We start from the raw sequence: 113132 nt of genomic DNA, 5'->3' as shown, positions 1-113132 counted from the left end.
AACCCGCCCGCCTCGAAGGTGATGTTCAACAGCGCGTTCACCACCGGTGGCGCGGCCTGCGCGGTGAAGACCGTGGAGGCGATGAGCGGGATCCGGATCGACCATTTCATCCAGATCGACTTCTCCGGTTTCGCCCGGCTCGTGGACGCGATCGGCGGCGTCGAGATCGAAATCGACGAACCGATTCACGACGAGAAGAGCGGGCTTTCGTTGGACGCGGGCAAGACCACGTTGAACGGACAGCAGGCGCTCGCATTCGTGCGCACGCGGTACAGCATCGGCGACGGCAGCGATTTGAACCGCATCAAGCAGCAGCACAAGTTCCTGCAGGCGTTGAGCGCGAAGCTCGCGAACGAGAACTGGCTTGGCGATCCGGTGAAGACGTTCGAGCTCGCCGACGACGCGACGAAGTCGATCGTCACGGACGAGGACCTGGGATCACTGGCGAAGCTCGCGGATCTCGCCGAGAAGCTGCACGGACTGAAGCCGGACGCGATCACCTATCAGACTCTGCCCACCGAGCCCTATGCGCCGGACCCCAACCGGGTCCAGCCGAAGGAGCCGGAAGCGGATCAACTGTGGGAGCTCGTCGGCGCGGCCTGACACCCCTCCAGGCACGGCGCCGACCTCGGGGCCGCGGCCGAGGAGACCCCCAGAGCTCCTCGGCCGCGGTAGCCGGCCCCCAGTCGGCGTGCCTCCCCCAACCCGGCACGTGCGGTCGAGCTTGTCAGACCTCATCGTTAGGCTGACCTCACCAAGGCATCGCCGGTGCACATGTCCGCAGGTCAGAGCGGTCATGCCGGTTTTCCGGTCCGGATCGGTGCCCCGACGAGGTGGAGGCCGGATGGGTCCGCGCGGAGTCTTCGCGGAGCGATTCGCGCTGCTCTACGCGGAGGCGGGCGACCCACCGCTGAAGAAGGTCACCGAGTCGGTGGCGCGCGCCCGCCGGACCGACGAGCAGGGCCGCCCGGTCCGCGTGCCCGCGCAACGGGTGAGCGACTGGCGCCGCGGCCGCAACGTCCCGGCCCGCTTCACCGCACTCTCGGCCGTCCTCGAGGTGCTGATCGGCGAGGCGCGCAAACGCCGGCCGCAGCCCGCGACGCCGGGACTCTACGAGTTGGACGCGTGGCGTTCGCTGTGGGAGGAAGCGCTGGCCAGCCCGGTCGGCGACGCCGAGGAGAACGCCGACGAGCACGGGGTCTGTCCTTATCGGGGATTGGCCGCGTTCCGGTTCGAGGACTCCAACTGGTTCTTCGGCCGGGAACGCAGCACGAAAGCGTTGCTCGAGCGGATCGAGCACAACGGAATCGTCATGCTCGTCGGCGCGTCCGGCGCCGGGAAATCGTCGTTGATGAAAGCCGGTGTGCTGCCCGCGTTGCGGCAGGACGCCATTGTGCTCACGCCGGGCACGGACCCGTTGAAGGAATTCATCCTCCAGGTTCCGGAGCTCGCGGAGACGTTCCTCAAAGCGCTCGACGCGGACACCTTCACGGAATTCGCCGCCGATGTGCGGGTGGCGGTCGGCGATCGGCTGGTGATCGTCGACCAGTTCGAGGAGGCGTTCACCCTCGGCACGGACGAGAACCGGCTGCAGGTGTTCATCCAGGCGCTGCACGCGGCGGCCGCGACGACGGCCGTGCTGCTCGGTGTCCGCGCGGACTTCTACGCCCGCTGCCTGGACTACCCGGAGCTGGCCGAGGCGTTGCAGGACCGGCAGATGGTGCTCGGCCCGATGACGACAGCGGAGCTGCGCGAGGCGGTGGGCAGCCCGGCCAAGGCAGCGGGGTTGCAGCTGGAGGCGGGACTGGCCGACCTGATGCTGCGCGACCTGGGCGTGCAGAACAACAGGCGCACGGACGCCTACGACGCGGGCGCGCTGCCGCTGTTGTCGCACGCCCTGCTCGCGACGTGGCAGCGCAGGCAGGCGGGCCGGTTGACGATCGCCGGCTACCGCGCGGCGGGCGGCATCCAGGGCGCGGTCGCCGCGACCGCGGAACGTGCGTGGGCGGACCTCGACGCGGCCGGTCAGCAGGCGGCGCGGTCATTGCTGCTGCGGCTGGTCCGGGTCGGCGACGACACCCAGGACACGCGCCGCCGGTCGACCCGGCGCAACCTGCTGGAAGGCGCCGGGAACACGGCCGCGACCGAGACCGCGCTGGAGGTGCTGACGCCGGCCCGGCTCGTCACGCTCGACGCGGGCACCGTCGAGATCACCCACGAGGCGCTGCTGCACGCGTGGCCGCGGCTGCGCGGGTGGATCGACGAGGACCGCGCGGGAAACCTGCTGCGGCAACGGGTTGAGGAGGACGCGGCGACCTGGGAGGCGCAGGACCGCGACTCGTCACTCCTCTACCGCGGCGCCCGGCTGGAGACCGCCGCGTCCGCGACGGACCTCACCGCGAGCGCGCGGGACTTCCTGGACGCCTCGGAACGGCAGCGGCGCCGGGCGAAGTGGTTCCGCCGCGCGGCCGTGTCGCTGGTGCTGGTGTTCGCGTTGATCGCGGTGTCCGCGGGCGTGGTCGTGTGGCAGCAACGCGACGACGCGGCGTTCTCGAAGGTGATCGCCGAGGCGAACCGCCTGGAGGACAACGACCTCTCGCTGGCCGCGCAGCTCGCCCTCGTCGCGCACCAGATGCGCCCGGACGAGCCGGCGTGGCGCGGGAACCTGCTCTCCACCGCGCTCGTCCCGCTGGCGACACCGCTGCGCGGGCACACGGGCGCGGTATACCTGACGTCGTTCAGCCCGGACGGAAAGACGCTCGCGACGGCGTCCTACGACAACTCCGCGCGCCTGTGGGACGTCAGCGACCGCGCGCACCCGAAACCGCTCGGCGGTCCCCTGACCGGCCACAAGAGCTGGGTCAGCTCGGCGGTGTGGAACAACGACGGCACGCTGCTCGCCACCGCGGGCGACGACCACACGGTGATCCTCTGGGACGTGCGCGACCGGGCGAACCCGAAACGCATCGGCGACCCGCTGTCCGGTGGCAACGGCACGATCTACCTGATCGAGTTCAGTCCGGACGGCAAGACGCTCGCCACCGCGAACGAGGACAAGTCGGTGCGGCTGTGGGACGTTTCCGATCCACGGCAGCCGCGGCCCACCGAGCCGATGCGCGGCCACACCGGTCAGGTGCGCTCGATCGCGTTCTCCCCCGACGGCAGGACGATCGCGTCGACCGGCGACGACATGACGCTGCGGATGTGGCGCGTCGCGGACCGGGCGTTGCTGAGCGAGACCCGCACCGGGCACCTCGACGGCCTGCACTCGGTGGCGTACAGCCCGGACGGCGCGATGCTCGCCACCGGCGGCGAGGACGGCGCCGTCCGCGTGTGGCGGGTCGCCGACCCCGCGCATCCCGAGCCGCTCGGCCTGCCGCTGACGAACGACACGGGCGGCATCTGGTCGGTGAAGTTCAGCCCGGACGGCACCGTCCTCGCGGCCGCGGGCAGCGACAGCGCCGTGAGGTTGTGGAACGTCACCGACCCCGAGCACGTCTCGCAGCTGGGCAAGCCGCTGACCGCGCTGGCGAACGGCCTGTTCGCGGTCGGCTTCAGCCCCGACGGCCGGTCCCTGGCCACGGGCAGCGAGGACAGCGTCGTGCGGCTGTGGGACCTGCCGAGCGGCCAGCTGCTCGGCCACCGCGGCGGCATCACCCGCCCGGCGTTCACCCCGGACGGCTCGATGATCGCGACCGGTTCGACGGACAAGACCATCCGGCTGTGGGACGTGGCCGCCACCGAACCGATCGGCGGCCCGATGACCGGCCACACCGGCGACGTGTGGTCGCTGGCGTTCCGGCCGGACGGCAAGGTCCTGGCGACCGGATCGGCGGACAAGACCGTGCGCCTGTGGAACGTGGCCACGCGCGCGTCGATCGGGTCGCCGATCACGCTGAAGACGCGCTACTCCGCGCCGGTGGCGTTCAACGGCGACGGAACACTGCTGGCGACCGGCTCGGACGACATGTCCGTGCAGCTGTGGAACGTCACCGCGCCGGCCACCCCGGTCCGCGTGGGTGAGCCGATCAAGGGCCACCGCGGGTACATCAACTGGGTGGAGTTCTCGGGCACCACGATGGTGACGGCGAGCGCGGACCAGACCGTCCGCCTGTGGGACGTCGCCGACCCGGTCCGCCCGGTGCTCCGCCACGAGCTGACCGGCCATCTCGGCCCGGTGAACCGCGCGGTGTTCAGCCCGGACGGCAAGACGCTCGCCACCGGGAGCGGCGACCACACGATCATCTTGTGGGACACCGCCTCCGGCTCACGTCTGCGCACCCTCACCGGCCACAACGAGGGTGTCGCCTCACTGTCGTTCAGCGGCGACGGCGCCCGGCTGGTCAGCGGCAGCGGCGACAGCACCGTCCGGATCTGGGACCTGGCGACCGGCGTGTCCACCCCGATCAGCGGCCCCGGCGCCGGCGACAACTCGGTCCTGAGCCCGCGCGCCGACCTCGTGGCGGGCGGCGGTGGCGACCACGTGCTGCGGCTGTGGTCCCTGGACGACAACGCCGCGGCCAAGCGCATCTGCGACACGACCGGCGGCGTCCTGACGGAGAAAACCTGGGGTGAACACTTGCCCCAATTGGACTACCGGCCACCGTGCGGATAGATATGGTCACTCCATGCGTCTACTTGCCAGGGTCGGCAGCCTGAACGCGGTCGTCACGGTGCTCACCGGGATCAGCGCGCTCTACATGCTCCTCGTGGTGTTCGGCAACGTGACCGACTACGGCTCGAACGAAGCCTTCGTCAAGCACGTGCTCGCGATGGACACGACGTTCAAGTCCCCGAAGACGATGTGGCGGGCCATCACGAGCCCCGCGATCGTCACCGTGGTCTACGTCCTGATCATCGCCTGGGAGGCCCTGACCGCCCTGGTGCTGGCGTCGGCGTTCGTCACGTGGCTGCGCGGCCGCACGCAGACCGCCGCGCGCCTGTCGTCGACCGGCTGGCTGATGCAGGTGATCCTGTTCCTGGGCGGCTTCATCACGATCGGTGGCGAGTGGTTCGTGATGTGGCAGTCCGAGCAGTGGAACGGTCTGACCGCGGCCCTGCAGAACGTCATCATCGGCGCCTTCGGCCTCGTCCTCGTGCACCTGGCGCAGCGGCAGAACGCACCGACTTCGGCCGAACCCGTGGAAGCGACCGTCTAGACCGGCCAGGAATCCCCTGGCTCCGGGCAGTACAACGGGCCGACACACGCGTCGGCCCCGATCCACCGCCACCAGTCCGCCTGCTCCTCGGTCTCCACCGGATCGATCACCACCAGCCCACCGGCCGCATGCACGAACCGCACGAGGTCCTGCAGCACGTGGGTGATGAGGGGGTCGGGCCGGACGGTCCGCCCCTTGATCCGCACCGCCTTCACCCCGAGCGCGCGCACCAGCTCGACCTCGGTGGACGACCCGGTGAAGTCGCGGGCCCCGATCGCGCAGCCGAGGTCGGCGATCATCTCAAGGTTGTCGACCGCCTCGCCGTTGTCGGACGCCAGCACGTGCACCGGGAACCCGAGCAGCAGGCGTGAGGCGGGCAGACCGGTGTCGTCGAGCACCTTCCGGACGTCCCGCACGAGGTCCGGGTTGTTGGCCATCGACTCGGTCAGGCAGACGGCGAGCATCCCGGAGTGAGGCACGGCCTCGGCCGCGGCCTGCCGCAGCACCCACTCGCCGAGCGGCAGCATCAGGCCGGTGTGCTCGGCCATGGCGACGCACTTGTCGTGCGGGATGACCCCGGCGTCGCGGTGCGCCCAGTGCAGCTCGGCCTCGACGCACACGGTCGACTGGTCGCCGAGCGCCACGACCGGTTGGTAGACGACGCTGATCTCGCCGGACTCCCAGGCGCCCGGCATGACCGCGGCCAGCCCGAACTCCTGCTGCTCGCGCTTGTCCGCGGTGGCGTCGTGCAGGCCCCACTGGCGGCGGCCGCTGCGCTTGGCTCGGCGCAGGGTCATGTCCGAGGTGCGCAGGATCTCCGCGGGCGTGGTGTTGATCGGCAGGCGGGGCAGGACGCCGATGGTCGCGGACACCGCCACGCCGTGGCCGTCGATGAACACGGCTTCGGACAGCTCGTGGTCGATGCGGCTGATGATCGTGTTCACGTCCGGGGTCGTCGCCGAGTTCTCCACCAGGACGGCGAACTCGTCGCCCTCCAGCCGCGACACCATCGCCTTCTCCTCGGCGAACACCGTCGACAGCCGCTCGGCGACGATCCGCAGCACGCGGTCGCCGATCTGCCGCCCGAGGCCGTCGGTGATCACCGAGAACGCGTCGAGGTCCAGGTGGTACAGGGTCACGCCGTGCTCGGGCTCGGCGTGCATCAACGACTCCATGCGGGTCGTGAGGTACTGCCGGTTCGGCAGGCCGGTCAGCGGGTCGTGCAGCGACTGGTACTGCAGCTGGCCACCGAGCAGGGTCAGCTGGCTGTCGTCGTCGATCATCAGCACGTACCGCACCGGCACGTCGTCCACGTCACGCTGCAACGTCGCCGCCAGCACGACCCGGACGCTCTCGCCGTCGCCGTCGATCATGCGCGGACGTTCCTCGGCGCGGTGCTTGCCGCCCTCCCGCAGTTCCGTGAGAGCGATCTCGACCAGCGGCAGGTCCTGCGACTGCACCAGGTCCGCGAGCGTCAGACCGGGGAAGTCCTCGACCTCGCGGTGCAGGATGCGGCCGAGCGCGGCGTTGGCACGCTGGACGTTTCCGGTGAGGTCCATGATCGCGATTCCGCTGGCGGAGTAGGTGAAGAGCTCCTCGAACTGCGCCTCGGACACCTTCAGGTTGAGCTGGGCGGACTTGTTGGCGCGCACCAGGGCCTGGCTGACGCTCTCCTGCTGTTCGAGGACGAACGCCTGCATCTTGTCCGTGTAGCCGGCGGCGAGCGCCCCGATCACCAGTCCGACCCGCTCGGCCAGGTTCTCGATGCCGGCCAGATCCGGTTGGTACGGAAGGAACTTCGACAGCACGTCGATGGTCGTGCGCAGGCTCGTCGCGCCGACGCAGTGCAGTTCGACCAGGCGCGTGCCGACCTGAGCGGCCTTCTCGGCGTCACCGCGCATTGCCTCGCAAAGGACATCGAGCAACGAGCGCAGCTGTTTGATGAGCTTGGCGGTGGAGAACGGCACGTATGCGGTCGCGCTGAGGAGGACAGCCCATTCACGCGCGAGCTCGTCACGCCCGCGCGGCGTCATGCCGTCCTGCCTCGGCACTCGTTCCACCTGACCCGGTCTACGAGCAATGGTGCGGAAGCCTACCGCCAGCAAACCACACAGTGGCACGCGATGCGTCCGTTCGTTCGAACGGGTGATACGCCGTCTCGGTGAGTGAGGCCAGTTCCGCCGAACGGTCAACCCCATTGGAGCAATGCGGTGGAGGCGGCTGTCCACAGGTTACGCGCACCTGTGGACAAGCTGTGGATGAATCCGTCAGCCTCCGACGATCTGCCGCAGCTGGGCCAGCAGGTCGCTGCGGCTGGTGCTGCCGAGCCGCTGCCGCATCCGCGCCATGTGGTGCTCGACGGTCTTCGCCGAGATGAACAGCCGGTCACCCACCTGTTTGTAGGTCATCCCTTCGAGCACCAGCTGGGCGACCTCGCGCTCACGGTCGCTCAACTTGCCGGTGTCCTCGACCACGACGGACACCTCGTTGTCCGGCGTCCGCCGCGTGGTCGCCGGGCGGCCCTGCAGCAGCCGCGCGCAGTCGAGCAGCCGGACCATGGCCTGCCGGTCGGACGTGCGGATGGCGGCCTGGCCGGCGAGCCGGGCCGCGTCCCACCACTGGCCGGTGGCGTGCAGGCCGCGGGCGGCCTCCTCGACCTGGTCCGCGTCGACCTTGCCCGCCACCACGTCGAGCCAGCTCTCCGCGGCGGACGAGATGATCGCGCAGTAACGGTTGTGCGAACGGTTCTCCGCCAGTGCCGCCGCGTGCTGCTCCGCCCGTTCCGGGTGCTCGTCGATGATCGCCGCGTGCAGCAGGCTCCAGTGCAGCGTGGTCGCCCACAGCGGCGGATTTCCCAGCTGCCGCAACACTTCCGCCGCCTCGGTCAGGTGCGGCTGGAGCCGGTCCTGGTCCCGCAGGCGGGCCGCGGCCGCGGCGAACTCGCCGAGCGGCAGGAAGCTGAACAGGTCGACGGGGTGCCGCAGCACCGCCTCGCACGCCTGCTCCCAGGTGCGGCGCAACGTCGCGAGGTCGCTGTTGCGCCGGGCGATGCCGACCTCCAGCGCCACCGCGAAGATCCAGTCGCGCGGCTCGAACGCCCCGCGCACGGCCATCAGGTACTCGCGCGCCACGGCGAGGTTGCCGCGCTGCATGTGCAGCCACGCCTGCAACAGGCGGTGCCGCACGGCCATCAGCACGCCGCCCGTCCCGGTCTCGACCGCGCGGTCCAGCACGCTCTCCGCGACACCCGGCTCACCGCAGTGCACCGCGACGAGCGCGGCCAGCGCCGCCGGGCTGTCCGGCAGCAGCACCGCGCCGCCCGCCGGTTCCAGCAACCCCGACGCTCGCACCAAAGTGGACAGTGCCGCGGTCTCCGCGCCCGTGACGGACTGCTGGATGCCGCGCAGCATCAGGTCCGCCGCGCCGCCCAGCAACGTCGGCGGCTGCGGCGGGTTCTCCGTGACGAGGCGCCCGGTGCCGATCAGGCCGATGCCGGCGAACGCCTGCGCGTACGGCGTCGAGGCCCAGCGGAACAGTTCGGTCGAGCGCGCCAGCTGGCCGCGGTGCGCGAGCGCGACGGCCGCGACCTCAGCGGCGGTGCGCCGGTGCGGGGTCTCGGATCCGCTGATCACCTGGTCCGCCAGGCGCAACGCGGCGTCGAGGTCACCGGACATCGCGGCCGCGGTGGCCCACCGCGCGGCGACCTCCGGCTCCGGCGTGCCGCCACCCGCGGCGGCGCTGAGCAGCCGCGCGGACAACGCCGGGTCGACTGGAAGCGCCTCGCGGGCCGCGGCCTGCAACACGGCCGCGGGCAGGCCTCCGTTGCCCAGCAACGGTTGCACGAGCTCGAGCACCGGGCCGCCGCGCTCCAGCTGCAGCTCGGCGAGCCGCTGCCGCACGGCGATGCGCCGCTCGGTGCGGCTCAGCGCGGCGACGGCCTGCGCGACGATCGGGTGCAGCGTGCCGTCCTCGGCGAGCAGGCCGGTCGCGCGGCCCTCCTCGATCAGGTCGCTGACCGCGTCGACGTCCTTGCCCAGCAACCCGCTCAGCAGGTCCAGCCGCAGCCCCACGCCCGCCTCGGCGGCGAGCAGGAACTTCTGCATGTCGGCGTCCAGCCACTCGATGTCATGGCGGAACGCGGCGATCATGTCCGCGGTGACCTCGGTCGTCGCGCCCAGTCGTTCGACGAACCGCGGCACACCACCGGTCTGTGCGTGCACGAAGTCGACCACCGCGCGGTTGGCGCCCGGCAGGTACTCGCGCACCTGGTCCTTCGTGAAGGGGTGCAGCGACAGGACGGTCCCGGTCCGCGCCAGCTCCGAGAGGACCTGGCTGCGCGGCCACGGCCGGTACGCGACCACGACCCGTCGTTCGTTCAGCAACGGGCGCAGCGCTGCGTCGTCCAGCAAGTGCGCGTCGTCCACGACCGTGACGTCGTCGGCCCTGATCTCGTCGAGCAGGGCTGTCTTGCCGTACCCACCGGGCGCGACCAGGGCGATGCGCACGCGCGCACTGGCGTTCCCCAATCTGTCCAGTGCCTGCCGCGTGCGCTCGTCCACCACGAGCCGCGACCGGGTACCTGCTCGACTGCTCAACGGCCGTCCTCGTCGTCATAGTCGTTGTCACTGTCCGAACCGGACCGGCGGATGCCGGCCGGCTTGAGCCCCCGCACGACCCGCTTCACCGAACGGCGTTCGGGCAGGTCGATCGGCGGAATGTCCACGGGCGGGCGCGGCGGTGGCGCGGTGATCTCGTGATCGATCGCGATCTCGCCGACCGGGAAGCGCAGCGCCGCGTCATCGGTACGGGCCAGCACCGAGGTCTGGATCGGCTCGGGCTCGGAATCCGGACCTTCGACCAGTACCCGCGCCGCGTAGGCCGCGCCCTTCACCACGGACGTCTCGGGCGCGGCCTCGGCGAGCACGCGGCAGTCCAGCGCGTCCGACACGGCCTCGACGATCACCGGGGTGCGCACCGCGCCGCCGACGAGCAGCACCGCGTCCGGGGTCGCCGGCCCGATCGTGCGCAGCAGCGTCTGCACCGAGTGGTCCACCGCGGGACGGATCTCGTCGGCGAGGTCGGACTGGGTGACCGTGACGCCGCGCACCGAGACCTCCTGGTGCGTGGACAGGGCGGCCTTCGCCTGTGCGCACTCGACGGCGGACACCTCGCCCGCGTCGCGCGGGAGCTTGCCGCGCACGACCGCGGCGAGCGCGTCGTCGAAGTCCGCACCGGTGTGGTGGTCGACGCCGTCGACGCTGGTCAGCAGCTCGAACGTCCGGGCGGGCGTGCGCCGGACCAGGGCGCAGGAGAACGCGTGGCTGCCCATGGCGTAGATCGCCAGGGTCTTACCGACCGGCACCCGGTCGCGCGTGGCGTGGTTCTCGGCGGCGGCGATCGCGTCGGGCAACAGGGTGACGTTGTCCACCCCCACCTGCCGCAGGGCGTTGTGCAGCAGGTTCCTCCGATAGGGGCCCCACCCGGCCGGGTGAACGACGGCTACGTGCCGTGCAGGCTCACCCTCCTGTGCGGCGACCTGCCCGGCAATCCACATGATCATCAGGGCGGTCAGCTCCTCGGCCGGGCAGGTTTCGGGGCCGAGCACGAACGGCACCTCGTCGCCGACCCGCCGCAGGAACCCGCGAGCGATCCAGCCGCCGGGGTCGACGTCGCCGACCGAGAACGACCCCGCGTCCGTGAGCTGCAACAACGCGGGAACCACCAACGCGATCTCGGCCTCCCGGCGCCCATCCCCCAACCGGCAGACGGCGGCGGCCGCATGGGTGCTCCCCACGTCGACCCCGAGTACGTACGGCACGCGCTGATCCCTCACCTGTTCGCAGTAACGCCGTGCTTGCTACACGGGTGAATCGCCCGCGCTCAACCTGTCCCCCTAATCCCCTAAGGGGTCAACGAGCGTCACCCCAATAGGGAACGGGGATCTACTGGGAGTGATCCCCGATGCTCACCTATAGGTGATCTCAATACGGTCGGTCGCACCCATTTGAAACGTGTTTCCACAGGAGATTCCCCGTGATGTCGTCGTCGCCCAGCACCCTCCATGACTTCGTTTTGAACCTGCTCACCGACCCGAGCGCCAAGGCCGCGTTCGAGTTCGACGCCCAGGGCGCCCTGGAGCAGGCCGGCCTGACCGACATCACCGCGCTCGACGTGCAGCAGGTCATCCCGCTGGTCCTCGACACGCTGCCCGCCACCCCCGCCGGCCTGCCCGCCGTCGAGGGTGTCTCGCTCGAAGGCCTCCCCGGCCTCGAGGAAGGTCCGCTCGGCGCCATCAGCCAGCTGCAGGCGGTCGCCGCGCAGCTGACCTCGTCGGGCGTGCCCTCCCTCTCCGACATCAACACCTCGTCCGCCGGCGTGCTCGCGGCCGACGACCAGGGCCTGACCGTCTGGGGCGGCAACGAGACGCTGGGCGTCTTCGGCGCCGGCCAGGCGACCGTCTCCGGTGACTTCTCGATCATCGACGACGTCTTCGGCACCGCGACGAGCACCGTTGCCCCGGTCTCCGGCACCGCGCTCGACGCGTTCGACACCGCCACCGCGACGGCGAACTCCACCGCCGCGACCGCCACCTCGCTGGTTCCGGGCACCGACTCCGTCCTGGGCACCGTGGGCAGCCTCGGCGCGCTCGACACCGTGAACGGCGTCGTGCACAGCGCCCTCGGCGCGCTGGGCGACGGCAACGTGTCCGCCACCTCCGCGCTGCAGGTCGAGGGCCTGGGCCACTCCGGCAGCGGCAACTTCGAGGTGCACAGCGTCGACACCGTCAACACCGTGGTCGACACCGCCACCTCCGCCCTCCACACGCCCGACGTGTCCGGCGCCCTCAACACCGTCACCGGCCTGACCGACACGGCCGGTGTCGGCAACGTCGTGGGCAACGTCACGGATGTGGCGCACGGCGCGGGCCTGCCCGCCGTGGACCACCTGGGCGTCACTGACCTGCTCTTCTGAGCTCCGGGTCTGCTGTTCTGAGCCATCCGGCCGCGCCACGAACCGGCCTCGCCCACCAGGGCGGGGCCGGTTTGTCGCATCCGCTCTTCACCCAACGGGGTGAACACGGCACACTGAGTCGGGTGATGGCACCGCCCTGGCTCGACGTGCTCGACGAGACGATCGGCGCCTGCGTCACGCACCGGCGGCCCGACCTGGAGGCCCGGCTGCGGGAGAAGCGGGCCCAGCAAATGGACCCCAAGCTGCGCGTTCTGGTGATCGGCGAGACCAAGCAGGGCAAGAGCCAGCTGGTCAACGCCCTGATCAACGCGCCGGTCTGCGCGGTCGGCGACGACGTCACCACGACCGTGCCGACGTTCGTGCAGCACTCCGAGACACCGTCGGCCGCACTGGTGCGCAACGCCTCGTCCCGATCCAAGATCATGAACGCGCCCACCGAACGTGTCGCCGTGCCGATCGAGCAGGTGACCAAACAGGTGAGCACCACACACTCGGGCGAACTGGTGCGGGCCGAGATCGGCATCCCGAGAGCCCTGCTGACGAGCGGCCTCGTGTTGATCGACACGCCCGGCGTCGGCGACACGCGGTCCGCGCACACCGCGAGCACGTTCGCCACGATGATGCAGGCGGACGCCGTGCTGATGGTGTCCGACGCGACCGGCGAGCTGACCGCCACGGAACTGGCCCTGCTCAAGCAGATCATGTCGGCGTGCCCGAACGTGACGGTCGTCGTCACCAAGATCGACCTGGTGCCGCACTGGCGCACGGTGGTCGAGCGGAACCGCTCTCACCTTGCGCGGGCTGGGATTCCGGCGAAGCTGCTGCCGGTGTCGGCGACGCTGCGGCTGCGCGCGGCGAAGACGAACGACCAGGTGCTCAACACCGAGTCCGGTTTCCCCGAACTGCTGGCGTGCCTGCAGCGCGACATCGTGGCGAGCGCGGACCTGCTGGCGCGGCGCGCCGTGTCGGTCGTCGCGTCGTCCGCGATCAGCCAGCTGGTGACGCCGTTGCGCGAGGAACTGACCGCGCACGACTCGCGCCAGACCGAGGCGACGATCTCCACGTTGCAGGAGGCGCAGCGCCGGGTCGACGAGCTGCGGCGGCGGTCCGCGCGCTGGCAGAACGTGCTGAACGACGAGATGGCCGACCTGATCTCCGACGTCGAGTACGACCTGCGCGACCGCACCCGCAAGATCCTGCGCGAGGTGGACCGGACGTTCGACGACGCCGATCCGGCGCACGGCTGGGAGCAGTTCGAGCAGTGGCTGGAGGACAACCTCAACGAGGCCGCGACCACGAACTTCGCCTGGCTGATGGAACGCGCGGACTGGGTCGCGGAGAAGGTCGCGAAGAACTTCCCGGTGTACCGCGAGGACATCCTGCCCGGCTCGGTGCTGCCCGAGGACCTGCTCGATCCGGTGGGCAAGCTGGAGAAGCCGAAGATCGAGCCGTTCACCATCACGCAGAAGCTCTTCACCGGTCTGCGCGGCTCCTACGGTGGCGTGCTGATGTTCGGCCTGGTGACCTCGCTGGCCGGCATGCCGCTGATCAACGTGGTCTCGCTCGGCGCGGGCGCCCTGTTCGGCGGCAAGACGATCAAGGACGAGGCGGACACCCGGCTCAAGCGCCGCCAGGCCGCGGCGAAGGCGGCCGCACAGAAGCACGTCGACGACTTCTTCATGAAGTTCAGCAAGGACATCCGCGACGCCGGCCGGCACATCCAGCGCTCCCTGCGCAACCACTTCGCGACGCTCGCCGAGGAGTTGCAGGAGACCCTGCTGGAGTCCGCCCGCAGCGCCAAGCGGGCCGTGCAGGACGACGCATCTCAGCGCGAGCAACGGCAACGCGAGGCGCGGCGCGAGCTCGACAAGCTGGTGACGTTGTACAAGCGCGTGCAGGCCCTCGGCGGGACCGCCGCGATGGAGTTGAGCGCATGACCCTCGACCACGCCGTCTGGTCGATGCTGCAGGAAGCCCTCGCGATCTACCGGGACAGCCCCAGGGCCTCGTCGTGGTTGCGCTCCCACGCCGAGCGGTTCACCGAACCCGTGCGGGTCGCCGTCGCCGGTGTGCAGGGCATCGGCAAGTCGACCGCGGTCAACGCCCTGATCGGCGACGCGTTCTCACCGCTGCCCGAGTTCACCTGGTACCGCAACGGTTCCACGGCTGCAGCACAGGTCGTTTGCGGCCCGCGCGCGTCCGAGGTGCCCGTCACGCGCCGCGGCTCGCGCGTGACCGTCGACATCGGACAGTGGGACAAGATCGACCGCGTGGTCGTCGACTGGCCGTCCCGCTCGCTGCGCGACGTCGTGCTGATCGACACGCCCGCGTCCGCCACCCCCGAGCAGATCTTCGGCGACGCCGACGCGGTGCTGTACCTGATGCGGCACCTGCGGGACAACGACCTGCAGTTCCTGCGGTCCGCCCACGACCATCCGATCGCGCGCGTCGCGGCGGTGAACACGGTCGGCGTACTGGCCCGGGCCGACGAGATCGGCGGCGGGCGCATCGACGCGCTGTCGTCGGCCAAGCAGATCTCGCGCCGGCTGCGGCGGGACGTGCAGGTGCAACCGTTGTGCCAGAACGTGGTCCAGCTCGCCGGCCTGATCGCCGTCGCGGCCCGGACGTTGCGCGAGGACGAGTTCGTCGCGTTGCGCGCGCTGGCCTCGCTGGGACGCGAGGAGCTGGAGGACTACCTGCTGTCCGCGGACCGGTTCGTCGGCCCGTCGTTCCCGGTGGACCTGGAGGCCTCGGCGCGGCAGGGGCTGCTGGACCGCTTCGGGCTGTTCGGCGTGCGGCTGTGCTGTGCGCTGATCCGGCAGGGCTTCGACACCACGGTGAAGCTGACGGGCCAGCTGGTGCAGCGCAGCGGGCTGGGCGAGCTGCGCGACTCGATCGCGATCCACTTCGTGGAACGCCGCGAGGTGCTCAAGGCGCGAACGGCGTTGCTCGGCCTCGACGTCGTGCTGCGGATGGAACCCCGCCCGGCGGCGTTCCGGCTGATGGCCGACCTCGAACGGGCTGTCGCGTCCGCGCACGACTTCCGGGAGCTGCGGCTGGTCGCCGCCCTGCAGGGCGGGCGGACGAAGCTGCCGACCGAGCTGGAGGCCGAGGCCATGCGGCTCATCGGCGCCGAGGGCACCACTTCGCTGGCACGGCTCGGTTTCGACTACGACGCCCCCGCGGACGAGCAACGCGAGGTGCTGCTCGACGCGCTCGCCCGCTGGCAGGGGCAGGCGTCCGATCCGCATCTGGCGCACGACCACCGGCGCGCCGCCCAGATCGTGGTCCGTTCCTGTGAAGGCATGCTGACCCACCTCGGCTGAGGGTGTCGTTAAGGCCACCTTCGCTGCGTTCCACGCAGTCATGGTGGCCATAACGGCACACCAGGCAGGATGGTCCCGTGGAGCTACTGCCTTGGGGGGACGAGTACTTCGACGACCTGGTCCGGCTCTCGTCGGACCCGCGCGTCGTCGAGTACGTCGGCGACGGCAAACCGTGGCCGCTCGGCTACGCCACCGAGCGGCACGAACGCGCGCTGGCGCGCTGGGCCGAGTACGGGTTCGGCTGGCACGCGGCGATCGAGAACCAGAAGTTCGTCGGCCTCGGCTCGATGGCCGTCCGCGACGAGGGCATCGAGATCGGCTGGTGGGTCGACCCGAACCACTGGGGCCGCGGCGTCGCCACGGCGATCGCCTCCGCGATGCGGGACCTGGCACTGGAGCACAGCGACCGCGTGATCGCCGGGTTCATCGACGGCAACGGGGCGTCCGGGCGCGTGATGGTCAAGATCGGGATGCGGCACGTGCGCAGCTTCGTGGGCGAGGGAAGACTTCAGCACTTCTACGAGTTGACGCGGGTATGAGCATCCTGCGGTACAGCGCTTTCACGAAGGACCCGAGCGGGGGCAACCGGGCCGGTGTCGTTCTCGACGCCAGTGGCATGACCGATGACCACATGCTCTCGATCGCGGCGGACCTCGGTTACTCCGAGACCGCGTTCGTCATTCACGTCGAGGACCGCACCTACGACGTGCGCTACTTCAGCCCGCTCGCCGAGGTGGCGTTCTGCGGGCACGCGACCATCGCGACCGCGGTGGCGCTCGCCGCCGAGGTCGGCCCCGGTCCGTTGATCTTCCGGACACCCGCGGGCGTCATCGAGGTCGCGACCGGCGACGGCACGGCCAGCCTGACCAGTGTGCCCACGACGAGCGAGCCGGCGGACCCGGACCTCGTCACCGGCACCCTGGAAGCGTTGGGGTGGAAGGAGAACGACCTCGACCCGAGCTTCCCGATCCACGTCGGGCTCGGCGGCAACCGGCACCTGCTGCTCGCGGCGGCGTCCCGGGAACGGCTGGCGGACCTGGACTACGACTTCGAGGCGCTCAAGGAACTGATGCTGGCCAACGACCTCACCACCGTGCACCTGTTCTGGAGGGAGAGTCCCGAGCTGGTGCACGCGCGCGACCCGTTCCCGGTCGGCGGTGTCGTCGAGGACGCGGCTACGGGTGCCGCGGCGGCCGCGTTCGGCGGTTACCTGCGTGATCTCGAAGGGCCGCAACGGTTCGTCATCCACCAGGGCTACGACATGGGCCGCCCGAGCCGGCTGGAGGTCGACGCGACCCGCGAGGACCGCCGCGTCACGGTCACCGGATCAGCGGTCACAATCTGATCAGCCGGCGGTCGACCGCGGCCTTCACGGCCGCGGTCCGGCTGTCGACACCGAGCTTGTCGTAGACGTGCGCGAGGTGCGTCTTCACCGTGGCCTCGCTGATGAACAGCATCCGGCTGACCTCCCGGTTGGACCGGCCCGCGGCGATCAGCTCGAGGATCTCGATCTCCCGTTGCGACAACGCCAGCTGTGGCGCCCGCACGCGCCGCATCATCCGGGACGCGACGGGCGGCGACAGGGCCATCTCGCCGGACCAGGCCGTCCGCAGCGCGGCGAACAGCTCCTCCGGTGGCGACTCCTTCAGCAGGTACCCGGTGGCACCGGCCTCGACTGCCCGCAGGATGTCGGCGTCCGAGTCGTAGGTGGTGAGCACGACGACCTTCGGCGGCGAGTCCAGCGCCATGATCTGCCGGGTCGCGGTCACGCCGTCGACACCCGAACCAAGCTGCAGGTCCATCAGCACGACACAGGGCCGCAGCGACGCGGCGAGCCGCACGGCCGTGGCACCGTCCTCCGCCTCACCGACGACGTCGAACTCCCCTGTCGCGGACAACAGAGCACGCAGGCCCGCCCGGACCACCGGGTGGTCGTCGACGATCAACACCTTCATCAGCCGCTCCGCACCGGCACCGAGACCGCCAGCACGGTGCCCTCACCGGGCGCGCTCTCCACGGTCACGCGGCCGCCCAGCGCCTCGACGCGCTGCTCGGTCGCGCGCAGGCCGTAGCCGCGTCCCACCGAAGGGTCGAAACCCACTCCGTCGTCACACACGTCCAGGGTGATCTCGCCGTTCAGATACGTGAGCGTCACGACCACCCGTGACGCGAAGGCGTGCTGCCGCGCGTTGGCCAGTGCGCCCTGCGCGACCCGCAGCAGGGTGATCTCCGTGTCGACGTGCAGCGGATACGGCGTGCCGACGACCCGGACGTCGTCGCACAGGTTGCGCAACGCCTCCGGCAGGCTGCCGCCGTCCAGCGCGGGCGGGGCGAGCTCGCGGACGAACCGGCGGGCCTCGGCGAGGTTCTCCCTGGCGACGACCGCGGCCTGCCGGACGTGCTCGCGCGCCGGCCCCGGTGCCGCGTCCCACTCCTGGTCGGCGGCCTGCAGCAACAGATGCACGCTCGACAGGCCCTGGGCGAGCGTGTCGTGGATCTCGCGGGACAGCCGGACGCGTTCGCTGAGCTTGCCCGCCTCGTGCAGGTTCCGGAACAGCAGAGCCGCCAGGACCGCGATCGCGACCGGTGCGACGGCCGGGCTCGGATCCCACGCCTGCCGCGCGTGCAACGTGCCCTCGAGCGCCGCGAACGCGGCCATCCCGATGATCAGGCCCAGCGCCACGCGCATCGGGAACGCCTTGAGCACCAGGAAGAACAACGGCACGGCGAGCCAGGTGAAGCTGGCCGCCACGGCCGTCAGCCCGGCCCACGCGACGACCAGCACGACCAGCCCGGCCCGGCCGGGCGTGAATGCGAACAGCAGCCCGAGTGCCGCCGCGCAGCCCACGACGGGCAGCGCCGCGCTGGTCAGCCCGCTCCACCACAGGTAGCGCAGGGTGCACGCGGTGAGCACGACGAAGAAACCTGCCCGCACGATGCGGTCGTATCGCTGGGTGTCCACGGTGCCTCCGGGTGGTGAGTGTAGGGCGACTGAAAGCGCTCTCACCCAGTCGCACATCAACCTTTCGGATGACCCGCGCATCGCCCGCAGCGCCGACCCGCCGCCCGCCTGGAACCGCGACGCTCTGGCCAAGCCGCCCACAGCCGAGAGGAACCAGCAACCGTGTGCGACAACTGTCCCTCCGAGAACCCCACCCGGCGCAGCCTGCTGAAGTGGGGTGCCGCGGCGTCTGTGATGTCTGCGGTGTGTGCGGCGTCTGCGGCGGGCGTCCCGTTCGTCGGCACCGCGAACGCGGTGGACCTGAGCATCAGCACGAAACGCGGTGTCGCGTACTACGTCGCCCAGTCCGGCGACACGCTGAAAACGATCGCGACCCGCTTCCTCGGCAACATCGACCGCTGGAAGGAACTGCTGGCGCTCAACCCGGACCTGCACGGCCAGGACCCCAGGCCGGGCAAGAAGGTGCGGCTGCCCGAGTCACCCGCGGGCCCGAACACCCGGACGTTCGCTCCCATCCCGGCGGGTAGCAAGCCGCAGCCGTTCGGCCCCGAGGGCTACCGGCTGACCAGGTTCGGCGACCGCGCCTACGGGCTGCAGGTCGGCCCCGCCCAGAGCGCGTTCGTCGTCACCGACACCGGTGTGGTCGTGCTGGACGCGCCCGCCGGGCACGCCGCGAGCCTGCCGAAGGCGATCGCGTCCGTCACGGACAAGCCGGTGACGCACTTCGTGTACTCGCACAGCCACAGCGACCACGTCGGCGCGGCGAACCTCTTCCCCAACGCGATCCGCGTCGGGCACGCCGAGACCGCGAGCATCCTCGCCGCGGCCAAGGACCCCGCACGCCCCGTGCCTACCGTGACGTTCACCGACTCCCACGTGATCGACGCGGGTGGCCAGAAGATCGTGCTGAGCTACCCCGGCCCGAACCACGAGTCCGGCAACATCATCATCCACGTGCCGCAGCAACGATTCGCGATGCTGATCGACGTCGCCATCCCCGGCTGGGCGCCGTTCCGATCGTTCGGAAGCGCGGACAGCGTGCCCGGCGTGCTGCGCGCCCACAACGAGCTGATGAAGCTCGACATCGACCACTTCGTCGGTGGCCACATGCACCGCTACGGCACCAGGAAGGACATCGCCGAGTCACGCGAGTTCGTCTTCGACATGTGGACCGAGACGCAGAAGGCGATCGCCGCGACGCCCATCGCGCCGTTCTTCGGTCAGGTGGAGGCCGGCAACACGTGGGCCGCCGTCGAACTCTGGTACGACGCGATCGCGGTGAAGGCCGAGGACCCCATCCTGCGGAAGTGGACCGGCCGCCTCGGCGGCGTCGACGTGTGGCTGCGCGACAACCTGAAGACGATGGCGGTCTCGGCTCGGGTGGATCAGCCGAAGGACCTTCCCTCCGGCTGATCCTGGGGGCCTAGACCCGTTCGAGCACGACCACCGGGATCTCGCGGTCGGTCCGCTGCTGGTAGTTGGTGTAGTCGGGCCAGATCTCGTTCATGAGGTCCCACAACCGGGCGCGCTCCTCGCCCTTCGCCGTGCGCGCGTGGGCCCGGAACCGCTCCGCCCCGACCTGGACCTCGACCTCGGGGTTGTCCCGCAGGTTGAGGTACCAGTTCGGATGCCCGTTCGAGCCGCCGTTGGAGGCGACGATGACGTGCCGGTCGCCGTCCGGCTGGTAGATGAGCGCGGTGCGCCTGGGCTCTCCGCTGCGCCTGCCCTTGGTGGTGAGCAGCAGCGTCGTCACGCCGGGACGCCACTCGTGTCCTTGCTCGCCCGCGGTTTCGACGTAGCGATCGATGTGCTTGCGAACCCAGCCGACCGGGCTGTCCTTCACTGCCATGCCATCGACGCTACTGCCGCGCAGTGCAGGGCGCGCGGCAGTAGCGTCGGGGAGAGGGGCGCGCCTTCGCTGCCGCAAGCGTGGCGCTGCCTCCGAGCTGTGTGTTCACAACTATGACCCGATCGACGGGTGGCGGCTCATACAGAAGGGGGATAGAAGGGCCTTATGCCCGAGCTGGAACTGCGCCACCTGCGAGCGGTCCGGACGATCGCGGAGGAGGGCAGCGTGACCAGAGCCGCCGCGCGGCTCGGTCTCACCCAGCCCGCGCTCAGCGCCCAGCTGCGCACCGTCGAACGACTGGTCGGCGGAACGCTGTTCGACCGTTCGCCGAACGGTTGCGTCCCAACGGATCTGGGCAAGCAGGTGCTCGGCACCGCCCGCCTCGTGCTGGACGAGATCACGCAGCTGGTGGCCGCCACCAAACCCGGCCGCAACGGTCCGCTGGTGGTCGGTGGCGTGCCGATGCTGTTCTTCGCGCACTTCGTGGAGAACCTGCGCAAGCTCGTCTCCGAGGTGCGCGCGGACGCCCAGTCGTCGTCCGCCGAGGTGGTGGACCAGCTGCTGGCCGGCCAGATCCACGTCGCGATGTTCGAGTACTTCGACGGCATGCAGAGCCGTGAGCTGCGCGGGATCGAGCTGCGCAAGCTCGTCACAGAACCGCAGTTCGTGGCGGTGTCCGAGCACGACCCGCTGGCGCACCAGGACGAGATCGACCTCGCGCAGCTCGCCTCGCACGACTGGGTCACCCCGCCCGCCGAGCAGATGAGCAACCGGCTGCACCTGATCCGCGCGTGTGCCGACGCCGGTTTCACGCCCCGGCTCACGCACCACACCAACGAAGCGGGCATGGCGCGCGGCCTGGTCGCGAACGGCGCCGTGTCGCTGGCGTCCGCGCCGTCGCGCACCGGCGACGGGATCGTCATCCGGCGGCTGCGCGGCATGCCGTTGATGACCGACCTCTACGTGGCCACGCGCCGCGAGTCACCGGTGGCCGGGCGGGCGCACGAGGTGTTCGCGTGCGCCGCCGACGCCTACCAGTCCGTGCTCGACCGCAACCCCGACTATCGCCGGTGGTGGGACGCGCACCCGGAGGCTCACCCAGAGATCCCCTGAGGCGTCCGGCCGAGCAGCTTCTCCAGGTCCGGCCGCACCTGCGCGAACACGCCTTCGCGGGCTAGCCGGAACACGTCCACGACGAACAGCTCCGGCAGGCCGGCCGCGCGCAGGTCGTCGTCCGTGACGGACTTGAAGCGGTCGCCCGCGAGCTCGGGGAACGACCACGCCGCCGCCCCGGTCAGCTCGTACACGCTGTTCTCGTGGCCGGTCGTGGTGAGCACGACCGCGGCCGCCTCGGCGAGGTCGTCCCTGGCCGCGCTCGCGATGCGGCCGTCACCGGTCGACGTCGCGACCTCGTCCGCCTGCAGCAGCGGCAGGAAGTTCTCGTGGTACATGCCGTTGCGCAGGAACGAGAAGGGGATGCCGGTGGCACGGATGCGTTCCTCGGTCGCCTTGTGCACCTCGGCGAGCAGCAGCGGTGAGGTGTCCGCGTCGGTGATGCTCGTGTAGGCGATGAAGCCGACGCCCGCCCGTTGCGCGGCCGCCACGGCCTTCGCGTGCTGGGCGATGCGCGTCTCGTTGTCCCCTTCGGACGACACGAGCAGCAGCTTGTCGACGCCGGTGAAGTCGAGGTCGCCGTCGAAGTCGCCCGGTCGTGCCTCGACCCCCAGGTGTTCGACCTTGCGGGGATCGCGCGTGGACACGACGACGCGTTCGTCGGTGCGCTCGAGGACGTGGCGGACGGCCGCGCCGCCGAAGTGACCGGCCGCGCCGGTGATCAGGATCGTCATGGTCCCGACCGTAGGAGCTTGCGCTAACTGTTGGTAAGTACCTACTTTGAAGTGGGGTACTGACGAAGGGGTAAGTGTGCAGAACGGCGACGTCTACGACACGGGCTGCCCGTCGCGGCCGATCATGGAGCACGTCACCAGCCGCTGGGGCGTGCTCGTCCTGCACGCGCTGCGGTCGGAGACGCTCCGGTTCAGCGCGCTGCGCCGCAAGATCACCGGGGTGAGCGAGAAGATGCTCACGCAGACGTTGCAGACCCTCGAGCGCGACGGCCTCGTGCACCGCGAGGTCTTCCCCGTGATCCCCCCGCATGTTGAGTACTCACTCACTCGGATGGGCGAAGAGGTGGCGGGCTGCGTCGCGACCCTGTTCACGTGGATCGAGGGCAACACGGAGGCCGTTCTGGCCGCCCAAGCCCGATATGACGACGCGAAACATCGGGTCAGTCACCCGGTTGCCACGTGAAGTTGGCCACGTTTTCCCTAGAGTTCACCCTATAGATCGGATGGATAACGGTTAGGGGAAGCGGAAGTGGCTTCAATCTTGCGACAATGGACCAATGGCCCAACCTTTCACGGACGACAGTCATCCGGCGGAGCCCTATCCGGGTACCCGTCCGGAGCACTGCTTCGTCCATCTGGATGAAACGGGCTGGCCAGTGACACCGAGCCTCGGCATGGAGTCCGGATGGCGGGTCGAGCCGGAGAACGTGGATCTGGACCAATGGCTGGCGGACCGCGGAGAACCGCCACTTTCGGCACGGATGCCGGTGCTCGGGTACGGCAGCAACGCCAACCCGTCCAAGGTCACCTGGTTGCGTGACGAGCTGGGCCTGGCCGGTCCCGCCGTCGTGCTGCGCGCCAAATGCGAGGGCATCGCCGCGGTGTGGGCCGCCGGCCGGCGCAAGCGGGACGGTCAGCGTCCCGCCACCCTCGCCGCGCTGCCCGGACACACCGAGGAGCACGCCGTCTGGTTCGCCACGCCGGAGCAGCTGCGCGTGCTGGACCGGTGTGAGGGCCGCGGCCTGCGCTACCGGCTCGTCCGGGTGCACACCGGCCGCATCACGCTGCAGAACGGCGCCGTGGTGGACTCGGTGCTCGCGTACACGGGGTCGTCGCGGGCGCGGATGCCCGTGCTGTTCAACGGCAGGATGGTGCTCTGCAGCTCGCTCGACCAGGCGCGCACCCGCCACCTCGGCGACCGGGCCGCGTCGACCGACGGCCTGGAGGTGACCGAGGTGCACGGCGACCCGTCGGCGGACGACTGGCCGGAGCTGCTGTTCGTCTACGGCACCCTGAAGCCGGGCGCAAGCGCTTGGCACCTGATGGAACCGCACGTCACCGGCTCGTTTGAAGAGGTACGACTGCCGGGCACCCTGCACGACACGGGACTGGGTTACCCCGCGCTGCGGCCCGGCCGCGGCCCCGGTGTGCCGGGTTTCGTGCTGCGGCTGCGTTCGCCCGAGGACGCCCTGCCGTTGCTGGACGAGTACGAGGGCGCCGACTACCGCCGCGTGCGCGTGGTGCTGCCGGGCGGCCGGGTCGCGTGGACGTACCTGTGGACCTCGCCGGTCGGCGACATGCCGGTCCTGCCCGACGGGTGGGTCCACTGATCCGGTGAACTTGGGGTTCCCCCGGACAACTCGGCGGTCGCCTGTCGCGTCCTCCTGATAGGAGGTGCGTCATGACTCGACGGCTGCTCGTGTGCGGACTTCTCCTGCTGGCCACTGCCTGCGGGCAGAGACAGCAGCCGGCGACGTCGGCGTCCCTTCCGGTCTCGACGCCGCCGCCGACCACTTCCTCTTCGGCCGCCCCGGACATCGTCCGCTGCAACGCGTCCGTCCTCAGTGGAGAGATCACGCCGACGGATGCCGGTGCGGGCAACCGCTACGGCAAGTTCTTCGTGACGAACAAGGGCGCCGAACCGTGCACTTTGAACGGTTACAGCGGCCTGCAGCTGCTGGCCGCCGACGGTTCGCCGTTGCCGACGAAGCTCGAACGCGTCACCGATCCCGGCCCCGCGCCGATGGAGCTGGCGCCGGCCGCCCGCGCCGCCGCCAACCTGCATTGGTCGGTCGTGCCGAACGGCTCCGAACCGGCCGACAAGCCGTGCCAGCCGGAACCGTCCAAAGCGGCCGCGATCCCGCCGGACGAGACGAAGCCGCTGTCGCTGACGTGGGACTACGGCCCGGTGTGCAGCGGCGGCCGAATCGAGATCAGCGCGTTCTACCCTGCCTAGATGACGTCCGACCGGTGGCTCGCCGTACTCGTGAACGGCGGCTTCGGCTTCGCCGAACCGCTCGAGGCGGCGGGTGTCCATGTCGTCGTCGCCGACGACGTGGCCGCGGTGGTGCGCTCCGCCGACGCCCCGGTCGTCCTCATCGGACACTTCACCGGGGCTCCGCTCGCGGTTCGCCTTGCCCAGCAAGAGGGTTCCGCCCTGGCGGCGCTCGTGCTCGTGTCGCCGGTGCTCGGCATGTGGGACGGTGCGTCCGAGGAACTGGCGGACCTGATCGACGAGGTCAACTTCGGCCCGCACCTCGGCGACCTGCCGACGTTGTGGCTGCACGGCGCCGACGACGAGATCGTGCCGATCTCCGACACGCGGGCGGGGACGGACCGGATCCGGGGCGCCGCGTTCGAGGAGCACATCGTCCCCGGTCTGCTCGACCCGGCGGACGCCGTCACGGCGATTCTCGACTTCGTGGACCGCGTCGTCTGACCGTCATGGCCAGTTTGCGACATGAGGTCCCCAAAACTGACGATGACGGCCTGCGGGACAATTCGCCCCGTTATGGGCGCTGAGGACCTTGAGCTGCTGGTCACGATCGTCGTCGAGGCAGCCGACGAGCAACAGGCCCGCGCGGCCTGCGAGCCGCTCGTGAGCCGCGTGGCGGGCCGCGTCGTCGACGCGCGCGACACCTCCGACGAGGAGCCGGGCTGCTGGTCCGTCGCCATCACCGTGGCGAGCGACGAGAAGGCCACCCACAGCGTCAGCGGGGCCCTGGGGCGGGCGGTGCGGACGTTCGTGCGCCGGCTCGATGACGGGTTCCCCACGCCGCGCGTGCAGTGCGAGCCGCCGACGGCCTGGACCGTGCTCGACGACCCCGATCTGATCAACGTGTTGGTGCCGGGCGCGGAGCGCATCCTGGTCGAGGCGTGGGCGGGCGTCGACCCCTTTTGGAGTAAGCACGCGCAGTAGCCGGGGGACATCGATTCAGATGATCTTCACTCGTCCGCCGACACCATCTGCACGCTGGGCTAACTGATCATTAGATCAAACGCATGACTGTGTGCCGAAGTGCCCTACCCAGTTAGCGCATCCTTCGTCCCAACTGTGAAAATTTGCGAAAATGTCTACTGAGAGTGGTCCCAGTGATCGCTCATCGTGTCCGTTGGAGGGTCGGGAGCCGACATGGCCAGCATCGAAGAGGTCCGTGCCGCAATTGCCCAGGCGGTCGAGAAGGCCACCCAGAGCCAGGCCGCTCTCCAACAGGCCGCGTCGCTCGCCGAGGACGCGCAGGCGCTGCTGTCCTCGGTGACCCAGGGGTCGGTGCAGAACGACGTCGAGCAGACGAACGCGCACTTCGCTCAGGTCGTCGGAGGTGTGGGCGAGCTGCAGAACTTCCTGGGCGCCGGGATCTCGTCCGCCGAGGGCATCAACGCCAGGCTCTGAGATGACGTCCATCGCCGAGGTCAAGGTCGTGCTCGAGCAGGTCTGCGAGCAGCTGCGCGAGTCGTACGCGGCCGTCCGCGGGGCTCAGCAGGACCTGGACGAGGCAGTCACGGTGCTCGCGGAGCAGAGCGAGAACCACCACGAGTCGCTGCTGCCCGCCGAGTTCCTGAAGGCCAAGGAACGCTTCCCGGAGCTGCTCGAGCTCGTCGTCACCACCCTGGAACGCATCCAACGCATCTCCGTGGAGCTGTAGATGAACAGGCGGGACGATCGGCGCCGGAAGGTCGAGGAGGCCTTCGACGAGTTCCGCCGTGCCGTCTCGGCCGCGCTGGGCGCCGTTTCCCGCGAACACCGGTTGCTCGCCGAGGAACGCGCCAAGGACATGTTCGAGCTGATGGTGCGCGGCGAGGGCGTCGATCAGGCGCTGCGGGACCCCGTGCTCCAGGAGGCGTTGGCCAACCCCGCGTTCGCGCACCGGCTCACCGAGGTGCTGCGCGACCGTGAGGCGGCGTTCCAGGAGTGGACGCGGTCCGGGCCGGACCAGCTCACCGGCCTGGTCGAGGAGGTCGCCAACGGGCCGGCGTCCTGGCCGTACACCGCGTGGCTCGGCCACCCCGGCACGCACGACGGCAGCGAGGGCGTGCCGGAGCTGTGGCGCATCGGCACCGGTGTGGTGCCGAGCGCGCCGGAGCGGCAGCCGTTCCCCGTCGCCGTCCCGCTGCTCGACCACTCGCACCTGCACATCTCGTCCACTCCGGACAGTCGCGCGCTGGCCGACACCGTGGTCGAGAACCTGTTGCTGCGCATGCTCAGCCACTTCCAGCCCGGTCTCGTGCACGTGCACGTGTGGGACATCAACCAGCTCACCGGCTCGTTGCCGGGGCTGTACCCGTTGACGCGCGCGGGTCTGCTGACCGTGCACGATCCGGCGCGGCTGCACGAGCTGCTCGACGAGCTGTCCGAGCACATCCGGCGCGTGCACACCAAGGTGCTGGTGGACGGGCATCTGACCGTGCGGTCGGTCAGCGGCGAGGGCAGGCGCACCGAGCCGTGGCACGTCGCCGTGCTGTTCGGCAACCGCAAGGCGTTGCGCGAAGAACACCAGCAGCAGCTGCAACGCGTGGCGCGCAACGGTTTGGCGTGCGGCGTGCAGCTGTTCATCGTGGACATCCCGGTGACGGTCAACTCGCCGATCGAGACCCTGCAGCTGCGGCCCGACGGCACCGCGACCTGCACGATGACCGGCAAGCACATCACCGTGACGCTCGACCCGCCGATGCCGCGCACGCTCGTTCCCCGTGCCTGCGCGGCGATCGCGGAGAAGCGCGAGGAGCGGCGCAACCGCCTGGGCACGTTCCTCGACCTGGTGCCCGACCCGATCTGGCTGGAGAACTCCTCCGCCGGCGTGATCGCGCCGGTCGGGTTCGACGACGGCGAACCGGTGTGCGTGCAGCTGGGCGACACCTCGCCGCACGCGTTGATCGGCGGCCCTTCGGGTTCCGGCAAGACGAACTTCCTGTACGCCATGCTGGGCAGCTTCGCGTCGCGGTACTCGCCGGACGAGCTGGAGCTGTACCTGCTGGACTTCAAGGAGGGCGTGTCGTTCGCGCAGTTCGCGCCGGGCCGCAAGGACCCGAGCTGGCTGCCGCACGCGCGCCTGGTCGGCGTGAACGTCAACACCGACCGCGAGTTCGGCGTGGCGCTGCTGAAGTTTCTCGCGGACGAGATGCGCCGCCGCGCGGACGCCGCGAAACAGCACGAGGTCACCAAGCTGGAGTCGCTGCGCCAGGAAGACCCGGACAGCCGGTGGCCGCGGATCGTCGCGGTGATCGACGAGTTCCAGTACCTGTTCCTGGAACGCGACCAGGTGACGGCGCAGGCGACGCAACTGCTGGAGGACGTCGCGCGGCGCGGCCGTTCGCAGGGCATCCACCTGGTGCTGTCGTCGCAGGACGTGTCCGGCATCGAGGGCTTCTGGGGCAAGTCGGCGATCTTCGACCAGTTCACCGTGCGCATCGCGCTGCCGAAGGCGCGCCGCGTGCTCGCCGAGCCGGGCAACGACGCGGCGGTCGAGCTGCCGCGCTGGCACGCGGTGATCAACCACGAGTCGGGCGTGAAGCCGGGCAACGAGATCGCGCGCATCCCGGACGCGACGACCAAGGGCACGTTCGACTTCCTGCAGAACCAGCTGTGGAACCGCTGGCGCAAGGACCACCCGCCGATCCTGTTCGACGGCGGCAAGGTCCCGGTGCTCGACGAGCTGCCGGACTTCCTCGACCTGGCGCCGGATGTCGGTCCCGCGCCGACCGTGCTGCTCGGCCAGGTCATCGACGTGGCGGGCAGCGCGGCGAAGGTGCGCCTGGCGCGCACCCCCGGCCGCAACATCGCGGTCATCGGTTCCGTCGTAGAGGACGCCGCCGCGGTCCTCGGTGGAGCCGCCGCTTCCCTTGGCAGGCAACACGAACCGGGCGAGGCGACGTTCACGTTGTGCTGCCTGGTCGACGAGGCGAAACCGTTCGCGCAGCACGCCGCGAAGCGCCTCGAGGTCGCCGGCCACACGGTTCAGGAGATCGGCATCGACGGTTTCCGCGAACTGGTCGACGAGACCGCGCGCGGCATCAACGCGATGATCACCGGTACGGCCGAGGGCCCACCCCGGCCGCACTACCTCTTGCTGTACGCGGTCGACGCCGCGCACGCGTTGCTCGAACAGAAGGACCCCACCACTCGGGCGTCCGGAGTGGACAGTCTGCGCACCGTTTTGAAACACGGCCCGGAGAACCGCACGCACATCCTCGGCTGGTGGCGTGCTGTACAGCGACTCAAGAACTCGTTGAGTCCGGGCGTGTACGACGACATCGGTGCGTGGGTCGCTTTCGACGTCCAGGGCAAGGAACTGCTGACGCTCGGACCGGAGCAGGTCATGGCGTGGTCACCCCGACCGCGGCGCGGCCTGATGTTCGACCGGTTCGAACACTCACGACCACAGGTGGTCATCCCGTTCGACACCGGGGAGGAAACAGGATGAGTGCGGTGCTGAGGCTGGTTGACGATCTGCCGTCGCCAGAAGAAGAACCGGTGGTGATGTCGGCCGTGGAGCGCTACAAGGAGATCATCGAGGGCGTGACGGAGGCGACCCGCCGCATGCGCGCGCGTGACGCCGAACGCAACGCCGAGCTCACCGAGCGACTGGGCCGTTCCCAGGAGCAGGTGGCCGAGATCAACGAGCGCGAGCAGATGGTGCGGTTCGGCGCGGAGCTGCACTGGGAGGCCGCGAAGAAGCAGCTGTGGAACGAGACGTGGCTGCGAATGACCGTCTTCCCTTCGCCCGATGAGTCCGTGCCGCAGCGTCCGCAGAGCGAGTACAACGCCGCGATGGACGCCGCGTACGAGGCCCTCGAGGCTTCGCTGCAGAAGAAGCGTTCGCTGCTCCGGCGTGGGCGTGAGCGTTAGATCACAGTGGGAACACCCTTCCCCACGGGGTTGTTTGGACAGGTACCGATCAGTTCCGTATTCACCATGAAGGGTCGATCACTGATGACCGTGCCGAGCACCGCACTTGAGGTCCGCCTCGCCTCCCGTCCCCAGGGCTGGCCGACGGATGAGAACTTCGAGATCGCCGAGGTCTCGGTCCCGGAGCCGGGTGAGGGCCAGATCCTGGTCCGCAACCTGGTGATGAGCGTCGACCCGTACATGCGTGGCCGGATGAACGACGTGAAGTCCTACGTCCCGCCGTTCCAGATCGGCGCTCCGCTCGACGGTGGAGCGGTCGGCGAGGTCGTGGCTTCTTCTGTTGATTCTTTGAAGCCCGGCGACCACGTGCTGCACGGCCTCGGCTGGCGGGAGTACGCCGTCCTGGACGCCGCGAACGCCGTCAAGGTCGACCCGGCCATCGCGCCGCTCGGTGCGTACCTCGGCGTGCTGGGCATGCCCGGCCTGACCGCGTACGCCGGCCTGCTGGCGACCGCGGAGTTCAAGGAGGGCGACGTCGTCTTCGTGTCCGGCGCCGCGGGTGCCGTCGGTGCGCTGGTGGGTCAGATCGCCCGCCTTAAGGGTGCTTCGCGCGTGATCGGCTCCGCCGGTTCGCCGGAGAAGGTCAAGTACCTGGTCGAGGAACTCGGCTTCGACGCCGCGTTCAACTACAAGGACGGCCCTGTTTTGGAGCAGCTGTCCGCTTTGGCGCCCAACGGTGTCGACGTGTACTTCGACAACGTCGGCGGTGAGCACCTCGAGGCCGCCATCGCCGTGATGAACCCGCACGGCCGCGCCGCCCTCTGCGGTGCCATCGCCCAGTACAACGACACCGAGCCGCCCGCCGCGCCGCGCAACCTCGTGCAGGTGATCGGCAAGCGCCTCACGCTGCGCGGCCTGCTGGTCGGCGACCACCAGGCCCTGCAGCCGCAGTTCGTGGCCGAGATGGGCGCGTGGATCGCCTCCGGTGAGCTCAAGTACTCCGAGACCGTCGTCGAGGGTGGCGTGCGCCAGGCGCCGGCCGCGTTCCTCGGCCTGCTGCGCGGTGAGAACACCGGCAAGATGCTGGTCAAGCTCGCCTGATCTCGTTCTTCTGGACAGGGGCTCCCTCCTTGGGAGCCCCTGTCTGTGCATTACCTTCCACGTGGGCCCTGGATTTTCAGTTCGCTTCGAGTGAACTTGATCAAGGGCTGAGCGTGCAGCGTCGCGAAATTGTCAGACCCCGGCAGTACGCTTGAGTGCAAAAGGAAGCGCGCGAGGGGACGCGGGTCCACGCCCAGGTCAGCAGCACCGGCGGTACCGAGGCAGTAAGGGGACGACGGGGCAGCGGCAGCAGTGGGGCATCAGCCGTGCAGCGGCAGCGGCGAGGCAGCAACCGCGGCCGGGCAGCAACCGCGGCGTGGCGGTGACCGCGGTGCAGTAGCAGCGGCGGCGAGGCAGCGACCGCGACGGCGGTGTAGCGGCGAGGCAGCGACCGCGGTGCAGCGACAGCAGCACCAGGCCAGCTCGCCGACGCCACACGCAGTCGCTAGCGGCGTCAGACCAGCTCGCCGTCGGCGACCAGAGGTCAGCAGCGGCCTCGGGTCAGCAGCGACCACAGACCAGCCGCGGTATCGGGTCAGCCGTGGGTGCCGGGTCAGCCGTGGGTGCCGCAGCCATCGGGTCAGCCGCGGGCCCTGGGGTCAGCCGCGGCCTCAGACCAGCTCGCCGCGTGCCTCAGACCAGCTCGCCGTCGGCCGCGACCACACGCCCGCGGTGGACGACGAGCGTGCGTGGCGCCCGGTCCATCACCGCGGCGGCCACCGAGTCGCCGGGCACCACGACCAGGTCGGCCGGCGAGCCCTCGGTGAGACCCGACTCGACGCCGAGAACTGCCGCACCGCCGCGCGTGGCGACGTCGACGCACATCTCGATGTCGGAGTCGCGCCGGAACCCGTTGCGGTAGGCCAACTGCCAGGTGCGGTCCAGCATGTCGCCGTTGCCGTAGGGCGACCAGTAGTCGCGGATGCCGTCCTGACCGAGCCCGACCCGCACGCCGGCCCACCGCAAATCCCGCAGCGGCAACGGTTCCCGGTTGCCGGGCGCGACGGTCGTGACGGCCACGTCGTGTTCGGCCAGCAGGGACACGAGTCCTTCGCCGGGCAGGGCGAAGCAGTGGCTGATCGTCACCTGGCCCTGCATCCCAAGCGCCGCAACGCGTTCGCAGATCAGCGAAACCTGGAAGGCGCCGAGCGATCCGGAATCGTGCAGGTGAATGTCCACACCGCATTGGTGCTTCGAGGCGAGCTCGAAGACGATGTCCAGGTGCCGCACGGGATCGCGGTCGTAGCCGGCCGGGTCGAGACCACCGATCAGGTCGGCGCCCGACCGCAGCGCCTCCTCCAACAGTGCCACGGTGCCCTGCTCGCGCAGGATGCCGCACTGCGGAAACGCCACCACCTGCACGTCGGCCCGATCCGCGTGTGCCGCGCGGGCGGCGAGCACGCCGAAGAGCTTCTCCAGTCCCGAATCCACGTCGACCTGGGCGTGGCTGCGCACGCGCGTGGCGCCGCCCGCGATGGTGCGGCCCAGGGTGTGGGTCGCGCGGTCGGCGACGGAACGTTCGGCCGAACGCCAGTTCTGGCGGTCGTTCTCGATCAGACCGGCCAGAGTGGCGTCCGCGGTGTGCGGGCGGAACGGCAGGCCGAGGCGCGTCGAGTCCAGGTGTGCGTGGGCGTCGACGAACGCGGGCAGCAGCACGCCGCCCCTGCCGTCGACCACGTCATCCGAAACAAGATCCGGGCCGATCTGCTTGATCACGCCGTCGACGCACAGCACGTCGACGAGCTCGCCGCCCCAAGGACGCACCGATCGGATCAGCATCACACGAGTTTGCCAGGGTTGAGGATTCCGGTGGGATCGAGCGTCGACTTCACCGACCGCAGCACGTCGATACCCAGCGGCCCGATCTCGGCGGGCAGGTACGGCGCGTGGTCGCGGCCGACCGCGTGGTGGTGCGTGATCGTGCCTAGTCCGGAGATCGCCGAGCACGCCGCGGTCTTGGCGCGTTCCCACTGTGCCACCGGATCGTGAAGATCCCGCGGCACGAGCACGGTGAAGTAGAGCGACGCACCGGTCTCGTATGCGTGCGAGATGTGGCACATCACGACCGGGTCGCCCAGCGATTCGGTCAGCGCGTCGCGCACGGCGGAGCGCAGCTGCGTGAGCTTGGACCAGTGCGTCGCCGTCTCCAGCGTTTCGACGCAGACGCCCGCGTCCAGCAGCGCGTCGCGCTGGCGCGGGCCGTTGAACCGGCCGTGCCGCCACGCCTCACCCATCGCGCGACCTAGCCGGACCAGTTTGTGGCCGTGGGTCGCGGCCATCGTCGCGGCGCGGGAACGGCCTTCCCAGCCCATGATCACCAGGCACGGTGCCTTGATGCCACGTAGCTTCACGTACCGGTTGAGCAGGTCGGCCTTGCGACCGCCGGTCAACGCGATCGCCACCTCCGTCTCGTCCACATCGGACAGACGGGTCACGTCGGCCAGGGCCTGTCGTTGCGCCAGGTCGCGGATCAACGCCTCGCCCGCCTGCCAGCCGTCCACGATGAACCCTTCGTAGCAAGGGTTTTCCGGTTTCGGACGGACTCGTAGGGCAACCTCGGTGATCACGCCGAACAGGCCCTCGGAGCCGATGACCAGCTGCCGCAGGTCTGGTCCGGCCGCCGACGCGGGCGCGCTGCCCAGCCGCCACTCGCCCGCGGGCGTCTGGACGCGCACGCCTTCGACCATGTCCTCGAACCGCCCGTAACCAGAGGACGCCTGGCCCGCCGACCGCGTCGCGGCGAAGCCGCCGATGGTGGCGCGCTCGAACGACTGCGGCACGTGCCCGAGCGTGAAACCGTGCTCCCCCAGCAGTTTCTCCGCATCGGGCGCGGGCAGGCCCGCCTGCAGCACGGCGACGCGCGACACCGGGTCGACCGACACGAGCCGATCCAGGCGGGCGAGATCGAGTGCGATGACGGCGTTCTTGCCACCACGCAACGCCTCCACGCCGCCGACAACCGACGTGCCGCCGCCGAACGGCACCACCGCGACGTCGTGCTCCACGCAGACGCGCAGCACCTCCTGGACCTCTTCCGGTGAAGCCGGTCGCACAACTGCGTCCGGCACCGCGAGCTCGCCGTGGCCGCGTCGCTTGAGCAGGTCCAAATAGGACAGACCGCCCGCCCGGCCGAGACGGTCCTCGGCGTCGAGACTGATCTCGGCGACCGCCTCAAGTGCCTCGAAGGCGTCCTCGGACAGTTCCGACTCCGGCGCCACAACCGGCGCCTCGTCCAGCGGTGTGCCGAGCCCGACCCGCTCGCCCAGCCATGCCAGCGCGTGCGGCGGCAGCGGTGTGGTCTCTGAGGTCCATCTTGCTCGCGTCACTGATACAGTGTGACATATGACGTCTAATCGTCACAGCGACGACACGCTGTTGGACGCCACCCGTGACTGCGTGCTCGAAGTGGGCGTGCGGCGCACGAAGCTGACCGACGTCGCCAAGCGCGCGAACGTCAGCCGGATGACCTTGTACCGGCGCTTCCCGGACGTGGACCACCTGGTCAGGGCCTTGATGACCAGGGAGTTCGCCGCGCTGCTCGAGCAGACCACGGGCGCGGGCAACGCGCGCGAGCAGCTGGTCAGCCGGTCCGTGGACGCGATCCGCCTGCTGACGGCGAACCCGCTCATGCAGCGCGTCCTCGACCTCGATGCCGAGCTGATGCTCCCGTACCTCGTCGAACGGCTGGGCAGCACGCAACGGCTGGTCGAGCAGTTCCTGGTCGACCAGATCCGAGCGGGCCACGCCGACGGTTCGATCCGGACCGGCGACGCGGCGGTTCAGGCGCGGGTCGTCCTGCTCACCGCGCAGTCGATGGTCCTGTCGATCCGCCCGGCGACGACCGGTCACACCCACGACTCCCTGCTGGCCGAGCTGGCCCGCCAACTGGACGGAGCGCTGCGCCCGTGAACACGTCGCTGAACGCCCACCGCCGCGAATCGGACCTGTCCGCCGTCCAGGAGGAGGTCGTCGACGTCCTTGTCGTCGGCGGCGGCGTCACGGGCACGGGAGTCGCCCTGGACGCGGCCTCGCGCGGCCTGTCCGTGTGCCTATTGGAGGCGCACGACCTGGCGTTCGGCACGTCGCGCTGGTCCAGCAAGCTGGTGCACGGCGGGCTGCGCTACCTGGCCCACGGCGACGTGGCGCTGGCCCACGAAAGTGCGGTCGAACGCGGCATCCTCATGACTCGGACCGCACCCCACCTCGTCCACGCCCTGCCGATGCTCTTTCCCTTGCACGGCAAGGACAACGGCTTCAAGATCATGGCCGGCCTGCGCGCGGGCGACCTGCTCCGCCGCGCCGCCCGGACGCCGTCGTCGGTGCTGCCGCCGCCACGCCGTGTATCGCCGGTCGAGGCCCTCGCACTGGTACCGGGCCTGCGCGCGACGGGCCTGCGCAGCGGTCTGCTCAGCTTCGACGGCCAACTGATCGACGATGCGCGCCTGGTCCTGGCACTGGCGCGCACCGCGGCGGGCTTCGGCGCCCGAATCATCACGCGCGCCCGCGTCACCACGTTGACGGGTGATGGCGCGACTGCGGTTGACGGCCTGACCGGCACCTCGTTCTCCGTCCGCGCCCGCGCGGTGATCAACGCGTCCGGTGTCTGGGCCGGCACCCTGGTGCCGAGCGTGCGGCTGCGCCCATCACTGGGTTCGCATCTGGTCCTGGACGCCAACCGGATCGGCTTCGTCGGCACGGCGGTGACGTTCCCGGTGGGCCGCAACCGTTTCGCCCTGATGCTGCCGCAACCGAACGGCCGGGTGTACCTCGGACTCACCGACTCACCGGTCGACTGGCCCGTTCCGGACGTGGTGCCCGTTCCGGAGTCCGATGTGGACTTCCTGCTGGACGCCGCTTCCACTGTGCTGCAACGACCTCTGACGCGCGCCGACGTGCTGGGCAGCTACGCCGGACTGCGGCCCCTGCTGGACGCTCCGGGCTCGACGGCGGACCTGTCGCGCCGGCACGCCGTCCTGCGCGCGCCGAACGGTGTGGTCACGATCGTCGGGGGCAAGCTCACCACGTATCGCCGGATGGCGGCCGACGCCGTCGATGCCGTCGGGCTCGCCGCGGGGCCGTGCCGGACCGCCTCGCTGCGCCTGGTGTCGTCGGATGCCGCGCGGGTCGCTGCTCTGTCCGAAGTGGATCCGGAGTTGGGGGTGGAGGTCGCGCCGGGTGTCACCGCCGCGGACGTCGTGTGGGCGGTGCGGCACGAGGGTGCGCTGGACGCGGACGACGTGCTGGACCGGCGGACGCGGATCGGGCTCGTGGCGGCGGAGCGGGCGGCGGCGGAGCCGCTCGTGGCGGACCTGGTCAGCCGTTCGCTGGCCGGGCTTTGAGGGGTTGAACGGACAACTCAGCGGTGCTGAAAGGGCGACACGCGGGGGCTGGGAGCGAGACACGCGGGGCTGCGTGGGAGAGCCGTCGGGTGCTGAGGTGAAAACTCGCCGGGGCTGAATTGAGGACTCGCCGGGGCTGGATTGAGGACTCGCGAGGTTGGGGTTGGGGAACCGCAGGGGTCGGGAAGTGTGAGGGGCGGGAAGTGCCGTGAACGGGCCGTTGGCGGCTTGGGGCGGCCGGAATTGTCAGACCCTTGTGGCAGAGTTGAAAACAGGGGTCCCCCTGGCGGGGGGACCCCTGATTGCGTTGCGGGTTGAGGAAGTTACTCGCCGATGATCGGCTTTGCGGCCTTGGGCGGGTCGACGAGCTTCTCGCCTTCCAGCTTGACCTTGCGCTTGTGGTCGCTGCCACCGCCCTGCTGGCCGTGCCCACCTGCGGCACCCATGCCGCCCATCATGCCGCCGGCCGCCGCGCCACCGGCGGGACCGCGACCGGCCGCGCCACCACCGGCGCCGCCGCCGTCGGGAACACCGCCGGTCATGCCCGTGGGCATGACGCCTGCCGCGCCGCCGGGCGTCATCGACGGGCCCGTGCCGCCGCCACCGGGGGCGCCGCCGCCACCGAAGCCGGCACCGCCACCACCACCGCCGCCGAGACCCGGCATGTGGCCGCCCGCGGGCAGGTGGCCGCTGCCGCCGCCCGCGGCGTGCGTGGTCATGTCCGGGCCGGCGCCGTGTGGCATCACGGCCGGGCGCACGCCGCCGGCCATGTCGGGGCCGGGGCGGTACCAGTCACCCGGTCGGCTGACCGGCGTGCCGCCGTGCGACGCACCGGACGTGCCCGTGGTGCCGTGGCCCTTCTCGAAGTGGCCCTCGATCCACTTGCCGGTGTTCTTGTCGTAGTGGCCGTCCTCCCAGCGTCCCGGGTCGTTGACCGAACCGGGTCCACCGGGGACGTGACCGCCGCCGGGGCTGTAGTTGCCGGGACCACCGGGGCCGTAGCCACCGCCAGGACCATGACCACCACCGGGACCACCAGGCCCGTAGCCGCCGCCAGGGCCGTAGTTGCCAGGCCCACCAGGCCCGTAACCGCCACCCGGACCGTAGTTACCAGGCCCACCAGGGCCATAGCCACCGCCGGGACCGTAGTTGCCCTGACCGCCGACCTGAGGCGGCTGGTGCACCTGACCGCCACCACCCTGGTACCCTCCACCACCGGTGTAACCGGGGTCGCCGTGGATGGAGCCGGGACCGTTGTAGTACGGAGCGTCCACACCGGACGGAACCGTCGCGCCACCGCTGACGGGCTGCGCGTAGCGCGTGCCGGCACCCCGGGAGGCCCGGTCGAGCTGCTCCTCGGTGATGCCGAGACCACCGGCCGACGCCCGCGGTCCCGCACCGCCACCGCCGCCGGAACGTCCACCGGCCGCCTTGTGCGCGAGCGAGGAGATGGCCTGGATGACCTGCTCGGCGATCTTGGCGATCTCCGCGACCTTCTTCACCAGGTTCATCAGCTTGCTCAGCGAACCGGCCAGCTTGGACATGAAGTCGGCCAGCTTCTTCGCGTACTTGCACGCCGTGCTGACGATGTCGGCGATGGCGCCGGCGATCGCGGCACCGAACGTGAAGATCGACGCCGCCAGCCACTGGATGATCTTCATGACCATGTCGGCCACGGCCTGCGAGATCAGGTCCATGACCATCTTGCGGACGGTGGCGACGAGCTGGCCCGCACCCGACACGGCCGCGGCGACGCCGTTGCACGCCTTGGACAGCGAGTCCATGCCGCCCGCGTGCTTCGACGCGGCGTTGCGGTAGTTGTCGGCGGACTGGCCCATCCACAGCGACGTCTGCTGCACGGCCGCGTTGCGGTAGTCGTTCGCGATGGTCTGCACCTGGCCGCCGGCGGACTTGAAGCTCTCCGCCATCGCCTGGATCGCCTGCGGGTTGCCGAGCAGGACGTCGAACGGCTCACGCAGGAAGTCGACGTGCTCGATGGCCCAGCTGAAGCCGGCCGCGAGGAAACCGCTCAGCGGGTTGGACGCGACGCCGACGATGTCCATCGCCGTGTTCGCGATGCCGAGGCCCGCGTTGATCCAGTCACCGCGTTCGACGGCGGAGACGGTCCCCTGGACGTCGTTGTAGAGCTTCTGGGGGTCGGGCCCCTTCGACTGGGTCGCCGGCGCGCTCATCCTCTTGCCTTTCCGGTGAAGCCGAACGCGTTGTCGAGGTCGACGTTCTCGTAGAGCTCGGCGACTTCCTTGATTCCGACGCACATGTCCTGAATCGAGTCGGCCGCGTTGCCGAGGCCGTCCTGGGACTTACCGGCAACCTGCAGAATGAACTGCGCGAGGAAGCTGCCGAAGATGCCGAACGCCTCGGTCGTGAGCGAGGACGGGTCCGCCGTGTCCGTGGCCGTCCGCATGCGGGCCGCGAGCTGGTCGACGGTCGCGGCGTGTTGCCGCAACTCCTCGACGCTCACGTTGAACATTTCGAACATTCCCTACCCCCTGCTATGCCATGACGTCCGGCGGGTTGGTGAAGTAGTCGTCGTCCGGGCGCGTGTCCTTGCGCTTCAACTCAGACTCCGGTTCTTCCTCGTCGGTTCCGTCACCCGCGTAGCCGTGCGGCATCTGCTCCTTGACGAAGTCGAGAGCGGGACTCTCTCCGACGAACTCGGTCATGATCTCCACGACCCGGCCGGCCGCGGACCGCTGCGCGGCCGTGGCGGCGGTGAGGATCGCCGAGGCGATCTGGTCGGGATCCATGCCCCGCGCGCCCGGCTTGATGTCCAGACCGGTCAGCGCACCAGAAGCGTTCACCGAGACCCGGATCAGGCCGTCGGGCGACTCCGCGCTGCCCCCCACCTCCCCGAGCTGCGACTGCGCCTGCTCTGACTTCTGCTTGGCGGCAGTGATCTTCTGGTCGTACTGCGCCAGCCACTGGTCTGGCTGCATGTCCACCCCCGTTGAGTGAATCCTTCGCCGGTTCGATTCGTCGTAGACGCCCGTATCGTTTCACTCGTTCCCTGATCGTCGATACTTACGTTCCGAATACCGCCGTCCGGGCTAACGAAAGGATCCAATCGTGGCCGAGGGGGTGCTGGAGATCGATCGGATCTCCAAGCGCTACGGGCAGGTCGTCGCACTTCAGGACATGTCGTTCGACGTTCGGGCCGGCGAGCTGTTCGGTTTCGTCGGAAGCAACGGCGCCGGGAAGACGACGACCATGCGCATCGCGCTGGGCGTGCTCGCCGCCGATTCCGGTGAGGTGCGGTGGAACGGAAAGCCGATCGACCTCGACACGCGTCGCCGAATCGGGTACATGCCCGAGGAGCGCGGGCTCTATCCGCGGATGAAGGTGCTCGACCAGCTCGTGTACCTGGCCGAGCTGCACGGCCTCGGCACGAACGAGGCGCACCGCTCGGCGGAGAACTGGATCGCGCGGCTGAGCCTGCGCGACCGCCGTGGCGACGAGGTGCAGAAGCTGAGCCTCGGCAACCAGCAGCGCGTCCAGCTCGCCGCGGCGCTGGTGCACGAGCCGGACGTGCTGGTGCTCGACGAGCCGTTCTCCGGGCTCGACCCGGTCGCGGTGGACGTGATGAGCGGGGTCCTGCGGGAGAAGGCCGCCGCAGGCGTGCCCGTGGTGTTCTCGAGCCACCAGCTCGACCTGGTCGAACGTCTGTGTGACAGGGTCGGCATCGTGAGCAACGGGACCCTGGTGGCGTGTGGGACCGTTGACGAGCTGCGCGCGGGCGGCGCGACCAGGCTCGTGGTCGAGGTGCCCGAGGCGCGCAACGGCTGGGCTGCGGAACTGAGCGGGGTGCGCGTGATCGGGTCGGACGGCGGACGCACGGTCCTGGAGCTCGACCAGGGCGTCGACGACCAGGCCGTGCTGCAGGCGGCGCTGGCGACCGGCCCCGTGCACGAGTTCAGCAGGCAACGCCCGTCGCTCATGGAGCTCTTCCGCAACGTGGTCACCGAGGAGCGCCGGGCGTGACTCCCTTCCGGTCGGTGGCACTGGTGGCGCGGCGCGAGTTCGTCACCAAGGTCCGCACCAGGTCGTTCGTGATCGGGACCGCGGTGATCATCGCGGTGCTGGCGGGCTACGTGCTGCTGCAGGCCGCCCTGTTCTCCCACGGCCAGCACGCCGTGGTGGGTCTGAGCGGGCAGGCGGTGCAGCTCGCGGATCCGTTGCGGGACAAGGCGAAGGCGCTCGGCATCGACGTCGAGACGCGGGATGTGACGACCGACCAGAACGCCGAGGGGCAGGTCCGCTCGGGCGACCTCGACGCGCTCGTCACGGGTGCGCCGCCCGCGCTGCGGATGATCGTCAAGGACGAGGTCGACGAGGCGCTGCGCAACGTCGTGGACGACGTGCTGCGCCAGCAGGTGATCGTCGCGCAGCTCGCCGAGGCCGGGCTCAACCCGCAGGTCGTGGCGCAGGACCTGCAGAAGGTCCGCGTCACGGTGACTTCGCTGGAACCGGTCGACCCGCGTCGCGTCGAACGCCTCGCGGTCGGGCTCGTGGTCGCGGCGCTGCTGTACTACTCGTTGATCGTCTACGGGACGATGGTCGCGCAGGGCGTCGTCGAGGAGAAGTCCAGCCGCGTGGTGGAGATCCTGCTCGCGACGCTGCGGCCGTGGCAGCTGTTGCTGGGCAAGGTGCTCGGCCTCGGCGCGGTCGGCCTGCTGCAGCTGCTCATCATCAGCGGCACCGGGCTCGTGCTGTCGTCGGCGTCGGGTGTGCTGGACATCGGTTCGATGGGTGGCAGCGCGATCGCCAACGGCGTGCTCTGGTATCTGCTCGGTTTCTTCTTGTACGCCACGGTGTTCGCGGCGGCCGCGTCGCTCGTGTCACGGCAGGAGGAGCTGCAGTCGGTGCTGACGCCGATCAGCATGACGATCATCATCGCGTTCGTCCTCGGCATCAACCTGATGATCCAGGACGCGACCGGCACGGCGGTCACGCTGCTGTCGATGCTGCCGCCGTTCGCGCCGATCCTGATGCCCGGCCGGATGGCGATGGGGGTCGCGCCCACGTGGCAGGTGCTGGTCGCGATCGTGCTGGCGCTCGGCGCGATCGTCGCGATCACCTGGCTGGGCGGCAAGGTCTACTCGAACGCCGTGCTGCGCGTCGGCAGCCGGGTGAAGCTGCGCGACGCGCTCAAAGCCTGATCTGCGCGTACCGGTCGAGCGCCACCCGGCGTTCGACCGCGTGGTCCACGATCGGGTCGATCTCCGCGGAGTCCGGCGCGTACCTGCGCACGTAGTCGCCGTCCGGATCGAACTTCTTCGCCTGGGTCTCGGGGTTGAAGATCCGGTAGAACGGCGCCGCGTCCGTGCCGCAGCCCGCGACCCACTGCCAGTTGTGCTGGTTCGACGCGAGGTCGCCGTCGACCAGGTGGTTCATGAAGTGCCGCGCGCCCCACCACCACGGCAGGTGCAGGTCCTTCACCAGGAAGCTCGCGACGATCATGCGGACCCGGTTGTGCATGAACCCCTCGCGCAGCAGCTGCCGCATGCCGGCGTCGACGATCGGGTATCCGGTGCGACCTTGTTGCCACGCCCGGAAAAGCTCCCGATCGTCGTCGTGCTTCATCCGGTCGAACTTCGCGTCGTAGTTGCGGTGCGCGGTCTCCGGGCGATGCCACAGCACGTCCGCGTAGAACTCGCGCCAGCACAGCTCGGAGCGGAACGCGCCGTCAGACTCGGCGAGCAGCGTGCGCGGGTGCAGGACACCGAACTTGAGGAACGCCGACAGCCGGCTCGTCGCGTCCAGGTCCGGCCGATCTCGTGTCTCGTCGTAGTCCAGCAGTCGTTCGTCGCGGAACCTCGCCCACAACGCCATCGCGTCCGGCAGCGGCGCAGCGCTGGGAATCCTGTTGCTGTGCGGCGGTTCCAGCCAGTCCACAGTGGAGGCATCGGTGTCGGCGGGCTTGCGCCAGCCGTGCTCCAGCCAGGCCCGGCGGAACGGCGTGAAGACCTTGAACGGCGTGCCGTCCCCCTTGCGCACCCGGCCGGGCGTCACGGCGTAGGGCGAGCCGCTGCGGACGAGCTCGATGTCCCCCAACGCGTTCTCGACCGCTTCGTCGCGCCGGCGCCCGTACGGCGCGCAGTCCGCGGAGATGTGCACGGCCGAGGCGCCGATCTCGCGGGCGATCCGCGGCACGGACTTCACCGGGTCGCCGTGCACGACCATCAACCGGCCGCCGAGCAGCTCGTCCAACGCGCGCAGACAGCTGTGCAGGAAATCCACGCGGGGTTTCCCGGACGGTTTCAGCAATCGATCGTCGAGCACGAAGAGCCCGAGCACGGGCCCACCGCGTTCGGCCGCCGCCAGAATCGCCGGATGATCGGCGACCCGCAGATCGCGCCGGAACCACACGATGTTCACGAAATGAACCTACAAAGCACGAAGCGCGCCCGCAGAACGGGCGCGCTTCGCGGAAAACGAACGTCAGCGGTTTTCGATCGAGACGAAGTCCCGCTCGGTCGGGCCGACGTAGACCTGACGCGGGCGGCCGATCTTGGTCGCCGGGTCGCTGATCATCTCGCGCCAGTGCGCGATCCAGCCGGGGAGCCGGCCGAGCGCGAACAGCACGGTGAAGAACTTCGTCGGGAAGCCCATCGCGCGGTAGATCAGGCCCGTGTAGAAGTCCACGTTCGGGTACAGCTTGCGCTGGATGAAGTACTCGTCCGCGAGCGCGGTCTCCTCCAGCTGCTTGGCGATGTCGAGCAGCTGGTCGTCGGCGCCGAGCTTGTTGAGGATCTCGTCGGCCGTCTTCTTGATGATCGCGGCACGCGGGTCGTAGTTCTTGTAGACCCGGTGGCCGAAGCCCATCAGGCGGACGCCGTCCTCCTTGTTCTTGACCTTGTTGACGAACGACTTCACGTCGCCGCCGTCGTTCTTGATCTTCTCGAGCATCTCCAGCACCGCGCTGTTCGCGCCGCCGTGCAGCGGGCCGAACAGGGCGTTGATGCCCGCGGAGATGGACGCGAACAGGTTCGCCTCGGACGAGCCGACGAGCCGCACGGTCGACGTGGAGCAGTTCTGCTCGTGGTCGGCGTGCAGGATGAACAGCAGGTCGAGCGCGCGGACCAGGTCCGGGTCGAGGTCGTAGGCCTCGGCCGGGAAGCCGAAGGTCATCCGGAGGAAGTTCTCGACGAGGCCGAGGCTGTTGTCCGGGTAGAGGAAGGGCTGGCCGACCGACTTCTTGTACGCGTACGCGGCGATGGTCGGCAGCTTCGCCAGCAGGCGGATCGTGGAGATCTCGACCTGGTTGGCGTCGAACGGGGAAAGCGAATCCTGGTAGAAGGTCGACAGCGCGGAGACCGCGGAGGACAGCACCGGCATGGGGTGCGCGTCACGCGGGAAGCCGTCGAAGAAGCGCTTGAGGTCCTCGTGCAGCAGCGTGTGCCTGCTGATCTTCTGCGAGAAGTCCTCGAGCTGAGCGGCGGTGGGCAGCTCGCCGTAGATCAGCAGGTAGCTGACCTCGATGAAGTTGGACCGCTGCGCCAGCTGCTCGATCGGGTAGCCGCGATAACGCAGAATTCCGGCGTCACCGTCGATGTAAGTGATCTGGGAGGAGCAGGAGGCGGTGTTGACGAAACCGGAGTCGAGGGTGACGAGTCCGGTGGTGGCCAACAGTTTTCCGAGATCCACACCGGACGACCCCTCGGTCGCCGGTACGACCTTCATCTCCAGCTCTCCGCCCCCGTGGCGCAGCGCGACGGTCTGGGTGTCGTTCGGCGCAGTCGTCGCGTCGGGCATTCAAGTCCCTCTCAACGCTCGGACGGGGTGGCTGGCCAGCTTGTTCAGCCGATCTCGTCGGACCACCCCGTTGGGATCCAGTCAGTTCTCCCACGCTAGTCGGCGGCAAGCCCGCCTCGCAGCCACGGCGTGAACCGATTCTGTGAGATGGGACCGGCATCACATCTGAATGCGCGGTGTCTAGCGTGCTACCTCACGGTAGTCCGTTCTTCACGTTTATCCACCTCAGTCGACGGTGAGTTCGCTCGCAAAGGGCGGTTCGGCACCCGCCCGGGAACACGTGATCGCGGCCGCGGCGCCCGCGTAGGTCAATGCCCGCGTCCATTCATTTGTTGTGAGTGCACGTACTTTCTCGATCGACAGCGCGTCGTGGTGGTGCAGCCACGCCAGCAGGGCGCCCTGCACCGTGTCACCGGCGCCGATCGTGTCGACGACGTCGACCTTCGTCGGCGGCACTTCGGTGAGGCCCTCGGGGGTCAGCACGGCCAGCCCGTCGCCGCCCTTGGTGAGCACCACGGCCGCCGGTCCCTGCCGCAGCCACTCCCCTGCGATCTCGATCACGTCGCCGTCCTCGGCGAGCCACTTCGCGTCCTCGACGGAGACCTTCAGCAGCCCGACATCCGGCAGCCACGCCCGGAACCGCCGGCGGTAGGCGTCCGGGTCCGGGATGAGCCCGGCCCGGATGTTCGGGTCGAGGACGGTCAGCACCCCGCGCTCGGCCTCGCGGCACAGCACGTTCTCGTACGTCGTCGCGCCCGGCTCGAGCACGAGCGAGAGCGTGCCGAACGACACCGCCCTCGTGCCCTCGGGCAGCGGGCCCGGATCGTCGACGAGCCGGTCCGCGGTGCCCTCGGTGTAGAACGAGTAGCGCGCCGACCCGTCGTCGGCAAGCCCGACCACGGCCAGCGTGGTCGGCTCCGGTCCACGTTGGACCAGATCGGTGGAGACGCCGGACGCGTGCAGCCGTTCGACGAGCTTCTCGCCGAACAGGTCGGTGGAGACCCGGCTGAGGAAGCTCACCGGCGCCTCGAGCCGGCCCGCGGCCACGGCCACGTTGTACGGCCCGCCGCCGAGGCGCGGCGCCAGGTCCGCCAGCTCGCCGTCGGTCACCGGCACCAGGTCGACCAGTGCCTCACCAGCCACCACGATCACGCCCGACCCCTTAGCTCTCTCTGGCTATCTCTCTGGAGCCCATCCAACAACAGCTCCCCCAGCGCGGTGAACGCCTCGGCGTCGGAAACACCCGCCCGTTTCGTGAGGACACCGGTCTGGATGCTCTCGATGAGCAGCCCGGCCATCTCGGCGAACAGCGTCGCGTGCACCTCGCGGAACACGCCCTGCTTCACGCCGTCCTGGATGAACTCCCGGATGCGATCGGCCGCCGCCCGCGCGTTGCGCTCGTACGTCGCCCGCGTAGGCGGGAAGTCCGCGACGTCCCGGATGAACCGCTCGCTCGCCTTGCGCAGCTCCTCGGCCGCGCCCGCCAGGTAGCTGCCGACGCGTTTGCGCACGTCGGAGAGGGGTGCGATGCGTTCCTCAATGCGTTCGGCGGCACCTTTGAAGTACCGGCCGACGACCTTGACGGCCAGCTGTTCCTTGCTGCCCGCGAGCGCGTAGAGCGTCGACTTGGAGCAGTGCAGCCGCGCCGCGAGGTCGTCGAGCGTGAAGTGACCGAAGCCCTCGGCGAGGAACAACGCCTCCAGCCGGCCGAGCAGCTCGGCCTGCCGAGCCGTGAGTGACCTCGTCATGAGTGACGACCCTGCCACATCTAGTGGAAACAGTACTCTGGTACGTCCTACAGTACTGTTGACAGTACTCACCGGAGGTCGACGATGCCCGCCGAGCGGCTGCTTCCCACAACCGAGTCCGAGGACCTGATCGCGCTGGTCAGGGAGATCGCCCGCGACGAACTCGCGCCGCGTGCCGCCTCCTACGAGGAGGAGGGCCGCTTCCCGCGCGAGATGTTCCACCTGCTGGGCAAGAGCGGCCTGCTGGGCCTGCCGTATCCCGAGCAGTACGGCGGCGGCGAGCAGCCCTACGAGGTCTACCTGCAGGCGCTGGAGGAGATCGCCTCGGCGTGGATGTCGGTCGCGGTCGGCACCTCCGTGCACGTCATGTCGTGCTACGGCCTGGCCACGTTCGGCACGGCCGAGCAGAAGGACCGCTGGCTGCCCGAGCTGCTGGACGGCGAGCTACTCGGCGGCTACGCCCTGTCCGAGTCGCAGGCGGGCTCCGACGCGGCCGCGCTGTCCACCCGTGCCGTGCGCGACGGCTCCGACTACGTCGTCACCGGCACCAAGGCGTGGATCACGCACGGCGGTGTCGCAGACTTCTACACGTTGATGGCCCGCACCTCGCCCGACGGTGGCCGCGGCATCAGCTGCTTCCTGGCACCCGGTGCCGCCGACGGTTTCTCGGCGCTGCCCGCCGAACGCAAGATGGGCCTCACCGGCTCGATCACGGCCGGGCTGACCTACGACAACGTGCGGATCTCCGGCGACCGCCTGATCGGCGCGGAGGGTGACGGGCTCAAGATCGCCCTCTCGGCACTGGACTCCGGACGGCTCGGCATCGCCGCGTGTGCCGTCGGCCTGGCCCAGGCCGCGCTGGACGAGGCCGTCGCGTACGCCAAGACCCGCAACCAGTTCGGCAAGGCGATCATCGACTTCCAGGGCCTGGAGTTCCTGCTGGCCGACATGGCCGCGGCGGTCGAGTCCGCCCGTGCCACGTACATCGCGGCCGCCCGCCGGCGGGACCGCGGCCTGCCGTTCCAGCGCGCGGCGTCGGTCGCGAAGCTGGTCGCGACCGACGCGGCGATGAAGGTGACCACGGACGCCGTGCAGGTGCTCGGCGGCGCGGGCTACACCCGTGACTTCCCGGTGGAGCGGTACATGCGGGAGGCCAAGGTGCTGCAGATCTTCGAGGGCACGAACCAGATCCAGCGCCTGGTGATCGGCCGCTCGCTGCGGAAGTGACTCACTCGCGGTAGAAGGGGTCCGTCACGACCCCTTCGCCGCGTGCGGCGTCGTAGCTGTAGACCTCGCGGCCCTCGATGAACACGTGCTCGGCGCGGCTCATCACGTCCAGCGGGTCCCCGGACCAGATCACGACGTCACCGTCGAGACCGGGCTTCAACGCGCCCACCCGGTCGTCCAGCCCCATGATCCGCGCGGGGTTGGTCGTGATCGACTTCAGCGCGGTCTCGGTGTCCAGCCCTTCCTTCACGGCCAGGGTCGCCTGGTGCACCAGGAAGTGGATCGGGATGACCGGGTGGTCCGTCGTAATCGCCAGCTCCACCCCGGCCCGCGCCAGAATCCCGGGGTTGCGCAAAGACCGCTGCCGAAGCTCCACTTTGGACCGAGTGGTGAACAGCGGTCCGATGATGACCGGAATCCCCTTGGCCGCAACAACATCGGCAATGAGGTGCGCCTCAGTCCCGTGGTTGAGGATCAGCTTGTATCCGAATTCCTCGGACAGCCGGATAGCGGTGGCGATGTCGTCCGCCCGGTGCGCGTGCTGACACCAAGGCAGCTCACCATCGAGCACCCGAACCAGCACCTCCAGCGCGTTGTCCCGCTCGAACGCTTTCCCGTCGCGCCGCGCCTCGTCCCGGCGGGCCTTGTAGTCCTGCGCCTTCGTCAACGCGTCCCGGATGACAGCCGCGACACCCTGACGGGTCGACGGAAGCTTCTTCTGGTCGCCGTACACGCGCTTGGGGTTCTCGCCCAGCGCGGACTTCACGCTGACCGGCTCACGCATCAGCATCTCGTCCACGGTGCGGCCCCAGCACTTCACCGCCACGGTCTGGCCGCCGATCGGGTTGCCGGAGCCGGGCTTGATCACGACCGACGTGACGCCACCGGACAGGGCGTCGAGGAAGCCCAGGTCGGCCGGGTTGATCGCGTCCAGCGCGCGCATGCGGGCGCCGAGCGGGTCGGTCATCTCGTTGGTGTCCTGGCCGGCCCAGCCCTCGGCCTCCTCGTGCACGCCCAGGTGACCGTGCGCCTCGACGAAGCCGGGCAGCACCCACGACCCGTCCGCGTCCACGACGCGCACGCCCTCGGGCACGTCGACCGACGAGGAGGGGCCGACGGCCACGATCTTGCCGTCCTGGATGAGCACGGTGCCGCCGTCGATGGGGTCGCCGTCGACCGGGACGACGTACCCGCCTGTGATCGCGATGTCCATGGTTAGCGACGCTAACAAAGAGCCGCCGAACAGACAGCATCCAACGTCCACAACCGAAAGAAAATCTCACCGTCTCGATATCGTCGAATAGTCCAAAGTGACCGGTGAGAGCGCGACCATCGGTCCTTGTGAAGGCACTACTACCAGCGCTGCTGCTCCTCGCCCTGGCGCCACCCGCCCAAGCGGAGCCGAACCAGCCGACGTACGCGGACGCGATCCGCGAGACGGTCTACGTGGAGTCCGCGATCGACGGTGACGGCGACGGCCGCAGGGACCGCATCGTCACCGACATCATCCGGCCCCGCACGGCCCACAAGGTCCCGGTGCTGATGGGCATGTCCCCGTACAACGCGCCGGACAAGCCGACGGTGCTGAGCACGGACGTCCTGCGGCCGGGCGACGGGTGGATCAAGGACCTCGAGGACGACGGCCACCCGGACTTCTTCCCGTACATGTACGACAACTACTTCGTGCCCCGCGGGTACGCGGTCGTGGTCGCGGACATGCCCGGCACGCGGTTCTCCGAGGGCTGCATCGACATCGGCGGCCCGAACGAGGTGCAGGCCGCCAAGGCCGTGATCGACTGGCTCGGCGGGCGCGCCAAGGCGTACGGCCGCGACGGCACGGAGATCAAACCCGAGTGGACCACCGGCGACGTCGGCATGTTCGGCAAGTCCTGGGACGGCACGCTCGCCAACCAGGTCGCCACCACGAACGTGCCGAACCTCAAGACGATCGTCCCGGTCGCGGCCATCTCCAGCTGGTACGACTACACGCGCGTCAACGGCCTGCGCCGGTTCGACGACCACCCCGGCATGCTGGCGGGCGGGAGCCTGCTGCGTAACGAAAAATGCGCCGACGAGCTCGCGGAGCTGCGGAAGCAGGCCGACACCACGGCCGACTACAACGCCTTCTGGGACCGGCGGAACTTCGTCGACGACGCGTGGAAGGTGAAGGCGAGCGTCTTCGCGATCCACGGGCTCAACGACACGAACGTCACCGTCAGCCACCTCGCGAAGTGGTGGGAGAACCTGCGGGCCCCACGCAAGCTGTGGCTCGCCCAGACGCAGCACACCAGCCCACAGAGCTTTCGCCCGGCCGAGTTCCTGCCGACCGTGCACCGCTGGTTCGACCAGTGGTTGAAGGGCGTCGACACCGGCATCATGCGCGAGCCCGCGGTCGAGGTCGAACGCTTCCCCGGTGTGTGGGAGAAGGACGCGGTCTGGCCCGCGCCGACCAAGTCGCGCAAGATCAACCTCGGTGACTACGCGACCGGGCCGCAGTCGTTCACCGACGCGCCCACGCTGTCGCAGACCGAGCTCGCCGGCGACGCGAGCGACGGCCACCGCCTGCGGTACATCACCGAACCGCTCGCGAAGGACACGCGGCTGAGCGGCACGCCGTCGATCACACTGCGCGTCTCGGCCGACGTGCCGAACACGCCGATCAGCGCGCTGCTGGTCGACTACGGCGCGGACACCCGCTCCGAGACCGAGGACTCGGACCTGCGGCCGATTCCCGGCAAGGAGAACTGCTTCGGCGAGGGCCTGGCTCCGGACACCGGCTGCTACCAGGCCTACGAGCGCGTCACGCGGGCCGCGCCGCTGCACGTCGTCTCGCGCGGCACGATCGACGCCGCCCACCGGTTCTCGCTGAGCTTCGCCGTGCCGCTCGAGCCGGGGCGCACGGAGACGATCACGTGGCGGCTGCAGCCACAGGACTACGTGTTCAAGCAGGGCCACCGCATCGGCATCGTGATCGCCGGCAACAACAACGTCGACTGGTCGCACTACCGGCCGACGTACCCGTCCGGCGAGATCACCGTGTCACTGCGCGGCTCGTACGTGAACCTGCCGCTGGTGCCCTAGATCGGGCGGATGCCCCACCGGCCGCCCCACGACTCACCCGGCGCGAGATGGATCAGGTCCGTGCCCGAGTTGAGGGCGTCCGGTGGACACGTCATGGGCTCGATCGCCACCGCGCGGCCACGGCCCGGATAACCGTCCGGGGTATACACCTGCACCCAGCGGAAGTCCGGGTCCGCCCACACCTCGACGCCGGACGCCGGGCCGCGCAGGAAGTGGTGCACGAGCCCGTCGGTGTCCGGCACGCAGCCGCCGAACGGCGTGTCCAGGTGGACGTTGCGCAACGGCCGGCCCGCACGGAAGTCCAGTTCACCCTCGGCGGGCCGCGCAGGACCGGCCGGCACCATGCGCTCGGCGTCGAGGTCGAGCACGGTCGTCGCGGCCAGCGTCAGCTCGCAGTCGTCGGTCTCGGCGTGGCCCGCACGCGGGTAGGGGTGGGTGCCGACACCGAACGGCGTGGGCCCGTCGCCGACGTTGTTGACGCCGTGCGTGACGGTCAGGCCGTGCTCGTCCAGCGCGTAGCTGATCGTGGTGTGCAACGCGATCGGCCAGCCCGGCTGCGGCTCGATGGTCGTCTCCAGCACCAGGAGCGACCCGATGTGCTCGACGACGTCCCACGACCGGCGCCGCACGAGCCCGTGGATGGCGTTGCCGCGCGCCGGCTCGGTGACGTCGAGATGCTGCTCGGCGCCGTACAACGACCAGGTCGCGCCCGCGGTGCGGTTGGGCCACGGCACCAGCACGGTGCCCGCGCCCATCGGCGGCTTCTCGTCGGGGCCGAATGTCTCCACGTACGGCACGCCGTCGACCTCGAAGGACCGCAGGCCGGCGCCGACGGACGTGATCACGGCGCTGGAGCCGCCGTATGAGATCCCCAACATGTTGCGAAAGCCTACGGGTCTCAGGGGAGAATCCGCGCCCATGAAGGTCCGCCACCTGAACCTGGGCACGATGCGCCCGCTGCTGCTCGGTGCCGAGATGGTCTGTCACTCGCTGCTGGTCGAGACCGAGCAGGGCCTCGTCCTGGTCGACACGGGCTTCGGCACGCACGAGGTGCTCGAGCCGCGCGAGCACATGCCGTGGGCGGTGCGCGCGATCATGCGCCCCCGGCTGGCGATGGAGGAGACGGCCGCGCACCAGGTGGTCGACCTCGGCTACGAGCTGACCGACGTGCGGCACATCGTGCTCACGCACCTCGACTTCGACCACTCGGGCGGCCTGCGCGACTTCCCGCACGCGACCGTGCACGTCCTGGCCGACGAGCTCACCGCGGCGCGCAATCCCGTCACCCGCAACGAGAAGCAGCGCTACCCGGCCGTGCAGCGCGCGGGCGTGGACAACTGGGCGACGCACACCGCCACCGGCGAGCCCTGGTTCGGCTTCGAGGCGGTGCGCGACATCCCCGGCCTGCCCGACGACATCCTGCTGGTCCCGTTGATCGGGCACACCCGCGGCCACACCGGCGTCGCGGTCAAGGGCGACGACAAGTGGTTGCTGCACGCGGGCGACGCGTACTTCCACCGCGCGGACATGGCGTCACCGCCGAAGGGCCCGGCGTTGCTGAACGTGTTCCAGAAGCAGGTCCAGGTGATCGCCGGGCAGCGGCTGTCCAATCAGGACCGGCTGCGCCGGCTCGTGGCGGAACACGCCGACGAGGTCGACGTGTTCTGCGCCCACGACCCGGTGGAGCTCACTTCGCGAGTTGCTCCGGGTGCAACTCCGTCTTCCCGTACGTGAGCCGGTTGATCAGCCACAGGACGAGGCCGGCGGCGAGCATGAAGCCGCCGATCACGTAGTCGTCCCACGGTCGTCCCGAGAGCTTCGGGATGGCCAGGTACGCACAGGTGATCGCGCCGACCACCGGCGCCCAGGTCGGCGCGCGGAAGTGCTTGTGCTCGACCTTGTCCTTGCGCAGCACCAGAACCGCGATGTTGACGATGGTGAAGACGATCAGCAGCAGCAACGACGTCGTGCCACCGAGCTTCGCGATGTCGGCGAAGGACACCAGGATCACCGCGATGCCCGTGGTGAAGATGATGGAGATCCACGGCGTGCGGCGGAACGGGTGCACCGTCGCGAAGAACTTCGGGATGATGCGCTCGTTCGCCATGCCGTAGATCAACCGGCTGGCCATCAGCATGTTGATCAACGCCGAGTTGATGACCGCGAACAGACCGATCAGCGAGAACACCCACAGCGGGAACGACGGCGCGCCGATCTGGACGACCTTCAGCAACGCGCTGCTGCCCGCCTTCGCCAGCTGGTCGGACGGGATCAGCAACGACGACGTGATCGCGACCATGACGTAGATCGCCGCCGCGGCCACCATGCCCCACAGCATCGCGCGCGGGAAGATCCGCACGGGGTCCTGGCACTCCTCGGCCATGTTGACCGAGTCCTCGAAACCGACCATCGCGAAGAACGCGAGCGCCGTCGCCGACGTGACCGCCAGCAGCGCGCTCTGCCCGGCCGGCGGGTTGATCTCCGTCAGCCGGCCCGGTTCGCCGTCACCGACGGCGATCGCATAGACGCCGATCCCGATGACGATGAGCAGACCGGACAGCTCGATGCACGTGAGCACCACGTTCGCCTTGACCGACTCCGACACGCCCCGGTAGTTGATCAGCGCGAGGAGCAGCATGAACAGCACGGCGACGACCGTCGCCGACACGGTGAACGAGTCGGAGAAGAACTCCTTGATCACCGCCTGCAGGTACGTCCGCCCGAACGCGAGCGCCGCCGACGACGCGGAGGTGATGCCGGAGCTCATCACCGCGAACGCGACCATGAACGTCAGGAACTGGATCTTGAACGCGCGGTTGGTGTACAGCGCGGCGCCCGCCGCCCTGGGGTACTTGCCCACCAGTTCGAGGTAACTGAACGCGGTGAGGAACGCGACGACGAACGCGAGCAGGAAGGGCAGCCACAGCGCCCCACCGATCTTGCCCGCCACGTTGCCCGTGAGGGCGTAGATTCCGGTTCCGAGGATGTCTCCGACGACGAAGAACAGCAGCAGCTTCGGGCCGATGGCCCGGTTCAGCTCCGGTTGTTCCGTCGGCGCGGTCGCTTCAGCCATGCCATCGGATTGTGCCGGACGAAGAGCCACATGTGTGGCGCGGGTCACTCGGATGGCGTAGTCCAACGACCTGGGAGTTTGCGTGCGTGTAACGGTGTTGCTGCTGGTCGCAGGTCTGCTGACCGGTTGTTCGCAAACCCCCGCACCTCAGACAAATCAGACCGTCGAGTCGGTTACCAAGGAGCTCACGGACAAGATCCGCGCCAAGGGCTCCTACCGCGCGAAGTTCCCCGACGGCGAGGGCATCGTCGTGATCACCGGTGACAAGACCGCCGACATCGACCTCACGACGAAGGCCGTGGTGCAGACCGGCAAACCGGCGGAGCAGCTGAGGTTCGTGTCCACCGCGGACAACGAGGTCTACGCGATGCTCCCACCGGCGTTCGAGCTGCCTCAGGACAAGCCGTGGGTCCGCCTCAACCGGGCCGACACCGACGACTTCACGACCACGATGCTCGGCTTCTACAACGGCGCGGCGCGCCAGATCCTGCTGGCGGGCGGGCATCTGCAGATCATCGCGGCGACCGGTGCGCTGAAGTCCACGGTGGAACGCGACGGCAACACGACCTACAACTTCGCGGTCGACAACAACACCATCACCCTCGACGTCGACGCCCAGCGCCTGCCGACGCGCCTGACCGTCAACGGCGCCGCGACGACGTTCTCCGACTGGGGCGCCGCCCCCAAGGTCACGCCACCGGATCCGGCGCAGGTGAGTCAGCGGAACTGAGCCGGTAGCGCCAGATCGCGGGCAACGCCACCGCCGCCACGACCGCGGCGATCACGACGAGCACCCCGCCCCAGGCGACCGCGGCGGAGGTACCGATCACCGCACCCGTGGTGCCGTGCAACAGGTCCGCGATGCGCGGCCCGCCGGCCACCACGACGATGAACACGCCCTGCATGCGCCCGCGCATCTCGTCGGTGGCCGCCGACTGCAGAATCGCCCCGCGGAACGCCATGGACACCATGTCCGCGGCACCGGCGAGCGCCAGGAACACCGCCGCCACCCACAACGAGTGCGCCAGCCCGAACCCGATGACCGCGATGCCCCACGCGACCACGGCGAGCACCACGGCGACGCCATGCCGGTACACCTTGGCGATCCACCCCGAGGTCAGCCCGCACAGCACGGCCCCGATCGGGATGGCCGCGAACAACACGCCGAGCGCCAGCCCGCCGCCGGGCGGGTCGCCGAACGTCTCCTGCGCCATCTCGGGGAACAACGCGCGCGGCATGCCGAACACCATCGCGATGATGTCGAGCAGGAAGCTGGCCAGCAGCACCTTCTGCAACGCCAGGTACCGGAACCCCTCGAAGACGTCCTTCAGCCCGGCCCTGCGCGACTGGCCGTTGAGCGGCGGCATCGGCGGCAGTTTGAAGACGGCCCACAGCGTGACGCACAGCGCGAGCGCGTCCCACAGGTACAGCGTGGAGAGCCCCACGACCGGCATCAACGACCCGGCGAGCAACGGCCCGAGCACCGCCCCGAACTGCGCGACGGTCGACCCCAGCGCGCTCGCGGACGGCAGCAGTTCCGCGGGCACGAGGCGCGGGATGCTGGCCTGCCGGGCGGGCGAGTTGAGCGCGAAGAACGTCTGCTGCAGCGCGAGCAGCGCGATGACCAGCCACACCGACCCGATGTTGAGCGCCGCCTGCAGCCACAGCAGCACGCTCGCCACCGCGATCCCGCTGTTCGTGACCATCAGCAGCTTGCGCCGGTCCCGCGTGTCGGCGATCGCTCCGCCCCACACGCCGAACACGAGCAGCGGCACCAGTGCCACGCCGGCGGCGACGCCGACCCAGGCGGACGAGCCGGTGAGGTCGAAGACCTGCTTGGGGACGGCGACGGCGGTCAGCTGGCTGCCGATGGCGGTCACGATGGTCGACAACCACAGGCGTCGATAGGCGGGAATCCGCAGCGGCCGGGTGTCGATCACGAACAACGAGCGCTTGCGTTCCCCGACTGTCCCCATATCGTTAGCCTACGACAACTAACAAGTCTTTTACGTGGTTGTGCCGAACGCCACGAAGCCCCACGACCATCGGTCGCGGGGCTTCGTGGGAGACCTGAGATCAGGGCGCTACTCGCTCCAGCTGCCAGCCGTCACGGCCGAGGCGGAAGCGCAGCCGGTCGTGCATGCGGTCCCGGCGGCCCTGCCAGAACTCGACCTCTTCGGGCCGGATCCGCCACCCGCCCCAGTGCGGGGGAACCGGAATCCGCTCGGTGTCGGCGAACTGCCGTTCGATCTTGTGCAGCGCGGAGTCCAAAGTGGACCGCCCGGTCACGACCCGCGACTGCGGCGAGGCCCAGGCGCCCATCTGCGAACCACGAGGCCGCGACGCCCAGTACGCGGCGGTCTCGACCGGGCCGACCTTCTCGACCGTGCCGCGCACGTGCGCCTGGCGCTGCATCCCGAACCACGGGAACGTCGCCGACGCGTACCGCGTGGCCATCAGGTCGTGCGACTTGTTGGAGGTGTAGTTGGTGAAGAACACGACGCCGCGCTCGTCGATGCCCTTGCACAGCACCGTGCGGGAGGACGGGCGGCCTTTGGTGTCCGTGGTGGCGAGGACCATGGCGTTGGGCTCCGGCAGCCCCGCGTTGGCGGCGTCGTCCAGCCACAGCTGCAGCTGCTCGAACCACGTGGCGGCAAGCTCCGACTCGCTCAACGAGCCCTGCTCGTAGGACACGCGCATCGCCGGCAGTGCGATGTTCGTGGTCTCCGTCATCGTGTACCTCCAGCGCGGGAACTTGTGGTCCTCGGTCTCGCGACCGTACGGGCTAACGGCCGTTCACGGAACCGCCTGGGCGGTGATGACGAACACCCCAACTCGTAACTGTCCGTACGATTTCCGTTCTTTATCGAGAACGTGATCGAGACAGTTGTTCACAATCAGCCACGATCGAGTGGTCCAGCACACGTGTCGCCGTGACAACGTCGTCGGCCAGCACCGTGACGAGTGAACCTCCGAAAGCCAGCGGAACGCGTGACCACCACTCCCCACCTGCGGTGGAACACGCCGAGTCGTCGAGGCGCAGGTCCGTGCCGAGCACGCGTTTGCCCGCCAGACCCGCGGGGCTCGCCGCGACTCGCGGATCACCGATCGCCAACCGCTGGTGCAGCAACGGTTTCCCGTCGCGGCGCGCCCGCACCGTGGTCCCCAGCACACCGGGTTGCTCACCGGATCGGCCGAGTACCAACACTTCCCGTGTGCGCAGCACGGCCGTTGGCGCGAGCGACACCGAGAGCACGGCCTCGTGGCGCGCCCGAGCCGTCACGACGGTCGGCTCCGGCAGGTAGGTCACCGCGGCGCCGTCCTCGACCTCGAAGGTCACCGTGGTGCGGCTGCCGTCCGCCCGGTGGCCGGGCAGGGCGAGGGTGGCCGCCACGCCGCGCAACGCGAGCCGCGCTCCGGCACCGACGCGGACGGTCAGCGTCAGGTCGTCGCCGCCCAGGGGCGCGGTCACCGAGCTGACGAGGTGCACCAGCGCTTCGGTGGACGCGCGGCGGTGCGGCACCAGCGTCAGCGGCGCCTGGGAGCGGAGATCGCGCACGACGCTGTTGCCGTGCGCGTCCAGTGAGACCGTCAGCAGGGCCGATGACCTCACAGCTGGTCCAGCACCCACTTCGCGACGTCGGGAGCGCCGGGCGTCTCGACGAGCGACTGCGTGATCACCGGCAGCTCCCCGCGCATGCGGTGGGCGTCCGACACCATCACGTCCATGTCGGCGCCGACGTGCGGCGCCAGGTCGGTTTTGTTGATCACCAGCAGGTCCGCGGTCGTCACGCCGGGGCCGCCCTTGCGCGGCACCTTGTCGCCGCCCGCGACGTCCACGACGAAGATCTGTTTGTCGACAAGTCCCCTGCTGAACACCGCGGTCAGGTTGTCGCCGCCGCTCTCGATGATGATCAGGTCCAGGCCGTGGAATCGTTCTTCGAGGCGTTCCACGGCGTCGAGGTTCGCGGTGATGTCGTCGCGGATCGCGGTGTGCGGGCAGCAGCCGGTCTGCACGGCCTCGATGCGCGCCGGGTCCAGCACCCCCGCCCTGCGCAGGAAGTCGGCGTCCTCGGTCGTGTAGATGTCGTTGGTGACGACGGCCAGCTTGAGCTGGTCGCCCAGCGCGCGGCACAGCGCCGCGGTCAGCGCCGTCTTGCCGCTGCCGACCGGGCCGCCGATGCCGATGCGGAACGTCGGTCCGTGGTGATGATCGTGCTGGTCCGGGCCGTGATCAGCTCCCAAAGAGACGCACCTCTTCCTGGTGGTGACGGTCGTGCGCCTCGGCCAGCAGGTCGAGTGCGGGTGAACCGATGGCGGGCAGTTCCTTGGTCGCTTCGAGCGCGACCGCGCGCATGTCGTCGGACAGGCCGGCGACGATCGCGTTGACCCCGAACGGGTCCAGTCCGAGCAGCCGCACCGCCGCGCTCGCCGGGCCGCTCACGGACAGGTACGCGCAGGTCAGCGCGGCTTCGTACGGATCGTCGACGAGCACGCCGACGACGATGGGGTGGTGCGGGTCGCGCGGCAGCTCGTCCAGTCGCGGCGACGGCCAGGCCCGCCGTGCGGCCCGCAGCATCCCGCGTCCCTGAGCCCGTGACGCGGCCCTTTGCGCGGGTGACGGCGTGCGCGCGTCGAGTTCGGCGTCCAACTCGGCCAGGTCGCCACGCGCGGCGGCGAATCCGGCCGCGAGCAGGCCCGCCGTGTGCAAACGCCCGTACAGGAACGACTCCAGCGACTTCTCGTCCGTCACGAGCTTGCGCGCGGCCGCCTCCTCCAGCCCGCCCGAGTGGACGTGCCCGCCGCCGGGGAAGCGGGAGTCGGCGAGCATCAACGCGGTGATCATCAGAACAGGAAGTAGCGCTGGGCCATGGGGAGCTCGACGGCGGGCTGCGGTTCGACGAGCTCGCCGTCGACGCGCACGGCGAAGCTGTCCGGGTCGACGCGCACGGACGGCATGGCGTCGTTGAGGACCATGTCCGCCTTGGTGATCCGCCGCGTGTTCGACACGGGCAGCACGCGCCGCGCGTAGCGGTCCGCGATACCGGCGTCGATCGCCTGCTGTGACACGAAGTGCACGCTGCTCGCGGCACCCGCCGACGCACCGAACATCGGCCGCGCGAACACCGGTTGCGGCGTCGGGATGGACGCGTTGGCGTCGCCCATCGCACCCCACGCGATGAACCCGCCCTTGAGCACCACGGACGGCCGCACGCCGAAGAACTTCGGTTCCCACAGCACGAGGTCCGCGAGTTTGCCGGGCTCCACCGAGCCGACCTCGCCGTCGATGCCGTGCGCGATGGCCGGGTTGATCGTGTACTTCGCGACGTACCGGCGAGCCCTCAAGTTGTCCTCACCGCGACGCTTGAGCATCACGTGCGCGGTCTGCCACGTCCGGATGATCACCTCGCCGACGCGGCCCATCGCCTGCGAGTCGGAGCTGATCATCGAGATCGCGCCCAGGTCGTGCAGCAGGTCCTCGGCCGCGATCGTCGTCGGCCGGATGCGGCTCTCCGCGAACGCCAGGTCCTCCGGCACCGACGGGTTCAGGTGATGGCACACCATCAACATGTCCAGGTGCTCTTCGAGCGTGTTGACCGTGTGCGGGCGCGTCGGGTTCGTCGACGACGGCAGCACGTTCGGCTCGGACACGATCTGGATGATGTCCGGCGCGTGCCCGCCCCCGGCACCCTCGGAGTGGTAGGCGTTGATGCTGCGCCCGGCGATGGCGTCCACAGTGGACTCCAGGAACCCGGCCTCGTTCAACGTGTCCGTGTGGATCGCGACCTGCACGCCGGACTCGTCGGCGATCCGCAGGCAGGCGTCGATCGCGGCGGGCGTGGTGCCCCAGTCCTCGTGCAGCTTGAACCCGCCCGCGCCCCCGATCAACTGTTCGCGCAACGCGTCGTCGCGGACGGTGTTCCCCTTGCCCAGCAACAGAACGTTGACCGGCATGTGGTCCATCGCGGTCAGCATGCGGTCGAGGTTCCACGCGCCGGGCGTGACGGTCGTGGCCTTCGTGCCCTCCGCGGGCCCGGTGCCGCCGCCGATCAACGTGGTGAGGCCGGACGCCAGCGCCTCCTCCACGATCTGCGGGCAGATGAAGTGCACGTGGCAGTCGATGCCGCCCGCGGTGAGGATCTTCCCGTTGCCGGACAGGATCTCCGTTGACGGCCCGATCACGATGTCGACGCCGTCCATCGTGTCGGGGTTGCCGGCCTTGCCGATCTTCTCGATGCGGCCGTCCCGCACGCTGACGTCGGCCTTGACCACACCCCAGTGGTCGAGGATCACCGCACCGGTGATCACCAGGTCCGGCGCCCCCTCCGCACGGGTTGCCATGCCCTGGCCCATCGACTCCCGGATGACCTTGCCACCACCGAAGATCACCTCGTCGCCGGACCCGGCGCCGCGGCTGCGGTCCTCGGTGACCTCGATGAAGATGTCGGTGTCCGCCAACCGAATCCGGTCGCCGGCGGTCGGTCCGAGCAGCTCGGCATAACGTTCGCGATCGATCATCGTTGCAACCCCGGCACCCGTCGAAGTCCAGCCAGCGGAACAAGCACAACTTCGCGTTCGACCCCCGGCTCGAACCGCGTAGCGGTGCCCGCGGGGATGTCGAGCCGGAACCCGTGGGCCTGGTCCCGGTCGAACGACAGCCCGGCGTTGACCGAGGCGAAGTGAAAGTGCGAGCCGACCTGCACGGGCCGGTCGCCGGTGTTGACGACGACCATCGTGCGCTTCTCGCGCCCCGGATTCAGCTCGACGGGCTCGCTGCCGACGACGACCTCACCGGGCACGAACCCACTGGGCGCGATCGGGCTGTGCACGGTGACGAGCTTCGTGCCGTCCGGGAACGTAGCCTCGACCTGCACGGACTCGATCATCTCGGGCACCCCGCCCAGCACCTGCTCGGGTGCCAGCACAGCGCGTCCGGACTCCATCAACTCGCTGACCGTGCGCCCGTCGCGCGCGCCTTCGAGCACGTGATCGGTGATCAGCGCGACGGCCTCCGGGTAGTTCAGCAGCACTCCGCGCTCGAGCCTGCGACGGGCGACGTCGGCGGCCACGTGCACCAGGAGTTTGTCCTGTTCGTGCGGCGTCAGGTGCATAGGGAAAGGTCTACCACGCGAAAGCTCGCTATCGCAGAGTGGAATTGTGAGTTCTGGATTGCCAGCTTGTTTCTCCTGGCGTTGAGTTGACCCATGACTCAGCTAGCCGCCGAAGGTCTGGAGGGCGTGGTCGCCTTCCGCACCGAGATCGCCGAACCGGACCGTGACGGTGGCGCGCTGCGCTACCGCGGGGTCGACATCGAGGACCTGGTCGGAAAGGTCAGCTTCGGCAACGTCTGGGCGTTGCTCGTAGACGGCCGCTTCGGCCCAGGCCTGCCGCCCGCGGAGCCGTTCCCCATCCCGGTACACACGGGCGACGTCCGTGTCGACGTCCAGGCGGCGCTGGCGATGGTCGCACCGATCTGGGGCTACCAGCCGCTGCTGGACATTTCCCTGGAGGAGGCACGCGCCCAGCTGGCCCGAGCGTCAGTCATGGCCTTGTCGTATGCGGCGCAGTCCGCGCGCGGCATCGGCCGCCCAGCCGTGCCGCAGTCGCGAATCGACCAGTGCAAAACGGTCACCGAGCGCTTCCTGACCCGCTGGCGCGACGAGCCGGATCCCAAGCACGTCAAGGCTTTGGACGCCTACTGGGTCTCGGCGGCCGAGCACGGCCTGAACGCCTCGACGTTCACCGCGCGTGTGATCGCCTCGACGGGCGCGGACGTGGCGGCCTCGATGTCGGGCGCGATCGGCGCCATGTCCGGCCCACTGCACGGCGGCGCCCCGGCTCGCGTGCTGCCAATGATCGAGGCGGCCGAGAACGCCGACCCTGCCTCCGTGGTGCGCGGCATCCTCGACCGCCGCGAACGCCTGATGGGTTTCGGACACCGCGTGTACCGCGCCGAGGACCCGCGCGCCCGCGTGCTGCGGCGAACCTGTCTGGAACTGGGCGCCCCGCGCTACGAGGTGGCCGCCGCCTTGGAGCAGGCCGCTCTGGCGGAGCTGCGGGAACGACGGCCGGACCGGGCGATCGAGACGAACGTGGAGTTCTGGGCAGCGGTGATTCTCGACTTCGCCGAGGTACCGCCGCACATGATGCCCGCGATGTTCACGTGCGCGCGTACGGCGGGGTGGTCGGCGCACATCCTGGAGCAGAAGCGCACGGGCCGGCTCGTGCGTCCTTCCGCGGCCTACGTGGGGCCTGGCCCACGCCGACCCGAAGACGTGGAGGGCTGGGCCACCATTGCCGAGTGATCGAAGAGCTGACCGTCACCCCGCTGGCCGGGCATCCGGATGACCGCGGGCTGAGCTTCTCGCTCCCCCTGGAGCTGCTCGGCGCCGCCCGCGACACGCACGTCGCGACGATCCGGCCCGGCCATGTACGCGGCAACCACTTCCACGCGCACAAGTACGAACTGATCGGCGTGCTGTACCGAGGCGCGTGGTCGCTGCACTGGGACACCGGCCCCGGCACGCCCGCCCGGCACCGCACGTTCACCGGCGACGGCGCGGTGGTCGTCGCCGTGCCGAAGAACTGGGCGCACGCCGTCCGCAACGACGGTGAGTCCGAAATTCTGATCATCGTCGCCTCCGATCAGCCTTACGATCCGACGGATTCCGTCGCGCGAGGGGTGACCGACTGAAGATGGATGAGCATTTCCGGACGTTCTGCCACATCAGCGACTACGGCTCGGACGGCTACGCGAACCTGCACCGGCTCATCGCGACCAGCTCGCCGCTCGTGCTCTGGGCTCCGTCGAGCCAGCTGCTGCACGACCCGAGGTGCCGGATCACCCCCGAGGCGTTCGTGCGCTACGTCGAACGCGGCGCGGTCCGCATCATCGGCCGCGAGAACTGGTTGCTGGACAAGGAGTTCCGCGACGAGCACCGCTGGCCGGGCGCACGCTGGGACCACACGGTCGACGCCGCGATCCGGTCCATCGCGCTGCACGACCAGAGCCTGCCGCCGAGCCGCAGGCGCGTCACGATCGCTCCTGACGAGCAGGGCCTGACCCGCGCCACCGAGCACGTCGAGCAGCATCCGGAGGTCATCGAGTCGCTGCGCGAGGCGCTGACCACCGGCGCGAACGAGCTACCCCTCGGTGTCGTCCAGCACGCGAGCCGGTACCTGTCCGACCCGCGGGACCTCGCGATCAACATCCTGCGTCCCGCGTACAACCACCTCGACGCGATCGCGATGTCCGAGACACGGGCACCGTTCTTCCTGTCCCGCAAGGAAAGCCGATTTCACGAGCTGCTGTCGACGCTTCAGGAGCCGGGTCCGGCGGCGCCGCCGAAACACCACGACGCCGAGGTGCTCGCCGACCTGACCGTCCAGGTGCTCGACCTGATGCGGCACCTCGACCGGCTGCGCGAGTCGTCGCTCGACGGCTTCGTCGACGGCGAGGGCCACGAGCTGCTCACCCGGTGGCTGTCCGCGGTCTGCGAGGACGTCAGCCGGTTACCCCCGGACAGCGTGCGGGGCGCCGTGGTGCGGCGGCTGCGCGACGAGTTCGACCGCGGCCGGCTGCGTGACGGCTGGCGGGACATCGCGGGCAGCCTGGAGGGTGTCGTCTCGGGCGCGGGCCTGACGTCCGCCGTCACCGAGGTCCTCGTCCAGCAGCTCGGCGTGTTCACCGCGATCGGCCTCGCGACGGGCGCGGTGACCATGGCGCACGGCCTGATGCAGAAACTCGGGCACGCCAAGGTGCCCTATGAGGGGGCGTCGCAGTGGCCGTTCCTCTACGCGTTCGGCAAGCCCGCGTCCGGCCGGCGGCACGCCGAGGTGGGCCGCCTGCTCGACGGCCTCACCTGATCAGAGCATCCCGCGGTCCATCGCCGTCGTGACGGCGGCGGTGCGGTCCGACACGCCCAGCTTGTTGAAGATCCGCAACAGGTGCGTCTTCACCGTGGCCTCGCTGATGAACAGCTGCTTGCCGATCTCGGCGTTCGACAGCCCGCGCGCGACCAGCCGCAGCACCTCGGCCTCGCGCGCGGAGAGCGGCGGCGTGCGCACCTGACCGACGAGCTTGGACACCATGGACGGCGCGAGCACGGTCTCGCCGCGCGCACAGGCGCGGATGGCGTTGATCAGCTCGTCAGGCGTCGAGTCCTTCAGCAGATAACCGGAGGCGCCAGCCTCGACCGCGCGCAGGATGTCCGAGTCCGTGTCGTACGTCGTGAGCACAAGAACCCGCGGCCCGGTAGGCACAATCTGAGCGGTAGCCGCAACCCCATCCATGCCAGGCATCCGCAAATCCATCAGCACCACGTCCGGCGACAACTCAGCAGCGGCAACAAGTGCCTCAGCCCCGGACCCCGCCTCCCCCACCACGGACAAATCGTCCCCGGTAAGCATCCCGCGCAGCCCCTGCCGCACCACAGGATGGTCGTCCACCAGCAGAATCCTGATCACAGCGGCACCTCCACCAGCAGCGACGCCCCCGGCCCACCACCGAGAGTCAGCCTGCCACCCACCTGCTCCAACCGAGCCCGCATCCCCCGCAACCCGAACCCTTCGGGCGCGTCCCCGAACCCACGCCCATCATCAGACACCTCCAAACGCACCGAGTCCGCAAAGAACTGCAGCACCACGGCAACCGAGGAAGCCTCAGAATGCTTGCGCACGTTGTGCAACGCCTCCTGAGCCGACCGAAGCAACACCACCTCAACGGAGGTGGGCAACGCCCGCACATCACCGATAACGCGGAACGATGCGTCTATCTCAACCCCGGAAACCAGGCGCCGCAACGCGTCCTCCAACGTTCCGTCCAAAGGAGACGGTGCGGTAGCGGCGACCAGAGCCCGCGCCTCACGCAGGTTCTCCCGCGCGGTTTGCAACGCCAACTCCACGTTGGGTTCGCGAGCCTGCAACAACGTGATGATCGACGTGAAGCCCTGCGCGAGCGTGTCGTGGATCTCGGCGGAAAGCCGGGCGCGTTCGGCCTCGCGGGTGAGCGTCTCGATCTGTTCGAGCAACACGCCGCGCTGCGCGTTCTGGTGCGCGATCCGCGTGATCGCCCAGCCGAAGGCGTGGGAGAAACCGATGATCAGGGCGTCGAACTGCAGTGCCAGGACGACCTTGCCGCCCAGCAGGTACTCGACGACCGTCGGCGTCAGCACGAACAGCACCATGGGCGGGAACGCCCACGCGAGCGGGAGCACCATGTAGATCTGCGGCACCAGCCCGAACAGCGCGAACGCCGCCGAGCCGGTGAACCACGTCGCCGCGGTGAACGGGATCCACATGACGGCGACGTAGACGAACCCGTGCCAGCTGTCCTCCGCCGCCAGGGTCAGCCTGCGGCCGTAGAAGACGAACCACAGGGCGTTCAGCGCGAGACACCCGGTCGCCGCCAGGCGGGCGGCGACCGGGGTGTTGTCGAACCACAGGATCACGACGGTTGTGACCTGGGTGACCGCGAAGAGGAAGTTCCACGCGGTTACCGGTTGTCGTTGGTCCACCTGAACGTTCGCGTCACAAGGAGCAGGCCGGCGACGCACCAGGCGCCGAGGACCAAGGCGATCTTTCCGAGCTCCCACGACCCCGCCACCTCCAGCACCTGGTACTCGTCCGACGCGAACACCGAACGGAAACCCTGACACACCCACTTGAGCGGGAAGATCGCGCCCGTGATCTGCAGCGAGTCCGGCAGCGCGGTCAGCGGCGAGATGAACACACCCGAGATGAACTGCAGGATGATGTACGGCAGGTTCAGCACGGCCGGCGCGCTGCGCGTCGACTTCGCCAGTGAGCTCACCACGGTGCCGAGCAGCGAACACGCGATCACGCCGAGCAGAAACACCCAGGCGAACGTGGCGATCTTCTTCGGGTCCGTCGGGAGCTCGACGTCGAATCGGAGCCACGCGACGGCCAGCAGCAGCACGACCTCGGCGAGGCTCGACACCAGCACCAGGATCGTCTTGCCGATGAAGTACGACGCGAGCGGCATCGGCGTGCCGTGCAGGCGCTTGAGCGTGCCGTCCTCGCGGTCGGCCGCGATGCTGATGCCCAGTCCCACGAACGACGTGGAGATGATGCCCGCGCCGACCATGCTGGCCGCGAACAGCTGGCCCTGGATCGGCTGCTTCACGTAGACCGTGCCGAGCAGCAGCATGATCACCGCCGGCAGCGAGAACGTGAACACCACGTTCTCGCGCTGCCGGAAGAACTCGCGCAGCTCGGTCCCACCCCTCGCGAGGCCGAGGCTGAACAAGCCGGGCAGTGCGGTGGCCGTGGTCATGCGATCAGCTCCAGGTAGACGTCTTCGAGGGTCGGGCGGGAGACGGTCAGCTCGGCCAGCTCGCCGTGCTTGGCCAGCTCGGCGATCACCTTCGTGGGCTCGCTGGTGCTGATCTCGTGCGGACCGCGGTCGTCGGTCCACCGCACGGTCGCGTCCGCGGAGTGCCTGCCGCCGAGCGTCGCCGGCGTCCCCTCCGCGACGATGCGGCCCTTCGCGAGCACCGCGACGCGGTCGGCCAGTGCCTCGGCCTCGTCGAGGTAGTGCGTGGTCAGCAGGATGGTCGTGCCCTCGGCGGCGAGCTTGCGGATCAACGTCCAGAAGTGCCTGCGCGCCTCCGGGTCGAACCCGGTCGTCGGCTCGTCGAGGAACACCAGCTCGGGCCGCCCGATGATGCCGAGCGCCACGTCCAGCCGGCGCCGCTGCCCGCCGGACAGGGTGCGGACCCGCGACTTGGCCTTCTCGGTCAGGCCGACGAGCTCGATCACCTCGTCGGGCTGCCGCGGGTCGGCGTAGTACTTCGCGAAGTGCCGCACGGACTCGGCGACGGTCAGCTCGGCGGCGTCGGTCGCGGTCTGCAGCACGATCCCGATGCGCGACCGCCATGTTCGCCCGGCTTTGCCGGGATCGTCCCCCAGGACGTGCACCTCGCCGGCGTCCCGCCTGCGGTGACCCTCGAGGATCTCCACGGTCGTCGTCTTGCCCGCCCCGTTCGGGCCGAGGACCGCGAACACCTCGCCCCGCTCGACGTCCAGGTCGACGCCGTCCACCGCCTGGTGGTCCTTGTAGGCCTTGCGAAGGCCCCTGACTCGGATCGCGTTCATGTCGAAAATGGTCGTCCCGCGAGGGGTTCCCGCGGGACGACCACGCGATCGACCACCGGTGTCAACCGACCGGTGGACACGGCCTCAGGCGGCGCGCCAGTACTGGTCGGCGTACGCGGGCGTGCACGGGTACCCGAACACCGCGCCGTCGGCGTGCGCGGCGATGCACCAGCCGGCGTGATAGGTGTTCTCGATCATTCCGGCGATCCCGCGGTAGTTGCGCCAGATCTGATCCTGGTACGCCGGTGTGCACGGGTGCGTGAATACGCGCCCGCCGGGGTGCATCGCAATGCACGCACCGCTGAAGAAATTCTGAATCTGACCGTTGCCGAACCACTGCCAGTACTGGTCGAGATACTGACCGGTACATCCCCCGAACATGAACAGGTCCGGGTGGTGGTTGGCCAGGCACATCTCGGCGGGCAGCCCGTTGTTGCGCAACAGGTACCAGGCCTGCGCGTGGACATCCCCCTGCTTTGGTGCCACGACCAGCGAAGACGGGTCCGCAGCCGCCGACGCGGTCACGGACGTGAACGACATCGTCACCACTGCGAACAATCCGATTAAGAGCGCACTGAACCTTCTTTTACGCATAACCGAAAGCCTTTCCCCAAAAGGCTGGACACAGAACTAGAAGCCCCCATTAAGCCCCCAGCTCCCACGACGCTACTCCCGCCCGTTAAAACACACCAGGCGAGCATTCGGACCAATCTTTTCAGTACATCAGTCGCCAATTCGTAAATCACCTAGAATATTGGCCGCGTGACGCTCGACACCCGCCTGTCATGTCGCTGCCACCCGGCTGCAACACTGGAACCCCGGCAACGGCGCCGGTCAGGTAGTCCCCTGTACCCCGCCCGGAGGCGTCTCCCATGACCCAGACCGCCGATCCGACCACACTGGTCCTGCCCGCCGAGCTTCAGCCGTCCGACGGCCGCTTCGGCTGCGGCCCGTCCAAGGTGCGCCCCGAGGCCGTGCAGGCGCTCGCGTCCGAGGGCGCCGCGCTGCTCGGCACGTCGCACCGGCAGAAGCCGGTGAAGAACCTGGTCGGACGCGTGCGCGCGGGCCTGCGCGAGCTGTTCTCACTGCCCGAGGGCTACGAGGTGGTGCTCGGCAACGGCGGCACCACGGCGTTCTGGGACGCCGCCGCGTTCGGGCTGGTGCGCGAGCAGGCGCAGCACTTCACGAACGGCGAGTTCTCCTCGAAGTTCGCAAAGGTGACGAACGAGGCGCCGTTCCTCAAGGACTCGCTGGTCACCAAGGCCGAGCCGGGCACCGCGCCCGAGCTGTTCTACGCCGAGGGCGCCGACCTCGTCGGCTGGGCGCACAACGAGACGTCCACCGGTGTCGCGATGCCCGTGCTGCGCCCCGAGGGCTCGGGTGACGCGCTCATCGCGATCGACGCCACGTCCGGCGCCGGTGGCCTGCCGGTGAAGGCCGAGGACTTCGACGTCTACTACTTCGCGCCGCAGAAGTCGTTCGCTTCGGACGGTGGCCTGTGGATCGCGCTGATGTCGCCCGCGGCGCTCGCGCGCGTCGAGGAGCTGTCGGGCCGGTGGAAGCCGGAGTTCCTGTCGCTGCCGACCGCACTCGACAACTCCACGAAGGACCAGACGTACAACACCCCCGCGGTGTCCACGCTGTTCCTGCTGGCGCACCAGATCGACTGGATCAACGGCAACGGTGGCCTCGACTGGGCCGTCGCGCGCACGAAGGACTCTTCGGACCGCCTGTACTCGTGGGCCGAGAAGACCTCGTACACCACGCCGTACGTCGCGGACCCCGCGCACCGGTCGCAGGTCGTCGGCACGATCAACTTCTCCGACGAGGTCGACGCCGCCGTGGTCGCCAAGGTGTTGCGCGCCAACGGGATCGTGGACACCGAGCCGTACCGCAAGCTCGGCAAGAACCAGCTGCGCGTGGCGATGTTCCCGGCGATCGAGCCGGACGACGTCACCATCCTGACCCAGGCCATCGACTGGGTGGTCTCCCAGATCAGCTGAGGTGTGCCGTTATGGCCACCTTCACGGACCTCAAGTCCGTCAAGGTGGCCATAACGGTTCTAGGCGAGGGCCTCGGTGGGTGAGAGGCGGGCGGCACGGACTGCGGGATAGACACCCGCGACCATGCCGACGAGCATCGCCGCACCCACGCCGCCCAGCAGTGCGGGCAGCGGGATGACGGCGGGCCACTTCTGCGACACCGAGTACCCGGCGGTGACGGCCACCCCGGCCAGCACGCCGACCAGGCCCCCGAGCCCGGACAGCAGCACCGACTCCGCCAGGAACTGCCCTCGCACCTGCCGGCGGGTGGCCCCGAGCGCCCGCCGCAGGCCGATCTCCCGGCGCCGTTCCAGCACCGAGATGACCATCGTGTTCGCCACTCCCACGCCGCCGACCAGCAGCGCGACCGCGCCAAGGCCGAGGAACAGCGAACTGTAGGAGCTCTCCGCGATCCGCGACGCCTCCAGCGCCTCGGACGGACGGGACACCCGAACCTCGTTGACGTGCGCGGGGTTCAGCGAGGCACCGAGCACGTTGCGCACGTCCTCGACGGCCGAGTCGGTGGTCCGCACGTACACAGTGGACGGATGCCCGTCGAACCCGAAGGAGGCGCGGGCCGTCTCCCACGAGACCAGCACGGACCGCTCGATCTCGGGTGACAGCGGCATCGGGTCGAGGATGCCAACCACCGTGAACCACTGACCGTCGATCCACACCTGCACGCCGAGCCGTTCGATGCCCAGCCGTGAGGCCGCGGTCGATCCCAGCACGACGGACTTGGACGCCGTCGTGTCCACGAACCGACCGAGCCGCACCTTGCCGCGCAGCACCTCCAACAGATCCGGATGTGCGGCCTGCACCGACAGGCCGAGCGTGTCCGATGTGGGCACCAGGTCCGACCGGCGCACTTTGGCCGACACGGCACCGGTCGCCGAAGCGCCCGTGACGGGCCCGATCCGGCGCGCCATCGGCACCGACTCGTCGGGCAGAAACGAGTTCTGCCCACCGAAGGTCTGGCCGGGCTCGGCCATCAGCAGGTTCGTGCCCAACCGGGACATCTTGTCCCGCAACGACTGCGCGCTCGACGCGGGAATCCCGATCACCGCGACGACCGCGGCGATGCCGATCGCGATGCCCAGGGCGGACAGCACCGCGCGCAACGGCCGGGTCCGCATCCCGAAGAAGCCGAGGCGCAGGAGGTCCGTGAACGTCATACGATCACCCCGTCCCGCACCTCGATCCGCCGCGAGGCACGTGCCGCGACATCCCGGTCGTGCGTGATGATCACGACCGTGGTGCCGTCGGAGTTCAGCTGCCCCAGCAGGGACAGCACGCCGGCGCCGGTCTGCGTGTCGAGGTTGCCGGTCGGTTCGTCGGCGAGCACGATGGCCGGCCGGTTCGCCACGGCCCGCGCGATCGCGACCCGCTGCTTCTCGCCGCCGGACAGCTCGTGCGGCTTGTGCAACGCGCGGTGCAGCAGCCCGACTCTGTCCAAAGCGGACATTGCCAGGGATCGTCTCTTCGTCCGCGGCACACCGGCGTAGACGAGCCCGGAAGCCACGTTCTCCACCGCGGACAGCCCGTCGGTGAGGAAGAACTGCTGGAACACGAACCCGATCTCGCTGGCCCGCAACGCCGACAGACCCTTGTCGGACAACGAGGCCACGTCCTGGCCCGCCACCTCGACCCGGCCGGTGGTCGGCCGGTCGAGCGTCCCCATCAGGTGCAGCAGCGTGGACTTCCCCGAGCCGGACGGCCCGACGATCGCGAGCATCTCGCCGCCCCCGACGGTCAGCGAGACCTCGCGCAGCGCCTGCACACCACCGGGATAGGTCCGGCTCGCCCGGTCGACCGTGATCACGACGTGGTCACCACCTTCAGGCCTTCCGAGAGCCCCTCGCCGGAGACCTCGACCGAGCCCTTGGCGAACAGGCCGGTCTTGACCGGGATCAGCCTGTGGTCCTCGGTCTCGACGGCGTAGCCGCCCTCGGCGAGCGCGAGCAGCGCGCCGACGGGCACCGCGAGCACGCCCTTCTTCGATCCGGTCGTGAACACCACGGACACCGAGGCGGAGTCCAGCCCTTCGGCCGCGGCGGGGTCGTCCACCGCGATCGACACGACCGCCTTCGGCTTGCCGCCGGGGTCGGAGGACGCGACCTTCGTGATCGACGTGACGGTGCCGGTCGTCGGCTTGCCGCCGGAGATGTCGATGCCGACCTTGTCGCCCTGTTTGGCCATGCGCTGCTTGGCGATGTCCAGCTCGACGGTGACGGCGCGGTCGGTGCCGGACACCTTCATCACCTCGCCGCCCGCGGGCGAACCGAGCTGCGCGGACAACGAACTCACCCGCACCGCGCCCGGCTGCACGACGACGTCGCCCTGGCCGAGCACACCGTTCTGCTCCAGCCCGTTGGCCTTCTGCCACTTCTTCAGCGCGGTCGCCGTGGCGTAGGTGAACTTCTCGTCCGGATCACCGAAACCGGTGTACCCCAACGCCACCAGGTTCTCTTCGAGCACCTTCACGTCCGGCCCGTTCGTCACCCCGGACGAAAGATCCCGGTACAGCGGGACCGAACCGTAGAACAACGGCACGGGCTTCGCGTCCACCCAGTACAACGGCTTGCCGCGATCGACGACGGCGCCCTGCGCGGGCAGGCCGGTGACGGTGCCCTGCTTGCGACCGGCCAGCGAGCGTTCGGCGCCGTAGGCCAGCGTGCCGGACACGGACTGCGTGTCGGCGAGGTCGGTCTTGGTGACCGGGACGGTCTTCACGGGTTCGGACTTGGGCGGTTCGGCATTGGCGCGGTCGGCGGCGACCCTGGTCACCGCGACAACGGATCCGGTGCCGACCACGACGGCCGCGACGAGGCCCGCGACGAGCAGACGGGTGCGATCAGCCACTGCGGGTCACCATGCCTTCGAAGCCGCACTCCTTCATGTCCTTCTTGGTCTTCTCGGAGTCGTCGAACGGCAGCTCCATCGCACCCGGCTTCTCGGCGTCCGGGTCGGGCATGTCGTACCCCTTGTCCCGCATGCACTTGGCCTGCTGGCGCATCTTGTCCTGCTCCTCCGGCGTCGGCTTGCGCATCTCACCGCCGTTCGGGAGGAACTTCTTGCACGCCTCGTCGGCCGCTTTCATCTTCTCCTCGTCGACGCCACCTTCGATGCGGATGGCGACGCCGCCCTCCTTGGACTCGGGATCGGGCATGTCGATGCCGTGTTCACGCATGCACTTCGTGAACTCGAGCATCTGCTTCTCGTCGATCTTTCCGTCGCCCTTCTTCTCGGGCTGGCCGGAAGTTGTCGTTTTGCCGTCGCCGGACACCGACGCGACCTTGTTCTCGGGTGCTTTGGCGCAGCCGGCCAAGGCCAGCAGCAGCACCGCGACTACCGCGATGGTGGATTTCATGGCGTCAGGTCTACGGATCGGGTGATCTGCGGGCGCTAAGCGAAAAGCTTTATCCGGCGCTTATGCCGGTGAAGTGGACACTGATCCCATGCGCGTGCTGGTGGTCGAGGACGAACAGCTGCTCGCGGACACCATCGCCGAGGGGCTGCGCCGGTTCTCGATGGCGGTGGACGTCTGCTACGACGGTGACGCGGCGCTGGAACGCGTCGGCGTGCACGACTACGACGTCGTGGTGCTCGACCGCGACCTGCCGCTGGTGCACGGCGACGACGTGTGCCGCGCTGTCGTGGACGCGGGCCTCGCCACGCGCGTGCTCATGCTCACCGCGTCCGGCGAGATCGACGACCGGGTCGCCGGGCTCGGGCTGGGCGCGGACGACTACCTGACGAAGCCGTTCGCGTTCGCCGAGCTCGTCGCACGGGTGCAGGCGCTGGCCCGGCGGTCGCGGCCGCCGCTCAAGCCGGTGCTGCAACGCGCCGGCGTCGTGCTCGACCTGCCGCGGCACCAGGCGTCGCGGGACGGGCGCTTCCTTCCGTTGTCCCCCAAGGAGTACGCCGTGCTGGAGGTGCTCATGCGCGCGGAAGGGACCGTGGTCAGCGCCGAGGAGCTGCTGGAGAAGGCGTGGGACGAGCACGCCGACCCGTTCACCAACGCGGTACGGGTGGCGGTGATGACATTGCGCCGCAAGCTCGGTCAGCCGCAGGTGATCGAGACCGTGCCCGGCGCCGGCTACCGGTTCGGGCCGTGAACCTGCGCACCAGGCTGACGGCCTGGTACGGCGGCGTGTTCCTGATCGCGGGCGCGGCGCTCGTCGCGATCTGCTACGCCCTGGTCGCGTCGACCCTGCCCGGCGCGGGCGGCGTCGCCTTCCAGGCGGCCGAGCCGTTGGACCCGGTGCTGACCACGGACCGGGTGACGACGGTGGTCGCCGAGTACCGGGCCGACGCGTTGCACAGCCTGCTGGTCTGGTCGATCGTGGCGCTCGTGGTCGCCGCGCTGCTCGCCGTGGCGCTGGGATGGGTGGTCGCCGGACGCGTGCTGGCGCCGCTGCAGTCGATCACCGCGACCGCGCACCGGCTGGAGGCCGAGCGACTGGACCAGCGGATCAACCTCGACGGCCCGGACGACGAGCTGAAGGAGCTCGCGGACACGTTCGACGGCATGCTGGACCGGCTCGCGGGCGCGTTCGACAGCCAGAAACGGTTCGTGGCCAACGCCTCCCACGAGCTGCGCACCCCGCTGGCCGTGCAGCGCACGCTGATCGAGGTCTCGATGGCAGGTCCCGAGTCCACACCCGAGCTGGAGCGGCTCGGCAGGCACCTGCTCGACGCGAACGAACGCAGCGAGCGGCTGATCGACGGCCTGCTGCAGCTGGCCCGCAGCGACCGCGGCCTCGCGACCCGCGGGCCCGTGCGGCTGGACCGGATCGTCGACGAGGAGATCGAGTCCTGCGCGGACATGGCCGCCGAACACGACGTGGAGATCAAGAGCTTCGTGCGCCGCTCTGTCGTCGAGGGTGACCCCGTGCTGCTCGAGCAACTGGTCGGCAACCTGCTGCGCAACGCGATCGTCCACAACGTGCCCGGCGGGCACGTCGACGTGCGGCTCGACGAGGTGCTCACGATCACCAACACCGGCCCCGTGGTGCCCGCCGACGCGGTGCCGGGACTCTTCGAACCCTTCCGGCGGCTGCGGGCCGACCGCACGGGTGGTGTCTCGGGTTCCGGACTGGGCCTGTCGATCGTCCGTTCGGTCGTCCGGGCGCACCAGGGTGCCGTCCGGGCGCGTCCGAACGGGGGAGGCGGGCTGGTCGTCGAGGTGAACCTCCGGGAAACGAAGGTGCGACAGCCCTCGTGAACTGGCAAGATCACGTTGAGATATCGGCGAGCCTCCCACACCAGGGAGGCTCGTTGTCCTAACGTGATCCGCTGGCGAGGTGCAATTACCGGGAGGCCATGATGCGAGCGCTGCGAGTCATCGGGCTCAGCGAGGACGGCAAGTCCGTCATCCTCGAGGACCCCGAGAACCGCGGCGAGCGTTTTGAGCTCCCCGCGGACGAGCGCCTGCGTGCCGCGGCGCGCGGTGACCTGACCCGGCTCGGCCAGATCGAGATCGAGGTCGAGTCCCAGATGCGGCCGCGTGAGATCCAGGCGCGCATCCGGGCCGGTGAGTCGATCGAGCAGGTCTCGGCGGCTTCGGGCCTGCCCGCGCACCGCGTCGAGCGCTTCGCCTACCCGGTTCTGCTGGAGCGGTCCCGTACCGCCGAGCTCGCGCAGCGCGCGCACCCGGTCCGTGAGGACGGTCCGGACGTGCAGACGCTGGGCGAGGTCGTGGCGCATTCCTTCGGCCTGCGCGGCCAGGAGTACACCGACGTGTCGTGGGACTCGTGGCGTGGCGAGGACGGCCGGTGGGTCGTGCAGCTGCACTGGCAGGCGGGCCGATCGGACAACCGTGCGCACTGGGCGTTCCACCCCGGCGCGCAGGGCGGCACCGTGACGGCGCTGGACGACGCGGCCGTGGACCTCATGGACCCGCAGCCGAACCGCACGTTGCGGACGGTGCGTCCGGTGACGCAGCTGGCGCGGCAGGCGCTGGAGCTCGAGCCCGCTCCGGTCGCGGTTGCCACGGCTCCCGCTCCCCCTCCGGTCGCGGCCGAGCCGGTTCAGCAGACGCTGCCCGAGCCGGAGCCCGCTCCGGCTCCCGTTGCGGCTCCCGTTGCGGCTCCTGTTGCGGCCGAACCCGAGCCGGAACCAGAGCCCGCACCCGCTCCTGCCCCGAAGCCGGCTGCCAAGCAGCCGGCGCCGAAGCCGGAGCCCGCCGCCGAGAAGCCGGTCCGCAAGGACCCTCCGAAGCGGGGGAAGAAGAACCACCCCATCGTGCCATCGTGGGAAGACGTTTTACTGGGCGTCCGCTCGAACAGGTGACGCTGTGGTGGGTCGTCGACTCCCCTTGGCAGCCGGAATCGGCGCCCTGCTGGGTCTTGCCTGGTGGGGACTGTTCGAGCTGATCGCAGCCGGAGTTGTCTGCACGTACGACAACTTCGGCTGCCTCGGCACGGCCGTGATCGCCGTCCCGGTGTTCACGGTCGTGGCGTTTCTTCTGTCCTGGTACGCCCTGCGTTCGCTGGAGTTCCGCAAGCCGTGGCTGCAGGCGCTGCTGGCGACCGCGATCGCCGTGCTGGCGATGGTCGTGCTCGCGACCGGCTACCCGTTCCTCGCGCCGGTGGTGTTCGCGGCCTCGTTCGCACTGGTCGCGCTGTTCGGGTAGTCCTACTCATGACGCACGGCGGCCCGGTCGACGATCATCGCCCCATGGGGGTCAGGGTTCTGGTGAGTGCCGGTGTCATCGCGCTGGCTTACTGGCTGGCGGTGATCGCACCCGGTCTTGTGGTGCTCGGCTTCTGCGATCTCGAGGGATGGGGCTGCCTCGGCTGGTACCTGCTGGCGCTGCCGGTGGCGATGGTGCTGATGTCCGTGGTGGCGGGCGTGGCGTTGCGCAAGATCGGGGTTCGCCCGGCGTGGCTGGTCGTCGTGCTCTCGATCCTGCTGCTCGCCGGCTGGACGGCGCTGGGGTGGAACGGGCTCGTGCGGTTCTCGCTGCCGTTGCCGCTCTACCTGGACCGGCTCTTGATCGGTGCGATCGCGGGTGGCTTGGCCGCGTGGGCGACCGCTCGTTACGGTGATCGGCGTGACCGAGAGGACGCCAGTCTCCGCGGGTAGGACCGGACGCCGGCTGCTCACCCGCGTCGTGCTGTCAATGGTCGTCGGCGCGGGCCTCGTGCTCGGCTGGACGTGGGCTTACGAATCCGGCTGGCTCAAGTCGTGGCTGGACAACACGTCCATGTCGGCGTTCCTGGTGCTCGTGCTGGTCGGCCTGCCGCTGGCGCTGGTGCTCAGCCTGGTGCTGGCCGGACCGCTGCTGCGCGTGTTCGGCGTGCGTCCGGTGTGGCCGATCATCCTGCTCGGGCCGGTACTCCTCGGCCTCGGCCTCTACTTCAAGGTCCACGAGCCGTTCCTGAACCTGTTCGCCAACCGGCACCACGCCGAAGCCCTGCTCGCCGCCGTCGCCTACGGGCTCGTCGGCCTGTTCACGTTCAAGCGGTCAGTCGGCCGGTAGCGCGTCGAGCAGGTTCAGGTCCCACCCCTCACGCTCACACCAGTCCTCCGCCTCCTCGCGCGACAACGTCGAAGCGTGCCGCGGGTCCGACCCGCCCAGCGGATCCCAGCCGTCCGGGGCGAGCACGAACACGCGGCCGTCGCGCGCGGCGAGCAGGCGGCCGTGCGGGAACGCCATGGTCTGTTCGGTGCGCATGTAGCGCGTCGTCATGTTCCTCATACTGCGCTTGACCTCTAGTTAAGTCGAGCCGAGACGCTCGCACCGGCAGAAAACCGGATGCCGACTGTCGGTGGTCCTTCCTACAGTCGTGAGGACCAGAGGGGATCTCGGCGTGAGCGAGCAAGGCAACTCGACACTCAAAACGCTGCGCAGGTTGTGGCCGTATGTGCGGCCCGTCCGCGCGCGGCTCGCTGTCGTGTTCGCGGCCACCATCACCGCGATGCTGTGCGGGATCACCATCCCGCTCGTGACGCAGCGCATCATCGACGGACCTATCACCTCCAAGGAGACCGACCGGCTGCCGCTGCTGATCGCCGGGGTGCTCGTGCTCGGCATCGGCGAGGCGCTCTTGTTCTACATCCGCCGCAAGCTCGTGGCGCGGCCGGCCGCCGAGGTCGAGGCGCGCATGCGGGCGGACATGTACCACCACCTGCAACGACTTCCCGTCTCGTTCCACGACCGGTGGCAGTCGGGGCAGCTGCTGTCCCGCGCGACGAACGACCTGGTGACCGTGCGCCGCTGGGTGGCGTTCGGCGTGGTGTTCATCGTGGTGAACTCGCTGGTGGTCGTGATCGGCATGACCATCCTGGCGGTGCTGTCACCGCGGCTGTTCCTCGTCGCGCTGGCCTGCGCGGCGCCGCTGATCGTGATCTCGTACCTGTTCGAGACGCGGTTCAAGGTCGTCGCGCGGCGGGCGCAGGACCAGGCGGGCGACCTGACGACGACGGTCGAGGAGTCGGTGCTCGGGATCCGGGTGCTGAAGGCGTTCGGGCGCGGCCCCGAGCTGGCGAAGAAGTTCGCCGCGCAGGCTCGGGAGCTGCGCGGTACCGAACTGTCGAAGGTGCGGATCCTGGCGTCGCTGTGGGCGGTGCTGATCGCGTTGCCCGAACTGAGCATCGCGGGTCAGCTCGCGGTCGGCTCGGTCAGCATCGCGCAAAGCACGATGACCGTCGGCACACTCGTCGCCGCGGTCACGGTAAGCGCCTACCTGCGCTGGCCGATCGACTCGATCGGCTGGCTGCTCGCGGAGACGAACCAGACGGCGTCGGCAGTCGAGCGGTACTGGGAGGTGCTCGACGAGCCGGTGACGATCACGTCCCCGGAGACGCCGAAGTCGTTGCCGGACAAGGTGACCGGGCACGTGCGGTTCGAGGGCGTGCGGTTCTCGTTCGGCGACGGACGCGACGTGCTACGCGGTGTCGACCTGGACATCCGGCCTGGCGAGACGGTGGCGCTGGTCGGCGCGACCGGCTCGGGCAAGACGACGCTCACCGCGCTCGTGCCACGGCTGGCGGACGTGTCCGGCGGCCGCGTGACGATCGACGGCGTCGACGTGCGCGACCTGTCGCTGGACGACCTGCGCCGCGTGGTCGGCACCGCGTTCGAGGAACCGGTGCTGTTCTCCGCGAGCGTCACGGAGAACGTGGCGCTGGGCGCGCCCGACGCCGGTGAGGAGCGGGTGCGCGAGGCGTTGCGCGTGGCGAAGGCCGAGGAGTTCGTCGAGGCCCTGCCGTGGGCGCTCGACACGCGGATCGGTGAGCAGGGCCTGTCCCTGTCCGGCGGTCAGCGGCAGCGGCTGGCGCTGGCCCGCGCGGTCGTCGGCAGGCCGGCGGTGCTGGTGCTGGACGACCCGTTGTCCGCGCTGGACGTGCACACCGAGGCCGAGGTCGAGGCGGCGCTGCGGCGCGTGCTGCGGGACGTGACGGCGCTGGTCGTCGCGCACCGGCCGTCCACGGTCCAGCTGGCCGACCGGGTCGCGATGCTGGTCGACGGGCGGATCGCCGCGGTCGGCACGCACCGGAACCTGTTGGAGCACAACGAGGAATACCGCAGGCTTTTGTCCACTATGGATGAAGAGTTGATTGAAGAGGAGGTGGCGTCGTGACCACACCTGTTGTCGAACACGAGGAAGAGGCGTGGCGCGGCGTCGCCGCCGAGGAGATCGAACACGTCGAGCACGCCGTCGGAGTGAAGCTCCAGGCGCGCTCACGCAAGCTGCTCGGCGAGCTGATCCGCCCGCACGTGGGCAAGGCGGCGCTCGCGGTGTTGTCCGTGCTGTGCGGCAACATCGCGGTGCTCGCGTTCCCGTTGCTGATCGCGGCGACGATCGACCGCGGCATCCCGGCCGCCACCCGCGGCGACTACTCGGTCCTGCTGTGGTGCGTGGCCGGGTACGCGGTGTGCGCGGTGCTGACGACGGTGCTGCGGTACTCGTTCCTGCGGCTGTCCGGGCGGATCGGCCAGGACATCCTGCTGGAGCTGCGGCAGCGGATCTTCCGCCACGCCCAGCGCCTGTCGGTCGGCTTCCACGAGAAGTACACGTCCGGCAAGGTCATCGCACGGCTCACCTCGGACGTGGACTCGTTGCAGGACCTGGTGGAGGAGGGCCTCGACAGCCTGTTCAACGCGGGCCTGTCGCTGATCGGCATCACGATCGTGCTGCTGTGGCTGGACCTGCCGCTGGCGACGGTCGTGGTGGCGGGCTTCGTGCCGGTGTACTTCATGTGGCGCTGGTTCCGCCGCCGCTCGATCCTCGCCTACCGCGGCACGCGCGGGGCGATCGCGAAGATCATCGTGCAGTACGTCGAGACGATGAACGGCATCCGCGCGGTGCAGGCGTTCCGGCGCCAGCCCCGCAACACGCAGATCATGTCCCGGCTAAACGCCCAGTTCCGCGACGCGAACACCGACGCGCTGAGCGTGATGGCCGTGTTCATCGCGACGATCCGCACGATCGGCAACGTGTCGCTGGCGATCGTGCTCGCGTGGGGCGCGTGGCGGGTCGCGGACGGCTCGATGGAACTGGGCGTGCTGGCCGCGTTCACGCTCTATGTGCTGCGGTTCTACGACCCGTTCGACGAGCTGGCGATGTTCGCGAACTCGTACTCGTCGGCCTCCGCGGCGCTGGAGAAGATCTCCGGCCTGCTGGAGGAGCAGCCATCGGTGCCGCCGCCGGCGTCCCCGGTGCCGCTGCGCCACGCGCGTGGTGAGGTGCGGTTCTCCGACGTGGAGTTCCGCTACACCGCGGACACCCGCGTCGTGCTGCCGTCGTTCTCGCTGCACGTGCCCGCGGGCGAGACCGTGGCGCTCGTCGGCGCGACCGGTGCGGGCAAGACGACGCTGGCGAAGCTGGTCGCGCGGTTCTACGACCCCACGTCCGGCGTGGTGTCGCTGGACGGCGTCGACCTGCGCTCGGTGGCCGACGACGAACTGCGCCGCGCGGTCGTGATGGTGACGCAGGAGAACTTCCTGTTCTCCGGCTCGGTCGCGGACAACATCGGCCTCGGCCGTCCCGGCGCCACGCGCGCCGAGATCGAGTCCGCCGCGGCGGAGGTCGGCGCGCACGAGTTCATCGCGGCGCTGCCCGACGGTTACGACACCGACGTGCGCAAGCGCGGCGGCCGGCTGTCGGCCGGTCAACGCCAGATGGTCGCCTTCGCGCGGGCCTTCCTGGCGGACCCGGCGGTGCTGGTGCTCGACGAGGCGACGTCCAGCCTGGACGTCCCGACGGAGCGCGCGGTGCAGTCGGCGCTCGAGACCGTGCTGGCCGACCGGACGGCGTTCATCATCGCGCACCGCCTGTCGACGGTCCTGATCGCCGACCGCGTGCTGGTGCTCGACGGTGGCCGGGTCGTCGAGGACGGTTCGCCGGAGGAGCTCATCGGGGAACGCGGCCGCTTCGCGGCCCTGCACACAGCCTGGCGCGACTCGCTCGCGTAAGGCCAGACGGTCGCGTTCGCGCCATTGGGGATGTGGCGCGAACGCGACGTCGGGTCAGCGACTAGTTCTGCGTCTGCTCCGCCTCCGACGGATCAACGAACTCCCCGCTGTACTCGAACAAAGCCAGGTAGCGGTCGAACCGGAAACGCCGGTTGCGTTTTCCACCCGTCACCTCGACCAGTACACCGAGCTCACAAAGGCGGTTGATCATGTTGTTGGCGGTGACGAAGGAGCTGCCCAGCGACTCCGCCGCGATGTTGACATTGATCAACGGCTGGTAGAACAGCTTGTCGATGAGGGTGAACGTCGAGGCCGGCATGCCCGCGTCGGACACTTCCTTCCGAACATGTTCGCGCAGCTCGACGATCCTGCCCGCGGTCTCCTCGGCCTCTGCCGCGACGAAGGCCACTCCCTGCAGGAAGAAACGGAGCCAGCCCTCCCAATCCCCACTCCTGCGGACGGCCGTGAGGCGGTCGTAGTACTCGGCGCGGTGCAGCTTGAGATAGTGACTCAGATACAGCAAGGGCTGCCTGACAACCCCGGCGTGACACAGCAGGAACGTGACGAGAAGCCGGCCGACTCGCCCGTTTCCGTCCAGAAACGGGTGGATGGTCTCGAACTGCGCATGTGCGATGCCGCAGGCGATCAACGGGTGCAGCGGCTCGCTGTGGTGCAGAAACCTCTCGAAGTTGTCGAGCGCCTGGCCCATCTCATGAGGTGGCGGCGGGACGAACGTGGCGTCGTCAAGACCACGTGGCCCTGGGGCGCCGATCCAGTTCTGAGTGACCCTGAACTCGCCCGGCATCTTCTCGCCGCCCCGAGTGTTCCGCAGCAGCATGCCGTGGATCTCCCTGAGCAGCCTCAGGCAGAGTGGAAACGACTCGAGACGTGTGAGGCCGTACTTCATGGCGTCGACGTAGTTGACGACCTCTTCGACGTCGCCCGGAAGGTGATCGGCGTCGGGATTGATCTCGTAGGTCAGAACGTCGTCGAGCGTGCTTTGCGTGCCCTCGATCTGCGACGACAGGACCGCTTCGCGACGTACGTACATCGCGACGAAGAGATCGGGATTGGGCAGCATCCGAGCGAGCCCGTCGAGGCGGCCCAAGGCTGTCGTGGCCGCTCCGAGCAGGTTGACCAGATCCGCGTCGAAGATGATCGGCGGCTGCGGCGGCAGGTCGGCGGGGATGAACGCCCGGTAACCTTGAGGCTGCCGGACGAACCGCCCCGCGCGATCGCCGTTGACGTCTGACATCAACATCTCCGAGCGGGCTTATTTTAGTTTGACCGCTCTCACTTTAACACAACGCCACCGTGCGTCCCCATGTACCGGATCCCTTCAACAAGCACGCCGACGGTTCCTCGTTGTTAAACGGATGCCGTTGCAGTTGAGACAACCACTTCAGCCACGCGGCTTCGTCGCCGGTTGCAGCTTGAACGAGATCGCCTCGCGCAACGCTGCCCGCTTCGTGTTCTGGAAAGCCGCGATCAGCCACTCGCCGTCCTGCCGCACCACGGTGTACGTCTGCACCTTGGACGGCTTGCCCACAACCTTCTTCCCAACGTCGCCCAGGCTCGTGACCACGGCCGTGTCGGAGCCGTAGAACTGGATGTCCTGCACCTGCAGCGTCATGACGGTGCCCTTGAGGAAGCTGTCGAACAGCGCCTGGTGCGACCGCCCGATGTCCTCCCGCCCCCGGTAGGCCGACCCCAGCCAGGTCGTGTAGGTCCCGTCGGCCGTCCAGGACGCCGCATAGACGTCCCCGTCGCCGGCGTCCCACGCCGCGCGGTGCCGGTCGAGCAGGTCCTTGATCGCCGCGATGTCGTTCATGTCCAACCCCCATCAGTGGTATCTTCAAGCAAGAAGTTGCTTCCTAGAAGATTTATCTTCTCTGAGGAAGAGATTACGGAGAGGGTGGGGCCATGTCAACACCGGCCGAGGTCTACCGGCGGTACATGGGTGCGGTGATGCTGAGCGGGCTGGCGGCAGCACGGGAGTGCGGGCTCGGCGCTACGGACCTGTACGCGTTGAGCGTGCTCGACCTCGAAGGGCCGATGACGCCCGGCGAGCTGTCGAAGCACACGGGGCTGACGACCGGGCCCACGACGCGGCTCATCGACCGGCTCGAGCAGGCCGGATACGTGCGCAGGGTGCCGGACCCCGGTGACCGGCGGAAGGTGATCGTCGAGCAGGTCGGCAAGCCCAAGGAGCTGGACGCCGCGCTGGAACCCGCGCGGCAGCGGGTCGCCGGGGTGATCCAGAGCTACGACGGCGAACAGCAGAAGGTGCTGTTCGACTACTTCGAGCGGGCCGCGGAGGCGTTCAGAGGAGCGTGAGGATCAGCGCGAACCACGCGACGCCGATGCCCGTCACGACGCCGTAGGCCACCCAGCGCCACACGGGCGTGCTGCGGCCCAGCCACACCGAGGGCGCCAGGCCGCCGACGACCAGGACGTTCGCGATGACCGCGAGCCAGCGCGACGTCTCGCCCAGGCCGAGGGACAGCGACACGACGGTCACCGTGACGATCGCGGCGGTGATGATGCTGACGGTGAGGCCCGTGGCCCACGGGGTCGGTTCCGGGGTGACCTCGACCGGCGGCGCGGCGACCGGGGGCGCGTCCACGCTGACCAGCTCGCCCGTAACGGGGTCCGCGAAGGCGACCGAGGTGCCCATGACCGCGGCCAGCCGGCCGGCGAGCTGGCGCCCGCGTCTGGTCACCAGCGCCGTCGCGACGCCGTCCGCCGGGGTTTCGGTGCGGACGACCGCGTCCGCGACCTTGGCCCACTCGTGCAGGGCGTCCGCGAGTTCGGAGCCGAGCGGCAGGCTGTGCGGGTCGACCTCGCGCTCGCCGGTGTCGTCCTGACCGGCGAGCACAGCGCGGCCGTCCCGGACACGCAACTCCACGAACCCTCCTCGGGGTGACCTCAAGAGCCCAAAAGTATCGAACTCAGAGCAACGCGTAGAAGGCAATGGCGCCCGCGGTCGCGACGTTGAGCGAGTCGACGCCGTCCGCCATCGGGATTCGCACCGCGAGATCGGCCGCCTCGATGGCCTCGTCGGTCAGGCCCGGCCCTTCGGATCCGAGCAACACCGCGACGCGCTTGCCGCGCAGGCCCGCGTCGGCGAGCCCCGCGGCCGACGCGCGCGGGGTGAGGGCTGCAACGGTAAAACCCTTTTGTCGCAACAGGTTCAGCCCTGCGGGCCACTGATCCGTGCTAGCGAACGGCACGCGCAGTACGTGTCCCATGGACACGCGGACACTGCGTCGATACAGCGGATCGCTGCAACCGGGTCCGAGCACGACGCCGTCGATGCCGAGCGCGGCGGCGTTGCGGAACAACGATCCCAGGTTCTCGTGGTCGCCGACACCCTCCAGCACGGCGAGCCTGCGCGCGTTCGACGCGAGTTCGTCCAGCGACGGCTGGGGCGCCCGGTCGGCGGCCGCGAGCACCCCGCGGTTGAGGTGGAAACCGACCACCTCCGCCATCACCTCGGCGGACGTAACATAGGCGGGCACGTCGAGTTTTTCGAGGTCAAGAGCCTCAATCCGGCGCCGGACACCGAGCAGACCGCGCACGGGATACGGCGAGGCGAGGAGCCGTTCGACCACGACGACGCCCTCGGCGATGACCAGACCACGCCCACCCGGCCGGTCCGGACGGCGGTCCGCGGTCGAAAGGTCGCGGAAGTCGTCGAGGCGGGGATCCGCCGCGTCGTTGATCTCGGTCACGTCCGCCACCGCGGAAGTTTCGCACCCCCGCTGAAGTGGAAACACGCACGGGTAGTCCGGAGGGCGGAACGCCGAAGCCACGACCAGCACATGATCGCTGGTTGTTACCCCCATGTGACAGAGAGCACCGATTTGGACGATGGAAACGACGTTACCGCTGTGTCACGTTTGAGCTTCCGCCTGGCCCGCGCCTACCGGCGCCGACCGAAGGGGTAGCGGCATGGGAAGCGAACTGTCCAGCCGCACGTTCACCAGGGAGGATCGCCAGCGTTATCGCACCAAGATGCAAAGGTGCCTGGATGCTCTGGCGACCATGCTGGCAGAAGACACTTTTTCCTTTCCCCGCCAACAGATGGGGTTGGAAATCGAGCTGAATCTCGTCGACGACGCCATGCGGCCCGCGATGGCCAACGCCGAGGTCCTGGAGAAGATCAACGACCCGTCGTACACACTCGAACTGGGTCAGCAGAACCTCGAACTGAACGTGCCACCGCGTGAGCTGGCCGGTGACGAAGTCGTCGGACTCGAGGAGGACCTGCGCACATCGCTCGACGCCGCTGACAGCAAGGCGAACGACGTCGGCGCGAACCTCGTCGCGATCGGCGTGCTGCCGACGTTGCGGGAGAAGCACTTCGACAAGAAGTGGCTCTCGCAGAGCTCGCGCTACTCGCTGCTGAACGACCAGATCTTCGCCGCCCGCGGCGAGGAGATGGTGCTGAACATGGAGGGCGCCCCGATGCCGGGGCACGGCCCGGAGAAGTTGCTGAGCTACGCGGAGTCGATCCTGCCCGAGGCGGCCTGCACCTCACTGCAGCTGCACCTGCAGGTCAAGCCCGCGGACTTCGCGGACCACTGGAACGCCGCGCAGTGCCTCGCGGGCGTGCAGGTGGCGATCGCGGCGAACTCGGCTTTCCTGCTGGGCAAGGCGTTGTGGCACGAGACGCGCATCCCGTTGTTCATGCAGGCGACCGACACCCGTCCCGACGAACTGAAGAACCAGGGCGTGCGCCCTCGCGTCTGGTTCGGTGAACGCTGGATCACGTCGATCTTCGACCTCTTCGAGGAGAACTCCCGGTACTTCCAGGCCCTGCTGCCGGAGACCGACGACGAGGACCCGGTGACGGTGCTCGAAGCCGGTGGCACACCACGACTTTCCGAGCTGCGCCTGCACAACGGCACGATCTGGCGCTGGAACCGCCCGGTGTACGACGTCGTCGACGGCGTGCCGCACCTGCGGGTCGAGAACCGCGTCCTGCCCGCCGGCCCGACCGTGGTCGACATGCTGGCCAACGCGGCCTTCTTCTATGGCGCACAACGGGCGTTGACGTCACAGGAGCGTCCACTATGGACGCAGATGTCGTTCCAGGCGGCCGAGGAGAACCTCTACACCGGCGCCCGGCACGGTATGAACGCCCAGCTGTACTGGCCGGGCATCGGCTGGATCCCGCCGGACGAACTGGTGCTGCGCAGGCTGCTGCCGATGGCCCACGACGGCCTGCGTGACTGCGGCGTCTCCGACGACGTCCGCGAGCGCTACCTGGGCGTGATCGAACAGCGCTGCCTCGCGCGCCGCACCGGCTCGTCGTGGCAACGCGAAACCGTTGCCCTGCTGGAGGAACGCGGCGCGGACCGCGACGCCGCGCTGGCGGGCATGCTCAAGGGGTACATGGAGTTGATGCACGCCGGCGAGCCGGTGCACACCTGGCCCGTGGGCTGAGCCGACGTCTGCAAGTACTACCGATACCCCCGTCGGTAGTACCTGCAGACGTGCCGTCTACGCCTTGGCGAGGAAGGTCTTCCAGATCGTCGCCGGGAGTCCGGTGCCGGTGACCGGCTCGTTGTTCGCATCCCGCAGCAGCGTCGACCCCTTGTCGGTGCCGACCCACACCGAGACGGCGAGTGCGGGCGTGTAGCCGATCATCCAGGCGTCGGAGTAGTCGCCGGCGCTCACCGGGTGCCCGGCTTCGCCCGGCTTGCACGCGGCCTTGGCCGCACAGGCCGGGATCGACTTCAGCAGATCGGTCACCTGACCGGCGATCTCCTTGCTGATCGCGGGTTTCGCGTCGTCGACCGCTTGATAGAGCACCGTGCCGGACCTGTCGCGGACGTCGGCGATGAAGTGCGGCCGGTGCCGCACGCCGTCCGCGGCGAAGGTCGAGTACGCGGCGGCCAGGTCGAACGGCCGGAGCTGGGCGTCGCCGACGCCGAGGGCGATGGTGGCGTCAGGCCCGGCAGCGTCCTTACCCGCCAGCAACTTCGTGATCCAGCCGTCGATCTCGACCGTCTCCGGGATTCCGATCCGCTTCGCGAGATCGGCGACCTTCGGTCCGCCGAGGTCGTTGGCCACCAGGTCGTACATCGCGGTGTTGACCGACCTCTCCGCCGCCTCGCGCAGCGTGCACCGCGGCGCGACCGGCTCCTGGTTCCTGATCTGCACCGCGCCGATCGTGCGTGGAGAACGGCAGTCGAATGTCGTGTCCAGTGCCTTGCCGCTCCGCAGCGCGGCGGCGAGCACGATCGGCGTGAACGCCGAGCCCGGCGTCCGCAGCACCCCGCGGGCGTAGTCGACGTCGTCGCCCGGCCAGTACGCGCGGATCGATCCGCTCGCCGGGTCGATCGCCGTCACGGAGTGCCGGAGGTTCGGCAGGCCGCGCATCGCCTCGGCGCCCGCAGAGGCGGCGGCGAGCTGCAGCTTCGGATCGATGGTGGTGCGGATGATCGCACTCGCGGCCGTGGCCTGTGCGAACGTCACCTGGGTATGGAGTTCCAGCTCGGCCATCACCTGCGCGCGCAGCCACCCCGCCGCACTCTTCGGTGCCGGAGTGTTCTCCGGTGGAATGCGCACGAGCTCGGAGCCATCGGCGTACTGCAGCACGACGTCACCGGGCGCAACCGACGGCGGCGGCTGCTCATCACGCCCCTGCCAGACCACGAACCCAACGACAAGAGCGACGACGGCGAGCGCGCCGAACGTTTGCAGCAGACGTCTGCCCACGACAGATCAACCCCCCAGGTTCCCCTGGGGAGTCAATCTAGCGGCGACGTCCAGACTTCAGTGGCGCGACGTCGGCGCCGTCGTGCGAGATGCGGCACTCGTCCGGGGTGACCGCCTCGACGGCCAGCGTCAGCTCGCCCTTCACGCCGGTGTAGATCGACTCACCGCGCGAGGCGAGCGAGGCGTGGACGCGGTTGGAGTCGGTGAAGTCGCGCTCGTCCTTGACGCGCTTCTTGCCGGTCTCCTCCGGGCGGGTGGCGCTGCGCAGGTTCACCTCGAGCCACGCGGCGACCTCGGCCGGGCTGGTGAGCACCTCCTCGGGGGTGCGTTCCAACCGGACCTGCCGGGGCGAGGCGTGGTCGAGCGACGTGTGCTCCACATAGGCATGCCAGTGGGTGTTGCGCATCGACCAGGTCTGTTCGACGGGCCAGTCGTCCTCGGTGGTCATGCCACCTATCTTCCACCCTTAACTCATGGAAATGTGAGCAGGTCCGGCACGTTGATCTCGTGATCCACCCGGACGGCATCGGCGAGCCTGCGGTCGTGGGTGACCAGCAGCAACGTGCCGTCGTAGCTGTCCAGCGCCTGCTCGAGCTGTTCGATCGCGGGCAGATCGAGGTGGTTGGTCGGCTCGTCGAGCACGAGGCACGTCGTGCCACGCGCCTGCAGCACCGCGAGTCCGGCGCGGGTGCGCTCTCCCGGTGACAGCTCGCGCGCGGGACGCAGCACGGCGTCCGCGCCGAGGCGGAACTTCGCGAGCAGCGTGCGCACCTCCACGTCCTGCAGCCCCGTTGCCGACGCGACGATGCGCAGCACCGGCTCGTCCGACGCGAACTCCGCGCGCAGCTGGTCGACCTCGCCGACGACGACGCCCGGCCCCATCGTGCATTCCCCTTCGAGGAGGGGAATCCGGCCGAGCAGCGCGCCGAGCAACGTCGACTTGCCCGACCCGTTCGGGCCGGTGATGCGCCACCGCTCGCCCGCGCCGATGGTCAGGTCGACCGGCCCGAGCCGGACGTCCCCGCGTTCGACGACGGCCTTGCGCAACGTGAAGACGGCCGAGCTCCCCCGCCCTGCCGACGGCAGGCTGAGCCGCAGCTCCCACGCCTCGCGCGGTTGCTCCACGGCCTCCAGCCGGTCCAGCTGGCGATCCACAATGGACGCTTTGCGGGTCAGGTTCTCGGCGCCCTGCTTGTTGAAGAACCGGATGAACTTGTCGGTCTCGCCGGACTTGGCGTTGCGCCGCACCCCTTGCCGCGACCACTCACGCGTCTGCCGCGAGCGCTGCGTGAGCCGGTCGCGCTGGGCCGCGTAGGTCTCGTACTCCTCCTGCGCGCGCCGCCGCGCGTTCGCCTTCTCCTCGACGTAGGCGTCCCACCCGCCGTTGTACACGGTGACGCCGTGGGTGAACTCGTCCAACTCGGCGATCGCGGTCGTGGTGCGTGCCAGGAACTCCCGGTCGTGGCTCACCAGCACGATCGCCGCCTTCGACGCACGCACGTGCTGCTCCAGCAGGTCGAGCCCGGCGCCGTCGAGGTCGTTGGTCGGCTCGTCGAGCAGCAGCACGTCGGCCTTGGCGAGCAGCACGCTCGCGAGCCGCAGCCGTGCCGCCTGACCGCCGGAGAGCTCGTGCGCCTCACGGCCGTCGAGCAGGTCTGCCTCGAGCCCGAGCTTCTCGCACACGATGTCCGCCCGTTCGGCGAAGTCCCCCGCACCGACGGCAGTCCAGTGGTCCAGCGCCTGCGCGAAGTCCTCACCGCCGCCGGTCGCCATGGCCTCCGCGGCCTGCTGCAACCACCGCTCGGCTTTGGCGACGCCGGTGCGCCGCGCGAGGTGGTCGCGCAACGATTCCCCTTGGCGCACTTCGGTTTCCTGCGTGAGGTACGCGACCGCCCCGGTGGCGGTGACCGTCCCGCTGTCCGGCGTCAGCTCACTGGCCAGGAGTTTCAGCAGCGTGGACTTGCCCACCCCGTTCGGCGCGCTCAGGCCGATGCGGTCACCGGGCGAAACATCGAGATCGACCTCCGAGATCACGGTCCGCGGACCGAACGACAGCGTCAGGTTCCTTGCTGTCAACACGTCTTCGACCGTACGTCGCGGCGCAACTCGTTTACGTGCGACGAGGCCCCGCTCCTGCCCGAGGAGCGGGGCCTCGTCTGTTCCCGAACTGACTGCCGCTCCCACCACGAAGCGACATGCCTTAGGTTAGCCTAACTTCACCTACTTGGGAAGCCCGCCTGATCTTTCCCCGTGCGACCAGCTCGACCACCGTCGTCACCGCCACGACCTCCACGGCGAGCAGCCCGAGCAGCACTACCAGCTGCAACGCGCCCGCCTGCCACACCGGCGCGCCGCCCAGCAGCATGCCGACGAACGCGCCCGGCAGTGTGACGAGGCCCACCGTCCTCGTCTGGTCCAGCGCCGGCAGCAACGCTTCGGCCGCCGGTTTGCGGATGAGCTCCCTGGTCGCCACCGCGTCGGTGAACCCCAGCGCGAGCGCCGCCTCGTACTCGCCGTGACGGTCTCGCAGGGTGTCCAGGGCTCGCCTCGTGGAGAGGGTGGTGGCGGTCATCGCGCCGCCGATCAGAATTCCCCCGATCGGGATCAGCGCGATGCCCTTCATCGGGACCAGGCCGCTGGCTGTCAGTGCCGTGATCGCCGGGACCGTGCCCGCGAGGATGGCCGCCGCCACCCAGATGCCCTTCCGGCCGGTCTTCGTGCGTGCCGCACTCGTCGCCGTGGCTACGCCGGCCATGAGGACCAGGAACGCGGCGGTCAGCGGAAGTCGCGTGAGGACGACGGTGATCACCGCGCTCACCGCCGCCAGCTGCAGGACGGCTCGGAGGGCCGCGGTGACGAACGGTTTCGGGGTGGCGAGGCGCGCCCACCAGGCGACGCCGCCGGCCGCGGCGGTGAAGAACGCGCAGATGACGAGCAACCGCACCCAGTCAGTCGCGATGACCATGCTCCAGATCACACCCGGTCGCCGGAGTCCGCGCGAGTCTTACGTTCCGGCCCCCTGTGTCTTACCGTCCGGACCCCCGAGTTTTACGTTCGAACCAGGCCGAGGTGCGGGAACGTAAAACTCGGGGTGCGGGAACGTAAGACACAGGGGGCCGGAGGGTAAGACACGCGGTCACACGAGCTCTTCCGCCTCACGGCGCGGCCGGAACCACAGCAGCCGCGGCAGGTCCCCGCGCCGCCGCAGAATCACCCAGGCGACCAGCGCGACGACAACGGACACGATCCCGCCGACCACGATCGGCGCCCGCCCGTGAACGTGCTCGCCAAGCCACCCCATCAATGGCCCGCCGATGGGATTGCCACCGAGAAACACCAGCATGTAGAGCCCCATGACGCGCCCGCGCATCCCGGGTTCAACGGCCAGCTGCACGGTGGCGTTGGCGGTGGTGTTGACCGTCATCATCGCGACGCCCACGGGAATCAGCACGAGCCCCATGGTCAGCATCGTCGGCATCAACCCGGAAATGATCTCCAGAACCCCGAACACCAGAGCGGCCCCGATGAACACGGTCATCCGCGGCTTCTTCCGCCGCGCCGCCAAAGTGGCCCCGGCCAGCGTGCCGACCGCGATAAGGGTCGACAGCAGGCCATAGGCGTCAGCCTCACCACGGAACACGTTGCGGGCCATGATCGCCAAGGTCATGTAGAAGTTCATGCCGAACGTGGCGAGGAAGAACACCAGCACCAGCACGACGAGCAGGTCCGGACGGTTTCGGACGTACCGCAGGCCGGAGAGCAGCTGCCCCTTCTCCCGCGGCACCGGCGAGGAACGGTGCAACTCAGCAGGGTTCATCAGGTAGAGGCCGAGCACGACGCCGACGAAGCTGATGGCGTTGATCAGGAAGACCCAGCCCGTGCCGACACCGACGATCATCAGGCCGGCCACCGCCGGGCCGACCATGCGGGCCAGGTTGAACATCATCGAGTTCAACGCCACCGCGTTCGTCAGCTGTGACTTGCCGACCATCTCGACGACGAACGACTGGCGGGCGGGCGTCTCGAGAGCGGCGAAAACACCGAGCAGGAAACAGAGAACGTAGACCTGCCACAGGACGACGACGCCGGTGACGTCCAGCAGGCCGAGCACCAGGGCACACAGGCCGAGGGCGGTTTCGAGGCCCAGCAACAACTTCCGCTTGTCCATGCGGTCGGCTAACAGGCCGCCCCACAAGGACAAACCCATGGCGGGTAAAAACTGCAGCGAAGCCGCGATACCGAGAGCGACCGGCGAGCCGTTGGACAGTTCGAGGACCAGCCAGTCCTGGGCGATGCGCTGCATCCACACGCCCATGAGCGAGATGATCTGGCCGGACGCGTAGAAGCGGTAGTTGCGGATGCGCAACGAACCGAACATGCCGGTACGCGTCGGTGGCGTTGTGTTGGAAGAACTTTCGCCACCCACGTAACCGGCCACGTCGTTACTGCCCCGCCATCCTGTCGATGATCTCCGCGGCCTGTGTCAGCAGCTCGCGCTCTTCGGGCGCCAGCTCCGCAAGCCTCTTGTCCAGCCACGCCTCGCGTGCCGTGATCTCGTCTTCCAGATACGCGAGCCCACTGGTGGTGAGCTCGACGATGGCTTGACGGCCGTCGGTCGGGTGCGGTCGGCGCGTGGCGAAGCCGAAGTCCTCCAGAGCCGCGATCACGCGAGTCATGGACGGTGGCTGCACGCCTTCCTTGGTCGCGAGCTCACCGGGCGTCAGCGGTCCACACTTGTGCAAGGTGGACAGCGCCGACACCTGGGTCAGCGAGACCGACGTGTTGGTGCGCTGGGCGCGCAGTCGTCGGTTGAGCCGGACCACGGCGAGCCGAAGCCTGCTCGCGAGGCCGGTCTGTTCGGTCTCCGCCACGTATTTAGCATACCTCACGAAATAGTTTCCTGCCGAACGTCACACCAGCGCCGACTGGATCGGCCCGACGCCGAAGTAGACGACGAACGCGGCGGCGACGACCCACATGAGCGGGTGGACGCTGCGGGCCCGGCCGGTCAACGCGCGCAGCAGGACGTAGCTGACGAACCCCGCGCCGATGCCGTTGGCGATGGAGAACGTGAACGGCATCACGACGATCGTGAGGAAGGCGGGCAGCGCGATGGAGAAGTCGCCGAAGTCGATCTCGCGGATCTGCATCATCATCAGCGCGCCGACGATCACCAACGCCGGCGCGGCCGCCTCGATCGGCACGACCTCGTACAGCGGCGTGAAGAACATCGCGAGCAGGAACAGCACGCCGGTCACGACGTTCGCGAGGCCGGTCCGCGCGCCTTCCGCGATGCCGGACGCCGACTCGATGTAGACCGTGTTGGACGAGCTGGACGCCGCACCACCCGCGACCGCGCCGAGCCCGTCGACAAACAGCGCGCGACTCACGTTCGGCAGCTGGCCTTCCTTGTCGATCAGCCCGGCCTCCTTGCCGAGGCCGGTCATCGTGCCGACGGTGTCGAAGAAGTCGGTCAGCACGAGCGTGAACACCAGCAGTGCCGCGGTCAGCGCGGGCACCCGCGTCCACGCGCCGAACGACACCTCACCGAGCAGCGACAGGTCCGGGAGGCCGAACACCTTGTCCGGCAACGCCGGGTACCCGAGGTTCCACCCCTTCGGGTTCGTACCGAGGGACGGCCCGGCCTTGACGATCGCCTCCAGCACGATCGCGAGCACCGCCGAGCTGATGATGCCGATGAGGATCGCGCCCTTCACCCGGCGGATGAACAGCACGCCGGTGACCACCAGGCCGAGCACGAACACCAGCGTCGGCCACGAGGCGATGTACCCGTTGATGCCGAGCCCGACCGGCACAGTCGTGTGCGCCGCGTCCGGCAGCCGGCGCACGAAGCCCGCGTCCACGAACCCGATGAAGCAGATGAACAACCCGATGCCGACGGCGATCGCGGCCTTGAGCTCGTTCGGCACGGCGTTGAACACGGCCGTGCGCACGCCGGTCACCACGAGGATCAGCACGACCAGGCCGTTGACCAGGACGAGGCCCATCGCCTCCGGCCAGGTCATCTTGGCCGCCACCGAAACCGCGACGAACGAGTTGATGCCCAGGCCCGTGGCCATCGCGAACGGGTAGTTCGCGACGAGTCCGAAGAGGATGGTCATCACGCCCGCGACCAGTGCGGTGACCGCCGCCACCTGGCCGACCGGCAGGATGTTGCCGAGCAGGTCCTTCTTGGCCCCCGCGTCGTCCGGCGCGAAGCTGCCGATGATCAGCGGGTTGAGCACCACGATGTAGGCCATCGTGAAGAACGTGACAACGCCGCCGCGGATCTCACGACCCACGGTCGACCCGCGCTCGGAAATCTTGAAGAACCCGTCCAGCATCTGGTCTCCTAACGACGTGTCCGAACGCGACTCCCCGCCCAGTCCGCCACCGCTGCCGCACGCGCTGGCCGATCCGGTGCCGGTGGTGCTCGGGGGTACCGCGCTGTGGTTCCTCGGGTTCCTGCTGGTCCTGCTCTTCGACCGAGGCAACGCGGTCCTGCTGTGGACCACGCTGTCCGGGGGCGTGCTTGGGATCATCGGCTATGGAATATTCCGCTGGCAACGCCGCGCCGCACGCCGAGGCTCCCGAACCGCCCAGGTCGGGCTCGAAGACGTCTAGTGCCGTTAGGGGCACCCTTGGGACGTCTGGCGTCGCAAGGGTGCCCCTAACGGCACAAACGTCTAGCCGAGCAGGACGGCCGCCGTCGGGTCCGTGATCAGCGCCGCGAACGTGTGGCGGTCCGCCCAGCGACCGGTCGTCCACGCCAACGCGCGCGCCAGACCCTCGGGCGTGTCCTCCGCGTGCGGCACGCCGTCGACCATCCACCACGGGACCTCGGACCCGTTCACCACCAGCGAGTCGTGCACGACCACGACCCCGTCCGGCAGCTCGACCTCCAGCAGCTCACACGCGACGCGGACGGCCCCAAGCTCACTCCACGGCACCGGATCGCCCTCAGTGGCCGGAGCGCCGGAGACCTCCTCGGAGGCCGGCGGCAGGTCCAGCAGCTCGGCCAGGTCCTCGGAGTACGCGGCCAGCAGCACCCGCGACGGCGGCAGCACACCCAGCAGCCACGGCTGGTCCAGCACCACGACGTCGTCGGCGGGAACGGCCGCGCCCGTGAGCACCCGCACGTTCTCCGGCGGCGCCACGTCGACCAGCGGCAACGCCGCGTAGGCCCGCAGCACCAAGGCCTCCGAGACCGTGCGCGACGGGTCGCCCAGCCGGTCCAGCAGGTCGGCCACGTCGTCCTCGTCGCGGACGTCCAGCGAGTCCCGCACGCCCACGGCGGTCAGCACGTGCGGCGGCAGGCCGAGGTCCGGGACCGCGTCGTACAGGCCTTCCAGCGACGTCGCCGAAGCCAGCCGCCACTCCCCCGGCGCGCGGCCGTCCAGTGACGCGTAGCGCGAGAGCCACCAGCCGGTGTAGCCGTCGGGTTCGGTGACCGCGCGCCAGGTGTCCGGTGACGCGGCCAGCAAACGGAGCGCCGCGGGCCAGTCGGTGACGAGGTCGAGGTCGCGGACGCCCAGCACCCGTGCGGGCGGTTCGGGCGCCGAGTCCCACCAGTAGCCCTCGTCGGGCAGGTCGTGGTCCGGCTCGGTCGGGGCGTCGTCCACCACGACCTGGAAACCGTCCAGCACGCCGACCGACACCAGGGCGGAGCGGGGCCACGCGTCGGCGATTCGCTTGTCCAGCAACGAGAACGCGCCGGACTCGAGCACGTCGACCAGCGGTGAGTCGGGGAGCATGAGCTCGTCGGCGCGGTGCCAGTCGCCGGCGGCCGAGCGCAGTGCCAGCGCGGACAGCCACGGGCGGTCGCCGAACGAGCGATCCACCAGGGACAGCACGGTCTCGACCAGCTCGGTCGGGTCCAGGCCGGCCTGGGCGTCCTCGACGCTGCGGGCCACGGCCTCGCGCATCGACGGCGAGTCGAGCAGTTCGGCGGCGTCCGCCTCGACCGCGCCGAGGCGGGTGAGCAGCGGGTGCACGGCGTCCGGATGCACGATTCGCAGGCCCGGCAACGGATCCGCGGCGATCATCACCGTGCGCGGACCCGTGACCAGCCGTCCGTCGGCCAGCGGAACGGGCAACGCCGACAGCGCCTCGCGGACGTCCGACGACGACTCGGCGAGCGGGGCGAACGCCGCATACACGTCACGCCACCACGACGGGTCGCCGCCCACCCCGGACAGGGCGGCCACGATCTCGGCGGTCGAGACGCGCGGAACTTCCAGTGCGGCAAGGGCCTGCGCGTGTTCGGGAAGTGACAGTGAGGCTTCGAGCAGCCCCGGGACGGCGTCCTCGACCAGCTCGACCAGGTCCTCCGAGTAGAGGTCCAGCACCCGCGCCCGCGAAGGCGCGATCCAGTCCCCGCTCGCCCCAGGAAGCCAGCTGGCAGTGCGCAGTTCGGCCAGCAGCAGCGACCGCAGCCGTGAGTCCACTTCGGACAGCGGGAAGCCGGGCAGCGGCACCAGCGAGGTCCGCTCGAGCGCGGGCAGGCGCGAGACCAGCGACGGATAGGCCCGCGCGGCCTCGGACAGCACGGCCATTGCCGCGTCGCCGGGCATGAGCCGGCGGCGCGAAGGCTCGATCGGCAGCGTCGCGATCAGGCGCGCCGGCAGGGAAAGACGTTCGTCGGTCGGGGTCGGCGCGTGCAACACGTCGTCGCCCAGCGGGCCGTCGAGCGGCCACGCCCACGTCACCATCCACTGTGGACGCTGTTCGACGCCCTGCACCAGCGAAGCGGGAAGCTCGCCGGACGCGCGTTCCACGAGCCAGCGCGCCGGGCCGACGGTGACCACACCGTCCGACTCCGAGCGTTCCCACGCCGAGGAACCGATCTCGATCCGGCGCAGGCCGGGCAGCGCCAGCAGCAGGTCCGGGGCTTGAGCCTCGAAGTCCGACAGGGACACGGCCACCTTCAACGGCAGCCGCACCTCGGTCGCGAAGCCCTCGGGAACCGTCTCGTCGCACGGCCAGACCAGCCGCAGCACGGGCACGTCGCCGTCGCGGGATGCGGCCAGCTCAGGGACCTCGGCACGGGTCCGCGCGGCCGAGAACGCGACGCCACCGGACGTGGACACGATGCGCGGCTCGTCGGACACCGCGAGCACGGCCGCGAAACCGACACCGAACTGGCCGACGCCATGGGCCTTGGCCGAGGCCCGCAACGAGGCGAGCGCGGCCACGCCGTCGGTGGTCAGCGGGGTGCCGGTGTTGGCGAAGCGCAGCTCACCGTCGACCAGGGTGATGCGCAGGACAGCGGGTGAGGAACCGGCCGCGTCGGCGGCGTTCTGGGCCAGTTCGACCAGCAGGCGGTCCCGGTACGAGCCGAGGCGCAGGTCTTCTTCGGCGTTGGCGTCCTCGCGGAACCGGGTCGGCGAGTCGCGCCACGCGGCGAGCACCGAAGCGCGGAGGGCTTCGGTGCCGAACGGGTCGGTCACTCGGAGACGTCCAGCTGGGCGTCGTCGTAGACCAGGTCGGCGACCGGCACCATCGGGCTGATGTCGACCTCGACCTGGGAGTGCGCGCCGCAGCCGTACTCGACGTGCACGACGTGGCCGTCCGCGGGCGCGATCTCGTTCGCGCACACGCCGAACGCGGCGCCGAACGCGCCGGCCACGCGGGTGTAGAAGCCGCAGGTGCCGCAGTGGGCGGGAGCGCTGCGGGCCATGTCGCTGCGCGGACCGAACTCGCCGGCCGCCCAGCGGTCCGCCGCGTCGAGCCGGCCCTCACGCGAGAGCACGCGCTGCCGGCCGAGGCCGACCTCCAGCGCGACCTCCTCGATCGCCGGGTCGTCGGACTGGACGTACGCCTCGATCAGCCGCGGGTCGTCCTCACGGGCCGGCAGCAGGTCGCCGACGCCCAGGTCACCGGCCCGCACGCGCTCACTCCACGGCACCCACTCAGGCGCGACGAGCGCCTCCTTGCCGGGGAGCAGCACGACCTCGCTGACCGACACCGGCGTGCCCTCGCCCGCGTAGGCGACGGTCACCGCCCAGTTCCAGCCGCGGTATCCCGCGTGCTCGGCCTCGAAGAGGTGCGTCACCGAGAACTCGTCCTCGGTCAGCACCCCGACGTGTGCGCCGACGCGTTCCACACCGGCTTCCTCCTGCGCGGCGGCGCGAGCGAGGTCAACGGCGTCGGTGAGCAAAGTCGTCGCGGTCACGGGGTGAATTGTGCCGCAGGTCTACGCCGGGATGAAAACTCGTGCCACCCTCCACGGGGTGCGCTCCCTCGTTTGGTTACTCGCTCTTGCCCTGACGGCCGCCTGCACCGCGGAGCAACCCGCATCGCCGCAGGTCACGCTGCTGGAGACGATTCCGCACGACACGAGCGCGTTCACCCAGGGGCTTGAACTCGTCGACGGCGTCCTGTACGAGGGAACCGGCCTGGAAGGCGAGTCCACCATGCGCGCGGTCGACCCGAAGACCGGCCAGGTCCGCAAGAAGGTCGATCTGCCGCGGGAGCTCTTCGGCGAGGGCATCACCGTCGTCGGGCCGCGCATCTGGCAGATCACGTGGCGCAACGGCGTCGCCATCGAACGCGACCGCACCACCCTGGCCGAGACCCGCCGCGTCCAGTACGAGGGCGAGGGCTGGGGGCTCTGCCACGACGGCAGCCGGCTGATCATGAGCGACGGCTCCGCGAAGCTCGCGTTCCGCGACGCGGCGACGTTCCAGGAAACGGGATCCGTGCAGGTCACACGGGATGGCAAGCCGGTGACCGAGCTCAACGAGCTCGAGTGCGTCAACAACGCCGTGTGGGCGAACGTGTGGCAGACCGACGACATCGTCCGGATCGACCCGAAGACCGGCAACGTCACCGCGACGTTCAACCTCGCGGCGCTGCGCCCGCAAGCCACTGGGAAGGAGGACGTGCTCAACGGCATCGCGGCCATCCCCGGCACCGACGAGTTCCTGGTCACAGGCAAGAACTGGCCGTCCATCTTCCGTGTGAGGTTCACCGGCGTCAGGCAGGATTGAGGTGTGACGCGGAACCGGGGCTGGACTGGGGGGAACCAGGGAGAGCCGAAGCGCTATCCCTGGCAGGACGACGAGTACCGGCCCCGGCAGCACCGCGTGCACGAGAACCGGTTCGAGGCGCCCCGCACCACCCGGCCGTTGCCGCTCGAGGACCAGGACACGGGCCCGGTGTCGGCCCCGAAGCTGCCGAAGAAACTGACCGTCACACGTGTCGCGCTGTTCCGCGGCAAGCAGCTCTCGCAGCAGGCCGTCGCGGCGTTCCGCAGGGCGGCCCACGCCGACGGCGCCAAGAAGTCCGGCATGTCGTCGGTCACCTACGCGGTGATGATGAACTACGCCGCCGACGCGGCGATGGCCGTGGCACTGGCGAACACCCTGTTCTTCTCGGCCGCGTCCGCCGAGTCGAAGTCGAAGGTCGCGCTGTACCTGTTGATCACGGTGGCACCGTTCGCGTTGATCGCGCCGGTGATCGGCCCGCTGCTGGACCGGATCCAGCGCGGCCGCCGGATCGCGCTGGCGTTGTCGTGCCTGCTGCGGGTCCTGTTGTCGATCGTGATGGCGATGCACTTCGACGACTGGCTGCTGTACCCGGCCGCGCTGGGCAGCATGGTGCTGTCGAAGTCGTTCACCGTGCTCAAGTCCGCGATCACGCCACGCGTGCTGCCGCCGGAGATCACGCTCTCCAAGACGAACGCGCGGATGACCGTGTTCGGCCTGGCCGCGGGCGCGGTGTTCGGTGCGTTCGCCGCGGGCTTCGCGAAGATCTTCGGTTCGCCGGGCGCGCTGTGGTTCACCGCAGTGCTGTGCGTGGTGAACGCGGTGCTGTGCATGCGGATTCCGGCGTGGGTCGAGGTCACAGAGGGCGAGGTGCCGGCCTCGCTGCGGCCCAAGCCGGCCAAGGTGCCGGTCAGCAGGCACATCGTGGTCTCGTTGTGGGGCAACGGATCCATCCGCATGCTGACGGGGTTCCTGACGCTCTTCGCCGCGTTCGTCGTGCGCGCGCAGACCGAGGGCGATCCGTTCCAGCAGCTGCTCCTGCTGGGTGTCATCGCGGCCGCGGCGGGCATCGGCAGCTTCCTAGGCAACGCGATCGGCGCGCGGCAGCACTTCGGCAAACCCGACGAGGTGGTGATCGGCTGCGTGGCCACGGCGTTCGGGGCCACCATCCTGGCCGCGATCCTGCCCGGCCTCACCACGGCCGCCGTCGTGGCGCTGCTCGGCGCGACCGCGAGTTCGCTGGCGAAGGTCAGCCTCGACGCGGTCATCCAGGACGACCTGCCCGACGAGTCACGCGCGTCGGCGTTCGGCCGCTCCGAGACGATCCTGCAGCTGACCTGGGTGTTCGGCGGCGCGCTCGGCGTGCTGCTGCCGCCGTGGTTCTGGCTCGGTTTCACCGTCATGGCCGTGCTGCTCGCGGTCGGCGTCGCGCAGACCGTGCTGGTACACCGCGGCACCTCGCTGGTGAAGCTGGTCACCCGCCCGATCCGCAGGCCCGCCCAGGTCACCCCGTAGGCTCGCGACGTGCGTCGAGTTCTGACTGTCCTGGCCTGCGCGGCATTGGTTCTGACCGGCTGCGGCACGCCGCACGACCCCGAGGTCACCTTCTACGCCGCGGGCAAGACGATCCGGGTCACGCCGTCGTACTACTGCGACCTGCGCGGCGGGAACTGCGTCCAGAAGCAGGCCGCCTCGATGAAGGTCCCGGCGGGCAAGCCCGTGCAGATCTCGGTGCCCGGTCAGCTGGCCGACGGCCGGTGGGAGGTCGTCTACAGCTATCTCGACCCGGTCAGCCCCACGAAGAGCGACCTGGTCGGCAAGCAGAGCGAGACGCTCCTCGGCCGCGGCAAGGACTACACGTACACCGTGACCGTGCCTCGGCCGGTCAACCAGCTGGTACGCATCGAGGTACACGAGGCGGCCGCAGCCGTGCTGGCGGACGGAAGCCTCGCCACGCGCGGCGTGTGGATCGTCGACATCGAGCCCTAACAGCGCGAGTCCTACGTTCCCGACCCCCGAGTCGTACCTTCCCGGCCCCGGTTTACGGGTCGAGCTCCCGCGCCACCGCGCGGACGACCTCGGCGATGAGCTTCGAGTTCTTGCGGTCCGGGTAGCGGCCGCGGCGCAGGTCGGGCTGGACCTTCGCCTCCAGCAGCTTGATCATGTCCTCGACCAGGCCGTGCAGCTCCTCGGCGGGTCGGCGCCGCGCCTCGGCGACCGAGGGAACGGGGTCGACGAGCCGCACCGACAGCGCCTGCGGGCCGCGCCGGCCCTCGGCCATGCCGAACTCGATGCGCTGTCCGGCCTTCAGGCCCTGGACTCCCGGTGGCAGCGCGGACTTGCGGACGTAGACGTCCTCGCCACCGTCCTGGGTGACGAAGCCGAAGCCCTTCTCCGTGTCGTACCACTTGACCTTGCCGGTCGGCACCGTGCTCACCATTCCCTATGTTCCACACGACGAACGCGCCCCAGGCGTACCCAGGACGCGTCTCACCAGGGTAGCCAGAACACCGCCGTGAAGGCACCTCCGTTAGCGCGACTACGCTCACGTGCATGACCGCTGACAAGGTGATGCCGCTGGCCGTGGGCCTCTTCGTCCTCGGTGTACTCGCGATCGTCGCGGTCTTCGTGCTGTTCGCCACGGGCCACTCTGACCTGCCGGTCTGGCTGAACGTGGCGGCGACGCTCTGCGCTCCGGTCGGCCTCGCGCTGGGCGTGCTCAGCTCGGTGCGACGGAGGCGCTGAGCCACTCCGGGAACGACGTCAGGTCGTTCAGCACGATGTCCGCGCCGGCCTCGGTCAGCTCCTGAGCACTGCACGGCCCGGTGAGCACACCGACGGCGAGCGCGCCGGCCGCGCGGGCGCCGTGCATGTCGCCGACGTGGTCACCGACGTAGATCGACGCACCGTGCAGCTTGAGCGCCTCGGCCTTGCCGGTCGACCACAGCTCGCCGAACAGGTGGTCGACCTCCCAGCCGAACGCCTCGAGGTGCAGCGCGGCGTTCTTGCGGTACTTGCCCGTGACGACCATCGTCCGGCCACCCAGCGAGCGCACCGCGGCAAGCGCTTGCGCCGCACCCGGCAGCGCGACCGTGCGCGGGATGACGATCTCTGGGTAGAGCGAGCGGAACAACGTGACGAGGTCCGGGATCTCCGCCTCCGGAACGCCCATCTCGCGGTAGATCATGTCCAGGGGCGGGCCGAGGTTCGCGGCGAAGTGCTCGCCGTCGAGGTCGTGCCCGGTGTGGGTGCCCACCTCGTTCAGACAAGCCGCCATACCCGGTCTCGGATCGATGAGCGTCATGTCCAGGTCGAAGCCAACGGTGAACACCACAATGCGGCACTTTACGTCTTTACAAGTCCGCACCAGGTGTAAAGCTGATCTGGTGAGCGACATCACCTCGCTTCTACTCGACGAAGCCGCGGAGTTGCTGGCCGCACACGGGTTCCAGGGTCTGCGCATGATCGAGGTCGCCACCCGCGCCGGGGTGAGCAGGCAGACCGTCTACAACGAGTTCGGCAACAAGGAAGGCCTGGTCCAGGCGGTGGCGGCGCACCGGACCGCGGACTACGTGCGGGGGTTCCAGGACCGGCTGGAACAGGGTGGTGAACCCTTCGAGGCGCTGCGGTCGGCGCTGCGGTTCACCTTCGAGCAGACCGCTCAGGACCGGCTGGTGTCGGCGATCCTCACCGGCGCCGACGCCGAGGACCTGCTGCCGTTGATGACCACGCGCGGCATGCCGGTGCTCGGGCCGGCGGTCGAGGTCGTCGCACAACACCTCGCCCGCCACTTTCCCGGCACCGACGTCCGGCTGTGCGCGGAGACGACCGTGCGCCTCGCGTTGAGCCATCTCCTGTTGCCGATGGGCGACCTCGACCAGGCGATGGACGCGATCATCACGGTCTCGCGCGCCACCCTGGCGGCTAGCTGAGGTAGTCCACGCCGATCTGCCGCAGCGCCGCCTCGAGCGTGCGCATCACGGCGAGCGAGTCGTCGAGCGGCATCTCCGGGCTTTCGGTGTCACCGGCGGAGATCCGTTCGACGACCTCGCGGATCTGGTGCGTGTAGCCGCCGTCGGGGCACGTGTGCTCGACGCCGTTCACCACGATGCTCGTCGGGTTGTAGAACGGATCCGCGATGTCGATCCGCCCGTGCGTACCGACGATGGTCGCCTTCGTCTCGGACGTCGCGCGCAGCGAGCACGTCAGCAACGCGTGCGCGCCGTGCGGGTAGCCGAGCAGCAGGCCCGCGTCACCGTCCACATCGGTCGGTGCGAGCGACCCGTGCGCGGTGACGGTCTCCGGTTCGCCGAGCAACATGTGGGCCAGCGACACCGGGTACACGCCGAGGTCGAGCAGCGCGCCGCCACCCAGTTCCTTGGCCCACAGGCGATCCGCGGGGTCGAAGTCGTGCGCGAACCCGAAGTCGGCGCGGATCGTGCGGATCTCGCCGATGTCGAACGACCGGAGCCGGCGGATCAGCGGGTTGAACCGCGTCCACATGGCTTCCATGAGGAACAGGCCGCTGGAGCGTGCCACCGCCACGAGGTCCTCCGCCTGTGCGGCGGTGAGCGTGAACGCCTTCTCGCACAGGACGTGCTTGCCCGCGCGCAACGCCGCGAGCGTCACCTCGTGGTGCTGGGCGTGCGGAGTGGCCACGTACACGACGTCCACATCGGGATCGGCCAGCAGCGCGCGGTAGTCGCCGTAAGGACGCTCGATCTCGTGTTTGGCGGCGAACTCCTCGGCCTTCCCCAAAATCCGCGAGGAAACCGCGTGAACGTTCACACCGGGCACTTTGCGCATGTCGGCCGTGACGGCGTGGGCGATGCCACCCGTGGCGATCACTCCCCAGTTCAGCACGTACGGGAGCATAGGGGTATGCGCCTGATTCTGAACGTGGTCTGGCTGGTGCTCGCCGGCTTCTGGCTGGCCGTCGGGTACGCCCTCGCCGGCGTGATCTGCTGCATCCTGATCATCACGATCCCGTGGGGCATCGCGGCGTTCCGCGTCGCGAACTACACGCTGTGGCCGTTCGGTCGCACGATCGTGCCGAAGCCCGGCGCGGGAACGGGATCGCTGCTGGGCAACGTCATCTGGATCATCTTCGCCGGGTGGTGGCTCGCGCTGGGGCACCTGACGACCGGCATCGCGCTGTGCGTCTCGATCATCGGGATCCCGCTGGGGATCGCGAACTTCAAGCTGATCCCGGTCTCACTCGTGCCGCTCGGCAAGGAGATCGTCGAGGTTCCGTAACGAGAAAGTCCCCTGCGGGCGTCGGGGGCACCCGCAGGGGACCATTCGCATCAGCTGTCAGGCACCGTTGTCCAGCAGCTGGTGCAGGCACAGGATGTTGCCCTCGGTGTCGCAGAACCACGCGGCCCGGTCGCTGCCCATGACCGCGATGTGGTTGACCGTCTTGAGGTCGGGCAGGTCGTAGTCCTCGAACTTCACGCCCTTGCCCTCGAGGTCCTTGATCTCACCCTCGAGGTCGGACACCTCCCAGGTGAGGACGGTGTGCTTGGTCTGCGCACCGGCTTCCGCAGGCATCAGTCCCAGCGCGTCGCCCTGGCCGAGCTCGAAGATCCTGGTGCCGTCCGGCGCCGTCATGATCGGCTTGAGCCCGAGCTGGTCCGAGTAGAAACGACTCGCGCGCTCGGGGTCGGACACGGGCAGCATCGTCGTGGTCCGGGTGGCTGTGAGCATGGGCGCCTCCTTCAACCAGATGGCCCAATCGTGCGCCTCGTCATTCCCAGTGACAAGGGTCTTTCGTCAGGCATGCCTGGTCCGGGCGGCATCCTCGAGGCGCAGCAGTTTCACGGCCTCCGCGCGCATCTCGACCTTGCGGATCTTGCCCGTGACGGTCATCGGGAACTCCTCGACCACATGCACGTACCGCGGGATCTTGTAGTGCGCGAGCTTGCCGGCGCAGAACTCCTTCAACGCCTCCGCGGTCAACGCCTCCGCGCCCGGTCGCATCCGGACCCACGCCATGAGCTCCTCGCCGTACTTCACGTCCGGCACGCCGATCACCTGGGCGTCCAGCACGTCCGGGTGCGTGTAGAGGAACTCCTCGATCTCGCGTGGATAGATGTTCTCGCCGCCGCGGATGACCATGTCCTTGATGCGGCCGGTGATGTTGACGTAATCGTCGTCGTCCATGACGGCCAGGTCGCCGGTGTGCATCCACCGCGCCTGGTCGATCGCCTCGGCCGTCTTCTCGGGTTCGTTCCAGTACCCCAGCATCACGGAGTAACCGCGCGTGCACAGTTCGCCCGGCTGTCCACGCGGGACGGTCCGCCCGGTCTCCGGGTCGACGATCTTGACCTCCAGGTGCGGCCCCACCCGGCCGACCGTGGACACCCGGCGGTCGATCGAGTCGTCGGCGCGGGTCTGCGTGCTGACCGGTGACGTCTCGGTCATGCCGTAGCAGATGGACACCTCGCGCATGCCCATCCGTTCGATCACCTGCTTCATCACCTCGACCGGGCACGGCGAGCCCGCCATGATCCCGGTGCGCAGGCTGGACAGGTCGTAGTCGTCCGCCGTGTCGAGCATCGCGATGAACATCGTCGGCACGCCGTAGAGGCTCGTGCACTTCTCCTCGGCGACGGCCTCCAGCGTCTTCGCCGGGTCGAACGCCTGCGCCGGGATCACGACGCACGCGCCGTGGCTCGTCGACGCGAGGTTGCCCATCACCATGCCGAAGCAGTGGTAGAACGGCACGGGCACGCAGATCCGGTCGTTCTCCGTGTAGCCGCACAACTCCCCGACGAAGTACCCGTTGTTGAGGATGTTGTGGTGGCTGAGCGTCGCGCCCTTGGGGAAGCCCGTGGTGCCGGACGTGTACTGGATGTTGATCGGGTCGTCGGCGCCGAGCTCCGGCCACGGCAGCTGTTTCGCGACCTGTTGCAGCTCCGTCCACTCCGGACTGTCGAAGAGGATCGTGTTGCGCAGCGCCGGGCAGTTCGGCTTGACCTGCTCGATCATCTCCGCGTAGTTGGAGGTCTTGAACTCCCGCGCGGCGATCAGCGTGTGGATGCCGGACTGGTTGATCACGTACTCCAGCTCGTGCACCCGGTACGCCGGGTTCACGTTGACCATGATCGCGCCGATCTTGGCGGTGGCGTACTGCACGATGAACCACTCGGCGCGGTTCGGCGACCAGATGCCCACCCGGTCGCCGGTCTTGACCCCTTCGTTCATCAGGCCCTGCGCGATCGCGGTGACGTCCGCGGCGAGCTCGCGGTATGTCCACCGGCGGCCGGTCGTGCGGTCGACCAGCGCCTCGCGGTCACCGAACCGGGCCACCGCGCGGTCGAAGTTCTCGCCGATCGTGTCGCCGAGCAGCGGAACTCGGGAAGTGCCAGATGAGTAACTGACGGTCATGCCCCCAAGTTCACTCCTCGTAGGGCAGGGGCACAACCAGACAGGGACCGCCGCTGTAGAGGCCGGCGTCGATGGCCAGGACCTTCCCGTCCGCGTACCGGAACGGCCCGTCGATCTCCTCGGGCGGCACGCCGAGCTGGTCGGCGATCACGCTGTGCCCGTGCACGACGGAACCGCCGCCGAGCACGTCCAGCAGTTCGCCGACGACCTCGGCCCCCTGGTCGCCGCGGAACGCGTAGCGCGTCGTCATCTTGCGCCAGCACTCCCACCACGCGACGAGGTCGTCCGACGCCAGCACCTCGGCCACGGCGTCGTTGACCTCGTCGATCGTCTCGCCCCAGTCGAGGTAGGCGGTGGTGTCCGAGTGCATCAGCAGGTGGTCGTCGACCAGCTTCAGCACCGGCCGCGTGATGAGCCACTCGATGTGCTTGTCCGTGAGCCGGTCCTGGTCGCTGCGCAGACCGCCGTTGAGCAGCCAGCTGCGCGCGAACGACCGCGGGCCGGGGCTCTCCGGCACCTGCGCGTCGCCGAACCGGTACATGCCCAGCAGCAGGACCTCGTGGTTGCCGATCAGCGAGTTCACCGAGCCGCCCGCCTCGGCGGCCTCCTCGCCCAGCCGCATGACCAGCTCGATCACGCCGATGCCGTCGGGTCCCCGATCGACGAAGTCGCCCAGGAACCACAGCTCGGCATCGCCACCGCACCACGACCCCTCGGAGTCGATGAGGTTCGCGTGGTGCAGGGCTCTGGCGAGCTCGGCCAGGTGCCCGTGCACGTCACCCACGACATACAACGGGCGTCGATCGGTCTCCACGAAAGCGACGATATGTGATGTGGAAGTCGTGAGCGCTACTCAGCGGTCGCCGAGAACGGATCGGCCGAGCTCCCGACCAGGTCGGCGATCGAGTCGACGACCCGCGTGGGCTTGTACGGGTACATGTCGGCCGTCTCAAGGGACGAGATCCCGCTGAGCACCAGGATCGTCTGCAGCCCCGCTTCCAGGCCGGACCGCACGTCGGTGTCCATCCGGTCGCCGATCATGATCCCCTGCGCGGAGTGCGACCCCAGCGCCCGCAGCGCGGACCGCATCATCAACGGGTTGGGCTTGCCCACGTAATAAGGCTCGCGGCCGGTCGCCTTCTCGATCAACGCGGCCACGGCGCCGGTGGCGGGCAGCGAACCCTCTCGTGAGGGACCGGTGGAGTCCGGGTTGGTCGCGATGAACTTCGCGCCCTCCTCGACGAGCCGGATGGCCTTGGTGATCGCGGTGAAGCTGTAGGTGCGGGTCTCGCCGAGCACGACGTAGTCCGGGTCGCGGTCGGTCAGCACGTAGCCGATCTCGTGCAGCGCGGTGGTCAGCCCGGCCTCGCCGATGACGAACGCCGAGCCGTTCGGGCGCTGGGAGTCCAGGAACCTGGCGGTGGCCAGCGCCGAGGTCCAGATGGACTCCTCGGGGATGTCCAGGCCCGTGCGGTGCAGCCGTGCCCGCAGATCACGCGGGGTGTAGATGGAGTTGTTGGTGAGCACGAGGAAGGGCGTGTCCGACTTGCGCAGCTCGGAGACCCACTCGTCGGCGCCTGGGATCAGGTGCTCCTCGTGCACCAGCACGCCGTCCATGTCCATGAGGTAGTGCCACTGCTCCGCCATGGAGCAAGTATCAACGCTCGATCACGCGCCTGCGGAACGTCTCGATCTGCAGGCGGTTGTACCTCTCGAGAACTTCTCGTTCCTCGGGGGTGAAGTGGCCGAGCACCTCGACCATCGACTTGCCCGCCTCGTCGAAGAGGTGGGCGTACTTCTCCAGGTCCTGCGGCACGATCTCGACGAGCACCTTGCGCCGGTCGTGCGGGTCACGCACGCGGCGCACGAAGCCCCCGCGTTCCAGCCGGTCGATCACGCCGGTGACGGCACCGGTGGACAGTCCCGAAAGCTCGGCGATCCGGCCGGCGGTGACCGGCCCGTCCGCGCGCATGGCCAGGTCGAGGCACTTCTCGTCGGTCGTGGACAGCCCCATCTGCTCGGCCACGCGGTTGTGGAACATCACCGTCAGCGCGCTCAGCTCACGCATGTACCAGGAGAAACGCTCCAGCACGTCCGGCGGGATCTCGTTCGCAGGCGCCATGGTAAACATCTTAGCCACTAAGAGAAATCGTTGTGTGATGACCCAATCGTCCGGATCGTGGGTGACCTATTTGTAGTGACACCCCACAAGAGGCGGGCGATTACCCTGGTAGAGGTGACAGCAGTGGATCTGGGCATTCCCGTCGTTCGCGGCACCCCCGAGGCGTCGGACCGGCCGGACACACCGCTGCTCGTCGACCGGTTCGGACGGATCGCGAAGGACCTGCGGGTCTCGCTGACCGACCGGTGCAACCTCCGGTGCACGTACTGCATGCCCGCCGAGGGCCTGGACTGGCTGCCCAAGTCCGACCAGCTGACCGACGACGAGCTCGTCCGGCTGATGCGGATCGCGGTCACCCTCCTCGGCGTCACGGACATCCGCTTCACCGGCGGCGAGCCGTTGCTGCGCCGCGGCCTGGAGCACGTGATCGCCGCGACCGCCGCCCTGCGCCCCCGCCCGCGGATGTCCATGACCACCAACGGCATCGGACTCGACCGGCGCGCGCGGGCGTTGAAGGAGGCCGGGCTCAACCGGATCAACATCTCGCTCGACACGCTCTCCGCTTCCCGTTTCTCGACCTTGACCCGGCGCAACCGTCTCGAAGACGTGTTCGCCGGACTGGCGGCCGCACGCGAGGCCGGCCTCACGCCGGTGAAGGTCAACTCCGTACTGCTGCGCGGTGTCAACGAGGACGAGGCCGTGCCGCTGCTTCGGTTCTGTGTGGACAACGGCTACCAGCTGCGGTTCATCGAGCAGATGCCGCTGGACCCGCAGCACGGCTGGACCCGCACGAACATGATCACCGCGGCGGAGATCCTGGCGTCGCTGTCGACCGCTTTCTCGCTGACCCCGGAGCCCGCGCCGCGCGGTGGGGCGCCTGCGGAAAGATGGCTCGTCGACGGAGGACCGGCGGTGGTCGGCGTGATCGCCTCGGTGACCAGGCCGTTCTGCGCCGCGTGCGACCGCACCCGGCTCACGTCGGACGGACAGGTGCGCAACTGCCTGTTCAGCCAGTCCGAAACGGACCTGCGGGCGGCGTTGCGCGGCGGCGCCTCGGATGACGAGATCGCTTCGCTGTGGCGGGCGAACTCGTGGGCCAAGGCGGCGGGGCACGGCATCAACGACGCCGGCTTCCACCAGCCGGACCGGCCGATGAGCGCGATCGGAGGATGAGGTGAAGGTTCGCTACTTCGCGGGCGCCCGCGCGGCCGCGGGGATCGCCGACGAGGACGTCGAGCTGACCGGAGACGTCACGGTCGCGGACGTACTGGCCGTCGTCGGCGAGCGACACGGCGAGCGCCTCGGCCGGGTGCTGGCCGCCTCCAGCTTCCTGCTCGACGGGGTGGCCGTGCGCGACCGTGGTGTCCTCGTGCACGCGGGCGCGGAGCTCGACGTCCTGCCGCCGTTCGCCGGCGGCTGAGTTCTTCGTGCGGGCAGCCGGCGCGGGATTACGGCGTGCTGGTGCAGACGGCGTAGTTCCCATCCCCGATCAGTTGCCCTGCATCGATCTTCGACACTCCACCGATGGTGAGCGGGCCGTCTCCGATGGTCGAAACGAAGTGACGCAGACCTCACTTTGCGTGATGGATACCGAAGAATCTCGGGAAGGCCACAGGCCGATAACGGCCTTTCTGACCTGCAAAAAGGGGGCGATTCTCGGGGTTACCTGAGCGTTACTGTGACGTGCGTCACGCCCTAGGTTGTTTGGCGAGCCGCCTCGCGGTTACGTACCGTCGCTCTTCGGTTGGCCCCGACCAACCACGGCAAGACCGGAGGACCGAACACCGAATCCTGTCCGAGCGGCCCTCCGGACCAAATCCCGAGCGAGAGAACCCGCCGGACAGGAACTGGGGAACACAACCGGGCCCCGAACCCGAGTTCCCTGCACGTAGGTGTGGTGGACCGAGAGGGAAATGGCTCTTAACCGAGGCAAGCACGGCAAGCAGGGTTCCGCCGCTCGCAGCATCGCCAAGGTCGCGGTCGCCGGTGTCATCGCCGGTGCTCCGCTGGGTCTGGCCATGGGCACCGCCCAGGCCGCCCCCGCAGTCAACTGGGACGTTGTCGCCCAGTGTGAGTCCGGCCAGAACTGGTCGATCAACACCGGCAACGGCTACTACGGTGGCCTGCAGTTCACGCAGGGCACCTGGAACGCCAACGGTGGTTCCGGCAACCCGGCGAACGCCTCCCGCGAGGAGCAGATCCGCGTCGCCGAGAACGTGCTCCGCACGCAGGGCATCAACGCGTGGCCGAACTGCGGCCCGAAGGGTCTGACGGGCGCCGCTGCCCCGGCCCGCACCGCCCCGGCCCCCGCGCAGCGCAAGGCCGCGCCCGCTCAGCGCCAGGCCGCCCCGGCGCCGGTCGCCGCTCTTCCGGGTTCCACGAGCAACCCGAAGGGCGAGTACGAGATCAAGCCCGGCGACACGCTGTCGAAGATCGCCGAGGAGCAGAAGGTCGAGGGTGGCTGGCAGGCCATCGTCGAGAAGAACAAGGAGTTCCTGACGAACCCGGACCTGATCTTCCCGGGTAACAAGATCACCCTGAAGTGATCTGAGCTCCAGACGTGGAGGCCCTCACCGCGACCCCCCGGCGGTGAGGGCCTCCACCCCTTTCAAGGGTGCGACAGACAGAATCGCGTAGTGGACCTTCGCTTCGGACTGCTCGGACCACTGCTCGTGGAACGCGATGGTGTGGAACTGACCATCAGGTCGGCCACGCACCGAGTGATGCTTGCTTCGTTGCTGCTACAGGCCAACCACACGGTCCCCACCAATGTGCTCATGGAACATGTGTGGGGCGGTCCCACACATGTCCGCACTCGAAACGCGTTGCAGCAAAGCGTGGTGCGGCTTCGGCGCGTCCTGGGTGAAGATTCGATCCGTTCGGTGCCCGGCGGTTACATGGTCGACGTGGCAGAGGATGCCCTCGACCTCCTTCAGTTCAAAGCATGGGTGCGACAGGCAAAGGATGCGAAAGACGCTCATATCGCGTCTGCATTGCTGACCAGAGCCCTTGAGTTGTGGCGCGGGGAACCACTGTCGGACGTGCCGTCCGAAACACTGCGTCGTGGAACCGTGGTGGCTCTCATCGAGCAACGGCTTGCTGCCGAAAAGCTCCGAAGCGAACTCACAGTCGTCCCGCGTCAGCTCCCAAGCAGCATTTCGCAGTTCGTCGGGCGCTCTGAGCAACTGCGTGAACTGGACGCCATGCTCACGTCCTCAGACGGCACGATGGTCATCTCGGCACTCGGTGGCACACCGGGCATCGGCAAGACCGCGTTGGCGGTGCACTGGGCACATCGAGTCGCGGACAGGTTCCCCGACGGCCAGCTCTACGTGAACCTGCGGGGCTTCGACCCGTCCGGCGCGCCGAAGACGCCCGAGGAGGCGATTCGCGGGTTCCTCGACGCGTTCAAGGTCCCGAGGGAACGGATTCCGCACAGTGCTGATCAACAGGCTGCCCTCTACCGCGAACTGATGGCGGGCAAACGAGTCCTGCTCATCCTGGACAACGCCCGCGACGCGGACCAGGTGCTGCCCCTGCTGCCGGCCGGCTCTGGTTGCTCGGTTGTGGTCACCAGCCGCGACACACTGACCGAACTGACAGAGAAGCACAGCGCACGCCGATTGGTGCTGGACGTACTCGGCGAGGAGGACGCCGCCGCTCTCCTGGCTCGCCACCTCGGCCGGGAGAGAGTCGACGTAGAACCGGACGCTCTTGCCGAGCTGATCGACCGTTGCGCACGACTGCCGCTGGCGTTGACGATCGCAGCCGCCACCGCCGCGCACTCCAGTTTTGCGCTGAGCGGTTTGTCGGAAGAACTGCGGGATGAACAAGCCCGGCTGGACGCGCTCGACACCGGCGACCCGCTCACGGACGTCCGCACCGTGTTCTCGTGGTCGTACCAGCAGCTGAGTCCTCCAGCCGCCCGAGTATTCCGGCTGCTCGGCGAACATCGTGGTCCCGACATCTCGCTGAACGCGGCAGCGAGCCTCTGTGGCAGCTCTCGTATGGAGACCGCCGCGTTGATCGACGAGTTGGTCCGGTCAGCGCTGTTGTCGCAGACCGCCCCTGGCCGCTACGCCTTCCATGATCTCCTACGGGTATACGCGCTGGGGCTCCCGGACGAGGGGCGCCACGCAGCCACTCACCGCGTTCTGGACCATTATCTGCATTCGGCGTATGCGGCCGAGAGTTTGTTCAACCCGAACCGTTTCTTCATCGAGCTCAAGCCCGCGGAAGAGGGTGTGAGACCGGAGGAGTTCACCGACGCCGACCACGCCAGAGCATGGTTCGCGATCGAGCGCCCGGTGCTGACGGCCGCGGTCACCCACGCCGCGGATGTCCGAGCAGACACCCAAGCGTGGCAACTGTCTTGGGCGGTCGCGAGCTTTCTCGATCGATCGGGCTACTGGCAGGACTGGGCGCGAATCCAACCGGACGTCACGGCTGCCGCCGAACGGCTCGGTGATCTCGACGCACAGGCGCGTTCAGCGCTGATCGCTTGTCATGCGTACGCACGCCTCGGCTCGTTCCCCAAGGCCCGCATCCACGCCGCCTCGGCGCTCGACGCGTACCAACGACTGAACGACCTCGAACTCGAGGCCGGCGCGCACAGCACTCTCGGCTGGTTGTACGAGCAGGAGGACCGGTTCGACGCGGCGTTGGTTCACTCGAACAAGGCGGCGCAGCTTTATCGCGCGACCGGCAACAAGCAGGGCGAGGCAAAGGCTCTCAACGCGATGGGGTGGGATCACGCCCAACTCGGCTGCTACGAGGAGTCGATCATCTGCTGCGAACAGGCCGTCGAACTCTTCAAGGAGACCAACGACCACTTTTATCACGCCAGCACGTTGGACAGCATCGGATTCGCCAGACACAAGCTGGGTGAACACGAACTCGCCATCGCGATGTTCCGCGAAGCACTCGAGTTGCGCGGCACAATGAATGACCTGCTCAACAGCTCGACGATCCTCACCCACCTCGGCGATGCACTGCGCGCCACCGGTGACATCGCCGCCGCCCGTGACGCCTGGCAACACGCGCTGGACAATCTGGTGAGCCTCGGCCACCCGGACGCTGCCGGGGTCAAAGCCCGACTCGAGGACAGCTGACTGCTCGTGGAACGCGATGACGTCGCGGCTCAGGGGCAGTTGACCCACTCGTCGCTGCCGTCGGCGAACACCTGCCGCTTCCACACCGGCAGCCGCTTCTTGACCTCGTCCACGAGGTCCGAGCACAACGCGAACGCTTCCTTGCGGTGCTCCGCGGCAACGGCACACGCCAGCGCCACGTCCCCGATCTTCAACGGCCCGACCCGGTGCGACACGGCCAGCGCCCGCACCTTCTCGTATTTCGTGGCCAACTCTTCGGCCACCTCGGCCACAATGTCCGCCGCGCTCGGGTGCCCGTGGTACTCGAGCTCGAGCACGGACCGCCCCCCGTCGTGATCGCGCACGACCCCGGAGAACGTCACAACAGCCCCGGCCGCGGCGTCCGCGACCAGCTTCGCGTGTTCCTCGACCGACAGCGGCTCCTCGGTCACGGTGGCCCGCAGTACAACGGTCATGAGTGGTCACCTCCACGCAACTGGTCGACCGCATGCTCCAACACCAGCCCCAGCACTTCCAACCCGTCCCGCACGCCGCCGGTAGACCCCGGCAGATTCACCACCAGCGTGCGCCCCGCAACCCCCGCCACGCCCCGCGACAGCACCGACGCGGGCACACGCGGCCACCCAGCGCCGCGCACGGCGTCCGCGAGCCCAGGTACCTCGTAGTCGAGCACCTCACGCGTGGCTTCCGGCGTCCGATCAGTCGGGTTGATCCCGGTCCCTCCGGTGGTGATCACAACGTCCACCCCCGCGGCCACGGCCGCTCTGAGCGCTTCAGCCACCGGCTCCCCGTCCGGCACGACCGCCGCTTCCTGAACGTCGAACCCACGGCCTCTCAGCCACTCGACGATGATCGGGCCACTGCGGTCCGGGTACACACCCGCCGCAGCGCGGTTGGACGCAGTGATGACGCCTGCTTTCACGGTCTCACCCACAGGCCGGACTTCCCGCCTTCCTTGCGCTCCACCCGCACGTCGGTGATCGTCGCCGCCGGGTCGACCGCCTTCACCATGTCGTGCAGCGTCAGCCCTGCCACCGACACGGCCGTCAGTGCTTCCATCTCGACGCCCGTGCGGTCGTTGGTGCGGACCGTGGCCGTGATCCTGACCTCTTGTTCTGCGAGCTCCAGGTCGACCTTCACGCTAGAGAGGGCGATCGGGTGGCAGAGCGGGACCAGCTCCCAGGTGCGTTTCGCCGCCATGATGCCCGCGATCCTGGCAGTGGCCAGGGCGTCGCCCTTGGGAAGGCCGTCGGTGCCCAGCAGTCCGATCACTTCGGCAGTGGTGCGGAGGGTGCCGGAGGCGATCGCGGTGCGGGTGGTCGCCTCCTTGCCGGAGACGTCGACCATGCGGGCAGCACCGCTGGAGTCCAAGTGGGTGAACTGCTTGGTCATGCCGCGATGCTATGCCCGCACGTGTCGGAGTGCGTGGTTGCCCGGCTGCCGGGTTCCTTGGCTGCCGGTTGCGTGCGTGATCTTTGGCTGCCGGTTGCGTGGGTGGTCGGCCTTTTGTTGGCTGCCGGTGTCGTGGGGCGCTGCGTCTTCCGGGACGCGCTTCGCGCGTGCGATTGGGGCTTGACTTGGGGCCCCTCGCGGCGTGGTGGGCCGGCTCCGCCGGCAGATGCAAGATC

111 protein-coding genes and 1 pseudogene (1 of these 112 running past the window's edge) are annotated in these 113132 nt (G+C 69.2%); 53 read left to right on the top strand and 59 right to left on the bottom strand.

Translation table 11 applies throughout. The features are described 5' to 3' along the window. The 3 genes from QSK35_RS32785 to QSK35_RS32775 form a co-directional block, all read left to right on the top strand. Positions 1–603, top strand: the 3' portion of a protein-coding gene (locus tag QSK35_RS32785; protein ID WP_285751526.1) for an LCP family protein. It extends 315 nt beyond the left edge of the window; the window shows 603 of its 918 coding nt (coding positions 316–918); the start codon falls outside the window, past its left edge; its stop codon occupies positions 601–603. Positions 604–844: 241 nt separating this feature from the next. Next, positions 845–4615: an NACHT and WD repeat domain-containing protein gene (locus tag QSK35_RS32780; protein WP_285751525.1), complete on the top strand. Its 3771-nt coding sequence runs from the start codon at positions 845–847 to the stop codon at positions 4613–4615. Between the two features lie 13 nt (positions 4616–4628). Then, positions 4629–5159 (top strand): DUF2165 domain-containing protein, encoded by a 531-nt coding sequence (locus QSK35_RS32775; protein ID WP_285751524.1) that lies wholly within the window; start codon positions 4629–4631, stop codon positions 5157–5159. Here the strand turns inward: QSK35_RS32775 and QSK35_RS32770 are convergent. The 3 genes from QSK35_RS32770 to QSK35_RS32760 all read right to left on the bottom strand — a co-directional run bounded on the left by QSK35_RS32770 (position 5156) and on the right by QSK35_RS32760 (position 10992). Further along, entirely contained in the window at positions 5156–7210 is a 2055-nt protein-coding gene (locus tag QSK35_RS32770) for an EAL domain-containing protein (RefSeq protein ID WP_285751523.1), read from the bottom strand. The two genes, QSK35_RS32775 and QSK35_RS32770, sit on opposite strands and share 4 nt — an antisense overlap. Before the next feature lie 216 nt (positions 7211–7426). Beyond that, positions 7427–9754 carry a helix-turn-helix transcriptional regulator gene (locus tag QSK35_RS32765; RefSeq protein ID WP_285751522.1) on the bottom strand — a complete coding sequence of 776 codons (2328 nt, stop codon included), beginning with the start codon at positions 9752–9754 and terminating at the stop codon, positions 7427–7429. Next, the gene (locus QSK35_RS32760) at positions 9751–10992 is read right to left on the bottom strand and encodes an Hsp70 family protein (protein ID WP_285751521.1); all 1242 of its coding nucleotides are present in this window, start codon (positions 10990–10992) and stop codon (positions 9751–9753) included. The genes QSK35_RS32765 and QSK35_RS32760 overlap by 4 nt, the downstream gene beginning before the upstream one ends. A 203-nt stretch (positions 10993–11195) precedes the next feature. Here QSK35_RS32760 and QSK35_RS32755 point away from each other — a divergent pair, with 203 nt between their 5' ends. The 5 genes from QSK35_RS32755 (at position 11196) to QSK35_RS32735 (ending at position 16801) form a co-directional block, all read left to right on the top strand. Continuing rightward, positions 11196–12131: an IniB N-terminal domain-containing protein gene (locus QSK35_RS32755; protein WP_285751520.1), complete on the top strand. Its 936-nt coding sequence runs from the start codon at positions 11196–11198 to the stop codon at positions 12129–12131. 125 nt (positions 12132–12256) lie between these two features. Then, positions 12257–14068: a dynamin family protein gene (locus tag QSK35_RS32750; RefSeq protein ID WP_285751652.1), complete on the top strand. Its 1812-nt coding sequence runs from the start codon at positions 12257–12259 to the stop codon at positions 14066–14068. Next, positions 14065–15456 carry a P-loop NTPase family protein gene (locus QSK35_RS32745; protein WP_285751519.1) on the top strand — a complete coding sequence of 464 codons (1392 nt, stop codon included), beginning with the start codon at positions 14065–14067 and terminating at the stop codon, positions 15454–15456. The genes QSK35_RS32750 and QSK35_RS32745 overlap by 4 nt, the downstream gene beginning before the upstream one ends. A gap of 77 nt (positions 15457–15533) precedes the next feature. Continuing rightward, entirely contained in the window at positions 15534–15995 is a 462-nt protein-coding gene (locus tag QSK35_RS32740; protein ID WP_285751518.1) for a GNAT family N-acetyltransferase, read from the top strand. Beyond that, entirely contained in the window at positions 15992–16801 is an 810-nt protein-coding gene (locus QSK35_RS32735) for a PhzF family phenazine biosynthesis protein (RefSeq protein WP_285751517.1), read from the top strand. Before QSK35_RS32740 ends, QSK35_RS32735 begins: the two co-directional genes overlap by 4 nt. Here the strand turns inward: QSK35_RS32735 and QSK35_RS32730 are convergent. Further along, on the bottom strand, positions 16791–17411 hold the full coding sequence (locus tag QSK35_RS32730; protein ID WP_285751516.1) for a response regulator: 621 nt from the start codon (positions 17409–17411) through the stop codon (positions 16791–16793). The two genes, QSK35_RS32735 and QSK35_RS32730, sit on opposite strands and share 11 nt — an antisense overlap. Further along, the gene (locus QSK35_RS32725; RefSeq protein ID WP_285751515.1) at positions 17411–18418 is read right to left on the bottom strand and encodes a sensor histidine kinase; all 1008 of its coding nucleotides are present in this window, start codon (positions 18416–18418) and stop codon (positions 17411–17413) included. The genes QSK35_RS32730 and QSK35_RS32725 overlap by 1 nt, the downstream gene beginning before the upstream one ends. 234 nt (positions 18419–18652) lie before the next feature. On the opposite strand from QSK35_RS32725, the gene QSK35_RS32720 reads away from it, so the two are divergent. Beyond that, entirely contained in the window at positions 18653–19831 is a 1179-nt protein-coding gene (locus QSK35_RS32720; protein ID WP_285751514.1) for an MBL fold metallo-hydrolase, read from the top strand. A gap of 10 nt (positions 19832–19841) precedes the next feature. On the opposite strand, the gene QSK35_RS32715 is transcribed toward QSK35_RS32720, so the two are convergent. Continuing rightward, complete coding sequence (locus tag QSK35_RS32715; RefSeq protein WP_285751513.1) at positions 19842–20267, bottom strand: nitroreductase family deazaflavin-dependent oxidoreductase; 426 nt, start codon at positions 20265–20267, stop codon at positions 19842–19844. Between the two features lie 165 nt (positions 20268–20432). Between QSK35_RS32715 and QSK35_RS32710 the strand changes: the two genes are divergently transcribed. Then, entirely contained in the window at positions 20433–21380 is a 948-nt protein-coding gene (locus tag QSK35_RS32710) for a LysR family transcriptional regulator (RefSeq protein ID WP_285751512.1), read from the top strand. On the opposite strand, the gene QSK35_RS32705 is transcribed toward QSK35_RS32710, so the two are convergent. Next, a complete protein-coding gene (locus tag QSK35_RS32705; protein ID WP_285751511.1) occupies positions 21362–22114 on the bottom strand; it encodes an NmrA family NAD(P)-binding protein in 753 nt (250 codons plus the stop codon). The two genes, QSK35_RS32710 and QSK35_RS32705, sit on opposite strands and share 19 nt — an antisense overlap. 124 nt (positions 22115–22238) lie before the next feature. Here QSK35_RS32705 and QSK35_RS32700 point away from each other — a divergent pair, with 124 nt between their 5' ends. From QSK35_RS32700 to QSK35_RS32655, 10 genes are all read left to right on the top strand, one after another. Continuing rightward, a complete protein-coding gene (locus QSK35_RS32700) occupies positions 22239–22577 on the top strand; it encodes a winged helix-turn-helix transcriptional regulator (RefSeq protein WP_285751651.1) in 339 nt (112 codons plus the stop codon). 94 nt (positions 22578–22671) lie between these two features. Continuing rightward, positions 22672–23724: a gamma-glutamylcyclotransferase family protein gene (locus QSK35_RS32695; RefSeq protein ID WP_285751510.1), complete on the top strand. Its 1053-nt coding sequence runs from the start codon at positions 22672–22674 to the stop codon at positions 23722–23724. Positions 23725–23795: 71 nt separating this feature from the next. Further along, positions 23796–24350: a DUF4232 domain-containing protein gene (locus QSK35_RS32690; RefSeq protein WP_285751509.1), complete on the top strand. Its 555-nt coding sequence runs from the start codon at positions 23796–23798 to the stop codon at positions 24348–24350. Then, entirely contained in the window at positions 24351–24833 is a 483-nt protein-coding gene (locus QSK35_RS32685; RefSeq protein WP_285751508.1) for an alpha/beta hydrolase, read from the top strand. A 72-nt stretch (positions 24834–24905) separates the two neighbouring features. Next, positions 24906–25313, top strand: a complete 408-nt coding sequence (locus tag QSK35_RS32680) for a hypothetical protein (protein ID WP_285751506.1) — start codon at positions 24906–24908, stop codon at positions 25311–25313. A 213-nt stretch (positions 25314–25526) separates the two neighbouring features. After that, positions 25527–25787 carry a hypothetical protein gene (locus QSK35_RS32675; protein ID WP_285751505.1) on the top strand — a complete coding sequence of 87 codons (261 nt, stop codon included), beginning with the start codon at positions 25527–25529 and terminating at the stop codon, positions 25785–25787. A gap of 1 nt (position 25788) precedes the next feature. Continuing rightward, positions 25789–26040, top strand: a complete 252-nt coding sequence (locus QSK35_RS32670; RefSeq protein ID WP_285751504.1) for a hypothetical protein — start codon at positions 25789–25791, stop codon at positions 26038–26040. Continuing rightward, complete coding sequence (locus tag QSK35_RS32665) at positions 26041–28815, top strand: FtsK/SpoIIIE domain-containing protein (RefSeq protein WP_285751503.1); 2775 nt, start codon at positions 26041–26043, stop codon at positions 28813–28815. It begins immediately after the preceding gene. Positions 28816–28820: 5 nt separating this feature from the next. Continuing rightward, positions 28821–29240: a hypothetical protein gene (locus QSK35_RS32660; RefSeq protein WP_285751502.1), complete on the top strand. Its 420-nt coding sequence runs from the start codon at positions 28821–28823 to the stop codon at positions 29238–29240. Between the two features lie 66 nt (positions 29241–29306). Further along, a complete protein-coding gene (locus QSK35_RS32655) occupies positions 29307–30341 on the top strand; it encodes an NADP-dependent oxidoreductase (protein WP_502881752.1) in 1035 nt (344 codons plus the stop codon). A gap of 633 nt (positions 30342–30974) precedes the next feature. Here QSK35_RS32655 and QSK35_RS32650 read toward each other — a convergent pair. Both QSK35_RS32650 and QSK35_RS32645 read right to left on the bottom strand, forming a co-directional pair. Then, positions 30975–32120: an amidohydrolase gene (locus tag QSK35_RS32650; RefSeq protein ID WP_285751501.1), complete on the bottom strand. Its 1146-nt coding sequence runs from the start codon at positions 32118–32120 to the stop codon at positions 30975–30977. Then, entirely contained in the window at positions 32120–33667 is a 1548-nt protein-coding gene (locus tag QSK35_RS32645; RefSeq protein ID WP_285751500.1) for an FAD-binding oxidoreductase, read from the bottom strand. Before QSK35_RS32645 ends, QSK35_RS32650 begins: the two co-directional genes overlap by 1 nt. A gap of 16 nt (positions 33668–33683) precedes the next feature. Here QSK35_RS32645 and QSK35_RS32640 point away from each other — a divergent pair, with 16 nt between their 5' ends. Both QSK35_RS32640 and QSK35_RS32635 read left to right on the top strand, forming a co-directional pair. After that, complete coding sequence (locus QSK35_RS32640) at positions 33684–34250, top strand: TetR/AcrR family transcriptional regulator (protein ID WP_285751499.1); 567 nt, start codon at positions 33684–33686, stop codon at positions 34248–34250. Further along, positions 34247–35680 (top strand): glycerol-3-phosphate dehydrogenase/oxidase, encoded by a 1434-nt coding sequence (locus QSK35_RS32635; RefSeq protein ID WP_285751498.1) that lies wholly within the window; start codon positions 34247–34249, stop codon positions 35678–35680. The genes QSK35_RS32640 and QSK35_RS32635 overlap by 4 nt, the downstream gene beginning before the upstream one ends. Before the next feature lie 323 nt (positions 35681–36003). Here QSK35_RS32635 and QSK35_RS32630 read toward each other — a convergent pair whose 3' ends face one another. The 3 genes from QSK35_RS32630 to QSK35_RS32620 are packed head-to-tail and all read right to left on the bottom strand — an operon-like array spanning position 36004 to position 38637. Next, positions 36004–37872 carry a WXG100 family type VII secretion target gene (locus tag QSK35_RS32630; protein ID WP_285751497.1) on the bottom strand — a complete coding sequence of 623 codons (1869 nt, stop codon included), beginning with the start codon at positions 37870–37872 and terminating at the stop codon, positions 36004–36006. Continuing rightward, positions 37869–38180 carry a type VII secretion target gene (locus QSK35_RS32625; RefSeq protein WP_285751496.1) on the bottom strand — a complete coding sequence of 104 codons (312 nt, stop codon included), beginning with the start codon at positions 38178–38180 and terminating at the stop codon, positions 37869–37871. The genes QSK35_RS32630 and QSK35_RS32625 overlap by 4 nt, the downstream gene beginning before the upstream one ends. A 13-nt stretch (positions 38181–38193) precedes the next feature. Next, a complete protein-coding gene (locus tag QSK35_RS32620; RefSeq protein WP_285751495.1) occupies positions 38194–38637 on the bottom strand; it encodes a YbaB/EbfC family nucleoid-associated protein in 444 nt (147 codons plus the stop codon). Positions 38638–38767: 130 nt separating this feature from the next. Between QSK35_RS32620 and QSK35_RS32615 the strand changes: the two genes are divergently transcribed. Both QSK35_RS32615 and QSK35_RS32610 read left to right on the top strand, forming a co-directional pair. Continuing rightward, on the top strand, positions 38768–39679 hold the full coding sequence (locus tag QSK35_RS32615; RefSeq protein ID WP_285751494.1) for an ABC transporter ATP-binding protein: 912 nt from the start codon (positions 38768–38770) through the stop codon (positions 39677–39679). After that, on the top strand, positions 39676–40857 hold the full coding sequence (locus tag QSK35_RS32610; RefSeq protein WP_285751493.1) for an ABC transporter permease: 1182 nt from the start codon (positions 39676–39678) through the stop codon (positions 40855–40857). The genes QSK35_RS32615 and QSK35_RS32610 overlap by 4 nt, the downstream gene beginning before the upstream one ends. On the opposite strand, the gene QSK35_RS32605 is transcribed toward QSK35_RS32610, so the two are convergent. The 4 genes from QSK35_RS32605 to QSK35_RS32590 all read right to left on the bottom strand — a co-directional run bounded on the left by QSK35_RS32605 (position 40847) and on the right by QSK35_RS32590 (position 45201). Further along, positions 40847–42070 (bottom strand): cryptochrome/photolyase family protein, encoded by a 1224-nt coding sequence (locus QSK35_RS32605; RefSeq protein ID WP_285751649.1) that lies wholly within the window; start codon positions 42068–42070, stop codon positions 40847–40849. The two genes, QSK35_RS32610 and QSK35_RS32605, sit on opposite strands and share 11 nt — an antisense overlap. Before the next feature lie 69 nt (positions 42071–42139). Next, positions 42140–43453 carry a citrate synthase gene (locus QSK35_RS32600; RefSeq protein ID WP_285751492.1) on the bottom strand — a complete coding sequence of 438 codons (1314 nt, stop codon included), beginning with the start codon at positions 43451–43453 and terminating at the stop codon, positions 42140–42142. Between the two features lie 225 nt (positions 43454–43678). Next, on the bottom strand, positions 43679–44605 hold the full coding sequence (locus tag QSK35_RS32595) for a carbohydrate kinase family protein (RefSeq protein ID WP_285751491.1): 927 nt from the start codon (positions 44603–44605) through the stop codon (positions 43679–43681). Beyond that, positions 44602–45201, bottom strand: a complete 600-nt coding sequence (locus tag QSK35_RS32590; RefSeq protein ID WP_285751490.1) for a TetR/AcrR family transcriptional regulator — start codon at positions 45199–45201, stop codon at positions 44602–44604. The genes QSK35_RS32595 and QSK35_RS32590 overlap by 4 nt, the downstream gene beginning before the upstream one ends. An 84-nt stretch (positions 45202–45285) precedes the next feature. On the opposite strand from QSK35_RS32590, the gene QSK35_RS32585 reads away from it, so the two are divergent. Next, positions 45286–46428, top strand: coding sequence for an acyl-CoA dehydrogenase family protein (locus QSK35_RS32585; RefSeq protein WP_285751489.1), 1143 nt, complete (start codon positions 45286–45288; stop codon positions 46426–46428). Between the two features lies 1 nt (position 46429). Here QSK35_RS32585 and QSK35_RS32580 read toward each other — a convergent pair whose 3' ends face one another. After that, a complete protein-coding gene (locus tag QSK35_RS32580; protein WP_285751488.1) occupies positions 46430–47641 on the bottom strand; it encodes an amidohydrolase in 1212 nt (403 codons plus the stop codon). A 128-nt stretch (positions 47642–47769) separates the two neighbouring features. Between QSK35_RS32580 and QSK35_RS32575 the strand changes: the two genes are divergently transcribed. Then, positions 47770–49509, top strand: a complete 1740-nt coding sequence (locus QSK35_RS32575; protein ID WP_285751487.1) for a CocE/NonD family hydrolase — start codon at positions 47770–47772, stop codon at positions 49507–49509. Here the strand turns inward: QSK35_RS32575 and QSK35_RS32570 are convergent. Continuing rightward, the gene (locus QSK35_RS32570; protein WP_285751486.1) at positions 49506–50387 is read right to left on the bottom strand and encodes an aldose 1-epimerase family protein; all 882 of its coding nucleotides are present in this window, start codon (positions 50385–50387) and stop codon (positions 49506–49508) included. The genes QSK35_RS32575 and QSK35_RS32570 overlap by 4 nt on opposite strands. A gap of 40 nt (positions 50388–50427) precedes the next feature. On the opposite strand from QSK35_RS32570, the gene QSK35_RS32565 reads away from it, so the two are divergent. Further along, positions 50428–51243: an MBL fold metallo-hydrolase gene (locus tag QSK35_RS32565; protein ID WP_285751485.1), complete on the top strand. Its 816-nt coding sequence runs from the start codon at positions 50428–50430 to the stop codon at positions 51241–51243. On the opposite strand, the gene QSK35_RS32560 is transcribed toward QSK35_RS32565, so the two are convergent. Then, a complete protein-coding gene (locus tag QSK35_RS32560) occupies positions 51197–52582 on the bottom strand; it encodes an APC family permease (RefSeq protein ID WP_285751484.1) in 1386 nt (461 codons plus the stop codon). The genes QSK35_RS32565 and QSK35_RS32560 overlap by 47 nt on opposite strands. A gap of 82 nt (positions 52583–52664) precedes the next feature. Between QSK35_RS32560 and QSK35_RS32555 the strand changes: the two genes are divergently transcribed. Beyond that, complete coding sequence (locus tag QSK35_RS32555; protein ID WP_285751483.1) at positions 52665–53312, top strand: hypothetical protein; 648 nt, start codon at positions 52665–52667, stop codon at positions 53310–53312. On the opposite strand, the gene QSK35_RS32550 is transcribed toward QSK35_RS32555, so the two are convergent. The 7 genes from QSK35_RS32550 to QSK35_RS32520 form a co-directional block, all read right to left on the bottom strand. Further along, entirely contained in the window at positions 53272–54558 is a 1287-nt protein-coding gene (locus QSK35_RS32550; protein ID WP_285751482.1) for an MFS transporter, read from the bottom strand. The two genes, QSK35_RS32555 and QSK35_RS32550, sit on opposite strands and share 41 nt — an antisense overlap. Before the next feature lie 100 nt (positions 54559–54658). Next, entirely contained in the window at positions 54659–55315 is a 657-nt protein-coding gene (pdxH, locus tag QSK35_RS32545) for a pyridoxamine 5'-phosphate oxidase (protein ID WP_285751481.1), read from the bottom strand. 130 nt (positions 55316–55445) lie between these two features. Continuing rightward, complete coding sequence (locus QSK35_RS32540; protein WP_285751480.1) at positions 55446–56195, bottom strand: urease accessory protein UreD; 750 nt, start codon at positions 56193–56195, stop codon at positions 55446–55448. Continuing rightward, complete coding sequence (gene ureG / locus QSK35_RS32535; RefSeq protein ID WP_352244165.1) at positions 56192–56827, bottom strand: urease accessory protein UreG; 636 nt, start codon at positions 56825–56827, stop codon at positions 56192–56194. The genes QSK35_RS32540 and ureG overlap by 4 nt, the downstream gene beginning before the upstream one ends. After that, positions 56817–57431, bottom strand: a complete 615-nt coding sequence (locus tag QSK35_RS32530) for an urease accessory protein UreF (RefSeq protein ID WP_285751648.1) — start codon at positions 57429–57431, stop codon at positions 56817–56819. Before QSK35_RS32530 ends, ureG begins: the two co-directional genes overlap by 11 nt. Beyond that, positions 57428–59101, bottom strand: coding sequence for an urease subunit alpha (locus tag QSK35_RS32525; protein ID WP_285751479.1), 1674 nt, complete (start codon positions 59099–59101; stop codon positions 57428–57430). Before QSK35_RS32525 ends, QSK35_RS32530 begins: the two co-directional genes overlap by 4 nt. Then, positions 59098–59694, bottom strand: coding sequence for an urease subunit gamma (locus tag QSK35_RS32520; RefSeq protein WP_285751478.1), 597 nt, complete (start codon positions 59692–59694; stop codon positions 59098–59100). The genes QSK35_RS32525 and QSK35_RS32520 overlap by 4 nt, the downstream gene beginning before the upstream one ends. A gap of 93 nt (positions 59695–59787) precedes the next feature. Here QSK35_RS32520 and QSK35_RS32515 point away from each other — a divergent pair, with 93 nt between their 5' ends. From QSK35_RS32515 to QSK35_RS32505, 3 genes are read left to right on the top strand one after another with little or no spacing between them, the layout of a single operon-like run. Next, positions 59788–60888 (top strand): citrate synthase 2, encoded by a 1101-nt coding sequence (locus QSK35_RS32515; RefSeq protein WP_285751477.1) that lies wholly within the window; start codon positions 59788–59790, stop codon positions 60886–60888. Further along, the gene (locus QSK35_RS32510; RefSeq protein WP_285751476.1) at positions 60885–61277 is read left to right on the top strand and encodes a polysaccharide biosynthesis C-terminal domain-containing protein; all 393 of its coding nucleotides are present in this window, start codon (positions 60885–60887) and stop codon (positions 61275–61277) included. The genes QSK35_RS32515 and QSK35_RS32510 overlap by 4 nt, the downstream gene beginning before the upstream one ends. A 2-nt stretch (positions 61278–61279) precedes the next feature. Then, positions 61280–62449: a hypothetical protein gene (locus tag QSK35_RS32505; protein ID WP_285751474.1), complete on the top strand. Its 1170-nt coding sequence runs from the start codon at positions 61280–61282 to the stop codon at positions 62447–62449. Here the strand turns inward: QSK35_RS32505 and QSK35_RS32500 are convergent, their stop codons facing one another. From QSK35_RS32500 to QSK35_RS32480, 5 genes are all read right to left on the bottom strand, one after another. After that, entirely contained in the window at positions 62450–63049 is a 600-nt protein-coding gene (locus tag QSK35_RS32500) for a response regulator (RefSeq protein ID WP_285751473.1), read from the bottom strand. Beyond that, positions 63046–64098: a sensor histidine kinase gene (locus tag QSK35_RS32495; RefSeq protein WP_285751472.1), complete on the bottom strand. Its 1053-nt coding sequence runs from the start codon at positions 64096–64098 to the stop codon at positions 63046–63048. Before QSK35_RS32495 ends, QSK35_RS32500 begins: the two co-directional genes overlap by 4 nt. Beyond that, positions 64077–64877 carry an ABC transporter permease gene (locus QSK35_RS32490; protein ID WP_285751471.1) on the bottom strand — a complete coding sequence of 267 codons (801 nt, stop codon included), beginning with the start codon at positions 64875–64877 and terminating at the stop codon, positions 64077–64079. The genes QSK35_RS32495 and QSK35_RS32490 overlap by 22 nt, the downstream gene beginning before the upstream one ends. Beyond that, positions 64874–65698, bottom strand: a complete 825-nt coding sequence (locus tag QSK35_RS32485) for an ABC transporter ATP-binding protein (protein WP_285751470.1) — start codon at positions 65696–65698, stop codon at positions 64874–64876. The genes QSK35_RS32490 and QSK35_RS32485 overlap by 4 nt, the downstream gene beginning before the upstream one ends. Before the next feature lie 84 nt (positions 65699–65782). Beyond that, positions 65783–66238, bottom strand: a complete 456-nt coding sequence (locus QSK35_RS32480) for an RICIN domain-containing protein (RefSeq protein WP_285751469.1) — start codon at positions 66236–66238, stop codon at positions 65783–65785. A 332-nt stretch (positions 66239–66570) separates the two neighbouring features. Between QSK35_RS32480 and serC the strand changes: the two genes are divergently transcribed. Next, positions 66571–67701: a phosphoserine transaminase gene (gene serC, locus QSK35_RS32475; protein ID WP_285751468.1), complete on the top strand. Its 1131-nt coding sequence runs from the start codon at positions 66571–66573 to the stop codon at positions 67699–67701. 59 nt (positions 67702–67760) lie between these two features. Here the strand turns inward: serC and QSK35_RS32470 are convergent, their stop codons facing one another. Genes QSK35_RS32470 through QSK35_RS32455 form a run of 4 tightly spaced genes read right to left on the bottom strand, consistent with a single transcriptional unit; the run spans position 67761 to position 71110 of the window. Continuing rightward, positions 67761–68915, bottom strand: a complete 1155-nt coding sequence (locus QSK35_RS32470) for an ABC transporter permease (RefSeq protein WP_285751467.1) — start codon at positions 68913–68915, stop codon at positions 67761–67763. Then, entirely contained in the window at positions 68912–69562 is a 651-nt protein-coding gene (locus QSK35_RS32465) for an ABC transporter ATP-binding protein (RefSeq protein WP_285751466.1), read from the bottom strand. The genes QSK35_RS32470 and QSK35_RS32465 overlap by 4 nt, the downstream gene beginning before the upstream one ends. After that, positions 69559–70602 carry a peptidoglycan-binding protein gene (locus QSK35_RS32460; RefSeq protein ID WP_285751465.1) on the bottom strand — a complete coding sequence of 348 codons (1044 nt, stop codon included), beginning with the start codon at positions 70600–70602 and terminating at the stop codon, positions 69559–69561. Before QSK35_RS32460 ends, QSK35_RS32465 begins: the two co-directional genes overlap by 4 nt. Beyond that, positions 70595–71110, bottom strand: coding sequence for a hypothetical protein (locus QSK35_RS32455; protein ID WP_285751464.1), 516 nt, complete (start codon positions 71108–71110; stop codon positions 70595–70597). The genes QSK35_RS32460 and QSK35_RS32455 overlap by 8 nt, the downstream gene beginning before the upstream one ends. Before the next feature lie 88 nt (positions 71111–71198). Here QSK35_RS32455 and QSK35_RS32450 point away from each other — a divergent pair, with 88 nt between their 5' ends. The 6 genes from QSK35_RS32450 (at position 71199) to QSK35_RS32425 (ending at position 75226) form a co-directional block, all read left to right on the top strand. Continuing rightward, entirely contained in the window at positions 71199–71858 is a 660-nt protein-coding gene (locus QSK35_RS32450) for a response regulator transcription factor (RefSeq protein WP_285751463.1), read from the top strand. After that, complete coding sequence (locus QSK35_RS32445; RefSeq protein ID WP_285751462.1) at positions 71855–72967, top strand: sensor histidine kinase; 1113 nt, start codon at positions 71855–71857, stop codon at positions 72965–72967. The genes QSK35_RS32450 and QSK35_RS32445 overlap by 4 nt, the downstream gene beginning before the upstream one ends. 101 nt (positions 72968–73068) lie before the next feature. Then, positions 73069–74034, top strand: coding sequence for a septation protein SepH (gene sepH / locus QSK35_RS32440; RefSeq protein WP_285751461.1), 966 nt, complete (start codon positions 73069–73071; stop codon positions 74032–74034). A 7-nt stretch (positions 74035–74041) separates the two neighbouring features. Further along, positions 74042–74377: a hypothetical protein gene (locus QSK35_RS32435; RefSeq protein WP_285751459.1), complete on the top strand. Its 336-nt coding sequence runs from the start codon at positions 74042–74044 to the stop codon at positions 74375–74377. A gap of 44 nt (positions 74378–74421) precedes the next feature. Then, positions 74422–74829: a hypothetical protein gene (locus QSK35_RS32430; protein WP_285751458.1), complete on the top strand. Its 408-nt coding sequence runs from the start codon at positions 74422–74424 to the stop codon at positions 74827–74829. Continuing rightward, positions 74798–75226: a hypothetical protein gene (locus QSK35_RS32425; RefSeq protein WP_285751457.1), complete on the top strand. Its 429-nt coding sequence runs from the start codon at positions 74798–74800 to the stop codon at positions 75224–75226. Before QSK35_RS32430 ends, QSK35_RS32425 begins: the two co-directional genes overlap by 32 nt. Here the strand turns inward: QSK35_RS32425 and QSK35_RS32420 are convergent. Further along, positions 75212–75436, bottom strand: a complete 225-nt coding sequence (locus QSK35_RS32420; RefSeq protein ID WP_285751456.1) for a hypothetical protein — start codon at positions 75434–75436, stop codon at positions 75212–75214. The two genes, QSK35_RS32425 and QSK35_RS32420, sit on opposite strands and share 15 nt — an antisense overlap. 121 nt (positions 75437–75557) lie before the next feature. On the opposite strand from QSK35_RS32420, the gene QSK35_RS32415 reads away from it, so the two are divergent. Both QSK35_RS32415 and QSK35_RS32410 read left to right on the top strand, forming a co-directional pair. After that, positions 75558–77330 carry an ABC transporter ATP-binding protein gene (locus tag QSK35_RS32415; RefSeq protein ID WP_285751455.1) on the top strand — a complete coding sequence of 591 codons (1773 nt, stop codon included), beginning with the start codon at positions 75558–75560 and terminating at the stop codon, positions 77328–77330. After that, on the top strand, positions 77327–79165 hold the full coding sequence (locus QSK35_RS32410) for an ABC transporter ATP-binding protein (protein ID WP_285751454.1): 1839 nt from the start codon (positions 77327–77329) through the stop codon (positions 79163–79165). Before QSK35_RS32415 ends, QSK35_RS32410 begins: the two co-directional genes overlap by 4 nt. Positions 79166–79226: 61 nt before the next feature. Here QSK35_RS32410 and QSK35_RS32405 read toward each other — a convergent pair whose 3' ends face one another. Continuing rightward, complete coding sequence (locus tag QSK35_RS32405; protein ID WP_285751453.1) at positions 79227–80420, bottom strand: Fic family protein; 1194 nt, start codon at positions 80418–80420, stop codon at positions 79227–79229. A gap of 147 nt (positions 80421–80567) precedes the next feature. Further along, entirely contained in the window at positions 80568–80996 is a 429-nt protein-coding gene (locus tag QSK35_RS32400; protein WP_285751452.1) for an SgcJ/EcaC family oxidoreductase, read from the bottom strand. Positions 80997–81088: 92 nt separating this feature from the next. On the opposite strand from QSK35_RS32400, the gene QSK35_RS32395 reads away from it, so the two are divergent. Continuing rightward, entirely contained in the window at positions 81089–81502 is a 414-nt protein-coding gene (locus tag QSK35_RS32395; RefSeq protein WP_285751451.1) for a MarR family winged helix-turn-helix transcriptional regulator, read from the top strand. Here QSK35_RS32395 and QSK35_RS32390 read toward each other — a convergent pair. Together QSK35_RS32390 and QSK35_RS32385 are read right to left on the bottom strand one after the other, a co-directional pair. After that, a complete protein-coding gene (locus QSK35_RS32390) occupies positions 81489–82073 on the bottom strand; it encodes a DUF2537 domain-containing protein (RefSeq protein ID WP_285751450.1) in 585 nt (194 codons plus the stop codon). The genes QSK35_RS32395 and QSK35_RS32390 overlap by 14 nt on opposite strands. Before the next feature lie 43 nt (positions 82074–82116). Further along, positions 82117–82908 (bottom strand): TrmH family RNA methyltransferase, encoded by a 792-nt coding sequence (locus QSK35_RS32385; protein WP_285751449.1) that lies wholly within the window; start codon positions 82906–82908, stop codon positions 82117–82119. A gap of 211 nt (positions 82909–83119) precedes the next feature. Between QSK35_RS32385 and QSK35_RS32380 the strand changes: the two genes are divergently transcribed. Next, positions 83120–84616 carry a glutamate-cysteine ligase family protein gene (locus QSK35_RS32380; RefSeq protein ID WP_285751448.1) on the top strand — a complete coding sequence of 499 codons (1497 nt, stop codon included), beginning with the start codon at positions 83120–83122 and terminating at the stop codon, positions 84614–84616. Positions 84617–84673: 57 nt separating this feature from the next. On the opposite strand, the gene QSK35_RS32375 is transcribed toward QSK35_RS32380, so the two are convergent. The 7 genes from QSK35_RS32375 to QSK35_RS32345 all read right to left on the bottom strand — a co-directional run bounded on the left by QSK35_RS32375 (position 84674) and on the right by QSK35_RS32345 (position 92238). Further along, positions 84674–85894, bottom strand: coding sequence for a penicillin-binding transpeptidase domain-containing protein (locus QSK35_RS32375; RefSeq protein ID WP_285751447.1), 1221 nt, complete (start codon positions 85892–85894; stop codon positions 84674–84676). A 37-nt stretch (positions 85895–85931) separates the two neighbouring features. After that, positions 85932–86342, bottom strand: a complete 411-nt coding sequence (locus tag QSK35_RS32370; protein ID WP_285751446.1) for a hypothetical protein — start codon at positions 86340–86342, stop codon at positions 85932–85934. 23 nt (positions 86343–86365) lie between these two features. Beyond that, complete coding sequence (locus QSK35_RS32365) at positions 86366–87973, bottom strand: ABC-F family ATP-binding cassette domain-containing protein (protein WP_285751445.1); 1608 nt, start codon at positions 87971–87973, stop codon at positions 86366–86368. 121 nt (positions 87974–88094) lie between these two features. Continuing rightward, complete coding sequence (locus tag QSK35_RS32360; protein ID WP_285751444.1) at positions 88095–88859, bottom strand: ABC transporter permease; 765 nt, start codon at positions 88857–88859, stop codon at positions 88095–88097. Positions 88860–89030: 171 nt separating this feature from the next. After that, positions 89031–90272: an MFS transporter gene (locus QSK35_RS32355; RefSeq protein ID WP_285751443.1), complete on the bottom strand. Its 1242-nt coding sequence runs from the start codon at positions 90270–90272 to the stop codon at positions 89031–89033. A gap of 64 nt (positions 90273–90336) precedes the next feature. Continuing rightward, the gene (locus tag QSK35_RS32350; protein ID WP_285751442.1) at positions 90337–90765 is read right to left on the bottom strand and encodes a MarR family winged helix-turn-helix transcriptional regulator; all 429 of its coding nucleotides are present in this window, start codon (positions 90763–90765) and stop codon (positions 90337–90339) included. Between the two features lie 39 nt (positions 90766–90804). Then, positions 90805–92238: an NCS2 family permease gene (locus QSK35_RS32345; RefSeq protein WP_285751441.1), complete on the bottom strand. Its 1434-nt coding sequence runs from the start codon at positions 92236–92238 to the stop codon at positions 90805–90807. A gap of 16 nt (positions 92239–92254) precedes the next feature. Here QSK35_RS32345 and QSK35_RS32340 point away from each other — a divergent pair, with 16 nt between their 5' ends. Then, complete coding sequence (locus tag QSK35_RS32340; RefSeq protein WP_285751440.1) at positions 92255–92518, top strand: DUF2530 domain-containing protein; 264 nt, start codon at positions 92255–92257, stop codon at positions 92516–92518. Positions 92519–92580: 62 nt separating this feature from the next. Here QSK35_RS32340 and QSK35_RS32335 read toward each other — a convergent pair whose 3' ends face one another. Both QSK35_RS32335 and QSK35_RS32330 read right to left on the bottom strand, forming a co-directional pair. Then, complete coding sequence (locus QSK35_RS32335; protein ID WP_285751439.1) at positions 92581–95343, bottom strand: sacsin N-terminal ATP-binding-like domain-containing protein; 2763 nt, start codon at positions 95341–95343, stop codon at positions 92581–92583. Then, positions 95340–96068: a DUF3027 domain-containing protein gene (locus QSK35_RS32330; protein WP_285751438.1), complete on the bottom strand. Its 729-nt coding sequence runs from the start codon at positions 96066–96068 to the stop codon at positions 95340–95342. Before QSK35_RS32330 ends, QSK35_RS32335 begins: the two co-directional genes overlap by 4 nt. A gap of 31 nt (positions 96069–96099) precedes the next feature. Here QSK35_RS32330 and QSK35_RS32325 point away from each other — a divergent pair, with 31 nt between their 5' ends. From QSK35_RS32325 to QSK35_RS32315, 3 genes are read left to right on the top strand one after another with little or no spacing between them, the layout of a single operon-like run. Continuing rightward, positions 96100–96885 carry a glutaminyl-peptide cyclotransferase gene (locus QSK35_RS32325; protein WP_285751437.1) on the top strand — a complete coding sequence of 262 codons (786 nt, stop codon included), beginning with the start codon at positions 96100–96102 and terminating at the stop codon, positions 96883–96885. 3 nt (positions 96886–96888) lie between these two features. Beyond that, on the top strand, positions 96889–98397 hold the full coding sequence (locus tag QSK35_RS32320) for an MFS transporter (RefSeq protein WP_285751436.1): 1509 nt from the start codon (positions 96889–96891) through the stop codon (positions 98395–98397). A gap of 9 nt (positions 98398–98406) precedes the next feature. Beyond that, positions 98407–98871, top strand: coding sequence for a DUF2771 family protein (locus QSK35_RS32315; protein WP_285751435.1), 465 nt, complete (start codon positions 98407–98409; stop codon positions 98869–98871). Between the two features lie 52 nt (positions 98872–98923). Here the strand turns inward: QSK35_RS32315 and QSK35_RS32310 are convergent, their stop codons facing one another. Next, positions 98924–99310, bottom strand: a complete 387-nt coding sequence (locus QSK35_RS32310) for a cold-shock protein (protein ID WP_285751647.1) — start codon at positions 99308–99310, stop codon at positions 98924–98926. Positions 99311–99435: 125 nt separating this feature from the next. Between QSK35_RS32310 and QSK35_RS32305 the strand changes: the two genes are divergently transcribed. Next, a complete protein-coding gene (locus QSK35_RS32305; RefSeq protein WP_285751434.1) occupies positions 99436–99627 on the top strand; it encodes a hypothetical protein in 192 nt (63 codons plus the stop codon). Here the strand turns inward: QSK35_RS32305 and QSK35_RS32300 are convergent. Beyond that, entirely contained in the window at positions 99602–100216 is a 615-nt protein-coding gene (locus QSK35_RS32300; RefSeq protein ID WP_285751433.1) for an HAD family hydrolase, read from the bottom strand. The genes QSK35_RS32305 and QSK35_RS32300 overlap by 26 nt on opposite strands. Before the next feature lie 52 nt (positions 100217–100268). Between QSK35_RS32300 and QSK35_RS32295 the strand changes: the two genes are divergently transcribed. Then, positions 100269–100814: a TetR/AcrR family transcriptional regulator gene (locus QSK35_RS32295; RefSeq protein ID WP_285751432.1), complete on the top strand. Its 546-nt coding sequence runs from the start codon at positions 100269–100271 to the stop codon at positions 100812–100814. Here the strand turns inward: QSK35_RS32295 and QSK35_RS32290 are convergent. Continuing rightward, positions 100807–101745: a Gfo/Idh/MocA family protein gene (locus QSK35_RS32290; protein WP_285751431.1), complete on the bottom strand. Its 939-nt coding sequence runs from the start codon at positions 101743–101745 to the stop codon at positions 100807–100809. The two genes, QSK35_RS32295 and QSK35_RS32290, sit on opposite strands and share 8 nt — an antisense overlap. Before the next feature lie 18 nt (positions 101746–101763). Here QSK35_RS32290 and QSK35_RS32285 point away from each other — a divergent pair, with 18 nt between their 5' ends. Beyond that, positions 101764–102138 (top strand): YccF domain-containing protein, encoded by a 375-nt coding sequence (locus QSK35_RS32285; protein ID WP_285751430.1) that lies wholly within the window; start codon positions 101764–101766, stop codon positions 102136–102138. A 57-nt stretch (positions 102139–102195) separates the two neighbouring features. Here QSK35_RS32285 and QSK35_RS32280 read toward each other — a convergent pair whose 3' ends face one another. The 5 genes from QSK35_RS32280 to QSK35_RS32260 form a co-directional block, all read right to left on the bottom strand. Further along, positions 102196–102588 (bottom strand): VOC family protein, encoded by a 393-nt coding sequence (locus QSK35_RS32280; RefSeq protein WP_285751429.1) that lies wholly within the window; start codon positions 102586–102588, stop codon positions 102196–102198. Between the two features lie 66 nt (positions 102589–102654). Continuing rightward, positions 102655–104271, bottom strand: a complete 1617-nt coding sequence (locus QSK35_RS32275; protein ID WP_285751428.1) for an AMP-binding protein — start codon at positions 104269–104271, stop codon at positions 102655–102657. 10 nt (positions 104272–104281) lie between these two features. Then, positions 104282–105085 (bottom strand): metallophosphoesterase, encoded by an 804-nt coding sequence (locus QSK35_RS32270; RefSeq protein WP_285751426.1) that lies wholly within the window; start codon positions 105083–105085, stop codon positions 104282–104284. Positions 105086–105120: 35 nt separating this feature from the next. After that, on the bottom strand, positions 105121–105918 hold the full coding sequence (locus QSK35_RS32265; RefSeq protein ID WP_285751425.1) for an HAD-IIA family hydrolase: 798 nt from the start codon (positions 105916–105918) through the stop codon (positions 105121–105123). A 10-nt stretch (positions 105919–105928) separates the two neighbouring features. Then, the gene (locus QSK35_RS32260; protein ID WP_285751424.1) at positions 105929–106393 is read right to left on the bottom strand and encodes a MarR family winged helix-turn-helix transcriptional regulator; all 465 of its coding nucleotides are present in this window, start codon (positions 106391–106393) and stop codon (positions 105929–105931) included. A gap of 114 nt (positions 106394–106507) precedes the next feature. On the opposite strand from QSK35_RS32260, the gene moaA reads away from it, so the two are divergent. The 4 genes from moaA (at position 106508) to QSK35_RS32240 (ending at position 111504) form a co-directional block, all read left to right on the top strand. After that, on the top strand, positions 106508–107566 hold the full coding sequence (gene moaA, locus QSK35_RS32255; protein WP_285751423.1) for a GTP 3',8-cyclase MoaA: 1059 nt from the start codon (positions 106508–106510) through the stop codon (positions 107564–107566). Position 107567: 1 nt separating this feature from the next. Continuing rightward, the gene (locus QSK35_RS32250; protein WP_285751422.1) at positions 107568–107813 is read left to right on the top strand and encodes a MoaD/ThiS family protein; all 246 of its coding nucleotides are present in this window, start codon (positions 107568–107570) and stop codon (positions 107811–107813) included. A gap of 493 nt (positions 107814–108306) precedes the next feature. Next, a complete protein-coding gene (locus tag QSK35_RS32245) occupies positions 108307–108939 on the top strand; it encodes a transglycosylase family protein (RefSeq protein WP_285751421.1) in 633 nt (210 codons plus the stop codon). A 90-nt stretch (positions 108940–109029) separates the two neighbouring features. Then, positions 109030–111504 (top strand): AfsR/SARP family transcriptional regulator, encoded by a 2475-nt coding sequence (locus QSK35_RS32240; protein WP_285751420.1) that lies wholly within the window; start codon positions 109030–109032, stop codon positions 111502–111504. Positions 111505–111533: 29 nt separating this feature from the next. On the opposite strand, the pseudogene QSK35_RS32235 reads toward QSK35_RS32240, so the two are convergent. Both QSK35_RS32235 and moaC read right to left on the bottom strand, forming a co-directional pair. Then, positions 111534–112426 (bottom strand): annotated as a pseudogene (locus tag QSK35_RS32235) (molybdenum cofactor biosynthesis protein MoaE). Next, entirely contained in the window at positions 112423–112896 is a 474-nt protein-coding gene (gene moaC / locus QSK35_RS32230; protein WP_285751419.1) for a cyclic pyranopterin monophosphate synthase MoaC, read from the bottom strand. Before moaC ends, QSK35_RS32235 begins: the two are co-directional and overlap by 4 nt. Between the last annotated feature and the right edge of the window lie 236 nt (positions 112897–113132).

The sequence above is a fragment of the Lentzea sp. NBRC 105346 genome (assembly GCF_030269605.1).
In the GTDB taxonomy this organism is placed as follows: domain Bacteria; phylum Actinomycetota; class Actinomycetes; order Mycobacteriales; family Pseudonocardiaceae; genus Lentzea.
Note: the sequence above shows the minus strand (reverse complement) of the source record. Positions and strands in the feature narration are given on the sequence as shown.

What these genes read in the sequence shown, in the direction of transcription:
- QSK35_RS32625 (WP_285751496.1), bottom strand. Translation starts at nt 38,180, where the DNA reads ATGTTCGAAATGTTCAACGTGAGCGTCGAGGAGTTGCGGCAACACGCC.
- QSK35_RS32305 (WP_285751434.1), top strand. Translation starts at nt 99,436, where the DNA reads ATGACCGCTGACAAGGTGATGCCGCTGGCCGTGGGCCTCTTCGTCCTC.
- QSK35_RS32420 (WP_285751456.1), bottom strand. Translation starts at nt 75,436, where the DNA reads ATGACGACGCGCTACATGCGCACCGAACAGACCATGGCGTTCCCGCAC.
- QSK35_RS32405 (WP_285751453.1), bottom strand. Translation starts at nt 80,420, where the DNA reads ATGTCAGACGTCAACGGCGATCGCGCGGGGCGGTTCGTCCGGCAGCCT.
- QSK35_RS32485 (WP_285751470.1), bottom strand. Translation starts at nt 65,698, where the DNA reads ATGAACGCGATCCGAGTCAGGGGCCTTCGCAAGGCCTACAAGGACCAC.
- QSK35_RS32695 (WP_285751510.1), top strand. Translation starts at nt 22,672, where the DNA reads ATGGCCCAACCTTTCACGGACGACAGTCATCCGGCGGAGCCCTATCCG.
- QSK35_RS32705 (WP_285751511.1), bottom strand. Translation starts at nt 22,114, where the DNA reads ATGACGATCCTGATCACCGGCGCGGCCGGTCACTTCGGCGGCGCGGCC.
- QSK35_RS32570 (WP_285751486.1), bottom strand. Translation starts at nt 50,387, where the DNA reads ATGTTGGGGATCTCATACGGCGGCTCCAGCGCCGTGATCACGTCCGTC.
- moaC (WP_285751419.1), bottom strand. Translation starts at nt 112,896, where the DNA reads ATGACCAAGCAGTTCACCCACTTGGACTCCAGCGGTGCTGCCCGCATG.
- QSK35_RS32670 (WP_285751504.1), top strand. Translation starts at nt 25,789, where the DNA reads ATGACGTCCATCGCCGAGGTCAAGGTCGTGCTCGAGCAGGTCTGCGAG.
- QSK35_RS32630 (WP_285751497.1), bottom strand. Translation starts at nt 37,872, where the DNA reads ATGAGCGCGCCGGCGACCCAGTCGAAGGGGCCCGACCCCCAGAAGCTC.
- QSK35_RS32600 (WP_285751492.1), bottom strand. Translation starts at nt 43,453, where the DNA reads ATGCCCGACGCGACGACTGCGCCGAACGACACCCAGACCGTCGCGCTG.
- QSK35_RS32480 (WP_285751469.1), bottom strand. Translation starts at nt 66,238, where the DNA reads ATGTCGTTCACGTCCGTGACCGCGTCGGCGGCTGCGGACCCGTCTTCG.
- QSK35_RS32745 (WP_285751519.1), top strand. Translation starts at nt 14,065, where the DNA reads ATGACCCTCGACCACGCCGTCTGGTCGATGCTGCAGGAAGCCCTCGCG.
- QSK35_RS32400 (WP_285751452.1), bottom strand. Translation starts at nt 80,996, where the DNA reads ATGAACGACATCGCGGCGATCAAGGACCTGCTCGACCGGCACCGCGCG.
- QSK35_RS32700 (WP_285751651.1), top strand. Translation starts at nt 22,239, where the DNA reads ATGGAGCACGTCACCAGCCGCTGGGGCGTGCTCGTCCTGCACGCGCTG.
- QSK35_RS32560 (WP_285751484.1), bottom strand. Translation starts at nt 52,582, where the DNA reads ATGGCTGAAGCGACCGCGCCGACGGAACAACCGGAGCTGAACCGGGCC.
- QSK35_RS32450 (WP_285751463.1), top strand. Translation starts at nt 71,199, where the DNA reads ATGCGCGTGCTGGTGGTCGAGGACGAACAGCTGCTCGCGGACACCATC.
- QSK35_RS32345 (WP_285751441.1), bottom strand. Translation starts at nt 92,238, where the DNA reads ATGCTGGACGGGTTCTTCAAGATTTCCGAGCGCGGGTCGACCGTGGGT.
- serC (WP_285751468.1), top strand. Translation starts at nt 66,571, where the DNA reads ATGACCCAGACCGCCGATCCGACCACACTGGTCCTGCCCGCCGAGCTT.
- QSK35_RS32750 (WP_285751652.1), top strand. Translation starts at nt 12,257, where the DNA reads ATGGCACCGCCCTGGCTCGACGTGCTCGACGAGACGATCGGCGCCTGC.
- QSK35_RS32720 (WP_285751514.1), top strand. Translation starts at nt 18,653, where the DNA reads ATGTCTGCGGTGTGTGCGGCGTCTGCGGCGGGCGTCCCGTTCGTCGGC.
- QSK35_RS32490 (WP_285751471.1), bottom strand. Translation starts at nt 64,877, where the DNA reads ATGACCACGGCCACCGCACTGCCCGGCTTGTTCAGCCTCGGCCTCGCG.
- QSK35_RS32515 (WP_285751477.1), top strand. Translation starts at nt 59,788, where the DNA reads ATGACTCAGCTAGCCGCCGAAGGTCTGGAGGGCGTGGTCGCCTTCCGC.
- QSK35_RS32675 (WP_285751505.1), top strand. Translation starts at nt 25,527, where the DNA reads ATGGCCAGCATCGAAGAGGTCCGTGCCGCAATTGCCCAGGCGGTCGAG.
- QSK35_RS32360 (WP_285751444.1), bottom strand. Translation starts at nt 88,859, where the DNA reads ATGGTCATCGCGACTGACTGGGTGCGGTTGCTCGTCATCTGCGCGTTC.
- QSK35_RS32715 (WP_285751513.1), bottom strand. Translation starts at nt 20,267, where the DNA reads ATGGCAGTGAAGGACAGCCCGGTCGGCTGGGTTCGCAAGCACATCGAT.
- QSK35_RS32325 (WP_285751437.1), top strand. Translation starts at nt 96,100, where the DNA reads ATGAAAACTCGTGCCACCCTCCACGGGGTGCGCTCCCTCGTTTGGTTA.
- QSK35_RS32620 (WP_285751495.1), bottom strand. Translation starts at nt 38,637, where the DNA reads ATGCAGCCAGACCAGTGGCTGGCGCAGTACGACCAGAAGATCACTGCC.
- QSK35_RS32275 (WP_285751428.1), bottom strand. Translation starts at nt 104,271, where the DNA reads ATGACCGTCAGTTACTCATCTGGCACTTCCCGAGTTCCGCTGCTCGGC.
- QSK35_RS32520 (WP_285751478.1), bottom strand. Translation starts at nt 59,694, where the DNA reads ATGCACCTGACGCCGCACGAACAGGACAAACTCCTGGTGCACGTGGCC.
- QSK35_RS32585 (WP_285751489.1), top strand. Translation starts at nt 45,286, where the DNA reads ATGCCCGCCGAGCGGCTGCTTCCCACAACCGAGTCCGAGGACCTGATC.
- QSK35_RS32430 (WP_285751458.1), top strand. Translation starts at nt 74,422, where the DNA reads ATGGGGGTCAGGGTTCTGGTGAGTGCCGGTGTCATCGCGCTGGCTTAC.
- QSK35_RS32245 (WP_285751421.1), top strand. Translation starts at nt 108,307, where the DNA reads ATGGCTCTTAACCGAGGCAAGCACGGCAAGCAGGGTTCCGCCGCTCGC.
- QSK35_RS32780 (WP_285751525.1), top strand. Translation starts at nt 845, where the DNA reads ATGGGTCCGCGCGGAGTCTTCGCGGAGCGATTCGCGCTGCTCTACGCG.
- QSK35_RS32380 (WP_285751448.1), top strand. Translation starts at nt 83,120, where the DNA reads ATGGGAAGCGAACTGTCCAGCCGCACGTTCACCAGGGAGGATCGCCAG.
- QSK35_RS32650 (WP_285751501.1), bottom strand. Translation starts at nt 32,120, where the DNA reads ATGCTGATCCGATCGGTGCGTCCTTGGGGCGGCGAGCTCGTCGACGTG.
- QSK35_RS32755 (WP_285751520.1), top strand. Translation starts at nt 11,196, where the DNA reads ATGTCGTCGTCGCCCAGCACCCTCCATGACTTCGTTTTGAACCTGCTC.
- QSK35_RS32470 (WP_285751467.1), bottom strand. Translation starts at nt 68,915, where the DNA reads ATGACGTTCACGGACCTCCTGCGCCTCGGCTTCTTCGGGATGCGGACC.
- QSK35_RS32685 (WP_285751508.1), top strand. Translation starts at nt 24,351, where the DNA reads ATGACGTCCGACCGGTGGCTCGCCGTACTCGTGAACGGCGGCTTCGGC.
- QSK35_RS32265 (WP_285751425.1), bottom strand. Translation starts at nt 105,918, where the DNA reads ATGGCGGAGCAGTGGCACTACCTCATGGACATGGACGGCGTGCTGGTG.
- QSK35_RS32690 (WP_285751509.1), top strand. Translation starts at nt 23,796, where the DNA reads ATGACTCGACGGCTGCTCGTGTGCGGACTTCTCCTGCTGGCCACTGCC.
- QSK35_RS32525 (WP_285751479.1), bottom strand. Translation starts at nt 59,101, where the DNA reads ATGATCGATCGCGAACGTTATGCCGAGCTGCTCGGACCGACCGCCGGC.
- QSK35_RS32640 (WP_285751499.1), top strand. Translation starts at nt 33,684, where the DNA reads ATGACGTCTAATCGTCACAGCGACGACACGCTGTTGGACGCCACCCGT.
- QSK35_RS32655 (WP_502881752.1), top strand. Translation starts at nt 29,307, where the DNA reads ATGAAGGGTCGATCACTGATGACCGTGCCGAGCACCGCACTTGAGGTC.
- QSK35_RS32395 (WP_285751451.1), top strand. Translation starts at nt 81,089, where the DNA reads ATGTCAACACCGGCCGAGGTCTACCGGCGGTACATGGGTGCGGTGATG.
- QSK35_RS32775 (WP_285751524.1), top strand. Translation starts at nt 4,629, where the DNA reads ATGCGTCTACTTGCCAGGGTCGGCAGCCTGAACGCGGTCGTCACGGTG.
- QSK35_RS32260 (WP_285751424.1), bottom strand. Translation starts at nt 106,393, where the DNA reads ATGGCGCCTGCGAACGAGATCCCGCCGGACGTGCTGGAGCGTTTCTCC.
- sepH (WP_285751461.1), top strand. Translation starts at nt 73,069, where the DNA reads ATGCGAGCGCTGCGAGTCATCGGGCTCAGCGAGGACGGCAAGTCCGTC.
- QSK35_RS32710 (WP_285751512.1), top strand. Translation starts at nt 20,433, where the DNA reads ATGCCCGAGCTGGAACTGCGCCACCTGCGAGCGGTCCGGACGATCGCG.
- QSK35_RS32455 (WP_285751464.1), bottom strand. Translation starts at nt 71,110, where the DNA reads ATGAAATCCACCATCGCGGTAGTCGCGGTGCTGCTGCTGGCCTTGGCC.
- QSK35_RS32730 (WP_285751516.1), bottom strand. Translation starts at nt 17,411, where the DNA reads ATGAAGGTGTTGATCGTCGACGACCACCCGGTGGTCCGGGCGGGCCTG.
- QSK35_RS32580 (WP_285751488.1), bottom strand. Translation starts at nt 47,641, where the DNA reads ATGGACATCGCGATCACAGGCGGGTACGTCGTCCCGGTCGACGGCGAC.
- QSK35_RS32680 (WP_285751506.1), top strand. Translation starts at nt 24,906, where the DNA reads ATGGGCGCTGAGGACCTTGAGCTGCTGGTCACGATCGTCGTCGAGGCA.
- QSK35_RS32370 (WP_285751446.1), bottom strand. Translation starts at nt 86,342, where the DNA reads ATGACCACCGAGGACGACTGGCCCGTCGAACAGACCTGGTCGATGCGC.
- QSK35_RS32550 (WP_285751482.1), bottom strand. Translation starts at nt 54,558, where the DNA reads ATGGGGACAGTCGGGGAACGCAAGCGCTCGTTGTTCGTGATCGACACC.
- pdxH (WP_285751481.1), bottom strand. Translation starts at nt 55,315, where the DNA reads ATGACGGAGACCACGAACATCGCACTGCCGGCGATGCGCGTGTCCTAC.
- QSK35_RS32285 (WP_285751430.1), top strand. Translation starts at nt 101,764, where the DNA reads ATGCGCCTGATTCTGAACGTGGTCTGGCTGGTGCTCGCCGGCTTCTGG.
- QSK35_RS32665 (WP_285751503.1), top strand. Translation starts at nt 26,041, where the DNA reads ATGAACAGGCGGGACGATCGGCGCCGGAAGGTCGAGGAGGCCTTCGAC.
- QSK35_RS32565 (WP_285751485.1), top strand. Translation starts at nt 50,428, where the DNA reads ATGAAGGTCCGCCACCTGAACCTGGGCACGATGCGCCCGCTGCTGCTC.
- QSK35_RS32590 (WP_285751490.1), bottom strand. Translation starts at nt 45,201, where the DNA reads ATGACGAGGTCACTCACGGCTCGGCAGGCCGAGCTGCTCGGCCGGCTG.
- QSK35_RS32355 (WP_285751443.1), bottom strand. Translation starts at nt 90,272, where the DNA reads ATGTTCGGTTCGTTGCGCATCCGCAACTACCGCTTCTACGCGTCCGGC.
- QSK35_RS32735 (WP_285751517.1), top strand. Translation starts at nt 15,992, where the DNA reads ATGAGCATCCTGCGGTACAGCGCTTTCACGAAGGACCCGAGCGGGGGC.
- QSK35_RS32505 (WP_285751474.1), top strand. Translation starts at nt 61,280, where the DNA reads ATGGATGAGCATTTCCGGACGTTCTGCCACATCAGCGACTACGGCTCG.
- QSK35_RS32280 (WP_285751429.1), bottom strand. Translation starts at nt 102,588, where the DNA reads ATGCTCACAGCCACCCGGACCACGACGATGCTGCCCGTGTCCGACCCC.